Consider the following 88,159-nt stretch of genomic DNA (forward strand, 5'->3'; position numbering starts at 1 on the left):
CAAGTGGGTGGACGACTTCCAGCGGTTGCTGGGCGGCGGGCTGCGTCAGTTGACCTCGGCCACGGTGCGTGAGGACGCTCTGAACTCCAACGACCTGTGGGTGGTGTCGCTGGAGTTAGCAGCCGTGAATCCCGCCGTGCAGGACGCCATTCGGCCGGACAAGGCCGGCTGGGATCTGGTCGTCTTCGACGAGGCGCACCGACTGACTCCGACTGCCGCCGGATACCACCAGGTCGGACGGCTGCTGGCCAAGAACACCCCGCGGACCCTGCTGATGACGGCAACGCCGCACCGGGGCAAGGAGTGGCTCTTCCGACACCTGCTGCATCTGGTCGACCCAGAGATCTACCCGGATCCGGGCAACGACCCCAACATCGAGCTCAGTGCACTGCGTCCCGGCCCCATCCACTTCCTGCGGCGGATGAAAGAGGACTTAGTCGACTACGACGGCACGACCCGGCTGTTCAAGGGGCGCACCGCGCACAACCACAAACCGCCTGCCCTCGTCGTCATCAATCTCTCGGACCTGCACACGTTCAGCCACGTGATCATTCTGGCCGTCCGGTGCCCCCGGCGCAGCAAACCGGGCGATGCGTCACGACAGGGCGAACGTTGCCTGAGCCGACACTAGCTCGGGGGCGGCGGCACCACCAGCGGCATGATCCGCTCCTCCTCCGCGACGGCGCCGTTTTCGATGATGTGGCAGCGGATCTGCTGGCCGCCGCTGTCGGAGTCCTCGATGGTGACGTCGTGTGTGGCGAGCACGGAGAGCGGGTCGAGGTCGTTAGCCAGCAGCAGGTTGCAGACTTCTTTACGGCGGCCCTGCGCGTAGTGGAGGTCCCACAGAGTGGCGCTGGAGATGCGACGGGCGTTGTGGTCCAGTCTTGCCGCCCGGCCGTCGCGGGCTGTTGCTCGTAGGGCTGGTGGCTCATGGGGTCCCCCAAGGATGATGTGCGTGCCGGGAGGCACCATCGCGTGGGGGGTGGCTGTTCTGCGACGTGGTCCCGCTGTCCGGCCGCTGGGGCGCCCGCGGGAAGACTTCCTGGGTCTCGTCGCCGGGCAGAGGCTGTACAGGTGCGCATGTTCCCCCAGGGTGTGTCGTGGCTGAGGGGCCATCATGGGAGGCGTGCACCCTGTGTGTTGGTGCGGTGACGCAATCGTGACGCAGGGGAGGCGAGGGTGCGTAGGACGTGGGCCAGGTTTGCCTGTTTGACTGCGGGCATCGTGGCCTTGGGGGTCAGTGTGTCCAGGTGTCTGGTCCGCCGCCGCGCCATTCGATCAGGTCCGCACCGGCGGCGTCGAGATCGTCCCAACCTTCGAGGCCAGCGTGCTGGAGGAACACGGTGAGGTCGTGCAGGGAGTAGGCGGTGCCGAGGACGTCACCGTCGATGCGCACGCGTCGGCCGCCTGCTTTGCTGGGCGCGTCGACGATGACGCGTGGTGTGGGCATGGGCTCAGCTTCTCCCGTAGCCGGTTGCGCCGCACGCGGGGCTGCTCCTACTGCGGCAGTCGTTGGTCGTCGGGTAGCGAGGTCAGTGGGTACCGATGCCGACGAGGAGGGCGCGGGCGTATACGGGGTGGCCCTGGCCGTCGAGGCTTTTGGCTTCAAGGTGGCCGCGGTGGACCCAGGAGCAGATGGTGGGAGCCGTGACGGCGGCCGCGGGGGCGGTGTAGAGCCGTCGGGCATGTGGGCGTCACCTCCGACCTGTGTCCCGATCTACGGTCGGCGTGGGCCTGGGTGCAGTCGTCCGCACCGGCATACGGGACGACGGCGCCTTGCTCGGTCGGACCGGTGGTGCACGCGTAGGCGCGAGAGCATGAGTGCGGATCCCGGTGGATTCCTCAGCTGAGCATACGTGTGATGTCGGCAAGACTGTTGTGCTACATGAGGGACCTTGTCCAGCAGGAACGCCGCGGCCCGCCACACCGGCCACGTGTGGCGGGCCGGTGTGAAGCCAGACCGTGTCGGGTGTGAGCGGCGAACTCAGTGTGGCACAGGGCCCGTCGCCCGTTCAGGCCGCGTCGGTCGCGGCGTCCCGGTGGACGTGGAGGACGCGTACGGCGTGCGGGTCGTAGTCAGTGCGGCTGAGGTGGTGGCTGCAGACGGCACAGGTGATGCGGTCCTGGCCGGCGACGGAGGCCAGCCCGAAGGCCTCGCAGGAGGGCAGGGCGCGGCGTAGTAGTGGCGGCGGGGTACGGCGTGGATGAGGCCGCCGAGCTGGCGGTGGAAGTCGGCGACCCAAGGGTGTGTGAGGGCGGGGGGGCAGGTAGGCGGTCAGCCAGGGGCACCAACCGGTGATGGTGGCTCCCTGGGTGGGCACGGCTTGCTCGCAGGGGCGGGCGTACTCGGTGCCGTAGGGGTCGCGGTAGACGGCGGGGGTGGCTGTATGCGATGAATCCGGCCCAGGCGTCGAGCCATGCGCGGATCGGGATGGTGTCCGGCTGCTCGTCTGCTGTGCCCTGATCGGCGTGGCAAGGGTCGAGGCGGGGCCAGGACGCGCACGTCGACCGGGACGGGTGCGTGGGCACGGCCGGTAGCGCCGAGGCGGCCGTGCGCGGGGCGTGAGGAGGTTGCGACGAATTCGTCCAGCAGGCGGGCTTGGTGCGGTGGTTCGGCGAGCCCTGCGTGCAGCTCGGCGGCGTGGAGCGGGCAGGCATGCTGCCCGTCGTCGGCGGTTCGGGGGCAGATGGCGCAGCTAGCCACGCCCAGCCCCGGTGTTGCGGTGTGCTGCCCGGCGTGCTCGGGCCAGGGCGGCCGGGTCTTGGAGGAGGTCGGGGATGGAGTGTTCCTCGCGGCCGTCGGCGACCTTGTCGTGGCCGAGGAGGAGGGCGTGGAGCTTGTCGAACTCGGCGATGACCTTCGTGGTCGACTTGCTCATCTGCTGCTCGGTCACTTCGCCGAGGGCGGTCAATTGGCGGGTGACCTCGGCGTGGAGGATGTCGCGTACCTGCGTCTCGGCCAGCTCGGCGGCCAGCTGGCGGGTGGCCTCGACGAGGTCGCGGGCGGCCTTGACCTCGTAGCGGAGGTCCTTGAGGGCGCCGCGGGCCTCGCGGATCTCCCTGCGCAGCTGGTCGCGGGTCTTGTGGAGGTCCTCGGTGGGCAGCTCAGCCATGATCGTTCTTTCCGGCCGGTGGTCACCGGCCGTTCTTACGGGCGGGTAGGGGTAGTTCCTCGCGCGTACGCGCGGGCCTGCACTGCGCGCCCGTGTGCGTGAGGGGGTCAGGTGGGCTTGTGGGTGCAGACTGTTCCAGCACGAGGTGTTGTGGCGGGTGCAGTAGCCGTCCCAGGTGTGCCAGCGCCAGCAGGGCAGGCCGAGCTGGTGGGTGCGGTGGCTGAATCCGGAGCGGCCGTGCGGGAGCGTGAAGTAGATCCGCTTGGCGGTCTTCTTCGCGATCGGTGCTGGCGGATCTGGTATATGCCCAGGGGGTCGTCGTCCCAGTTGGCGTCTCACAGTTCGTACAGGTACTCGGTGCGTTCCAGGTGCGTGGTGGGTCCATGTGTCGAGTGGGTCATGGCCGTTTCTTGGCTGCATCGAGGGCGGTGTCACGCAGGCCGGCGATGAGTTCCTCAACGCGGTCTACGGGGACGCGGACTGCGGCGACGTCGTTGTGGTTGCAGGGGATTCGCAGTGCGATGTGCGGGCCGTCCTCGGTGCGAAGCGGTTCGACGCGGAGGTGATCGTCGTCGGGGTCGGTGTAGTGGAAAGTCATCGGGGGCTCCGGTGAGGGGGTGGTTGGGGCAGGTGGGGTCGTGGTGTCCAGCGAGGGAGGGCCATCAGCCCTCGCAGCAGGCGTGGTCAACGTGGTGGACGGCTTCGAGCCAGGTTTGTAGGTGGGTGGCGGCGCCGTTGCGGACGGCCGTTGTCGCGGCGGAGGCAGTGGTGGACCCTGAGGGCGACCAGGTGTGTGGTGGAGAACAAGATGACGAGCAAGACGAAGGCGGCGGCCAGCAGGATGTAGTTGAGGGCGGCAAGGGTGTGCTGGATGCTCATCGGCTGCCTCGGTGTGGCTGGGGGTTCCACAGTGGGGGCTGGATCTTCGGCCTGCGTCGGCCGGGCCGCCGGCGCTGCTGGCTGATGCCGGTGCAGGAGTCCCGGTGCGCGACGGCTTTCCATTCCAGGAGTTCTTGCTCGGGCCGGTCGGCGTCGAGCCGGCGGACGACCAGGCCGCCGAGCCCGTTGGTGTGGGCGGCGAATCCGCCGGCGGGTGAGGGCAGGGCGTCGAGGGGGATGCGCTGGCCTTTGAGGCCGGTAGCCCAGCGGATGCGGGCGCCGCAGCGGGTGCAGGGGGTGACGCCTTGGGTGGAATGCGGGATGGTCGGCATGGGGCCGGTCTCCTCTCGGGTCAGGCGGTGGGTCGGTAGGCGGAGCAGCGTTGGAGGGGCAGTGGGGTGGTCTCCCGTTGCAGGCGCGGTAGGTGTAGGGCTGGGCGCTGGTATGCGGGGGTGGCCGCGGCTGGTGTGGTTGGCGTGGGGCGAGTTCGGCGCAGGTTTTGCAGGGTTGGCCGGTGTGGGAGAGGAATCCTCAGGGGCATTCGGGGCGGCGGCATATGGAGCGCACGGGCAGGACGGCGCCGAGCTGCCAGCGGCCGCGGTCGTGGATGACCCCGGTGCGGTCCAGGACGGCCCAGACGCGCGGGCTGAGGGCCAGCTCCGGCGTACGCGTGGGGCGCAGCAGGGCGCACAGGGCCGCGAAGCGGCGGAGGAACCTGCACGCTGTTACTCGCGGTATCCACAGGTGGGGCGACCCACTTACGGTCATCTCGCCTACGTCGGAAAGTCCCACGCCTGGGCGTGTTCCTCGGGTCGTTCAGTTCTTGATCTCCTTGTACGCAGGGGATCCGTCATCAAGATCGGGACCCGATCCGTCATCAGGATCAGGGGTCAGTTCGGGCTCCTCGGCGGGGTGGACGGGGTCGTCGTGGACGGTGATGAGGTAGCGGCCGCGGTAGTCGGCCCGCTTGTCCTGGCTGATCCAGCCGAGCGCTTCCAGCCGGTCCAAGAGGCGGGCCACGGAGGCCTCGGCCAGGGGCTCTCCGGCCGACCTGCCACCGTGATGGCGCAGCAGTTGGGCAAGCTCGCCGAGCGTGGGCCGGTGGCCCTTGATGACGACGGTGTAGCGCATGACGAGGGAAAGGCGATGTTCCGGGCCGCTCAGGGTGTCCGCGGCCCGCACTGGTGCCCACACGTACCCTTCGCCGCGCTCGAGGTCGTGGCACCAACGCTGCGCGGTCTGCCCCGTACCGGTGATCTTGTGGGTCTGGCGCTTGGTGAAAAGTTCCTGTACCTCGTCCGTCGGCGCGGGCTGGCCCGACCTGCGAGTCGATCTCTGGACCTCTGCGACCCAGGCGCGGACGTATGCCACACAGGTGGAGGGCAGGCCGGGACGGGCCAGAGCGGCGGCGACCCAGAGCCGCTCGAAGGCGGTGATGGGCGTGGCTTCAGGGAAGAGACCGTCGTACCGCTCGGCCACACCCCCAGCGCGGTGACCGTCTGCTCCCGGCCCGCGCCGGGTTTGACGGCCAGCCAGGCTGCGGTGGCAGCGGGGGAGCTGCCCAGCAGCCCGTCCGGCAGGGCGGCCGCCATCTGCGGCAGATGGCGGGCCACCCCCTCGAAGGTGTGGTGCAGCTTGGGTGGCACACGGCCGGCCAGCCGACACTGCTCGGCCACGCGGTCGGGTAGCGCCGCCTGGAAACCGCGCGGCTGGGACGGCGCTGGCCGTGAGCCCACGCGCCGAGCCGCGGCAGTGCCGCGACCGCAGGCTGGTCGAGATGCTCGTTGATCAGGGCCGCCAGTTCCGGGACGAGTATCTCGATGGCCGCCGTGTCCGGCCAGCCACCAATCGAGGACAGGTCCCAATGTGCTGCGAGCCCGTTGTCCGCAGCCACGGCGAGCTGCTCTCGCGACACCTCTCCGGCCTCGCCTTGGCCCAGCGCGGACAGGAGGGCTTCGGTGACGCTGAGCGTCGGCAGTAGCCGGTACGGTGCGGGGCCCTCCCCCCCAACTCCCGTCGTTCGCCTGCTGCTTCAGCAGGCACGCGAGACGGCGTTCGTCTCCATCCAGCCAGGGTGCCCAGGACGTCACCCGGGCTGTCTCATAGAGGGACGGGCGCACGCTGCCCCAGCAATCGTCGTTGACCGACGTCACAAGTTATGAGCCCATCGCTCGTAGTTCTGCCTGTGTCGTGTTCGGCTCAGGGGCACCGGACTCATGACTGCCTCTCCGTGGCTATCGACACGATCTGCCTCAGCGTCCTGGCGACGTGCGGGGGCAGGTCTGCCCTGTCCAGCGTGGCGAGGGCGGCACAGCGGCGGGTATTGATCATTTCCTCGACCCGCTGCCGGGCACCGGTGGTCTCCAGAACGGTGCCGATGCCTGTGGTGAGAAGCGGGGGCACCTCCTCACCGTCGGGAGGCGGAAAGGAAGAGGATCCCGCCGTCGGGGTCCTGGAACAGCCGGACATCGTCGAGTTCGGGAGGTGTGGGATGGCCGAGCAGCGCAAGCATGGCGTGTGCGTCCCGGTGGATCAGAGTCCAGTCCATGACGGCTTCGAAGTATCCGGCATCGCCGAATTGCGGCGTTACGTTCGCCACCAGTAACCGCCCGCCGGGGGCGAGTGAGCCCAGCAAGGCGCGAGTGAGGCGGATGGCGGTGCGGTCGGGCAGGTAGTCGTACAGACCGGTGGAGGTGATCATGTCGAGCGGTGCCTGCTTCAGACCTCCCCGGGCGATCACGTCGCGGACGTGTTCGGGAGCCGACTGCACACCATACTTCCCGTAGGCGCGGGAGACCGTGACCAAGGATTCTTCGTCCTGATCCAGGGCCCAATAGGTGGCGACCGCTCCGTTGCGTACGGCGATGCTGTCCTCGATTTCGCGTAGGTGGCCTGCCGCGAGCGAGGCGATACGTACGCCCGGACGCTGGCGGGCAAGGTTGTCGATGTGCTCACGGATGGTCTGGCGTCGCCAGCGGGCGCCTCGCATGGCCGGGCGCTGCATCACGGCGCTGTGCAGAGCCCGGATTTCGCTACGGAGAGGGTGAGGCGACCCTCCCATTCCATAGATCATGTCCATGGTGACTGCGTCGCCGGCGTAGCCGCGAGGCTTCTTCAGCCCTCGCGCGGTGAACGGCTCCGTGTGCAGCACACTGGCCAAGGGATGTTCACGTACCTCCCGGCACAGCAGCTGCCACTGTTCCGGGGGACGTGCCGCTCGTTGCTGTTCAAGCCACCCGCACACCATGTCTACGGCTTTTGGCGTATCGCGTCCGGAGAGGACTGCGGAATGGAATCCGTTCAGCGTGTCCATCGGTTCTGCGCCCTCCGTGCCTACTGTCCGGGAATCGGGGGAGTGTTGTTCTTGGGGCATGCGGCTATCGCCATGGCTGGGTCGCGTTCGCCGCTGTTGTAGCCGCCCACCCGCGCGTCGATCGAGGCGTGCGTGCCGGTCTCGGTCAGTGTCACGGCCCGTACCTGCAGGAAACCGCCCGGCTTACCGCTGGAGTCCTTCGGCCGGTCAAGGTCCGCCGGTTGGCGTCGTTGTCCGGCACGTCCAGCAGGAAAAGCGGGCGACGAAGAGACCCCCCACCTGCGAGGACCGCAGTCTCCGCGACAAGGACAACAGCTGCTCGCCCGACTTCATTCAGTCTCAACGTGCTCTACTCTCTTCTCGTCTGACAGGCGTCATGGTGAGGCGGTGAGTCGTCCCGCGGTCTGGATGTTGTCCAACCACCGAAGCCGTCGCAAGCAGAGCCGCCTTTAGTTGCCCGCTGCAGCAGGGACTTTGCCCTTTAGCCTCGATCTTTCTGACGGTCTGCTGGTGGAACCGGTGGACGTTTCGCTTTCCAAGGTTGATTGCTGGTAGGGCTGCGGCCCGACTGTCGCGTCGGGTGGGCGCCGGGTTCCACTGCTCCGGACGTGACGGTGCTGCTCGCAGGGCCGGGAATGCTACTGGTCAGACTGGGCTGGGTAGTTGGTCGAGCCGTTCGAGGGCGCTGGTGACGACATGAGTCCAGGGCCAGTGGCGGGCGAGGCGGAGGATCTGGCGGCGGCCGGTGGTGATGAGCTGGCCGGCCGGGCTGAACATGCGGAGCCGCAGGCGGCGGGGCTCCCAGAGCCGGGCCTGGCCGTTCAGCGCAAACATCGGCATCCAGGCCAGCAGGGCGAGTGCGATCTGGACGATCTCTAGCCAGATCCTGTTTTGAGGGGTGTCGTGCAGGGGCAGGTTGCGCAGGCCGGTCGCGCGGGCGGCCCGGATGCGGTCCTCGGCCCGTGCCCGCACGCGGTGGCGGAGTTCGTGTTCGGCGATGGGCCGGCCGGGTGGTGTTGGTGGCGAAGCACGTGATCCGCATGCCGTCGGCGCCCGTGATCCTCAACTGGGCTCCGGGGTGCGGTCGTTCCTTCCGGACGATCAGCCGCATGCCCTTCGGTCAGCTGTCGAGCATGCCGCCGGTGAGTTCGGCGACCCAGGCCCCGTCGCGGATCTCTCCGTCCGGTCGACGGCCGGGGTCCATGCCGCGAGCGGCACCTTGAGTACGGCCTGGTGGATTTCGTCGGTGATGGTCATGCCGACCGAATACGACAGCCACCGGCCGCGTTTGGCGCGCCAGGTCAGGAACTCGCGGGTGCCGCACGCGGAGTTGGTGCGGATCAGCGTCCGGCGCCCGCGCCGGTAGGGCTTGGGGCCCTGGGCCAGGGCCAGTTGGGTGGTCCTTCGCCAGGACTGTAACCCTGGCATCAGGGACTCCACAAATCCCAGTACAGCTCATACTCCCGAGGCCGCGGACCGCTGGACATGGATCCTGATCGTCGCTCACACCCAGGTCCGGCTTGCCCGGCCCCTCGCCGCGGACCTCCGCCGCCCCTGGGGAAAGCCCACCACTCCCGACCGGCTCACCCCCGCCCGGGTTCGCCGAGGGTTCAGGAACATCCGCGCTCACCTCGCCTGCCCGACCCGTGTTCCCAAACCTCGAGGCGCCAGCCCCGGATGGCCACCCGGCGCCAGGAACGAACACCGGGCACCCGCTACGACGTCGGCAAGACCATCAAACGCCCCGAGCCCCTCAAGGTCATCGGCAAGCCCGGAAGATCTTGGTAGAGGAAGAACAAGCTAGGGCGTCCCTGGCTTCGTCCGCTCGGAGTTCCGACAGTTAGGGACGCGGCGGGCTGTCCCCGGCAGGGAGCCGGGGTGCGAGGCGGGGCTGTCGTCCCACCGTGTCGCAGCTGGGCCGGGTGCCGCTTCCCACGGGTTTGTCCTGACCGGCCGGCGATGGCGGCCGGTGACCGGACGGTAAAGAAGCAGGCAGGCTCCGCTGAGCAAGAGAAGGGCAGTCGCGGCCAGGAAGGGCGCGGTGGAGTCGGCCGCGTACAGGGTGACGGCCATAAGGGGACCGATGGCAAAGGCCACGCCCGCCGCGCCGGCGATGGCACTGCCTGCTTGGATGCTGTCCTGCCGGGTGTCGGCACGCGAGACGTACTCGTAGCAGGAGGACAGTGCCAAGCCAATGCCCGCAGAGGTGGTGAGGTAGCCGGCCAGCAGCCATGGCGACGACTGTCCGAACGTCATCGGCAACATGCCGACGACGGTCAGGAGCAGTCCGCCACCGACCATCCGCGCTGTCTGCTGTGGCGTCCAGACCGTCGCGGCGGCCTGGGCCAGCAGGAACGGGACGCTCGATGCCACGAGGAACCAGCCAGCCATGCGACCGGCCTGATCGGTGGTCAGGCCGTTGCGTTCTTTGAGCAGGGATCCGGTGATCACCTGGATGCAGGCGACCAGAAGCAGCAGCGAGCCCACGACCAGCAGGCAAGACCAGACCTTGCGGATGAATGGCAGGGCGCTGCCGGCCGCGGCGGCGCGCCGGACGGGCCGTCCCTGCGGGGCTAGGCGGGCGACCAGCACGATCACCACGATCAGTGGGGCCACCGGAGCGAGGAGGAGGACGGTCAGCCCCGAGGGGTTCGTCGAGGCGCCCAGCAGGGGGCCGGCCAGGAAGCCGAATCCCTGTGAGCCCGCGACCACTGCGGCGGCTCGCAGCCGCTGCGGGGAGGTGGTGGTGTCGGTCAGCAGGCATGCGGGACCGGCCACCTCGACGGCGGCGACGGCCAGACCGAACACGACGCCCCGGGTCAGCATGGCGAGTGTCGCCCCCAGCGCGGGCGAGTCCGGTGCCCAGCGCACCACCCCTGCGAAGGCAAGGGAGCTCAGGGTGATGCCGACGAGTCCGAGCAGGAGTACTCCGCGGCTGCCCCAGCGGCGCGAGGCGAAGGCCCACAACGGGTTGGACAGGAGAATGACACAGCCGGACACGGTGATGACCACGCCCATCCACAGGTCGTCCACGCCCAACTGCTCCGCCAGGGGCTGAAGGACGGGGGCGTTGGTCTGCTGGACGGTGTATCCGCAGGCCATGGCCGCGGCGACCGGGGCGAGACCGCCACTGCCCGAATGGGGACGGGCCGGTGTCACGGCACCGCCGCGAGCACACGGGACAGTCGCTCGTCCGGCTGGGTCACCAGTCGTGTTAGGAGTTCCGTCACGCCGGTCCCCAGGCGTTCGAACGAGTCGGGTGGGTACAGTTGTGGATTGGCCTCGAATTCCAGGAACGGTACCCGCGTGACGTCGCTGGAGCAGTTGGCGCGGAAGTTGGACGCGGGGCCTGTAGCCAGGACGTGGAACTCCGAAGTACGGTCGGTGAAGCGCGGCGGGTTTCCCACGATGACGTTCACGTAGGTACGTGCGGTGAACGTCGGCAGCCGGTCGGTGGGGACGCGCTGATGGGCCACAGCGGCGGCGAGTTGTCCGGAGACCCTTGTGGCGGTGTCCGTGAACGTGTCGTCGGCGGCGATCTTGATGCGCAGCGGCAGTTCCTTCGCCATGTTGGTGGGCGTCTTGACGGCGTTGAGCGTCGCCCGGTTGCCCAGGAGCATCACCAGTTCGACTTCTGGCTGTGTGCTGATCCGGCTTAGCTCGCACGCGACCGCCGTGATGAGGATGGCGGGCCAGCGTATGCCGGTCCCGGCCGACAGCGCGGGGAGCGCCGAACGGCAGGCGTCGGGCAGGGGTACGGTGAGCCGGGCCGACCGGGGAGAGGCCGCCTGTACATGGGGGGAGAACCCCGCCGGGGGGATGGGGCGGGACAGCAGATGGTGCCAGTAGGTGATGTCCTTCTCGGCCCGTGGCGAGTTCCGGTAGGAGGTCTCTTCGTCGACCAGCCGGGCCAGCGGCACGAAGCCGCTGGGCGGCGCGGTGGATCCGGTGACGATGGCGTCGAAGTGCTGGGCGATCCGGGTCAGATAGCGCTGCGCGCCGTAGGCGTCCAGCGTGATGTGGTCGTAGAGGAAGAAGAAGTAGGTGGAGTCGGGCGTTTCGATGAGCGTGTGGGCGCAGGGGGCGGTGCCGTTGCTCAGGTCGAAGGCTTTGCCCAGTGCTGTGTTCATGTACGCGACGGCTGTGTCGTCGTCAGGGAGTTCGAGCGCGGTCCACGGTACGGGCGCCGCGGGAAGGATGACCTGCCGTGGCTCGCCAGCATGTGTCCGGACCGTGACCCGCAGGGCTTCGGTCTCCGCGTACGCGGCGGACACGGCCGCTTGGAGCGCGTCGCCGTCGATGCCGTCGGTCAGGCGGAAGAAGGCTCCGCAGTTGTCCTTCGGGTCGCTGGGGTCACACCGGCGGGTGTCCCACATCGGGCGTTGCGCCGCGAGCAGCGGCAGTGCCGCGGCGCGGGGCCCGGTTGCCGGGCCGGTCATCGTTGTGACCTCTCCGTCTCGATCAACTCAGCTAGGTACGCGGCCAGTTCGCGGATGGTGGGGTGGTCCCAGAGCGCCGTGACGTCCGGCACCACGTGGAAGGCATCCTCGATCTGGGTGACCATGGCGATGACGGACACGGAGTCGAGTCCGTAGTCACTGATCGGCACATCCGGGTCGACCTTCTCTGGGGGCAGACTGGCGTACTCGGCGATTGCTCCGGTCAGCCAGTTGCTCACGGTTTCGGCCTGGGGGGTGTCCCCGACTGTGCTCATAGCTATTTCCTCGTTGTGTGGGTGAATGGGGTTTCAACGGGTGCCGGGAAGCGCGCGGCGCGGCTCGGGAACCCGGTGACCGAACACGTGATGCCCCGACAGGCCCAGGTCGCGGTCGTCGGTGCACCGTGCGAGGAGTTCGGCGAACAGGCGGTCCTCGACGTGTGGGGGGAGGGGGCCGCGGCACCCCTCGGCGCGGGCCAGGACCGCTGCCGTCCAGGCCGGCATCCAGTCCGCCCCGGAGTCGTGATTGTGCCGCCAGGTCTCCAGACAGGTGCCGACGACGGAGAGCTGGACATACCGGTCGACCAGGCGTGCGGTGGGGGCGGAGGCGTCGACGCCGAGTTCGGTCGTCGGCAGGGCAGCGCACTGGGCGCGCCGTCGATGTCCCTCCTCGGCGAGTGCTCCGGCCATCCGGCTGATCAGCCTTGTCTCCGCGTCGTGCTCGCCGCCCAGAACTTCGGCTGCCACCCGCAAACCGCCGAAGAGGTGGTCGCGGCCGTTGCCGGTCACACGCAGGGCTCGGAAGTCGAGGGGCGGGAGGTCCGCGTCCCTGACGAACACCGCTGGGTCGGCGGGTCCGACGGGGCGCCGGGCCACCAGCGGCAGCTGGGGCAGGATGGTCATCCGGCACGCGGCCTTGCTGACGTGGACCACACCGATCGCCCGGATGTCCCGCAGCAGTTTCTGGAACACGGCGGTGGGCCCTTCGGCGAGGTACGAGTGGGCTCCCAGGACCGTTGCCAGCCGATCCATCGCTCTCATGAGCAGGTCTGGAACGACGTACTTGACCGCGGCGGCCTGCAGAGCACCCTCGCCGGGGTGCAGGTGCAGAGTGCGGGCGGCGGCCGTGGTGAACGCGTCGGCCGTCAGTAGGGTGACGAAGACGTCCACCAGCGCCATCCGCAGGTGCGGAAACCCGATCGCCGGAGCACCGTACAGGGTACGGCCCTTCAGGTGCTGTACGGCGAGCCGCAGAGCGGTGTCGAGCGCGGGGGTCATCATGCCCGGAAGCGCGATCCGCGACAGCTGGAACGCCTTCATCGTGTTCTCGGCACCGCGACCGAGCCCGCCCAGCACCCGGTCCGCGTCGACAGGCACGGAGTCGAAGGCGATGCCGCCGAGATGTATCCCGCGCAGCCCGACTGAGGAGTACCGGGGCAGCCGGGTCACGCGGTCGTGTGCGAGGTCGGGGTGGCGCAGCAGCAGCTGGGAGTGGGAACGGGGGGTGCCGGGTTCGCCGGTCGCCGCGAACGTGACGACGGCGTGGGCGCGGGTGACGTTCGTGACGACCTCCTTGCGGCCGTCGAGCACGAGGCGGTGGCCGTCCGGGCGGGCGCGGAAGTCGACCGCGGCGAAGTCGTTGCCGTGGTCGAGTTCGTGGTAGGCGCAGGCCAGACGGTGACCGGCAAGCAGGGTGTCGGCGGTGTACCGGCGCTGGTCGTCGTTTCCGGCCAGCCAGACGCACACTGCGGCGAGCAAGGAGCTGGTCACGTATCCGGCGCCGAGTCCAGGGTCGCGGCGGGTCACCACCCGGGCGACGTTGATGAGGTCGTCCAGGCGAGTGAAGCGACCGCCGAGCGCGCTCGGCACCAGTTCCGCGTTCATACCGAAACCAGCCAGGGCGGCCTCCCCGGCGGCAAAGGCGTCCGCGCGGTCGTCCGCGTCGAGCACGGCGTCGAAACCCAGCGGGTTGCCGGGTGCGAAGGGGTTCCCGAAACGCTGTTCCAGAGCGGCCATTCGCTGGGAGGCAGGCACGATCACCACAGTGTCGTCTCCTGGTCACGGCCGAACAGTGTGGGCGGGTCGGTGGTGTCGAGGACATACGGCGCGACCGCGGTGAACGTCTCGTGCCGGCCGGGCTGGGAGGGAACGAGGTTTTCGACCACCAGCTCCAGGCAGGCCCGCAGCAGCAGCTGGGGCCGGTCACCAGGGAGGTGGGTTAGCAGCATCAGGCACACGGCGCCCGCGAAGCACCACTCGAAGCGTTCGGCGAGCCAGAAGGAGTCTGTGCCGGGCATGCCCCGCTGGGGGCGGTGAGCGGCGGCGGCCGCATGGACATCGGCGCACACCGCCTGGAACTCGTCCAGTACGGACGTCAGGCCCTCATCGTCCTTGTACAGCCCGCGGACTTGGCGCAGCAGTTCCGGGACAGCTTGCGTGAGAGTGCATCCCGCGGGCGGTGCGAGTCGGAGACGCTCCGGTGCGAACTCGGGCAGCTTGGTGCTGACTAGGTCGGCCAGTCGCTGTGCCGCCGCGCGGTCGGCCTTGCCGTAGGAGCGGCCGAGCCGGACGAACTGGGCGATCAATGCCTGCCGGTTGACGGCGGTTGTGCCGTCGAAGATGGGCACGATTCGGTGATCACGCTCCAGCTTGGCGAACGCGCCGTGTTCGAAGACCTCGGTGAGGTAGCCCCGGGCCCCCAGCAGTTCACCGACCTGTGTGATGAGTTCGTCCACGAGTGTGGGGACGTACGCCTTGCAGACGGCGGAGACAACACTCATCTCTTGCGGGATGACGTGGATCGCGCGGGTGGCGACGGCGGTGACCGCCTCGGCCAGAAACAGCCGGGTCGCGGCGCGAGCCAGCGTGTCGCGGACCAGTGGCAGGTCGGCCAGCGGTCTGCCGTACAGAGTGCGTTCCAGGACGAAGCGCCGTGCGAGAGCGAGGGCGTGGTCGGCGGCCCCCAGCGACAGTGCTGCGCACGCAGTCCGTGTCAGCTGCAGCGCCTTGAGGACGATCTCCCCGCCCTGGCCGGGCTCGCCGACCACGGCGGTGGGCGGTACGACCGCGCCGTGCAGCGACAGACCGCTGATGTCGGCGCCTCGGATGCCCAGAGTCCTGATCTTGTCCTGGTGCCGGTAGCGGTCGGCGGGCAGTTGCCGTTTGTCGACCAGGAAGAGGGTGAATCCCCGTGCGCCGCCATCCGGGGAAGTGCGGGCGAGCACGCACGCCACCCGACTGCGGGTGGCGTTGTTGATCAGCCATTTCTCACCGTCGAGCCGCCAGCCTTCCGCGCCACGCACACCGGTCAGTTCCCCGGCCAGGACATCGCTGCCGTGGCCTCGTTCGGTCAGTCCCCAGCAGACCGCCGCGCCCTCACCGATCTGCCTCCCAAGCCATTCGGCGGTCTCGGGCGCGCCCGCCACCCAGACCGACACCGCACCGAGGAAGGTCTTGCCGTGCGCGATCGCGACGGTGAGGTCGCGGCGCGCCACCGAACGCATCAGAGCGACGACCTCAGGGAAGCTGTCCAGCTTCCCACCATGCCGGACCGGCACGTAGTGGTCTGCGAGCCCCACCTGGTCCAGGGCCCGGCAGGCGTCGGCGGGGAACGCGGACGCGGTGTCGAGGCCGGCCAGCAGCGCCGGGGAAAACGGGCCGCCGTCACCGCTCCACAGGTCGAGGGCGTCTTCCAGCGTCCGTGAGGCGGATCCCACCGTGTCCGTGTTCATCACCGGGCCGCCTTCGGGACCGACCGGTTGTCGAGTGCGGTACGGATGCGTGGCGTGAGGTGGGTGTGCACAGCCTTGAGCTCCGCGGAGAGGAACCGCTGGCGCATCTCGGCGCGGGCGATCTTCCCGCTCGTGGTGCGCTGTACATGACCGGGCCGGACCAGGACCAGAGCGTCGAGATCGACGCCGAACTCCCGGCTCACCATCGAGCGGACGGATGATGCCAGTTCGTCGAATACCACCGGGTCGGTGCCGACGGCGACCTCGTGCACGAGGACCAGAAGGTCGGCGCCGTCGGAGTCGGGCACGCTGAACGCCGCCCCGACCCCTGACTTCAGCTCGGGGTACGGGGCGCGTATCTCCTCCTCCACGTCGTGCGAGTGCAGTTTCCTCCCCCGCACGATGACGATCTCCTTCATGCGGCCCGCGACGTGGAGTTCACCGTCCTGGATGAAACCGACGTCTCCCGTACGCAGAAAGGGTCCCTCACCGGTGTCGGTGACGGCGCCGAAGACCTCGCGGGTCTTGTCCGGGGCGTTCCAGTAGCCCTGAGCGACGCTGCCGCCGGAGAGCCATATCTCGCCAGTGAGGCCCGCGGGCATGACCGTGCGACGGTCGGGGTCGACGATACGGAGGTCGGCGTCGGTCGGGCGTCCGCAACTGACCATGGGACGCCGGTCGGACGGTGCGGAAGAGGGCTGTTCGGCGGGGACACGGAAGACCGGTCGCCGCGGTGCGGAGCTGCTCACCAGAAGCGTGGATTCCGCCAGTCCGTACGCGGGAACCAGCGCGTCCGGGCGGAAGCCCGCCGCTGCGAACCTGGCGCTGAATGCCTCCATGACGGTCCGGGAGACGGGCTCGGACCCGTTGACCGCGGTCCGCCACCGGGAAAGGTCGAGCTGGGACAGCTGTTCCTCGGTGACGCGGCGGGTGCACAGGGCGTAGGCGAAGTTGGGTGCCGCGGAGAACTCGATCCCCATCTCGTCGATCATGCGCAGCCAAAGGTGCGGGCGACGCAGGAACGTCATGGGCTCCATGAGGACCGCGGAGCCACCGTTGACGATCGGCGCGAGGTGGTGACCGATCAGGCCCATGTCATGGTAATTGGGCAGCCAGCCACCGACGCGCGCCGCAGGACCTATGCCGAGCGAACGCGCGATGGCCTTGGCGTTGGCCAGTACGTTCTCGTGGCTGACGATGACGCCTTTGGGGCTGCCCGTGGAGCCTGACGTGTACTGGAGGAATGCCGACCGCTGTGGGTGGCCGCTTACCAGTTGGCCGTCCTCTAGACCCGGTGAGTCCGCTCGTTCCTCCGCCAGTACTGCCAGTCGCAGGTCCTGCTCGACGAGCCATTCGGTCACACTCGCCTCCGCGCCGGACGTGGTCAACACAGCGGACGCGCCGGAGTTGTCGGCGATCGCCGCGATCCTGCGGCGCTCGTGTGGGAAATGGCCGGGCAGTGGGACGGGGACAGCGATCCTGCCGGTGAGAACGCACGCGAAGAACGCGGCGGTGAAGGCGTGGCCTGGAGGGAAGCAGAGCAGGACGCGGTCCCCGAGAGCGCTCCGTTCCGTCAGACGGCGGCCGATCTGCCGCGCCATCCGGTCGATGTCCGCGGCACTGAACCACGCCGCCTGCGTTTCACTTCCGGTGGCGCTGTAGTCGCAGATCATCGGTGCGTCAGGAGAGGCGCCTACCCGGCACCGCAGCACCTTGTCAAGCGTCGGCAGGTGGGTGGTGGACAAAGGTGCCGCCATAGGGATGTGAGATGTCAGGCTGCCGGGGGTACTCACAGGGAAGGGTCGGCTCGGCGGACCCGCGAAGCCGGGTGATGGCCGACTGTGACAGACCCACCGTGCTCACGCACACACAAGACACGCATCAGGTCTCTGGTTGAACCGCTTCCGTAGTGCCAAGCGTCCGTCGAGAGACGACGCGGGGCAGCAGAGGCGCAAGGATGGAAAGTCGAATGCTTGGTCACGGCCCTTGGGACTAGCACGAGTTGACTGTCGGCCGCCAACTTCCGGGCAACGGCAACAATGACACCGCGTTGAGCGAATCCGGAATGGACACGGCCTCCAGCAAGGCGGCCATAGGCGTCGAGGGCTACTAACAGGGCACAGCGGCTCTCATCCTTCACCGCCGTTAGGCAAGTCGCAATGGGCTCAAGGGCTGGAAAGACGAACACAACAACCTCCCATCGGTGAGTGCGAGCCCGAGTCCGTCACGCCTGCGCACGGATGAAGAATCTGGTGCGTGCTGAGGAACGTTGATCGCCGCGGCGACAGCCAGTATTGGCACGCCAGACAACATCGCCGCTTACACAATTTCGCACGTGCCCAGTAGCCAGCAGTGCTCCGGCGAACTCAACCCCAACATCCCACCCTCAGCCACCGAGCCAAGCAGCTACGAGGGAGTCCTAGAGTATCGAAAGGGCTCCAGAATTCGCAGTTTTCGTCGTGCTGGCAATCTACTCAACATCAGGTGTCAGGCATCCCCTTCAGCCTCACGATTGCCTATTCGAACTTGACATGAGGTAGAAGCGGGAACCCATCCCCTTCTTGCGTGGAAGGCCGGGGGTCGTGCGGAGTATCGCCCGTCCGACTCCGACCGGTATTTGCACGTGCGTGCCCTTTGGGGTGACGAGCACTCAGACAAGCGGGAGGAGGATGGCCCGTTGGGCAGGAGTTATCACCACAGGAGGTTGGTGGATTCCAAGGCGGTGGCGCTCCACCGTATGGTGCGACGGTCCAGGCCTCATAGTTCCGATCGCGCGACTCCGCTGCACTCGAGCAGGCCGTAGCTCCGCCAAGAAGCGGTCCGCTCCTCGGACTTTGCCCGCGCCACGTGGGCCTCGCCGACCGCGTTCCGAAGTGCATGCCGGACACGGGACTGTAAATCGTTCGGTGTAACTCCCGATCATGGAAGATGCATCGATGACCAGTGAGAACGTGACCGAGCACGAGGCTGCCGAGTCGGCGGCGGCTGTGTCGGTGAAGGCTGTGGACGACCAGCTGATCGACGAGTTGGTGAGCTGTGCCCAGGCCGAGGGCCTGCAGTTGACGGGTGAGGGCGGGCTGCTGCAGCGGTTGACGAAGCGGCTGCTGGAGTCCGCCCTCGAGGGCGAAATCACCGATCACCTCGGCTATGACAAGCACGATCCGGCGGGCAAGGACGGCGGCAACTCCCGCAACGGCAAACGCTCCAAGACCGTGCTGACCGACGTGGGGCCGGTGGAGATAACCGTGCCCCGTGACCGGGACGGCTCCTTCGAACCGAAGATCGTCAAGAAACGGCCTAGTGCTGGGTTCCTCTTTTGCTGGGTATATGTCCTGGTGGCGGGGCTGTTCGGTTGCTCGGGAGCGGGTGCTGGACGGTGGTGTTACGGGCACGGCCGAGCCGTGACGAGAACGAGCAACGGCTCGTGCTTCGACTGTCGCGAGCCCGCAAAGCGCCGCGCGATCTGGTGGTGCGGGCGCGCATGGTCGAGCTGAGCTGGTCCGGACAGCGGGTGCCGGCCATCGCGGAAGAGTTGAGGTGCAACCCCAAGACGGTCCGCCGCTGGTTGCACCGCTTCAACCGCTCTGGCCTGGACGGACTGGAGGATATGGGCGGTCAGGGCCGCAAACGGCGGATCACCGAGGCGGAACGCTCGATGATCATCGGCTTGGTCAGACAGCCGGCGCCGGGCCGGCTGACCGTGCAGGCAGGCGGCGAACTGGCCGCAGAGGACGAGTCCGGGCCGCCGGAGTGGACCCTTGACGCACTGGCCGCGGAGGCCCAGCGGCGGGGCATCGAGATCGGCCGCAGCCAGGTCCGTCGGATCCTGCTGGCCGAGAGGGTGCGCTGGCGCCGCACCCGGTCCTGGACCCGCTCGAGGGACGCAGACTTCGAGGGAAAAGGACAAGGATCATCGAGCTCTACACCCGCCCGCCCGGCGGCGCGACGGTCGTCTGCGCCGACGAGCTCGGACCGGTGATCCCCCGCACGTTCCCGCCGGCGCCGGGCTGGTCGCCGGACGGCCACCGCATCAAGTCCGAAGTCGACTACAGCCGCGGACCGGAGAAGACCTGGGTCTACGGTGCGCTGCGAGTGCGGGACGGACAGGAAATCACCATGACCGCTTCCTCTCGCAACAGTGCCTTCTACCAGCAGTTTCTTCAGAAGGTCGAGGCAGCCAATCCCGCTGGGGACATCTACGTCGTTACCGACAACCTGTCCTCACACAACAGCCTGTCCACCCGGACTTGGCTGGTGGACCACCCCAGAATCCGGCACGTCTTCATCCCCGTCGGCGCCTGCTGGCTCAACCTTCAGGAAGGCTGGTGGCGCATCTTCCGCAAGGCCGCCCTCGCCGGGCAGTCCTTCGCAGGACCACCCGAGATCGAGCAAGCCACCCGTCTCGCAACAGCCCAGCTCAACACCCGAGCCCAGCCCTGGGTCTGGGGCAGGCCCGCACCGCCAACCCGCCGACTACGGCGCCGATATGCGTACGCCGTTTGAGGAACCCAGCACTAGTACTGCAACGGTGCTTGTTCTGATTGCTGGGCAGTTTCAGGGGCTGTGTCCGCGTCGTTTGTAGTGGCTGATGCGGGTTTGGTGCTGGCGTCGTCGTCAGTGTGGCCAGTGCAGAACGTCGTCGACCGGGGTGGGGTGGCGGTGGGTGAGGCGGGTGATCAGGCGTCGGATCTCGGCGAGGCTGTAGTGGATGAGCTGGGAGGATCCGTTTCTGCTTTGTCGGCGTCGAGCTGGCGGGCGCGTAGGACGGTGTGGCAGGCGTGGGAGGCCATGGCCAGGGTCATGTGGCGGTGCCAGCCGGGGTAGCGGCGGACCTGGTAGTCGTCCAGGCCGCATTCCTGCTTCGCGGTCTGAAGCATTCCTCAACAGCCCATCGGCTGCCCGCGATGCGGATCAGCTCGTCCAGGGTGGTGTCGGCGGGGCAGTAGGCGATGTAGTAGGAGATCTGCTCGGGCCGGCTGACGCTGCGGCGGGCGAGGACCCAGTGCCGTCGGTCCTCTCGGTGCCATGGTCGGACTTCGACGCGGGCCCAGTCGAAGGTCCGCCGGCCGTGTGCTCCTTCACCGCAGGACCGGCGTTTCCACTTCTGCCGCGGCAGGCCGGGAAACAGGTCGTGGACGGGGTGGTCGATGGACCAGCGGGTGACGACCGTCAAGCGGAGCCGTAGTCGGCGGGGCTCCCAGAGCCTGGCCTTGCCCGTCAGGGCGAGCATCGGTATCCAGGCCAGCAGGTCGAGAGCGATCTGCACGATCTCCAGCCAGATCCGGTTCTGGGCCGTGCGGTGCTGGGGCAGGTTGCGCAGGCCGGTGGCCCGGGCGGCGCGGATGCGGTCCTCGGCCCGGGCCCGCAGTCGGTGGCGGAGCTCGAGCTCGGCGATCGGCCGGCCCGAGGTGTTGGTGGCGAAGCAGGTCAGCCGCATGCCGTCCGCATCCGTGAGCCGCAACTGGGCCCCGGGGTGCGGTCGTTCCTTCCTGACGATCAGCCGTATGCCTTCCGGCCAGCCGTCCGTCGCCGGTGAGTTCAGCGACCCAGGCGCCGTCACGGATCTCGCCGTCCGCCTCGACGGCCTCCGTCCAGGCCGATGCTGGAACCCTCAGCACATGCTGGTGGATCGCCTCGGTGATCACCATGCCGACCGAGTAGGACAGCCACCGTCCCCGCCGGGCGAGCAAGGCGACGAAGTCGTGGGTGCCGCCCGCGGAGTCGGCGCGGATCAGGGTCCGGCGTCCGCGCCGGTACCTCTTCGGCAGCTGGGCCAGGGCCAGTTGGGCGGCGGTGATGTGATCGGTGGCCGTGTTCGATCCCGCGTTGCCTGCTCTGAGCAGGGCCGCGACCGGTTCACCCGTGCCGCCCGGTCCGTGGTCGACGAACCCCATCAGCGGGTGGTGGCCGTAGGTCGCTTCCACGTGGGTGCGGCGTCCTCCTTGTCCGAGTGTGCGATCACCAGCACCCCGTCGAGGTCCACGGTCACCGTCCCGCCCGCGTCAGGCGCTGTCCGGTCAGCCAACCGCCAGACGTGTCGGCGGACTTCAGCCCGCGCGGCACGGATGGCCCGCAGGGCCTTCTCCCCGGAGGTGGCCAGGGCCTCGACGAGGCGGGAGACCGTCGGGTCGGAGGCCACCGGCCCGAACACGGCCGGCTCGGCCCGCAGCATGGCGACATCCGCGAGGCAGTCCCCGCCCAGCGCGACCGCCAGGGCCATGTCCAGCAGGATCTTGCCCGGATCGTGCACCGCCCGAGCCTTCCGCCACGGCGTCAGCGCCGCCGATATCGCGGTGTCCAAGCCGGCCTTGCGGACGGTCTCGACCAGCAGTACGCCCCCGGCCTGCGAGACCACCGCCCGGCCTCCGCCCTCGATGCGGACACGCGGGTACGACCCGATACGCTTCTTCACCTGGAGAGTGCTTCTTTCCGTGCAGTCAACAGGACCCTAGACAAGTCCCATCGTTGCAGGTCAGGAGCACTCTCCGTTTATTTGATCAAGCATCGGACATCCCGCCTCGTGAAAGCGCGAGGTTAAGGATCTCCAGCGCTGCCCCTCCAGGGTGAGGACGGCCTTGGTGGCCGTTGGGTGTCCAGGCTGGTGGCCATGAGAAACCCAGGCGTGTGGCCAGTGGTGTTCCTGGGGGTGGGGGTCAGTTCAAGGGGGCCACTCCCTTCCCGGCGAGGGCCTCGGCGAGGCGGTGCGAGTCGCCGGTGGTGGTCACGAGGTGAGCGTGTGCATGAGGTGGTCGGTGCTGGCGCCGGCGAGGGTCTTGGGCATGATCGTGTCGAAGCCCGAGGGGTGGATGTTGCTGGTCACCGCGATGGAACGTCGTTCGTAGGCGGCGTCGATGATGCGGTAGAACGCTTCGGCGGCGTCTTCGCAGCCAGGCGGCCAGCTGCTCGGCGTCCCGTCCCAGAGCGTGAGCGGGAGCGGGAGCCGGATGTCGGCATCCACCAGCAGGGTGCCATACACGTCGGCGTACAGTGCGAAGTCGTCCACACCCAGCACCCGGGGCGTAGCCGCTGGCGGCAGCGGCATCCGCATCAGGTGGAACAGCACGCTGGTCCGTGAGATCGACACCGGGCGGCCACCGACGGCAAGGTCGGCCAGCGTCCCGCCAGCTGAGAACGCATCAGCCCTGACCCGACGCGACAGCCGGGCACTCCACCTGCCCAGACTCCGAAATTCCCCACCAACACTCGCTACAAAGGGTCCGTCAGCAAGCTGACGGACCCTCATACAAGATCGAGGTTAATGGCTGTACCGATGGCCCGCAAGGCCGCTCACGGCCCCCGACTCTTTCATGTGAAGTTCAGTTGGTCGAGCCCTTTGCAACAACTCATGAAACACGAAAAGCCCTGGATGATCTGCAGGCGGCGCGGGGTTTCATAGGCGGTCGCCTATGAAACGCCCCAGCCTCCGGGCAGTTGAGGCGATCACCGGTCGGCAGTAGGCGAGCCGGGCCTCAGTGCCGCGTGGCGTCGCCGTGCTGGCGCGCGCGGTCGAACTCCATCTCGTACGCGACCATGGTCCGGCCACTCGAAAGTCGGGTAGCCCAGAGGAATCTCGAGCCGTCACGAAGATTGGCACTAAAGGGCAAAGTCCCGTGCTGCAGGGGGCAACGAAGGGCGGCTCTACTTGCGAGGTCGGCTGGCCATTATTCAGACTGCGGGACGACTATCTGTCCTGCCCTGACCCTTGTCAGACAAGAAGAAAGTAGAGCAAATTGAGACTGAAAGAGTTTGGTCGAGCAGCTGTTGCCACGACGACCGGGCCCTCTGTATAAGCCATGACCTCGTCGCACGAGCTGGATTCCGCAGCAATCTCCCATGGTGACCGGGAAGGCGTCTATTCGCTGTTCTCGGACCCCGACTTCATGTATCGCACCGCGTCGCCAGTCGTACTTGACGCGCACGCCATCGACCGGCTTCTGGGAGATCGGACCATGGTCATTCTCCACCGCGGAGAGGCCGTCGGACTCTGGTCTTTCAGTAGTGCTTTCCCCCTCTACAGCCGGCACGTGCCAGTCTACTCCGGAATTTATCTGCTGGACTACCGTCTGAGCAGTGCCGCGCCTTCCGAGTGGTGGACGGTGGGGTACCAGCAAATTCTCGAATTCCTCGGCTCGAAGAGTGACGTGGTCAGGGTGACAATGCGGGTCCCGGAGTTCGACCGGCTCGGACAGGCCGCTGCGGTCAGGATGGGTCTGCGATTCGAGGGGGAGATCGGACAGGCCCTGCAGTGGAACGGGCGAAGCTGGGCGAATAGGGTCTACGGCCAGGTCCAGCCGCCTGACGTTTTCCATGACGCCGTGCCCGGCAGATTTCCCGGACAGTCCTCCCGGAACGACGAGGGGTCGTGTCATGGCAACTGATGAGCACGGGGCGATCGCAGCGATACCTCCGCTGGTCGGATACCGGTTTCCCCATCAGGAGTTCGAGCAGGGGCGCTGGCTTCCGGACGAATTCGTCTCCTTCTGGAACGACCACCGGGTTCCCCGGTTCTCCGATCGATCGGAGAACCTGCCCCAACGTTCTGATGATTCCACGCGGACGCTGATCGCCGAAGGATACGCCTTCGTGAGGATCACCAACATCGACTGGATCGACCGGCAGGGCCGGATCGAGATCCGGCTCCTGGACGAGGACCGATCCGCCCGGCTCGACCTGCTGCTGCCCGAGGTGCTTCGAATCGGTTTCGGCCAGTTCAACCTGCACCGACTACACGGCCTGGTGACGCCGGGCCCTTACGACGTCGCAGGCTGCCTCCTGCGCCACGGATTCGTCTGTGAGGCGACCGTGCCCTATGGCGTCCGGCTGGCCGGTCGCCCCCGAGCCCGGGAGATCTGGGCGCGGCTAGCGGAGGACTGGACCGAATGTTGTTGAAAGCACTCTCCAGCCGCGTCCAGGAAGCCTCGTTCGAGGACATGGGGCCGCAGGGCCTGGAGTTCTTCGGCCTGGACACCCGCCGGTACGGTCCCGGCTCTTTGTGGACGCGGCTGGAACGGATGGGTGTTTCAGTTCTCGCCGCCGTCACGGACGCCGAGGTCGCCGGATTCGCCGGATACCGGATCAATTCCGCCAATCACCGCCAGGCCGAGATATCGGTTTGCGCCTTCGCGCCGGACCGGTCCGGCGCAATTCTGGACGCTCTTATCCGGCAACTTTCGATGGTGCGGCGAGTTGGCTCCTTCGTCGCTGTCCTTGTTGCCGGTTCCGCTGATGTTCCGGTGTACCTGGACCGCGGATTCGTGAACGTCGGCAGGCTTCGCGCCAGCAAGTACCGCGACTACCGGTATCACGACGATGAGGTGCTGCACCTGTCCATACCGAAGACAGAAGGCGAGGTGGACAGTGACGTCGATGCGGAGATTGGGCGATCTCGCCATCCTGCGGCATCTCCGGGAATCTGACATTCCCGGCCGGATCGCGGCTCTCGGCGATTCCCAGGTTCGGAGGAACATCACGAACCAGCCGGCTCTGGTCTCCGAAGCGAGTCTCACACAATTCTTTCTCGACATCGTTCACGGGAAGAATCCGACGCGGATCGAGTTCGTGGTGGCCAAGCCCGACGGCACCGTCCTCGGCTACACCTACCTTATGGGCTTTGACTATCTGAACTTGACCTGTGAGATCGCTATGCTCGTGCTGCCCCGGTACCGGTTCGGGATGGGATACGCGGCCATGCTCCTGACATACGAGCACGCCTTCGGTGTCCTCAACATGCGCAGCGTGCTGAACCAAGTGTACGCCAGCAACGAGATGATGTGCTCCGTCAAATGGCGAGCCGCCAGTGGAGCGGCGCTGTCCGCCGACAGCGATTTCACGGAGGGGAAGTTGCGCGCCACCTATTCCTGGAACCAGACCCGGGAGGACTTCCTGCGGAAATACCGGGAGCCCGCAGGAGCGGCGGATGTCGTGCCGACCACGAACAAGAGCGCGGAAAAGAGCGGATGAGACGAGTGACGTTTAGCAGGCGGCTGAAACGGGCGCTGACCGGCGACTCCGAGGCGCGTTTCGTCTATCTCGGCAACTTCGAGGTGGAACGCGACTGGGCTCGCGGTGAGCCGCGGCTGCCCGGAGCCGGGGTGAACTTCACGGCGGCGACCGTCAACCGGATGGAGGAGATGGGTGTCTTCCTGGCCGATGACGACGACGTCCTCCTACTCAAAGAGCCTCCGGACCCGCAATACCGGACTTATCTCCACGGTCTCGGTGTGGCGTCCGCAACCGTCCTGTGCCCGGAGAACACCGACCCCCTCCGGCGTATCACCGAAGACGCCCTGGAATCGCCGCAGTTGATCGCCGATCTTCGCGCGCTGGCCGACGGCCGCACACACCTGCTGCCTCTCGGGGTCTCACCCGCCCTGCAGGTGCTGGCCGAACAGACCGGGATACGGCTCGCAGCGCCGTCCGCTGCCGTATGCAAGGCAGTGAACGGCAAGATCTTCAGCCGCATGGTGACCGAGCGGGTCGGTCTGAGGGAGGTACCGGGAGAGTGCTGCCGGACCTACGGCGACGTCGCGGACGCCGTGGACCGCCACCTCGGCGCGAGTGAACGCGTGGTGGTGAAGGAGTCGTTCGGCGTATCCGGCCGTGGGATGGTCGTCCTGGACCGACGGTCGGCTGACACCTTCCTGCGCATGATCGGCCGCCGGGGTCGAGACGCACCAGCCGACATGGTGGTCGAGACATGGATGGACGAAGTCGAGTCCCTCAATTATCAGTTCATCGTGGCACGCGACGGGTCGGTACTGTTCGAGACGGTGAAGGCCGCGATCACCGAATCCGGAGTGCACCGTGGGCACCGCTTCCCCACCAGACTTCCCGACGGCATCGAGACCGAACTCAGGCGTTCTGCGGAGCTGCTCGGGCGCGAGTTGTACGACCACGGCTACTTCGGAATGGTCGGCGTGGACGCGCTGCTCTCCACGGACGGCCTGCTGTATCCATGCCTGGAGATCAACGCCCGGTTCAACATGGCCAACTACCAGAACTGCATCGCCGATCTGTGCGTTCCCCCAGGAGCCCATGCGCAGGCCTGCTCGATCGAGCTGACCATGGACTCGACACTGTCCTTCACGGAATTCACCCGGCCCTTCGAGGAATTGCTCCTTGATCGCGCAGCCGGGAAGGGCATCGTCGTCAGCAACTTCGCCACTGTCAACGCGGGGGCCGCAGCCGAGGCGGACCGGTTCCGCGGACGACTCGGCGTCATGTGCGTGGCCGGTACAGCGGCGGAGGCGGCGGCGCTACGCCACGAACTCGACCAGCGCCTGGCGACGGGCCTGGTCGGCACGGGGCAGGTCGGAGTTGCAGCGGAAGGGGTGGGTCGGTGAACACGGTCAGCGGTGTCAGTTTCAACCAGCTCGCCGAGGAGTTCGGCACACCGGCGTACGTCTATGACGGTGACACGCTCCTCGACGACTTCACCAGGCTCAGAAGGGCGCTGGACGCGTCGCTGGAGATCTTCTTCTCCCTCAAGGCGAACCCCAACATCAGTGTCTTCGGTCTGCTGCACACTGCAGGGGCGCGCGCTGAGGTGTCCTCGCTGACCGAGCTGCGAACAGCTCTGCTGGCCGGAGCCGACCCCGAGAACGTCATCTTCCTCGGGCCCGGCAAGAGCCGTGAGGAAATCGCGGCCTGTATCGACGCAGGCATCCACGCGATCGTCGCCGAGTCGCTCGACGAACTCGGACTCATCGAGGCGATCGCCGGTGAGCGCGATCGGCGGCAGCGCGTACTGCTGCGGATCAATCCCGCGCGCCCCGCGTCCGGGGTGCGGCTCGCGATGGGCGGCAAGCCGCGCCAGTTCGGGGTGGACGAGGATGTCGTACTCGGTGACCGGTCCCGGTTCCTCGGGTTCCGCCACCTGTGGGTTGCCGGAATCCACGTGTATCTGGGGACCCGTATCCTTGATGCCGAGGCGGTCGTAGAGAACACCCGGTACATCCTCGATCTGGCAAAACGGTTCAGCGATGTCGCCGGGATCCCGCTCGAGACGGTCGACATCGGTGGCGGTCTCGGAGTGCCATATTTCGACAACGAGTCCGAGCTGGACATCGGCCGACTCGGATGCGAACTCAACCCGCTTCTGGAGGGGTTCCGTGCCGATCATCCGCAGGCCCGGCTGATCCTGGAGGCCGGCCGGTACCTCACGGCCCGCTGCGGGACGTACCTGGTCGGCGTCCGGTCCGTGAAGCGCTCGCAAGGCGAGAACTTCGCGGTCACCGACGGCGGAACGCACCAGCACATGGCCGCCGTCGGCATTGGCTCTGTACCCAGGCGCAACTTCCCAGTCTCTCTGCTTGGCCGGGTATCCGAGGAGCCGGCGGAGCGCTGGAACCTCAGCGGTCCGCTGTGCACTCCGGGCGACATCCTCGCGAAGAACGCCCTGCTGCCGCCCCTGCGTACGGGAGACCTGCTGGGCGTGCTGATGTCCGGTGCCTACGGCCCCACCGCGTCTCCCGTCCTGTTCCTGGGTCACGGCTACCCGGCGGAGGTGCTGGTCCACCGGGGCGAGGCTCACCTCGTCCGCACCCGCGACACCGTCGACGACCTTCTGGCCAAGCAGATCCTTTGCCGCTTCGCCTGATCACGGACGTGGCTCGCGCTGAGCCGCCGTTTCTCACCCGAACTGATTGGAATGACCGATGAGCAGAGAAATCGCCGCCGAACACGTGCAGGCCGCGCTGACGCAGGTGCTGCAAAAACAAGAAGGTGAACTCCCGGACCTGACCGAGGACACCAAGCTGTTTGAGAACCTCGGTCTGGACTCGATCAGCACTATCCAGTTGCTGTTCAAGCTCGAGGACCGCACCGGGCTGGAGGTGGATACCGAAGAGCTCAGCACCGAGGTGTTCGGGACAGTCGGAAGCCTGACTGACTTCGTGGCGGCGAAGCTCGCGGACGCCACCCCATCGATTGAGGCATGATGAACGCGACATTGCTCACCTGGTGCCCTGTCCGACCTCGTGCGGGTGTGAGCCGCTGATGGACTTCGGACTGTCGAGAATCGCTGTCAAGGTCCCGGAGAAGCGAGACCTTGTGGCCGGGATCCTGGACCGGGCGGGCGCCGACGCGTTCACCCAGCGCATGTTCACCGGTGTCTTCAAGCTACGCGAGAGCCCTTCCTGGGCGCCAGACGACAAGCTAGACGACCTACTCGCCGACGTGGGCCAGCGCGCGCTCGGCGGTACCAAGGCCGACCTGATCCTCTACGGCCACACCCTGTCGGCGCAGGAAGTGACCTTCCGGCCCGGGTTCGTCCAAAGAATCCGAGAGCGGCTTTGCCTCGAACAGACGGTGCCGTTCCTCGGGATATCGGGGGTGGGCTGCGCCTCTATGCTGCGCTCGATCGAGGTGGCGCGCGACTACCTGCGGTCCTCGTCCTCGGATTCCGGCGTACTCGTCCTCGGCGCCGACATGGGCAGCGCGATCGAGGCCTGTCGCATCGTGCCGCAGATGACGATCATGGGGGACTCGGCGGGCGCCATGATGGTGCGACGCAGCGGATTCCGGTACCGCTATCTCGGCGGCGCGGCGCGAAAGGACCTGCGCTTCCACAAGGGCATGCGCATGACCCTGGACGAGTGCCGGACCTTCGCCCGGGTGTGCACCGGCCTGGTTGTCACGGCGGTCGAGGACGCGACACGCCAAGCGGGGCTTTCCCTCGGGGATCTGGACTGGGTCATGCCGCATCTGGCGAACGCCATGTTCTGGAGCAGCTTCTGCCAGGCCTCGGGCATACCGCACGAGCGCGTGGTCCTGGACCTGCTGCCCACGGACGGTCACACGTTCGGTCTCGACGCGCTGAAATCCCTGAACCACGCGGACGAGGCGGGTCGGCTGAGCGAGGGGGACCGGTGCGCGCTGATCTCCGTCGGGCAAGGCAGCTACATCCAGGTGATCGTGGTGGAAGTGGTGAGCGAAGCATGACCCAGTCACTGCTGGACAGCTGTGAACAGACGACGCGGGAGAAGGGGTTGGCCGCGGGACTTACGTCCGTCCTCACCGACGTGGATGTCGCCGCATCGGCGCCCGCGACCGTGGTGGCGGTTCCCAGGGACTGGCCGGTGACGACGGACGGCGAGGTGAGCCATCCGCTCGCGGAGGCGGAGTCCCTGGCCTTCGTACGGCTCCTGCGGGACCAGGACGCCCCCGGCGACTGGTGCTCCGTGGTCGCCGCCCGCCTGGCCCGGGCGCGGATTGGGCTGACAGACCGGGTACTCGGCGAAGCCGCCGCGTACCTGTCCGCCCGCACAGCGATGGGCGAACCACTGGTACGCAAGCAGTTGATCACCGGAAGCATCGCCGACCTGGTGGCCGAGCTGCCGGTTGTACGGCACCACGCGGACCTGCTGGCACAAAAGCCCCGTCCGGAGTCCGCGGCGCACCTGCATGCCCGCATCGACCGGCTGGACTGGCAGGTGACCCTACTCTTCGGCGCCAGCGGTTACCTCACCGACCACCCGGCGCGCGGTCTGTATGTGTCCGCGCTCGTCGCGAACAGCTGGATTGGTGGACATGGACAGCAGGAGGGAGAGCAGCAGTGGAACTGACGGAGCAGCAGGAGCTGGTACGGGCCGCGTGCGCGAGCGTGGCCACCGACTTGCGTCAGCGGGCACTGGCCATCGACGCGGACCCCGCGGACATGGAACCCCATCTGGGATCGGTCGCTTACACGTTCAACCGCGTGGGCGCCACCCCGTACCGGTTCCGGGAGTCGCAGTGGTCGCTGATCGACTCCGGTGGCGCCGAACCGTCCTGTGTGGAACGGGTCATCGCCAGCATGGAGTGGGCCTACGGGGACGCGGGTGCTCTGATGGCGTGCCCCGGACCGGCACTCGCCGGGCTAGCAGTGGACGTCCTGGGCAACGAGGCGCAGCAGGAGTACTTCTACGGCAGGATCGCCGACGGACGGACGTGGACGTTCTTCGCCATGACCGAGCCGGAGGTGGGCAGCGACGCGGCGCAGATGCGGACCCGGTTCGAGCGCGACGACTCGGGTGACTACGTACTCAACGGCGCTAAGCGGTACGTGGGCAACGGTGACCGCGGCACGATCGGCGTGGTCTGGGCGAGGACCAGCGACAATCTGCTGGGTATCCGGGCGGCTCTGCTCGACCTGCCCGCCGAGGGGTGCACGGCCCGCGCGCTGCCCATGCTCGGGCTCCGGGGGGCCCGGCTCAGCGAGATGTCGTTCACGAACGTGCGCATCCCGGCGAAGATGATGCTCGGCGAACACCTGTCCGCGTCCCGGCGTGGCCTGTGGGGCGCGATGCGGTCGCTGCACACGATGCGGCTGGTCGTCGGTGCCCTGGCGATCGGCACGGCCCGGGCGATCCTCGACTACGTGGCGGAGTTCTTCCCCACCGCGCGCGGTGCCGAGACCATGGGGGACAGGATCGCCGCCGCCCGCGCGAGCATGCTCGACACCGCAGCCGCCATCGACACCGACCCGGACCGCGCCCACCTGTGCGCCGCTGCCAAACTCACCGGCAGCCGGCTGGCGGCCGAAGCCAGCGGCTGGGCCTTGGCGGTCGCGGGTCCCGGCGCCTGGGCGGATCACCCGCTGCTGGAGAAGTGGCACCGCGACGCCCGCGGCTTCGAGTTCATGGACGGCACCAGCAACATCCAGCGCCTGCACCTCGCGCAGGGATATCTGAGGGAGAATGGCCATGGCTAATCTGACGGTGGAGGCGATCGCGACGGCCACCGTGCCCCGGCCCTCGTATCATCCGGCCGACGACTACGCCCTGGACCCGCTGCTCAGGGAGTACGCGGAGGTGGTCTGCCAGTACGTCGCCGACAACTGGGAGGCAGACCCGCGGGTCGGTTTTCTGCCCGACACCCCGGAGAATGGGGTGACCCGGCTGGCTCTGGACTGGCTGGGGCCGTCGCCGGCGCCCCAACCGCTGTACCTTGTACGGTCCGACGGCGACCTCGACCCGTTCGTGGCCAGCCTTCCACGGTTGACGTCGGGCAGGGAGTGGATCACCGACGAACTGACGCTCAGCCACCTGGCCGCGTCGGCGGGCACCGCGGCATTCGACTTCCTTCGATGGTCGATCACGGATGCGGGTGCGACAGTGCTCTTCGTGGACCAGCCACCAGTGTGCCTCCTCGACTCACCGCCGGAGCGGGTGTCGGCGGTGGCACTGCGGTGCAGCACCGGCACCGGCGGCGCACGGGTGGTGGCGCACGGCCAGGAGGGCGCCCCGCAGGCCGTGGAGGCCCAGGCGTCCCATGTGTTCTCCGGCACCGGACCGTGCGACACCTGGCGCGCACTCGCGCAGGCGGTCGCCGACCGCCGGGTCCACGACGACGACTGCGTGCTGCTGCGGTTCCGGGGCAGCACAAGCGAAGGTTGGCTGGTTCTGGACATTCGCGACGCGGCGGCGCTCACCGCACGTTCTGACACCACTGAGCCCGACGAGCGGCACGCCACAGCGGCACTCGACGAGCCGGTCCTGCCGAGACATTGAGCATCAGACGACCGGCCCAACGGGCGGGCGCCACGGAGAACGCCCGCCCGGGACCCGCGCGAGTCGCCAGAACCGGTGCCCTGTTTAGCCTGCAAAACCTGGCATCCTGCGCCGGGCCCATCGCCGTGGCCGCACTCATCGGCCGCATGGGAGACGAGGATTCCTACCTTCGCGCTCTCTACCAGCCCGTCGCCCTCGTTCTGCTGGGGGTGCTGACCGGGATGGGCGTCACCCTCCAGACTCTCGCCGCCCGGGCGGTCGGCCGCGGCGAACCGGCTCTGGTCCAGCGGTACTTCACCGGAATCCTGCGTGCCTGCGCCCTGGCATCGGTGGCACTGCTGGTCCTTGTCCTGCTGATCCGCTCGCCGCTTGCCGACTGGCTCCGGGTGACCGGCGACGTGCGGTCGTTCTTCGACGACCTCCTCCTTGCCATGACCTTGACCTTTCCGTTCTCCCTCGCGGGCGAGGCGTGCTCAGCAGTGCTCAGGGGAACCGGGTACGCCGGTACAGGCACCCTCGTGTCGCTGGGGCAGGTCCTGGTGAACGTCGCCGTGGTGGCCGTGCTGGGGCTGCACACCGGTCTGGGCCTGTACGCTGTCGCCTTCGGGGCGGTCATCGCCGGCTCCGTCGAATTCGGCGTCGGTGTTGCGCTGTTGCGCCGCAGGGGCCTGCTGGTCCGGGGGCGACGGCTGGGAATCTCCGTGCCCGTCCTTCCGTCGTTGGCGCGGGTTGGTCTTCCCACGGCGAGCGCGTCGCTCCTGCTCTCCGTGGTGACGTTCCTGCTGATGGGCATCGCCGCGCCGTGGGGGCCGGTCGCTGTCACGTCGCTGTCCCTGGGCTCCCTCGTCGAACTGCTCGCGCTCACCCCCGCGATCGGGTACGGGTCGGCCATGAGCACTCTGATGCACCAGTGTCTCGGGGCCGATGACTGGCCCGGTGCGCTGCGGGTCTTCCGTCGCGGGCTGCTCCACGTGGGCGCCGGATACGTCGCGCTGACCTTGGTCATGGTGATGACCGGCCCCAGACTCTCCGTACTACTGTCGGACGATCCCGCGGTGGTCGAGGGCATTGGGCGGTATCTGGCCATCGTCGGCCCGGCCTTCGGCGCGACCGGTGTCGTCCTCAGCGCCTCAGCCGTGCTGGCGCCCCTCGGACGAGGACTCCTCGCGCTGCTGCTGAACGCCCTGTACTTCACTGCCGTCCTGGGCATCGGCTCGTGGGCCGCCGATCGGTACGGGGGTGTCGAAGGCCTGTACTGGACCATGGCGTTGGCCGCCCTGGCCAGTGTCGTCACCGGACTACCCATCATCTGCTGGGCCGTCGTACGCGCCGTGCGCCCGGTGGGCCCGTCGAAAGAAACGGCCATACCCCGCCCCCCTGGGATCCGGTCCCACGAATGACCGGCCCGGGACCACGCCTGAAAGGCTGGACGCCATGACCATCGAGGCTCGCAACGCTTCCGGGACCTGGGCCGGGGCCGGACCAAGCCCGTGCACGGGGCTCTTCGGCCGATTCGCCCGAGGCCTGTCGGCCAACCCGGACGGCGTCGCGTTGCGCGTGGGCAGGCAGGCGCTCACCTACCGGGACCTCGACCTGCGCGTTCGCGAAATCGCCGCGGGTATCCGAGACGCCGATCCCCGGCCGCCCGCCCGGGTCGGCGTGCTGGCCGGCAAGACCGTGGACGGCTACGCGGGCATCCTGGCCGCCTCATACTGCGGCGCGGCTGCCGTCCCGCTCAATCCCCGCTTCCCGCCGTCCCGCATCGACACCATAGCCACCGCCTCCGGGGTGTCCGTCCTCGTTGCCGACACGGCGGGCGCGAAGACGCGGGAGACCTGCGGCGACGCCGTGCGCGCCCTCCCGGTGGCACGCCCCCGCACGCCCGACGAGTCGGCCACGGCGGCCGTCGTCCGCTCCGAAGACGTGGCGTACATCCTGTTCACCTCCGGTACGACCGGCCGCCCCAAAGGCGTGCCGGTCACCAACGGCAGCATGGACCACTACCTGGAGACCATGCAGCGCCGCTACGGATTCACCTCCTCCGACACGTTCGCCCAGGTTGTTGAGCTGAGCTTCGACATGGCGATGTTCGATCTTTTCGCCGCCTGGGGCTGCGGTGGAACGGTGATCGCCGTCCGGCCGCAGGCGTTGGCCGACCTGCCCTCGTTCCTCACCAACCACGGCGTCACGGTCTGGTTCTCGGCGCCCAGCGCCATCTCCCTGGTCCGGCGGTGGAACGGGCTGCGGCCGGGCTCGATGCCCACCCTGCGCTGGAGCCTGTTCGCCGGAGAGGCGCTGCACGTGGACGATGCGCGGGCCTGGCAGGAGGCGGCGTCGCGAGCCACCGTGGACAACCACTACGGGCCGACGGAAGTCAACGTCACTTGCAGCGTCCACCGCTGGGACTCGGATACCTCGTCGGCGCGGTGCGTCAACGGTATCGTGCCGATCGGAGAGCTCTACGAAGGGCTCCGGCACGTCCTGGTTGACAGCGAAGGGCGGCTCACCGAGGGCACCGGCGAGCTGTGCGTCAGCGGTCCGCAGACCATCTCCGGTTACCTCGACCCGCGCGACGACGAAGGCCGCTTTTTCGACCACGAGGGCGCCCGGTGGTACCGGACCGGTGACATCGTACGGACTCAGCAGGACGGCCAGTTCGCGTTCCTCGGCCGACGGGACGACCAGGTACAGATCCTCGGCAACCGGGTGCAACTTTCCGAGATCGACCACATGCTGGGCAAGTGCCGCGGGGTCGACAAGGCGGTGACCATCGTCGTGGGCGAAAGACTGGTGGCGTTCTACACCGGCAGGCTCCGCGACCAAGCCGGCCTCCGGGAGGAGTTGGCCGCCCTCCTGCCGCAGAACCTCATTCCCCGGATGATCCGGCACGTGACGGAGTTCAGGTTGACCATCAACGGCAAGGTCGACCGCAAGCACCTCGGCGCCTTGGCGAGGGAGACCAACACGGCTCCGGCCGCGGCCTCTGCCTTCGGCACAGACCACTGAGCCGGGAGCGAACACCGTAGCCACGCGGCGCCGAGCGACCGCGCATGGCGGCGACCGTCCCGACGCGGCCACCGACAAGCGCTCCGAGCGGCGCCCACTGACGGTCACGACCGGGCGCCCACCACGGCCCCAGGTTCGTCCTCGGGGCGGCTTTCGGGGGAACCCTGCTTCGTCCTCGAAGTAGATGTAGCCCCCGCAGGCCGCCCGGGCTCTTTACCTCTGCCCAGGTCGCCTCCCTCCACACGGTGACGGCCTGCTCACCGCGTGCAGGGACCAGCGGGCTGAAGCCGAGCCGGTGCATCAGCCGCGTGGCCCCGGAGACGCTGTAGGAGACGTGGAAATTCCTGCCAATCAGCGTGGCCACCCTCTCCGCGGTACACACCTGGTCCTCCACCCAGCCGTGGGCGACCGGGCCCTCATCGAGGTACGCGGCCAGTTTCTCCAGACAGCGCGGGGACAGCCGGCAACGGGATCCGCTCGGGCCACGGGCGGCCAGAGCCTGCACGCCACCATCCCGCCACAGCTGGTGCCTGTGGCAGGCCGACTTCGGACTCACTCGCGGGCGCCGTGCGACCTCCGACGGTTTGATCTCCCCCTCGAACAACTCGTCCGCCTACATCCAAACCGACTCCCGGCGCCGGCGCCCCGCAGCGGTCAACCCGCCCCCATCGCCATATCTCACACACCACGGGATACAGCCACCGCTCCGAGCCCATCAAGAACTTCGCCACGGTTCACCCTGACGAGCCGAAGTCAGTAATGGCTGCACCGAGACTGAGCCCGGCCAGTCACGACTGCGCGTTTCGGTTCGGGTCGGTTCTTGGACGTCATGCTTGTCAGCTTGCCATTCGGCGGATGCGGCCTCTCGCGAGGCCCGCTTGTTGAGGCCTGCTTATGGGGATGTCTCTGGCCTGGGAAGGGGTATGACGGATGCCCTCGTGTCCGAGGCGGCGGCCAGGGCTACGTTTTCAAGGGCAAGCAGGTTGATCGCCGACGCGTAACTTTGCAGGCGCTCTTCCAGTTCAGCGCAGTATTTGATCAGCTTGGCGTGCTTGTCCTTGAGCTCATCGTGGTCGCTGAGACGCTTGGCGAAGGCTTGGGGTGTGGCTGCTGCAGCCTTCACCCGTACCTCGAAGAGCTCCTTGAGGCCAAGATGTTGGTGGGTGAGGTGCCAGCGCTTGCTGCCGGCCTCGACGGCCAGTTGGGAAATGCTGAGGCGTCCGCTGGACCGCAGGGGCATGCCGGCGAGCAGGCGGTCCATCGCGGCGAGGATTGCCTCACGGACTGGGTCGGCGGCGGTCTGTATGGCTGTCATTCGTCAAACGTCCCTTTCATGCTTCTTGAGGATGCGGTCCAGGCGCCGCAGTTCGTGCAACTCGCGCGCATCGAATGGTTGGAGCAAGCGGATCGGCAGTGACGTCGAGGAGCTCGTCACGCTGGGCTTGGACGCGCTCGATGTCGCGGTCTGTGCGTGCGATGTTGCGGCACCGAGGGCGGCAGTCGTCGATGTCCGGCGTGACCAGCGGGGCGTCGGTGGCTCCAAGGAGTTGGCATGCCGCCTGGTTCGGGTCGAGGACGCAGGTCATGCCATCGCCGTAAAAGATCTGCAGAAGGGGATTGCCCAGGAGGTCGCGGGCCTGGCGGTCGCTGGTCAGGACATGGCCTGCGAACTGGCGGCCGGCCACGGTCACACGCTGCCGGTAGGCGTCGGCGGCCGGACCGCTGACGTGCTCGCCGTTGCGGATGGCTTCCTCGGCGAGGACTTCGATGCGATAGAGCCAGTCCTCGAACGCGTACTCATCTGGGAAGCCGGATTCATAGCTCCCTGCGTACCCTTGGAGAATTTTCGTGTGGAGATGCCCGTATTGAATCGCAGCTGCAACCAGCCCGCGTGGCCGGCGACGGATGAACCATGCAAGTGTCCGTCGGAACCGGGACGAGCTGGGCGAGCCGAGTCCTTCCGTGGGGATGCCGTCACAGCGGCCGCGAATCTGACACTGCAGGTTGAGCCAGGCGATGAACCTCTGAATGTCGTTGGTCAGCGTGTCGTCAGTGCGAGCTTCACCGAGTCTCTTCGTGTCGCGGTAGTCCTGGCGATCTTGCTCCAGCCAGACCGGGAACAGCAGGCGGTGGGAGTGAAGGCGCTTTAGCACGGCAACGGCTTTCGCGACAACATCGAGGACCACCCAGGGATCGCGGCGTTCTGCCCCCGCCTTTGGCGCCGCCGTCACCGCCGAGGGCGTGGCACGATGTGCGGCATGACAACGCACCGAAAGGTCCATGCCGCGTAGACGGCCAACAGGCATCCGGGCCGACATTCCCCGCCACCGGACACGAGAATCGAAACCGGTCATCGACGGCTTGTCCTCGCGTGCACTGTCCGAGATCTTCCGTCTTGAACGCACCCGCAACTATCTGCAGCCAGGAGACGTCAGCGCGGCCGTGCGCCTGTGGAAGGACTACGTCCACCGCCCCGAACGCCAGCTGTGGCATGACTACGAGTTGGGCAACGCGCTCTGGTACTGCTGCGGCAATCCCCTCGAAGCCTGTGTTCTCCTCGATGCCGTGATGCAGACGATGTCGCCGCGAAACGCCCGCGAACTCCGGCAGGTTGTCAGCCGGATTGTCGCCGTCTGGAATCAACCTTCAGCACCGTACGACCCAGGCGAAGGCTAGAGATCAACCGGAGGTCAGGGCAACACGGTGCCATCGGGTCACAGTGCGGTCCACGGCCGCGAGTCGCCGCCGGTCAGGGGTGCCCAGACGTCACCGGTGGGTCCCTTCTCTTCAAGGTCGTCCAGGAGGCTGCCCCGAGGGGTGCCTGCGGGCCATGGTGGCTACGAGGGGATGCTGCGCGGTCATGGCCTTGAGGTCGCTGATCCGGCCGGCGAGGACCTGGCGGGAGGCGGCGGTGAGGACGAAAAGGATGTGGGGGAGGACGGGATACCAGCGCAGCCATGTCGGGTGGGGGCCGGGTGTGCCGGGGCGGGGGCGCTGCCTGCCGACGGGCTGTGGCTGGTAGGTCCACAGGCGCGCGTAGTCGATGAGTTTCACGGCGAGTCGCTCGCTGCTCATGGTGGCGCGGTCGACTTCGACGAACGCCCGTAGTTTGCGACGTTCTTCGCCCTCGATGGCGGTGTAGTGCAGGACGGCGTCGGCGACCACGCGTTCGCCCTCCCCGATGGCGTGGGAGACCTCTGGTGTCCAGTCCCACGGGCCGTGCTCGTCGTCCTGGCGGCGGGCGTCGGCGGCGAAGGCGAGGTGGGTGCGCAGGACGGTGAGGGTGTGCGGGGTGCGCAGGGAAGCGGCGGTGGATGAGGTGATCGGGTACGGCGGGCGGCCACGCAGCGCGGGCCAGTCCCTCGTCAGGCGGGCGCCCTTCGGCGTGAGGTACCAGACCCGGGTGCGGTTTGACTGCGGCAGAATCACGAAGTCGACCAGGTGCTTGCCGAGCAGCTCGTTCAGCCGCTCCGAGACCGACTGGCGGGAGCGGTCGGGCCGCAGCAGGTGCAGGAGCTGGCTGGTGGTGGCCATGCGGTGCTGGGCGAGTGCGGCCAGGATCTGGTGGCGCAGCGGCTCTGTCGGACTCGGGGCCAGGCCCGAAGAGGTGGGCTGGAGGCTTCTGGCAGTCATCAGTGGAATTCCTTGTTCTGCACGTCCACAAGGGTGGAGCGGGCTTGGCCGGGGGAAGGCGCGAGTTCGGTGAGGAAGGCGAGGAGCCGACTGTGCTGGCCGGCGGCCCGAGCGATGAGCTGGCCCAGTGGTGCCGCCTCGGCTGTTGCGTGGGCGGCACGGTGAAGGGCCGGTACCTGGCCGGGTCGGGCGTAGTCGGCGAAGACGTCGTCGAGGTGGGGGCCGGTGATCTGGGCGGGTCCGATCCGTCTGCCGTTCACGGTCAGGGACATGTAGTGCTCGAAGCGGTTGAGCGCGGCGACGATGTCCGGACCGGGCGTGTCACTCCACTCGGCGGTGACGGGCGCGATCGCCGAGCGGGAGCCCGCAGTGCAGGCCAGCGTGGAGGCGTTCTGCAGCAGGGACTGCCGCACTGGTCCGGGAAGGCGGGACAGCAACTGCGTCATGCCGTGGACGTGGCACTTGTACTTACGGAAGTCCTCGAACATCGACGCGATGGTCTCCGGCGCGGCGCCGGTGAGAGTGATCAGCTCATCGAAGTACGGGCGGAACGGGACGCGCCGGCCTTCCGGGGTGTCTCTCCTCGAGCGCACGGCGCGCAGCAGGTCCCGGGCGAGCAGGGCGGTCAGCAGGCGGTCGGTGGGTCCGTTGCCGCCCGGGCACACCCACACGATCATCCGGGTGTCCATGGCGGCGCGGATGTTGTAGGCGCTGTTTGGCTGGCCGAGGAAGGCGCGGGTGACGGGGTTGGCGGCCAGCCGGGCGAGCGGGTTGAGGACGACGGGTAGGGCGTCCGCGGGCAGGGCCGGGAACACGGTGTCCCACCAGGCGCGGGTCTCGGCATCGAGCCTGTCCTGCACCGCCGCGAGCGCCGTGGCACGGAAGGTGCCGTCGGTGAGCAGGGCCCGCACCTGGAAGAGGGTCGCCTGGTCCCGCGCCCGGCCCGCCCGGCACGCGGTTTCGTTGACGGCGACCAGGACCGTGAGAGCGGCGGTGAGGATGGTGATCGCGCGCGGGGCGGTGGTGTCGTCCCAGCCGAGCGCTGCCGCGCAGGCGTCCACGGTGGCCTCCACGACCTCGTGGGCGACCTGGCCCTGGTGCATGCCGATCGGATTCCACGAACTGACCGGCGTGTTGGGTTCGTGGACATTGAGGTCGATCAGCGCAATGCGCTGCATGAGGTGGTCATGGGCGAGGAAGGGCAGGGCGCGCGGCCAGGAGTCGCCGTGCGGGTCGACGAACAGCAGCCCGCCGCCGGCGTGCGCCCAGCCGATCGCCTGGGCCAGGGCGCGTTCGGTCTTGCCGCCGCCCGCCTTGCCCACCCCGACTTCGAACAGCGTCTCGGCGGCATGGGTGGCGACCAGACGCCGACGCCCGTCCGGGGTGCGGTAGATGCCCTGCAGGAGCAGCTCCGGGTTCTGGTGCTCGAAGGTGGGCAGGTCGTGGGCGAACAGCGGGACCCGGCAGTGCACGGTGGGCGGCTTGAGCAGCCCCGCGAGTTCTTCCAGTCGCAGCCAGTTGGACCTCGGCGCCTGGCACTGTCCGAGCGCCCAGCGCCGTTCGAAGGCGCCGCGGGTGGGCCAGTGGTCGGCGCCGATGCGCCAGGGGCCCAGCCTCCAGCCTCGCATCGCCCACCGGGAGCGGCCGCCGAACACGTCGAAGGCGGCCTGGAGCTGGGCGAGCCGGGCCTGGGCACGGCCCTCGATGTTGGAGGCGCACATCACCAGCAGCTGGACACGGACGAGTTGGTCGTCGTTGGCGAGCTTGCCCAGCGCCTCGGCCGGTTCCACACGGCGGGGGACCGGTGGCATGACCAGCCGCCGTCCTGCGGCCGGTCCGGACTGCTTGCCGAGCAGCTGCTGCAACTGCCAGGACAGCGAGTCCTCGACGCCGCCGGCGTCCTGACGGAGCCAGCGGGCAGCCCGCTGCGCCTCGCGCCGCTCGGAGCGGCGGGCCGCGCTCATCAGCTGCAGGCGGCGTGCCCGCAGTGCCCACTTTGGGGCGCGTTGGATGTCGAGGCGTATCTCGGCGAGGTCGCCGAGTTCGGCGCGCAGGTCGGCTACGGCGTCGACGAGCGGTTGCAGCGGGTCGGGGATGAGGGGCACCTCGCGCAGCGGCGCGGTCAGTTTGCCCCGCAGGATGAATTCGGCCCGCACCACATGCTCGCGCGGCTTGTCGAGGATCGGTCGGGCCTTGCTGACGGTGACGTCGGGACCGAACGGGGTGATGGCCAGGAGGCGTTGGGCGCCGGCCGGGCCCTCGATGCGGTAGCGCAGGGGTGTGCTGCCGTCGCAGCGGAGCCGGATCTGCACGGCTTTGGCCCGGCGGGGTGCCCACCAGGGCATGGCCGTGGACGCGCGCGCCAGCTGCACACCGCGCCGGAAGATCTCCTCCAGGGATGGGTCGAAATGCGCCGTCGGGGCCAGCTCCAGCGCCATGCGCTCGGCCGAGGCCTTCTGGGCCAGACGACGCACCAGCGCCTCGCCCGCAGCCCAGACGGCGACGACAGCCAAGGCAACCACCCACCAGTAGGTGATCACCCAGCCGGCGGCGTGAACGATGCCCAGGACGAGGTCGACCACCTGGCCTGGCACCGACGCTGAGGCCTGATCGGTCAGGTACGGGGCTGCGGAGTCCACGTAGCTGTTCCCTTCTTGATGACGCGGGTGAAGGACAGGTCGGTGATGCGGAGGTCGGTGTAGGTGCCGCCGCGGTCCTGGCCGGCCCACACCAGATGGACCACCGCCTGGTTCGGGCTTCCGTCCCGGCGGGCGATGGCGGCCTGGATGCGGAAGCGGGCGGGGGCGAAAGCCGGTGCCATCACCTGGCCCGAGTTGGGGAAGGCGTTCGGCCACTTCGCCCGGCCGATGCCTGTGGCGTCTGCGCGTAGCAGCGCGCGGCCGGCACTGAGTAACTCCCGTTCGTCGCCGGTGGGTAGGTCGGCGGGCCAGGCCGCCTCCAGCGACCGCTGGACGGCCTGGTCGCCAGCCGCCCCGTCGCCGTGCGGCGGCAGTACGGAGGGAAAGCCGGACGGCGTCTCGGCGGCCGCCGACGGCATAGTCGGGCCGATGGTGGCCCTGCCAGCCTCAGATGCACGGACCGCAGCTGACGGATCCGCAGTCGCAATCGACGGCGCCGCTGGGGCAGGTGACTCCTGTTCCTGCGGCAGGCTCAGCAGGGCGACGCCGACGACGGCGAGCAGGACGGTGCTCAGCAACAGCAGACGCGGTGAGCGCGATGTAGGTTCCGATTTGATTTGTCGGTGGCCGACGCTGTGACCAGCGGATTCGATCCGGCGTCCAGACGGTTTGTCGGCGGTTCTGTCCGGCCGATCTGTCGCTTCCTGCGTGCCAACGCCCGGTCGGGGGAGTTCGACCGGCTGACCGTCCGACCACTTGTTGTCGCGGCCACGGACGAGGGGCGCGCTGGCGGGTGCCGGTGTGTCGTCCTCCGGCCAGGGGTAACCTGCCGAAGAGGCATGGCGCCCAGGCTGGGACAGGGCCGGTGACCGGAGACAGGAGCCTCCAACAGCGGCTCCAAACCGACAAGTTGCCGACAGAATGCTCGGACAGTGACAACTTGAATCGGAACCTACACGCGATGTGGTGGTCACAGTAGACGGGCCCCTCCCGCATAGCCGGGCATCGCATTGACGGCGTCCAGGCGCACGACCGTGCCTGGTCGGGGAGCGTTGACCATCTGTCCGCCGCCTAGGTAGATCGCGACGTGGTAGATCGTGGAGTCACGTCCGGGCGTGGTGGCGTAGAAGACGAGGTCACCGGCCTTGAGCGCGCTCGTGCCGAGGCTGGCCGGGATCCGCTTGCCGACACCGGCCTGGGAGGCCGCGACACGCGGCAGGCTGATGCCGCCCTTCGCGTACGCGTACTGCGTCAGCCCGGAGCAGTCGAAGCCCTTGATGGCCGTTCCGCTCTTCCCGCCGGGGGAGCAGCAGATCCCGTACGACTTCCCGGACGTGTTTCCGCCGCCCCACGAGTACGGCACTCCCCGCTGCGACAGTGCCGCCTCGATGACGGTGCGGACCTTGGCGGACACGTTCTTCAGGTCCGGGTCCTTGGCGGCCGCCGTGTACTGGTCGATCCACCCCAGCACGTTCGACACGTACGCGTTCGAGCGGTTGTACGAGAAGATGGCCGCTTTCAGCTGTGCCCGCTTCGTCAGATCGCGGCCGTTGCCGCACAGGTAGAGCGAGGCGCCGAGCGCGGCGTCGTCCGCGTTGTGCGGGTCAGCCCTCTTGTCGCCGTTCGCGTCCCTGCCGACGCCGTCCCAGGTGGAGGGCAGGAACTGGAAGGGTCCGACGGCGCGTTCGGCCTGAGCGGTGCCGTCCCACTTACCGCCGTCGGTGTCCGGGAAGACGCTCGTGTTGCCACCGGCCCCGGACGCATTGAGGAGTACTCCGTAGATCTTCGGGCGGATGTCGCCGCCTGCGGCGATGTTCCTGCCCACGGCGTGGTTGGACTCGACCTTGGCGATCCCGGCGAGGATCGGCCAGCGCATGCCCTGGCACTTCGGGGCATGCGTGCCGGCCTGCTGGACGGCCTTCTTGTACGCGGTCAGCATCCGCGGCGGGATATCCGCGGCACTGCCGCCCTCGGCGATCCCGCCATCGTCCTCGGCACCCGACTTCAGCGCGACGTACGCACTGATCGCGTTGCCTACCGGGGCGGCACAGCACACGGCGGCGAACAAGAGCAGCGCCACCACACACCCCCACCGCGCCATGCGGCGCCGGGCCGGCCTCACTGGGGATCCTCGTCCCACGGCATCGGGGGCCGCTCCGGGCGCCTGCGCTCGGCGTCGGGCGCGGTCCTGCGCATCAGCTCCTGCCACCGGGCTTGTGCCTCGGCGCGGCTGCTGCTCGAGGCTCCGCTTCCGGGAAGGCGTGAGCTGGACCTGTCGGACGGTGATCCGGCTGGCTGCCGGGGCGCACCGCCTGCGAGCCGCGTCGGCGATGGCGTCGGTGCGCTCGGTGCTGTGCTGCCGGAAACCGGTGGGGCACTGGGTGGCGCAGCTGCTGACCTCGCGCCACCCGTGCCGGAGGCTCCAGTCGGCTCAGGAGCCGGTGTTGGACGGGTCGGCAGGCGTCGGCTGCCGACCGGGCCGGTCCTGCCACTGTCATCCGTGTGTTCACCCGCGGCGGCGGATGTCTGGCGGCCCGTGGGTCTCCAGGCCCGGCGGTCCTCGCGGAGGGTGTTGCCCCAGACCCGCACCTGCTGGCGGGCTTCGTGGGCGTAGCGCGAGCCTGCCGCCCGGGCCCGGCTGGCATTCGCGGGCAGGCCCATGGTGGTCCCGTACGCAACCCGGCCCCCGCGATTGAGGAGGCGGTAGCCGCGGTAGCGGACCAGCCGGTTGTGCGCCCGGGTCGACAGCAGTGTGCGGTCGGCGTGCTGGTCGTGCAGGACCTCGCCGGTGCGCGTGTCGACGACCTGGCCGTCCTCGTCGCGGTACCGGTCCGGCGGGCCTCCGGGCCGACGCGGACCCCCACCGCCCGATCCGTCGCCACCGTCCCCCGGATCGTCCGCGTTCGGGTCTCCGTCGGCGAGGGCCTTGCGCCACCTGGCCAGGTGTTCCTTGTCCGGCCGGCGGCCGATCAGCAGCCAGTGCGCGCCCTTCCCGCCGAGCCGCAGACCGAGCCCACCCACGGCGGCGGCCGCGGTGAGCGGGGCCAGACCGCGTCCGGCTTCGGCGGTGGCATCGGCCAGGACACGGCCGGTGTCGGCCGGCATACCCGCCCCGTCGACCAGCGAGCCGAGCGCGCCCATCAGCCGTTGGCGGGTGCCGAGGATCCCGTACCGGCCGCCCCCACTGCCGGTGAGGGCGCGCAGCCCGCCGCCGTATCCGCCGAGCCCGGCGGGGGAGTTCATGGCGAGGGCGGCGCCGAGCTCGGATGTGTCGCCGGGCATGTGGGTGCCGCCGACCTTGGCGTAGCGCATCCGCATGGCCATGCGCCTGCCGAACGAGGAGATGCCGGTCAGCATCCGGCGGTGCCCGGCCGCGCCCGCGATGGCGAGGACGTCGATCAGCAGGATCCGCTCGGCCATCAGGTCGGGGCCGTTGGTGAGGGTGGCGTCGACGGCGATCCCGAAGAACGGGATGAACGCGCAGATGCCGACGACGGCGAGGATCGAGATCCCCCACACCGAGAGCCATTTCCACACCGACTGGCGGGCGGGCCCGGGCAGCATGCCGGCGATGAACGTCACGCCGCCGGCCGCCGCGGCCGCGGCGCAGATGCCCTGGGTGCCGAGCAGGACGATCGTGGACGACAGCAGCATGCCGCAGATGAACAGCGTGGCGATCAGCAGCAGGAAGGCGCCGCCGACCCGCCACCAGGTCGGCTTCTCCGCGTACGCGGCACACGCCTTGCCGACAGGGCCGGCCCTCTTCATGTCCGCGAGGAATACCGCGAACTCCTGGTCCTCCTCGGTGATCACGGGGCGGGCGGCGTTCAGCAGTTCCCCGCCCGGAGTCAGGGACGGCAGCCCCCCGGTGTCCGGGCCGTCATCAACACGACTATCGGGGTCGTGGCCGGCCATGCAGTATTCCTTGGCCGGCCCCCAGATATCGCTGCAGGCTTCCCTGGCGTCCTGTGACACTTCCCCGTCGGCCTGGTAGCCGCCGATGAGCCACTTCATATGGACGGCGTAGGCCTTGCTGTCGGACTTCTTGGCGGGGTCGAGGATGCGCCCGTACTGCAGCAGCATGTACGGCTTGACGATGAGCGCGTTGGTGATCGAGTCCTGGAGCGGGCGGGCGACGTCGGTGGAGGAGACCGGCCGCTCGGCCTCATGCTCCAGGCACTTGATCTCGGCGTTGCCGGCCATGCCGTCGCACGGGCCGCGGCTGGCGAGCTTGCCGCCCCAGTTATAGGCATTGACGCTCTCCTGGGCGACCGCGGCGGCTACTTCCTGGGTCTGTCCCAGCGGGCCGTCCTGGGTGAGCAGGTAGTCGGGGCGGACGAACGCGGACGCGGCGAACGCCGCGATCAACAAAGTCAGGAACATCTCACCCAGACCGCGCCCCACCTTGCCGCGGACGATCATGAAACCGGTAAAGACGAACGCCCAGGCCAGCAGCAGCCCTTTGAGTCCCAGGGCGTCGACGACCACGTGGTTGTAGGCGTCGGAGACCTTCTGCGCCGGCGCAAGGAGGATCTTCAGCAGCGGGAACCTAAACGCCATCTCGATGGCCCAGCCCGCCAGTCCGACCAGCAGCCGGATCATGGCGAACAGGCCGGACAGGGCGAAGGCCAGGGACTGGGTTTTGAAGCTGAAGATGGAGCCGCCCTGGGCGTTCAGCTCATAGCCGTTGATCGGCACGCCCTCGGACGAGTAGATGTTCAACGGGGCGAGGAGGTCACCGGTCTCGCTGTTGCTACTGGCCGCGTACACGACCTGGCTGTTCACCAGAACGAACACGGCAGACAGCAACACGACCGTGGCCGCCGAGCGTAGGGTTGCGCGGTCTGGACGGAACACGTCAGCGCCGCCTTCGCCCTGCGCTGCTTCGCCGCCGCCACACCACGAGGGCGGCCACGCCGGCACCGGCCGGCACCAGCCTCCACGCCGCACCGGCACCGCCCGGCTTCTCGACGGAGGCGGTCGTCCTGGTGCCGCGCTCGCAGTAGTCCTTGGCCGGTCCCGCGATCGGGGCGCACGGATTGTCGTTCGTGGGACGGGTGTCAGCGGCGAAGGCGCGCCCCGTGTCCGGCCACCATGCGTGCGGGACACCCACCCCGACGGTCAGGGCGAGCACGCCGACCACGACGGCGGCCACAGCGAGGACACATGCGGCGGCAATGCGCCGGGAGCGGTCGCAGGGCGAAGAGATCATCAGACGTGTTCCTTTGGACGGGTTCCTGCGGTCTCATCGGCGGGCTCCGCACGCTGGGCGGGCGGGGCTGTGCTCGTGGGGCGTCCCGGCGTGGTGGTGATGGAGGTGGTGATGCGCCGGATGCGGGGGATGGTGACCTTGATGCGGCCGGTGTTCTGCCGCGGGCAGGCCAGCAGGAACTCGCCTTCGCGGCCCTTGCGGCCGACGGGGGACAGGCCGGTGGTCACGAGCCGCACCAGCGCGTCGTCGGCTGGGTCGAGGCCGAGGAACTCCAGCCCGCGGCGGGCGCGTTCACGGTCGGCGGTGCGGGCGAGCGCGCGGTAGGCCATCAGGCCGCGGTCGGGGCCGAGTTCGTTGGCGTCGTGGGACCCGGCGATGAGGCCGGCGCCGTGCTTGCGGCCGTCGTGGAGGATCTCGTGGACGAGCGCGGTGCCCTCGGCGGATGAGGTGAGCCAGTACAGCTCGTCCAGCACCACCGCGGTGAACCGGCAGGGGTCTTCGAATGCGGTCTGCCGGGCGATCGCGGCGATCAGATAGAGCACCGCCCGGCCGATCAGGGCCTCCAGGGGCTGCTGGTGCAGGACTTCGGGGCTCGCGAAAGCCGCCTTCGGAGGCAGTTTCAGCCCGGTCGTCGTGATCACGATCATGTCGGAGGTGCTGGAGGCGTCCAGCCGCACCGGTGGGAGCCCTGGGTCGAACACCATCGCCGCGAGCGGGTTGGTGGCGACCACGCGGATGAGGCCAGCGAGGGTGGCGGCTGCGTCCTGCCGCTTGCCCGCTTTCTGGCCGGCCATCTCCTCCAGGATTTCCAGCACGCGGTGCATGGACGGGGCCTCGCCGGCAGCGGCCTGTTCGACGGCGTGGTGCAGGACCTCGCCGCCTGTGCTCATCGGGCCGATGCCGAGTTGCAGGGTGAGGTAGGACAGGGCGTAGTGGCGGCCTTCGGGGCCGTCGAACATGCGCAGCGGGTCGATGGACACCTCGGCCTGGGCGGCGTCGATGATCTGGCAGCGGCCGGCGGCCGCGCCGCGGGCGAAAGTGGCCCACTCGCGTACGAGGGTCCGGTCGATGCAGATCGCGCATCCCCCGCGCGCCCAGACCGCCTCGGAGATCAGCTTCTCCAGGACGCTCTTGCCCGCGCCGAGGTCGCCGACGATGCCCATGGACGCCGAGGCGTCCTGTTTCGGCGCGTCCGCCACGTTGATCATCACCGGGCGGGTGGTGCCGCAGTCCAGGTCGATCCCGAGGAACATTCCGTTCGGGTCGCCGACCTCTGAGGCGGTGAAGGCCCCGCCCAGCGCCCAGTCCTCGGAGACCTGGTGCTGGGTGAACTCCCTTACGACGCCCGGCCGTACGGTGCCGGGCAGCCCGAGGGTGAACAGGGCCTCCTGGAGTCCGGCCGGGCGCACGGCCCGGTAGTCGGCGCCGCCGAGCAGGGCGGCCAGGGCGCGGGCCCTGGCGTCGCAGACCGCGGCGGTCGGCCCCCAGACCGTCAACCCGGTCACCGACTGGACCTCGACCTCCACGCTCGTGCGGGACAGCCGCGCGTCCAGCTCGCCCAGGTCGCGGGCGGCGTCGGTCAGGGAGGCGGGCATGCCGGTGGGGCGGGCGTCGTACTGGTCGGCCTGGTCGATGAGTTCGTTCTTCTTGCGCCGCACCTGGTCGCGGGCCTTCTCCGCCGGCACGAGGGTGAGGTCGACGGTGTAGTCGACCGGGAAGTCCAGGGTCTCCAGCTGGGCGAACAGATCGGCCGCCTGCTGACTGACCGCGGGCGGGCACTCAGCCAGCGCAAGGTGGGCCTGGTAGCCCACCCCGGAGTCGGACTCGACTTGCAGCCAGCGACGGCCGAGCGGGGAGCCGGTGTTCACCCGCCACCAGGACGTGCGGCCCGACCGCGTGATCCGGCCCGAGCCCTTGAGCTCGTCGACGTCGTCGAGGGCAGCATCGATGCCGCCCTCGTGCAGGCGTACCTGGCCGAGGTCGGCGTAGCTGGGGGAGCGCAGGACCCCGTCACGGATCTGCCCGCCGTACAGCTCGCTGGTCTCGGCCTCGGCGAGCAGCGGCTCGGCCAGGCCGCGGTGCAGGGCGTGCTGGATCATCCACACGATCTCCGCCGGCCGGGCGGGGCGGAACGCGGTTGCTCCGGCGAGCGCGGACTCCACCCGGGAGGCCTGCTCGCGGTAGCCGGCCACCTCCCGCCGAGCCACGGGCGCAGCCCGCATCCCCAGCAGCGGCGCGACGTCGGCCCATACCGCTCCCAGCGACGCGGTGACCTGCCCGCCCGCGGCGTCACTGTGCAGGGGAACGGCCAACCACAGGGTGCGCCGGTGCATCTCCTGCTCGCTCAGCAGGTCCAGGGTGGCTTCGACGTTCTCCACCCACGGATGCACACCGCTGCCCTCAGCCCGGTCCGTGGGCTCGATGCCCTCGACCATCTTCAGGGCGATCTCGCCCGGGTCGACCTGCGCGCACAGCCCGAACAACCTTGGTGCCCCGGACAACGAGCGCACCAAATGCGTGACCTGGGCGAGCTGTTCGTCACGGACCGCGGCGGGCACGTAGGTGCCCTGGATCGTCTCCTCGCGGCGGCCGCGGGCATCAGGCTCGGGATGAAGCCGGTAGATCGCCCACACGCTGCCGTGCGTCGACCACGCCAGATGCCCGGCGATGTGACGGATCGGAATCCTCACCGCGACGCACCCCCTTGCTCAGCGAGAGCAAGCAACTGCTGGACGCCTGACAGCGGTCCAGCCGACGCCGGAGCAACCGCCTGCGCTGTTGCCGGACGGAGCAGGGACGAGCGGGACGGTGCGGGACGGCGTGGAGCGCGGGCGCGGGACGCGGACTGCCGAGACGCCCGACCTGGTGCCTCTGACGAGGCGGGAGAGGGCGCGTCCTCGATGGTGAACCCTCCGAGCAGCGGCCGGGGAGCCCGGTCGTGGGCGGCCCTGCCGCCGATCCGGCCACCGCGCGGCTGCCAGCCGAGGAGCAGCCAGCCCCACGCAGCCTGTATCGGGGCACGGCCGGCGATCCTCGGACGACGCACCGTCCACACGGCCAGCACCCATGCGACGACGGGGACCGGGCCCATCCACGACCACCAGCTGACCGTCTTCACCAGGAGGAAGCCGCCGCCGACCGCGAGGGCGATCTGCGCGGGCGTGTAGGGGCCGAGGGGGATCTTCCAGTCCGCGACCTTCCCCAGCACCCAGGGGTGGCGGCGGGCGGCGGTGTAGAAGCGGCTCACCCGGGCCGCGGCTGCCGCGCTCACAGCCAGCCCCCCACACCCGGCGAATGCTCGCGCGACGTTGGCAGTTCGGACTGAACCATGCCCGGTACGGCGGGTGCGCCCTTGGCCGGGTTCTTCACCTCGTCCTCGAACATGCTCGCGAGGTCGTTGCGTGAGTTGTACAGACCCAGCGCGACCACCATCAGGATCAGCGCGCCGATCCCGGCCTTCAGCGAGAACTTCTGGATCATGATGCAGACCACGAGCCCGACCAGCCCCACCTGGAGGCCTTTGGCCGCCCAGTCCCCGAGCATGGCGATCCACGCGTCACCAGAGTCGTCCAGCCGCCCGGCGAGGACGACACTGTTCATGGTGTTCACCGGGCACCCCCGACCGTGCCGACGCCGGACTCAAGCGCCGTGACTTCCCACCGGCCCGAGCGGGCCCTGAGCGCGAGCTCGTATGCCAACGGCCACCGCCCACCAGCGTCTTGGGCTTCCACCTGCGCGAGGATGCGGACCTTCGTTCCGTCGGTCGGGACCTTCTGGGCGGCCGCCGGTTCCTCGACAGCGGACACCTGCTGCGTCTCGACGGACGTGTACGGGGCGGGGGAGACCGGCGCCAGCGTTACGCCGGGGGCGAGGTAGCGGTCGACCTCGCCGGCACCGGTCACATACGCGGCGAGGAACTCCGCGACCGCCGACGTCAGATCGCCCTCCGGGACGCTCACGCTGTACGCCGACTTCGGCGCCTTGGCCGGAGCTGGGCCGGTCACTGCGCCCGGCGCGCCAGTCACGGTGAACGAGGCCCCCGCACGGTCGGCGGCCACCGGCACCGCGAAGTAGCGCAACCGTCCGTCGGCGTACTGCGCAGCCAGCGTCACCGACCACGCCTCGTCGGTCCGCTGCGCACTGCGCACCGCTGTCACCGACTCCGGGGCGGGCTGCGCATCCGACGTCTCGGGCAGATCGACGTCCGGGCCCATCGACTGCGCAAGCCGGGCCTGCGCAGTGCTCTCGCCGCCCGCGCGGCTGCGCAGCCACGCGTCGAGGAAGAGGGTGGCGTAGCCGGCTGGGCTGGCCGGCACGGTCGTTTCAACAGTGGTCGGTTGAGTCGCGGGTGCGGCACGGACGACGGTGGCCGGTGTGGCCACGGCGAAGGCCAGCGCGATGGGGCCGGCCGCTACCGCACCCCACACGCCCAGGTGGCCCAGGCGGACCCGTCGCCGCATCTGCTGCAGCCGGGCCCCCGCAGCGGTCGGAGGAGCAGCGTGTTCTTCCGCTGCCTGCTTGGCAGGAGACATGGTCGACCTCCCAGGTCAGAGCGCGTTGTTGCGTCTGACCCGAGGCAATCCGTCGACCCCGACCTGACCAGCGACCATGAAGGCCCGACCACGATCACGAATAGGCCACAAAGCCGTGGTCGGGTTTGTGGTCGCCCCGACCACAGAGCCGACCACGACATTTCGCACCCCACGAAGCCGCCTCCCGCCCGGGGACTGCATGGCGGTCGGGGCGGCGGTGTGCAGCCCCGCGCGGGACGGTTGCCTGCCGGTGAGTAGTGGTCCGGCCTCCTGCTCCGGGGACTGCTCACCGGATGCGCAGCCGGTTCCCGGCGAGCGCCGTCTGGCGAAGGCGGCTGCGCATTCATCCGCGCATGTCGATTGCGCACGACCCCGCGATCCGGTGCGCAGCGCGCGCAATGCCCCGCCTGGGGTTGCGCAGTCGATGGTGGGCACCGATTGCGCAGCCGGGATCAGGCAGTCGTTCCACGGGAGGCCGCGGGGGCGCTGGGTGGCGGCCGGTCCGTGGAATCGGTCGGCCTCAGTCCGTCGTGGAGCTTCCAAGGAACGCGTCGCGGATCGAGGAAGCCACGACACGGAACGTTCCGGAGAACGCTCCGCCGATCGCCGCCAGGCCGGCCTTCTTCGCGAAGTCCGTCCGCTTCGAGGCCTTGTCCTCGGCCACTTGCCGGGGCTGCGCCGGGCGCCCACCGGCCGTCGGGCCGGACGGATCGGGGCCGGCGGTGCCCTGCTTGTCACTCACTGGTTCCTCCAAGAGATGTATCGGGATGGTGCGCTGTACCGGACCAGGACGATGGAGAGCCCAGGGTTTAGCCGCGCAACTCGACGTTCGAGCGTGCCCGTTCGGCAGATCCGCGTCAGCAGGGAGCTCTGTCCACTACTCGTCGGTGTCGGCTTCCGTGGAGGGCGGAGATCCCCCTTGGAGCCCCAGGGCCGGGCTCGCGTTGAGACCAAGCGGTCCGACTTCGACGGTGGTCAGGGCAGGCGGCAGCTGGTCGGGCCCGACCACACACCCGACCATGGCGGTCCAAGGCGCATGTTGCCGGATCGTGACCGATGGTCGGGGGTTGTGGCCGACGGTGTGGTCGGGGGCACCGGATGAGCTGGCGGCATGGAACACATGTACGTCCACGTCTCCCGGCCCGCCAACCGCCCCTCCCGGGTGGCACTGGTGCGGCGCGCTGACCGCCGCGCGCGGTCGGCCTCGGGGATACGTCGATGAACGGCTTCGGGACGGGGGTCCGCCGGGGGGTCATGGCCGGCGATCAGTTCACCCAGATCGCCAACGGGCTGTTCCGGGACGCGCGGTTGTCCTTCAAGGCGAAGGGGATCTTCGGGTACGTCTCCACGCACCGGGACGGCTGGCAGGTCACTCTCGCCCACCTGGTGTGCGTGGGCGCCGACGGACGGGAGGCAGTGCGTTCCGGCTTGAAGGAGCTGGAGACGTACGGCTACCTCATCCGTGAACGGCTTCGGCGCCCGGACGGAACGCTCAGCAAGGTGGTCTACTCGATCACCGACCGCCCCGCCACCATCGACAACACCTTCCTCGATGTCCCCGCCACCTTGGTCGACGGCGACGGGCAGGATGCCGGTTTCGGGGCGGGGGTCCGCCGGGGGGTGATGGCCGGCGATCAGTTCACTCAGATCGCCAACGGGCTGTTCCGGGACGCGCGGTTGTCCTTCAAGGCGAAGGGGATCTTCGGGTACGTCTCCACGCACCGGGACGGCTGGCAGGTCACGGTCGCAGAGCTGGCACGCCGCGGCCGCGAAGGCATCGACGCCATCACCACGGGTCTCAAGCAGCTGGAGCGGCACGGGTTCCTCTACCGCATCCGTGACCGGAATTCTGACGGCACGCTCGGGGCAGCCGCCTACTTCATCACCGACCTGCCCGCCCTGCAAAACCCCAGGTCGCAGCCAGAGTCGGGTTTTCCAACATTGGCTGAGCCTACGTTGGCTGATCCCGGCACTAAGAACACCATCGTTAAGAAGACCACACAGCAGGACACCAGATCCCTCCGTCCGTGCGGCCGCAGCGAATCGCCGCGAACCCCTGGACGGGCCGGCCGGCCGGATTCACCGACTCCAACGCCTGCGCCCGTGGCGGATGAGATGCACCCCGGGATCCGGCTGCTGCTGTCGATCGGAGCGGCCCGTCCCGAACTCCTGCTCACCGGACAGGCGCTGACCAATCAGGGCCGTGTCGTGACCGTGATGCTGGAAACCGGCTGGAGCCCGGAGCAGCTGCGGCAGGTCATCGCCGGCCGGCCCCTGCCGCATCCGGTGCGGACCACGGTCGGCGCGATCGTCGCCGCCCGCCTGCGCGCCGCCCAGGCCTACCCGCCGCCCGCCGTCGCGGCCGCCCACCGCAACGAGCCCGTGCCGGACGACTCGATGCCGTTGCCGACCACCCACTCAGCCGGGTCCGCACGCACGGTGAGCCAGGCCCTGACCTACCGGGCCCTAGCCGAATGCGCCAGCTGCGGCCATCCCGGCACCGCGCCCGGAGAGGACCTCTGCCCGGCCTGCCTCAACTGGCCGCGGTGCCGCACCTGCCCCGGCCCGACTCCCCGCCGCGCACACCCCGACGGCGACGGCCGCTGCGCCACCTGCACCTCAGCGCTGACCGACCCTCTGGAAGCGAGCACCTCATGACGGACACCCTGCCCACACCACCCCCACGGGCTCTGCGCCCCTTCGCCCGCGACCCGCGACGCTGGGAGAAGGAACGATCCCGCGCGCTGCGGAGCGGACACGTCTGCCGCGATACCGCGTGCACCGGCACGTGCGAGGTTGCTCTCGTGTACGAGCGCACCGGGTGGGGATGGCTGGCCTGGAACGTGCCCGGCGACGACACACTGCCCGAACAGCCTGCACAGATCGGTGTGCTCACCCCGGGCGCGACGATGATGCAGCGGCCGGCGGTGCGCTGGCTAATCAGGCGCCCCGCACACCGCATCACTCTGGCCGCCAGCAGCCCCGCATCTTTGCGGTTCTCCGCGGTCATCGTGGGGGTCATCGGCCTCTTCGCTGCCCTGTACGCATTGAGCCGCGGCATCCCCGGCGGCGTTGTGCTGCCGGCGATGCTGCTCACCCCACTGCTCGCCGAGCACCTGCCCGACTGGCTCGACGCCCGGGCGGTCGAGTACGTCCGCTGGGCAGAAGGCGACGCTGCCTGCCAGTACCTCCAGCGCCTGGCCGCCCTGCACACCTACCTCCTCGAGGCGGCCGCCGACAGCGACCGCTACGAACTACGGCGCTCGGCCGAGGTCGGCCACCACCTGTTGTGGGACGCCGCCGACCTGCTCCAGGGCGAGGAGTCCCGCCTGGTCTCGGCGCGCCTCATTGGCCGGGAGCGGCTGATGGTCCAGGTCGCCCACCAGGTCGCCCAGGTCCTGGAGCACGCCCGTGCCGAGCCAGCATCCGGCGAGGCGGTCCAACCCCAGGGCGGCGAGAGCCCATTGGGGCCGCTTCCACCCGGCTTCGAGCCGGCGACGTCGCCGCCGACAGCAGCGCCCGAACCCGTCACTTCACCGCTGAAGGGATCCCAATCGATGGCTCAGGCCCAGTCCGACGACGCAGTCCGCACCACGGACGTCTATCTACTCTTCGCCCACGCGCCGTACTACCCCGGCGGCGGCGCGCAGGAGGTCAACGCGACCGTGGTGGCCGCCGCCTGCCTGCTCCACCCCCAGGTGCGACAGCCTGACGGCGTGCGGATCCATGACCGCCTCACCCGGGGACGCAAGCCGGGCGAGATCATCCCGCTGGCTACGCTCACCCACGAGCTGGGGGGCGGTGCCGACTGGCCGTACGTCGGAGACTGGGAGAAGGTCACCACCGATCTCGTGCAGCTCGTGCGTACCGCAGGGTGTGACGCCCTCAGCCTCGGCCTGCCCGAGATCGCCCGCGCCCTCATCTGCACCGGCCCGAACAACCACGTGCGCACCCTCGACACCGCAGCCGGCCAGAGCCTCACCTACGGTCCGAAGGAACGCGCCGCCGTCCTGGCGAAGATCGACACCTACCTTGCCTGCCTCGTCGCCGAACAGGACCTCTGGCCGGGAGACGGACTACTGCCCCCGTACTTCCAGCAGGCGTGAACGAATCCTCTACTTACATCGTGGTTGGGACTCGAATAGCCGAGCGTGCAGACGCGCACGGTCTTTGCAGATGGCACCTCCGTGCGCTCTCAAGATCCCCCATGCGCGCCAGCACGATTCCTGAGCGGAGGCAGCCGCCGGGGCATGCTCTCGGCTGATGTCCGCCCAGTGAAGGGATCCCATGCGTCTTCGTCATACCCTCAGTGCCACCCTCGGCGCGCTCGCGCTCATCGTCTCCTTGCCGACCTCAGCGAGCGCCGCCACAGGCAACTTCTCCTACAAGTTCGTCGGCCTCGACGGCTATCCGCAGGCGGTCACTCTGCACGACCCGGAGAGCCCCGGCTGCATGGTCCTGCCGGAAGTAGCGGACCCGGGCTCCTCCGAGCCCGCGTTCGCCCCGCACAACGACACCGACGAGTGGGTGATGGTGTTCACCGAGCCGGACTGCACGGGCGACTCCTGGACGCTGCGCCCGCACGGGAATCCCACCACGGACCGGCTCACGTTGCGTTCGGTGTTCCTGACCGGACGCCACTGAAAGGCATTTCATCCGCTCTTCTTTGAGGGGGTGGCCCCGCTGAGACCGCTACCGACGGCCGCCGTTCAGCCGTCGGTAGCGAGCCCGTGTTCAGCGAGGAAGGAGCCGGTGGCGCTGATGGAGGCTGCGAGTGTTGCAGCGGTGGCGCGGGCCTGCGCGTAGTGGCCACACCATGCGGCTCCATGGTGAGCGTCGGCGGCGTAGGCCACGGCCAGGTCGGCGAAGTTGTCGCAGCGTCCAACGAGTTCCTGCAGAGCTCTCCAGGCCCGGTAGTGGTCGTCCGCTTCAAGCACGTGCCCGGCGAGTTCCTCCAGGTTGTCCATAGGGCGGTCGAGAGCGGCCCGGGCGTTGGCGAGTACCTGGCTCGTCTGCTTGATCGCCTGTGCCGGAAGGACGCCTCCAACGTCGTAGGAGCCTGCGTGCTCACGGGCCCGACGCAGGCTGGTCAGCCGGGCGCAGCGCTGGGCCACGTCCCACAGAGTGGCGTTGGCCGTGGCCAGCAAGGCGGGTTCGTCGAGGTGTCCGGCCTTCACCACGTCGACCCTCCTCAGGGCCGCGTGTAGGGCCCTGGCCGTGCCGACCAGCTGCCAGGTGTCCTCGTCGAGATCGTCGAACAGCACGTAGCGGCGGTGCAACCGGGCGTAGACGTCCTGCTGGCCCAGGATGTAGTGGCGGTGGAACCAGTTTCCCACCTTCTTGCCCCGCCCAGGTGGCTCGGCATCCCACGGGAACGCGCCGGTCGACAGGGAGAAGAAGGGCTGGGTGAGCTCGCGAACCAGGGCAGCACCGAGCATTGGGTCCGCGGCGATCGGGATGCGCGCGGTGACCGTCTCGGTCCTCTTCATCTGCTCGCACGAGAAGACGCGTGAGTGGTACCGCCCCAAAAGTTGTTCCGTGGCCGAACCCGCGCTGAGCTCGGCGCGGCCGTCGTCCTGACGGCGGGCGGAGGGCGCCCGCCGGAGCCGCGAAGCGGCGTGGCGCAGGGTGGGGGAGCGGGGCGCCGGTTTCCCGGGCGGTACCTCGCGGGTCATGGGCAAGCTCCGTCGGTTACAGCGTCAGCAGCGGATCGGCGACGCCGTCGAGCAGGACGCGGCGTCCGTTCCTCGACCGGGACGGCGGTATCCGGTTCATCCGATACCGTCGACGACCTTCTCAACGGCGGGCCTTGTGATCACAAGTCGGTCCAAGGGCGAGGCTGGCCCCCAGTCAACGGCACCCACACCTCCCCCGATGGACCGTGTTGCTCGATGTCTTCCAGAACGACGGCTCCGAGGGGGACCTCGCGGGAGAGGCCCGCGACGAGCGGGTGCTGAGCGACCATCGCCTGCAGATCGCTGATCCGATTCCTCAGCCTGGCCCCGGAGGCGCCGGTGAGTACGAAAAGTACGCGAGGGTAGAGCGGGTACCACCGCAGCCACGCCGGGCCGGCAGAGGCCGGCCTGCGGCGGCCGACGGGCTGGGCTTCGTACCGGAACAGGCGGGCGTACTCGATCAGCTTCACGGCCAGGCGTTCACTGCTCATGGTGGTGCGATCGACCTCCACGAACGCTCGCAGCTTCAGCCGGTGCTCGCCATCGACGACGGTGTAGTGCATCACTGCGTCGGCAACGAGCCGCTCCCCCTCACCGATGGGGTGAGCCACCTCCGGGGTCCAGTCCCACGGGCCGTGCTCGTGTCCGAGCCTGCGGGCATCTGCCGCGAAAGGCAGATGAGCGCGAACGACGGACAAGGTGTGCGGCGTCTTCAGCGACGCTGCGGTGGTCGAGGTGATGGGGTACGGCGGGCGGCCTCGCAGGACAGGGAGATCGCGGGTCAGGCGCGCCCCTTCCGGAGTTAGGTACCAGGCGTGCGTACGAGACCGGTCCGCGTCCGGCAGTGGGGTCAGGTCGACGAAGCCCGTGGAACGTAGCTTGTTCAGCACGCGGGAGAGTAGTTGGCGGGAGCTGTCGGGCCGCAGCATCTGGCGCAGCTGGCTGGTCGTGGCCATGCGGTGCAGGGCGAGCGCGGTCAGGACCTGCAAGCGCAGCGGTTCGGAAGGGCTGGGGGCCAACTCGGCCGCCGGAGCACCGGATGGGGAACGGGTCATGGGCAGCAGACAAGCCGTGCACCCCGACCCGACCCCCGACCACGAGACCCCGACCACGGTCACGACCCAAGAACGATCTCGTGGTCGGGGCAATGGTCGGGGTTCCGTACCCGCGACCACGAGACTGCGCGAAGGCTCAAGGACACCGCGAGCATGATGCGCTCAGCCCACAGAGGCGTTCTGGAAGATTGGCGATGGCCGGTCCGCAGCAGCGGATGCTGCTGCGGGGCGTGGTGGCGAGCCACGCCATGCCGGCCATCGTGCGACATCCGGCCCGCAAGGGACCAACTCCCAAAGCCGGTTGTCGCGTTCATGGGGCGGTGCGCGGAGGAGCCGCTCACCGCCGGGTACTACTTCTTGGACCGTTGGGCGGCCTGCTGGAGGATGCGCCGGCGCGTCCACCGCCGGCGCCCGTTCTGGCGCCCGGCATTCTCAGCGACCCCGTCCGTGGTTTTCAGCAGCGGAAGGTTGCCCTGGGACAGGCTGCTGGAGAAGGAGCCGACGCTCTTGTACCCCAGCAGGGCGGCCGCCTGGCTCGCCCCCAGGAGCTCGTCGGGATCGCCGTCGACGGAAACGTCGGGCAAGGGCGGCGCCTCCGTGGCTCCGGCTCGTCGTCCGCGGCCGGGCCGGGTGGCCATCCACTCCTGCAGGGTCTGCACCTTCCAGAGCTGCCGGCGGTAGGGGTTCTCGGCCGTGCCCTTCTCTTCGACGACGTCCGGGTCGGGGAAGTAGCCGGGGTGGTCGCGCACGAAGGTGGTGACCTGGTTGGAGTTCTTGTAGCCGAGGTACCTCGAGGCGTCCGCGGCGTTCAGCAACTCCCCCGGGTCGCGCGAGGGCGGTGTGTGGTCGGCAAGCCGTGCCGGCGCCCGGTGGGCGAACCACTCGGTGACCTCCGCGTGGTCCCACAGGCGGGCGCGGCCGCGCTTGTCGACAGGCTCGGGGAATGCCTCGCCGGCCGCGTTTTCCGCGCGCCCGGTGTAGAGGCCGGTGATCCGTGCGGGTGTCAGCCCCTGTTCAGCCGCGATCTCGGCAGCGTCGGCCAGGCGAGGCTCACGGCGCGAGGTCATGGCAGAACCGTCCGTCCTGTCAGCAGCGAGCCGGCCTGCCCGACCCGCAAAGCAAATAATGGCAGGAGTTTGGTTGGAGGTCCAGCCCGCGGCTCAAGGTTTTCCCCGCAGGCCGCCCCCCTCCTACTCCTCGGGGATCAAACAGATACCGCGGCGCGCGGCGGCCTCGGCCATCTCCGCGTACGCCATGGCGGCCGGCGTCATCTTCCACTCGACCAGGGCCAGCAATGGGTGCGTGCCGGCCATGCTGTGCCCAGCGTCGCCAGCCCTTCTACGGGGTCTTTGTGAGCGACCGTGGCGCTGGTTCGGTTCCAGCTTCCCCACCCTCAACCATGCAGCGAATCAGGCCAGCCCAAGCCCTGCCCAAGGTGCCGGGCCCCCGCACCCGACGCCTCGGAAGAGGCGGGCGAGTACCGGAGGCGGCTGGGTAGGGTCGTGGAACACCGAGCTGGAGAGGTAGTTGCATGGCCAACGAGATTGTGATCGCGCAGACGACCATCGATAACGAGGACCAGGCAAGGGTGCTGGCACGGGGTGCGGTTGAGAGCAAGTTGGCAGCGGGCGTTCACATCGACGCGCCGATCACCGCCGTCTACTGGTGGAAGAACGAGATCGAGACGGCGCGGGAGTGGCGTATCTCGTACATGACGACGACAGACCGACTCCCGCAGCTGGAGGCATGGCTGTCCGAGAAGCACCCCTATGACGTCCCCCAGTGGATCACGCTGCCTGTGACCGGTGGGTCGGAGGCGTATCTGTCGTGGGTTGTTGAGGAGTCAACGGGGGACTGACGAGCGACGTGCCGTGCGGTGGGCGGCTGCGGTCGTGTTCTGAGCTTGCCCGTGTACCAAACGGGGCGATCAAGTCAGGACGCGAACTGCCGCAAGTGGTGGGCGAGTTCCCGCTCACTGTCGGGGAGCCATGCGGCGATTTTCGCGGCGCGTTCCTTGCCCATCGTGTTGGGCTTGGCTTGTGACGCGGCCGTGAACTGGCGTGATACGTAGACGCCTTGTTCGACGTCGCCTCCGTGCAGCAGGGCCGAGGCGAGATCACCGAGGACGACGACGCCGCCATCCGGTAGTTCGTCCCCGAGGCGGTCGACCGCGGTGTCGGCCGTGGCGGTGAGTTCGGATCGCCCCAACTGCCCGTACACGGAAAGGGCCAACGAATCCATCCGGTACGGCGTCACGAAGCGGACCCATGCCTGTTCGCTGGTGTGATCCGCAAAGTCGTAAGCGAAGCGTGCTCGGTCAAGCGCACGCAGCGCCCCTGTCTCGTCGCCGGCCGCGGCGGCTTCCTCCGCGTGCCTTCCGAGGACCCAGGCTGCGGCCGTGGCGTTGCCGTGGCCGCGCACATCCTGGGAGGCCCAGGACAGGAGTGCTAGCTTCCTCTTCGGTGTCGGAGCCCCGTAGCTGGCGTAGGTGAGGGCCAAGGCTCTGAGGGGAGGATGCCCGGCCTTCGCCGCGCACTCAGTCGTGACGTCGTAGTAGGCGCCAGCCTTGTCGTATTCGCCCAGGTCCCAGGCCACCCATCCGGCAAGGGCAGCGGTTTCGCCGGCTGCGATGGTGAGAGCCCGTTCGTGCGCGCCGGCGTGAGGCAGGGCTGCGGTGATCGCGTCAAGGTGCGACTCAACCGTGTTTTGCAGGCGGCGGGCACTGAGATTGAGTTCCTGGACGTGCAGGTCAGCAGCTCGGTTGATGAGCGCGATCGCAGCGGGCGTGTCGATGCGGGAGCCCTTGCTGAGAGCGAAGGCGAGTCGCCCCCAGGGCTCGGCAGCCGCGCTTACGCCGATGGCGGCGCTGCCCAGCAGTTTGCGGCGCTTCACGTCGTCCTGGTCCTCCTCGTCACGGACGTTCCCTCTCCTCCGTCGGGCGCGGGCGGCCTTGGCCTCCTGCAGTAGTTCTTCGAAGGGGACGCCGGAGGCTGCTGCGATGTGGGTGAGTGTGTGGTTCGAAGGGACGTTCTCGAACTTCTCATAGCGGCTGATTTCCCGGCGGGTCATGGTGTCCCGGCCGGAGACAGCGTTGATCGCGTCTGCCTGCTGCTCTTGCGTCCGGCCTGCGTCCTTCCGGAGCCGGAGCAACAGTTCGGCGAACGGATCTGGCATGAGTGTGACCTCTGTCGTGGGCGGAATCCAATCATGACCCCAATTCCCCCTTGACTTTCCCCCCTTGACAGATTTTTCCCCTCTGGATTCCCCTGGTAGACGGCCTCGTAGCGCGGTGCGATAGGCCCATGACCACGTACCTCAAGTCAGGCGACCGAGGCCAGCCGGTGCTGCTCTGGGACGAGATCAAGTTACGCGGCCATCTCTTGCCGAATCCGGTCCAGGGCATGGTCTGCGACTTCCCTGATCTCCGGCAGCAGGGGGTGCGCCGCACGCACAATGCGCTGCAACTGGTGCGGAAGGCGCTGGCGAACAGCCTCGTCGACGGCGGTGTGCAGGGACTGCGCGGCGCCGCCGCAGTCGTCGGCGGCCAGCCGCACTTGGGCCACGGTAACGAGCTCGATCACGCGCCACTGCGGTGCGACGGTGGTCGTTGGTACAGGACTTCCCTGCTCGACCAGTTGTATGGCGATGTCCGTCCTGCCAGTGGCCATCAGCCCTCGAAGTCGAATCTCGTGCAGGGCGTAGGGGTTGAACAACGACGTGTGTTCGGTCTCGTCGAGGAGCCGGTTCGTCTCCCGCATCGCCTCGTCGAACAGTGGCTGGTTGCGGAGGGTGCCGGCCGCACGAGCGAGCAGCGGAAAGACGGCTGCTTTCGCCTCGTGGTGCGGTGCGATGGCAGCCGCGTGCTGCAGGCGGTCGACGGCGGCTCCGTGGAGGCGGGCCTTGCGCAGTTCGTTGCCATGCATGCGCAACACGTAGGAGTTGAAGGCCGGGTCTCCGAAGTAGCGGGCGATATCGATGCTCTTCGCGGTCCAGCGGGCGGCGGTGCTCAGTCGTTCCTCCGGCAGGACGTTGCCCAGGGCCACGCCGAGGCCGACACGGGCTCGGGCCAGGAGGTGCAAGACGTCCCGCTCCGTGTGCCCATCCTCCATTCGTGCTTCGAGCCGGGCGACCAGGGGCCACAGCTCCGCGACGGCTTCGGAGGCGTGCCCGGACTGTCGAGCGATCTCGGCGAGGCGGACCGTGGACTCGCCGAACTGGAGCATGGCGCGGTGGTCGGTGTCCGCGGGATCGGTGACGCCGACGACGTGCGGAGGCAGACGCAGGACCTCGGCGATGTGCTGGCGAGAGCCGATGTCTTCAAGAGTCCGTTTGCCGAGTTCGAGGAGCGAGATGTACGTCTTGTCATAGCCGAGGAGCTGTCCGAGTTCGGACTGGTTCATGCCGTGTACAGCGCGGTGGAAGCGCAGGATGGCCCCGAGGTCGCGAGTGGCGAGGATTGCCTCGGCCTGCGGGGTTGCCCAGTGCCACAGGGCGTGTTGCGAGAGCCGTGCGACCATCGCGCTGTCCATGGTCGGTCACATCCGTGCGTACCAGGCGCCGATGGACTGCTTGTATCCGTCCGGCATGGTCAGGCCGGGCACTTCGTCGGCGGTGAACATGCCGAGCTGTTTGTGCTCGTGACTCAGCACGGGGGTCTTGTCCGGGGTGAGGACGGTGCATCCGTAAGTGACGATCACGACTCGCCGGTCGGGCATGGTCACGGGCAGGGGCTGGTAGATCCACACGTCCAGGAGAGGACCGGCCTTGACCGCCCAGCCGGTCTCCTCCTCGATCTCCCTCTCCACTGCCAACTCAGTCGTGCCATCGGTGGGTTCGAGTCGGCCTCCGGGCAGTTCCCACTCCTCGCGTTCGTTCTTCAGCAGCAGTACGCGTCGGCGGCTGTCCACAGCCACGCCCTTGACGGAGACGGGCCATGTGGGGGGCGTGTACGCCATCGCTCTCCTCGGATTGCACGTACGGCCGGGGGTATTCGGAACGTAGCACGTGCCCCGTGGCGCGAGTTGGGCATGGGTGAATTGCCCGAGTCGACAATCTGTCGCTTTACCCCCGACTCAGCAGCGGCGAACAGTGGAAGCACCACATCCCCATCCCCGCTAAGGAAATCCAGGATGCGCCGAGTTGATCAGCCGTACGCCGACATCTTCGTGCGCAATCGTATCGACCTCACCGTGCCGGGGGCGGAAGAGACGATCGCGGGGCGGTTGCGGGAAACGGGTTTGGTCACTGTCGACGGTCTTGCCTCGCGCACTGTCGTGCTCGCCTTTGCCACCCGGATCATGAATCTGGTGCCGCACCGCGACAGTGACCCAGACGGCCTCACCACGATCTGCGACACCCGACGCGACGCGCATCGGGCAGGCTTTGCTGGGTTCGGCAACGGCCCCCTCGATCCGCACACCGAACGCTCCGGCACACCCAATCCGCCCCGTCTGATGCTCCTTGTGTGCGGGCAAGCTGGCGTAACCGGTGGGGAATGCCTGCTCACCGATGGGCAGGCCGTGCACTCCGACCTCTTCACTGGTGATCGGCAGGCCGGGGTTGCGCTGGTGCAACCCCGCACCGCGTTCTTCGGCGCCGGAGACGGTCACGCCACACAGGTGTTCACCGTCCACCACGACCTGAGGGTGTCCGTTCGCCTGCGGTTCGACGGGCTGGCGCGCTGGAACCCGATGGTGCAGCCCTACCTCCCGCAACTGCGGGCTGCAGCCGTACGACATCAGGTGCGTCTCGGCCTGGCTCCTGGCCAGGGCTACCTGCTGGACAACGAACGCTGGCTGCACGCACGACGTGCCTTCACCGGCGATCGGCTCTTCTGGCGTGCCCTTGGTCAGCCCCTCTTTCCCATGCCGCGAGGGTTCACGCCCGCCACCACCTCCTGCCGCACACCCGTGCTCTTGGAGGCGGGATGATGACGGAGGGAAGCATCACGCTCGCGTGGGGTGCGATGACGTCCACCGGGCCTGTCGCCCTTAGTGCCTCAGCCGGGGACCAGGCAGTTGAGAGCGGCTTCGAAGTCGACTTCCTCCCGGCTGAGATCCGCACTGGCCAGATGAGACAAATCACTAGGACCCAGCTGAGCCAATGGGACCTGACGATGCTCACCGACGACGCCACGCTCGTCGTCTCCGAGTTGGTCACCAACGCCATCAAGCATGGCAAGGGGAGACCGGTCGGACTCAGGGTGCGGCGCTCCGCCTGCGAACTGCGCATCGAAGTGACCGACGGCACCCCGACCCCGGCACAGCTGCGTTCTGCCCACCTGGCCGACGAGAACGGCCGCGGCCTGTTACTCGTCGCGGCCGTCGCAAAGGAGTGGGGCGTGAGCCCCGACGGCACGATGACGTGGTGCTCCCTGGCGATCCCCGATGGGAGATCGTGATGGTCGCAGTGACGGCTGACGTCGCCGTGCCGTTGCTGAGCCCGCGAGCCTCCAACGATCACGAGACGATGGGTGTGGTCCTGTACGGCCTTCGCCGCTCCCTCGCCAGCGAGGCGATTGACGAGCAGCTGTACGACGACCTGAAGGCCGTACTCGGCGAGTACGCCCATCCTGCCCCGCATCTGGTCACGGCTATCGCGGCGCGGTTCCGCAAGGCGACCACCACGTTCGTGGAGATCGTTCCGTACCTCGTGCGCCCGTACCCGGTCGACGAGATGCGGCGCCTGATCTACGTGAGCGCCGAGCACCCCCACCCCGATGACGCATCGGGCCACCTCCGACGGCTCGCCCTGGCAATCCTCTCGGTTCTCGACCTGATGGGAGAAGCCGCCCCATGATGCGCACTCCCCTCGCAGACGTCGGGCGGCATCCCCTGTCTGCCCGACTCGCCGCCCGGCGCTGGGCCACGGCTCTCTACGTCCCCCACGGGGGAGACGCAGCGCCCAGCGCCGGGCGGACCCCCCACCGCCTCGCCTTTGCTCTGCTCGGCACTCCCGCCATCGCCGTAGTACGCCAGCGGATCGAATCGCGGGGCCGTCGTCGGCCGGCACCCGCCATACATCGGCTCGCGGCAACCGAGGTGCTGCCATTCGCCGCGCTGTGCTGGCAGACCACCCATGCCCGCCAAGGAGGAGAAAAGTGACCACGACCACTGTCGCCAGGATCGTCCTGACCCCGAGGGAGCGGCAGGTCCTCAAGGGCCTCGCCGACGGCAGCACGCTCGCCGCGGTCGCGTTGGACCTCAAGATCCGCGAGGGCACGGCCGCGGGATACCTCAAGCTCGCCAAGCGCAAGCTGCACGGCGTGGGCGAGAACGCCGCCGCGCTCGCCGTCGGCTACGCCATCGAGGCCATCACCCGTCCGGACCTGCTGGACCCCGAAGGGCTGTTCCTGCCCCGTGAACAGCGCGACCTCGTACCGCGCATTGCACGGGGACTGACGGCCGCGCAAATGCTCACCGAACTGAAGCCGAGGCGGACGATCGACATCATCCGCAGGGACGGCCGTGAACTCATGACGAATCTCGGGGCCAAGAACCGTGCCCACACCATCACGCGGGCGTGGCAGTACCAGATCCTGACCGCGGACCAGGTGATCACATGGCTGCGTTGAGCCCCACCGTCCCCGACAAGGCCGCGATCCTGCCGGTCGTCGAGGCGACGCTCCAATGGGACCTGAACAGCACCGATCTCCCTCCCGTCGACGTCGCTCTCGACATGGCCGAGCAGTTCACCCGCTACGGCCGGATGGTCGCCGACGAACTGCGTACTCGCTGCCTCAGCATCCCGGCCGATTCTGACGCTGGTCTCGCTGCACAGGCCACGCTCGGCGAAGCAGCCAGGCGCCTCAACCTGAAACCTTTGGCACGGAGCGCCGCCCCGCGGTCGGCCGCGCACCGCGCGCAGAACCTCGCCCGCCTCGTCCAGGCCCTGAACCGTGCGATGGATCAGGTCAGCGAGGAGGAAGCCGTTTCCGCTCCGCACGGAAGCTGCTGCGGAGATGACCCAGAACTGGGATCTCCTCCCGGTCGTGCTGACCATCGTGCCCGTGCACGGGAGGTCCCGAGAGCACGCCTTCGATGCAGGAGATGGCGCCGAGACCCCGCGCCCCGGCCGCGCTCCGTGGGGGAACAGCGGCTCACCGAAGCCCGCTGGATGACCACCATGGCCGAACTCGGGATGGTCACCATCGCGGCCGGGGACACGAACAGCTATCCGCGGCGCTCCGAACCGATCGCACTGCCGATATGGGAGAAGGTCACCGACCGCGCGCACATGGTCCAGCGCACCTACCTGGACGCGGACGGCACCCGCCGGAGCGACACCCGTCCCGACGGAGTGCTGATCGATGCCGGATACGTCGACCTTGCCCGCCACGCCGCCGACCACCTCGACGGAGTCGGCAAGGAAGCGCTCGCCGCCACGGCGGGGTTCAACAAGCCGCACTAGGGCGGGCCTCAGCGCATCGACCGCGGGTACGGCACTGGCGGCGTGGCCTCCGCGCTCGAACACGTCGAGGTCGTCGACAACGAGGACACGCGAGAAGCCTCCGACCACGCGCTGCTGATCTACCGCTTCCACCGCACTCGCCTGGAGCGCGTGCTCACCCAGGCTCAGTACGCGCTGTGCGCGGGCTGATGTGATCGCCCGCCCGCCGACCGGTGCGTGACGGTCCCGGTCGGCGGGCGGGTGCACCACCCGGCAACCGCGCCTGAAACAGGGGCCGGTGCCGGACCCAACGTGTGGGGAGGAGCCCCCTCCCACTGGCTCCTCCCCACACTCAGCCGAACGAGGTGCTGGCCAGGGCGTCGGCGTTGTATGCGCGCATCCACGTTATGCAGACCTGCCGCCCCCAAGCGGCCGGGCATTGCGCCAGGCCAGTCGGTAGTCGGACCTCTCAACAGCGTCTCCAACGGCGCCTCTCGGGCCCGGTGGCACCACTCCCCAGGTCATGCCTTCGACAGGGGGAACAGCCATGCCGGGCCCGGAGGCCAGCGGTCCCGTTGCGGAACCGCGACGAACATAACGGGAGACGCGAACTCTAGAGGAACTCGGGCGCCTCCAGACTGCCGCCGAGCGAGGGTCGGGTGCACCTTCAGCAGGTGTAAAGCACCAACCTGCCAAAGCTATCCGGGTGCGCGCACTGATTTCGGGAATCCGCTCGCTGCCCTCCACTCTCAATGCGATCGGATCGACTCCGCTTCCGAGATGGACTCTCATCGCCGATATCACGCGAATTCTGCGCAGCCTATCGCGGCCACGACATTTTGGTGCAACGGGAATGCATAAACCACTCCGTTTCACGATTCTTTTCCTGTGCATCCGTTGGTGACACGTCCATAGCCCCATGAACTGTCTGAATTCAACAGCCCGAGAGGCTCGAAGTATTCAAATAATTATCCATGAGGGTTATTCACGGTCCGATTTTCTTGATCAGCAGGGCGGCCCTGCTCGGTATCCTGGCGTTTGCGATGACGTCAGATCTCTACCGGGGCAGGGCCGTTAGGCTGGAACGTTACGACAGGGCTCGATGGGGAGCAACTGACCGGGCTGGTGGCCCGCGTGCACATAGAGTTCCGGGCGCACGCGGGACCGCGGACGGAGCAGTTGCGGGCGCTGGGCCTGTACAAGTCGGTCGTCCTGGTGCTGTATCTACTGCGGCAGAACCCGATCCAGCAAGCGGCCGCGGAGTTGTTCGGTATCAGCCAGTCCACCGTTTCCCGCCGCTGGACCACGCTGCTGCCCGTGGTAAAGAAGACCCTCGCAGCCCACGTCCCCGATCCGGCCAAGGCGTCGGCCGGCCGATCGTACTGGTCGATGGCACGCTGATACCGACGTGGGACTGGGCGAGCGAGGGTACCACAATGTACTCCGGCAAGCACCGTGACATCGGCTTCAACCTGCAGGTCGCCGCCACCCTTGCCGGGGACCTGCTCGCGGTCTCCACTCCGGTTCCAGGCTCCCGGCATGACATGTACGCCTGGCGTCAGTCCCGCTTCGCCGACCGGGAGGGCATGGGTGACCTGGGCTACGTCGGCTCCGGCCTGCTGACCGCCCGCCGCAAACCGCCCGGCCAGGAACGACCCGCCGCGGACAAGGTGTTCAACAAGAGCATTGGCAAGCTCCGCGCCGCCGTCGAACGCGCCATCGCTCACCTCAAGGACTGGAAGATCCTCGCCACCCGCTACCGCGGGCCCCTCAACCGCTTCCCCCTCATCATCGAGGCCGTCACCGCCCTCAGCTTCTACAAAAAGGGCTGGTGATCACCCTCGTGAATAGGCCTCCATGTGTGCGTCACCGTGTGCGCCATTCCGACGGTGCCGACGGTAAATATAGGCAAGGATCTGCGCCTAAAATGTCCAGATACGTGTGGTTGAGTTGAGGTATGCAGACGTTCCGAGGAGGGTCCCCCATAGGGTTCCCGTCCGGGCGCTTGGCTCCGTTTAGTGACTGAATTGATCTATGAGTACTGCCAACCGAATCACCGAGCCGCTCTCCGTCGCGACGATCGGGATCGGCTGCTGGCACCTTCCCGATGGAACGACTCTCCACAGGAGCCCTGTGGGCATGATCTCAGCGCGTGCTGGACGCACTGGTGCCGCTGTCGGTCCAGATCCTCCGGTGGGCTGGGGGTGGCGCGTCGACTCACCGCCTGACGGCTCGACAATCCGGAGCCCAACACGAACAAAGTGCACCGCACGGCACCGAGCGCACTTGAGTCACCGTCTTTCTGGTCTCGTTCGGGACGCGCTCACCTCCTGGACGCTTTGGAGGCGGTTCTGATCGTTGATTACTGATCGAACGACTGGGATTTCCTGATGATGTTCTCGACGTGCGGTTCCCAATCGAGGGGAATCAGCATCAATTCCCTCGACGTTGACGCAAGTTTCGCGAGTCAATTCTTCGCCCGCGCAGCAACCGCGAAACATGCCCATATGTCCACCCCACCAGGATCCGCTCTGGAGCTATCTGCTCTTGAAGCAGGAGACATTATGCCCCTTTATCCTGCCCGGCAATCATTTGACCGCGAACGATTCCGCGCCGATGTGCGCACCACCGCCGCGGCGATCGGTGCGCCGGTCGCCCCCCAAATCACCGACACCGTTCTCGATACCTTCCGTGACGAGTTCTCCCAGGGCGCCACATTGTGGAAGACTACCAGTAGGCCCGGCGACGATTTGGCGTATCGGTTCTTTTCCCGCGTTAAGACGGATACTGTGCGCCACGCCATCGACGCAGGATTGCTGGACGCTGCAAACCCGATGGTGACCGTCGTGGGCGCCTGGAGCAATCTGTATGGTGGAACGCCGGTGCAGTCTGGTGACTTTGACGCCGGTTCGGGGCTGGCCAAGACCTGGCTATACTTCGGCGGCCTGCGGCCGGCCGAGGACATTCTCACCGTCCCTTCCCTCACCGCCGCTGTGCAGGGACGGTTGAAGGACTTCCTCGCTCTGAACCTGAAGCACATCCGGTTCGCCGCAGTCGACTGGCGCCATCACAGCGCAAACATATATTTTCGAGGTAAAGGGCCCCTAGACACCTCTCAGTTCGCTCACATCCACGCCCTGGCTGGAGGCGTGCCGCCCACCGGCGATCTGGTGTCCGAGGTCCTCTCGTACGTGCCCGAGGACTACTGCGTCGCCGTTTCCCTCGATCTTCGGACCGGCGCTGTCGAGCGCGTCTGCTTCTATGCACTGAAGATCCCCAAGAACGCGATGCCGCGAATCCCAGATCGCATCGCGACGTTCTTCAAGTCCGCGCCCAGTTACGACGAGGACGAGTGCAACGTCATCGGCTGGTCGTTTGGCCGCAGCGGCGACTACATCAAGGCCGAGCGCAGCTACACCGGAAACATGGCCCAAGTCTTGGGCCAGTGGAACTGCTTCTTCCACGGTGACGAAGGCCGTGACCACGACCTGCGTGCCGTCCACTAGCACGCGGCATCGACCTCAGGAGGCTCCCGATGAGTCAGGCTCTGGCAAACATGCCCGGCGACGGCTATTTCCGCCGTCCTCCAGTCTTCGACAATCACTCCGACCACCGCACCTACCTCAAGCATCGCCAGGCTGTCGCGCTGCGCCACTTCGCCCGCCTTGGTTTCGACCAGGACGGCCTGGCCGGACTGATCACCGTGGCCGACCCCGAACACTCCGGCACCTACTGGGCCAACCCCCTGGCCAGAGCCTTCTCCTTGGTCACGCCTGCTGACCTGATCCGTGTGGACGGCGACAGCGCCGAGACAGTGGAGGGCGACCGTCGTGTGAACGTCGCAGCGTTCAACATTCACGCCGAGATCCACAAAGCCCGCCCCGACGTACAGGCAGTGATCCATCTGCACACGGTGTACGGGCGCGCCTTCTCCGCCTTTGCGCGAAGACTGCCACCGCTGACGCAAGATGCGTGCCCGTTCTTCGAGGACCACGAAGTCTTCGACGACTACACCGGGTTGGTGCTCGCCAAGGACGACGGTCGGCGGATCGCCAAGCAACTCGGTGGACACAAGGCGATACTGCTGAAGAACCATGGCCTGGTCACCGTCGGTGAAACCCTTGATGCAGCGGCCTGGTGGTTCACGCTGCTGGACACCTGCTGCCACGTCCAACTCCTGGCGGACGCGGCAGGCAAGCCCGAACCGATCCCCGCGGACGTGGCACGCCTCACAGGCAAGCAACTCGGTTCGCACCTATTGGGCTGGAATTCCTACCAGCCCTTGCACGATGTCGCTTTGGCCCGCAATCCGGACCTCGCGCCCGGGTCCCCTGCAATGCGAGTGCAATCGCCCGCCCTCTCCGGGTAGGGCGGTCAACAGGATGTCAGCCGGGCCGGGCACAGGCCTCCGGTTCGGCGGGCCGCACCCGAACAAGAAGGAGAAGGCGCGGGTGAACACGGAAAAGCCAGGCTACGCACACGGTCTCCTCAGCCACCGGCGAGTGGGGGAACGAGAGCGTCTGCGCCTGCTTGCGGAAGTTTGCGACCCCACCACCCAGCACATCATCGAACATCTCACACTGCCGAAACGGGCTCGCTGCCTCGAACTAGGGGCAGGCGACGGTTCGATCGCCGCCTGGCTCACCCAGCACCGGCCGGGCGGACACATCGTGGCCACCGATATTGACACCGGCTTCCTCACTACACGCACGTGGCCGTCACCTGTGACGGTGTACCAACACGACCTGGTCCGGGAAGGCTTTCCGCGCGCCGCCTACGACCTCGTACATGCCCGGGCCCTCCTCACACACTTGCCTCAGCCCGAGCAGATCACCGCCAGGCTGTGTACATGGCTGACCCCCGGCGGCTGGCTGGTCATCGAGGACCCCACCTACCTGCCCCTCGGCGCCTCCCCACATCCGGAGTTCGCCTCCCTGCTCCACGGGTGTGAGCGCCTTCTCGCTCGCACCCAGGGGACTGATCACACATGGGCCAACCGGATCGCCGCCACCATGATCGACTGCGGCCTCACAGAGGTGCGTATGACTGTACGGACGGCAGTGTGCGGGAACGGAGATCCCGAGGACGACTTCTGGCGTTCTTGCTTCAACCAGGCTGCCCCCGCTCTGATCGATCAGGGCCTTCTGACCGAATCAGAGGTCGACGGTGGTCTCCATCTGATGCAGCGACCAGGCTTCCGGGACATCGCCTGGCTCTTTATCTCCTGCTGGGGCCGACGATCCACCACCGCCCACTAGGGTCTGTTGTGAAAGTGGATCTTGGTCGTGAACCGTCATGCTTTGTGGGACGTGGTGATCTGACGAACGGCCAGTGGGCCCGTCTGGAGCCGTTGCGGCCGGTGGGCAAGAAGCCGGGGCGTCCGCGGACGTGGAAAGGCGGCAGTTGATTGACGGCATACGGTGGCGGACCCGGACTGGGGCCCCTGGCGGGATGTTCCGTCGCGGTACGGGCGCCGTGGGGCCGGTCCTACGACCTGTTCCGGCGCTGGCAGCGCGACGGCACCTGGCAGCGCATCTTCGTGCAATAGCAAGCCGAAGCTGACGCGAAAGGCCTGCTCACCTGGGATGTCAGCGTGGACGCCACCGTCGCCCGCGCCCACCAGCACGCTGCCGGAGCCCGTAAAATGGGCTCTACAGAAGGAGCCTCCCGGTGGTGTCTCCATCGAGTCGGACGACCACGGCCTCGGGCGGTCGCGCGGTGGGCTGACCACCAAGCTGCACTTGGCGGTCGAGCAGGGGCAAAGCCTCTCTCGCTGGTGATCACCGCTGGTCACTGGCATGACAGTCCGCAGTTCCAACCGGTTCTCGAACGCATCCGTGTGCCGTGCACGGGTCCGGGCCGGCCACGTAGCAAGCCGGACCGGGTCCGCGCCGACAAGGCCTACGGCTCCCGTTCGAACCGGGCCTACCTCCGTAGACGGGGGATCCGGTGCACCATCCCGGAGAAGGCAGACCAGGTCAGCAACCGCAGGAGACTCGGTTCCCACGGTGGACGTCCACCGAAGTTCGACAAGGACGACTATAAGGAACGCCAAGCCGTGGAGTGCGGGATCAACCGGCTGAAACGCCACAAATCTGTGGCCACGAGGTACGACAAGCTCGCTGTCCGCTACGAAGCAACCGTGCTGGTCGCAGCCATCAACGAGTGGCTGTGACCAGTATTTTCACGCGAACAGACTGTCCCTGGCCGCCAGCGCTTCGGCCGTAAACACGCAGGACAGCGATGGTCTGAAGTCGACGGTGGCGGATCACTAGCGGCAAAGATCGGCTCGATCAGCACCCACCGAGCAACGACCCAACACCAGTGGTCCACATGAGCAGCCCCGTCTGCCTAGGTCAGATGCCTTCAAAACTGCGACACCAGGCGACGCGTCAGCGTGTCCGATTGGGGCGGGTGACGGCATCAGACATCATTGCTCTTGCCCTCGGAGAGACAATAATGGCCCGCTCCGTCGTGGGTCGCCGACCGTCCACGACGGAGCGCGTGTTGTGGGTGTGGCTGTGTCACCTTCTCCGGGAGGCGTTTATCGCCGTCTTCGGGAGTCACATCACCGTTGGAGAAGATCGATATCGGCGGGAACTGAAGTCGTTCACGCGTGCGAGTGCTCGTGCCGGCATGGAGGAGGCAGGGCCGTAGAGTGGACTCCTCGACAAGGCGGTAGGGGCAACGGCTGTGGAGATCACCGTCCAGTGGATCCGGACGACCTGGACGAAGGAATCGCGGGGCGGGGACGCTGCGGCTCGAAGGAACGCGGCCCCGGTCGGCTTCGCACTCCCGCATGAGGCGGCTCCTCTCGCGCATGTGATCCGGATGCATGAGCGCGACGGCTTCGAGCCGTATGACAGCCGGGAAGCCCTGAGCGAGGTCGATGTCCAGCTCCGTGAAGCAGATGAGCGGCTGCGGGTATTTCCCCGAGTGCAGCCGCTGTTTGCCCTGCAGCCTCGGAAGCGGCGGCCACCGGGTGTCCGGCTCGTCCCTGGCCAATGGGTCCGCTGGCAGCTCAACTATCGATTCAGCAGTGCACTGGGGATTCGGGGCTGGACGTACTGGCTGGACACGTTCAACATCGCATACGGCCCGGTGAATGCCGATGTGTTCTTGTCCGCACCCACCGTGTTCATTGATGAGCGCGGACCACTCCGGTAGTTCGAGTGGACGTGGTCACCCGATGGATCGTCCGGCCTGGGCTTTGGTCTGGGCGAGGCGGTAGGAGTCGGTGCCGGTCTCGATGATGTTGCCGCCGAAGGTGATGCGGTCGACGATGGCTGCGCAGAGCCTGGGATCGGTGGCCACAGAATTCTTTTCCTCACGCTCCGTCAGAACCTGGAAGAGGAGTTCAGGCCCCGGCGGTCGAGTTCCATGTAGCCGAGTTCATCAATGCATAAAAGATCGACGCGTCCGTAGCGGGCGATGGTCTTGGCAAGCTGCTTCTCGTCGGCGGCCTCGACCAGCTCGTTGACCAGCTTGGTCGCCAGGACGTACTTCACCTGGTATCCCTTCATCGCCGCCTCGGTCCCCAGCGCGATGAGCAGATGGGACTTGCCCGTGCCCGAGTCGCCGATCAGGCAGAGCGGGTGGCCCTTGCGGATCCATTCGCAGGTGGCGAGGGTGTTGATGGTCGCAGCGTCGATGTTGGGATTCGCGTCGTAGTCGAAGGCCCGCAGTGACTTCTCGCGCGGGAACCCGGCGGCCTTGATGCGCCGCTCCGAGCGTCGGCGGCCCGGTCGTCGCACTCGGCCAGCAGCAGCTCCGCCAGGAAGCCCCGGTAGGACATCTGTTCCTGGGACGCCGCCTCGGCGAGATCGGGGAACTGGCCGCGGATGGTGGGCAGCCGGAGCATCCGGCATGCCTGGTCGATGGCGGTGGTCGCGGCTTCCTCGGTCAGCCCGCGGTTGCGTTTGGCGTTCATGTCGCTTCTCCCTCACTCGGAACACTCCCGCCGCGCCGCCGCAGCAGCTGGTCATAGGCGGCAACCGACGGCAGCGGCCGGGTGTCGGGCGGCAGGTGGGACAGCCGCCAGTCGGCGAGAAAGGTGACGGTGGCCCGTGGCGGCCCGACCGCTCCGGGCTCTGGCGGTGGTGAGGGCATCGGCTGGTCCGGCACGTCGCCGTCGGCAACCGCTACTCGGTGCCGGTCCGGCTGATCGGCAAGACTCTCCGAGTGCTGCTGCACGCCTCCGAACTGGTGGTCTTCGACGACGGCCGGGAGGTGGCCCGGCACGAAAGACTGAGCACTCAGGGCGGCTCTCGCCTGGTCCTCGATCACTATCTGGAGGCCCTGGTCCGCAAGCCGGGCGCCTTCCCCGGGGCAACAGCTCTGGAACAGGCTCGCGCGGCCGGCCGGTTCACGCCGGTCCATGACGACTGGTGGGATGCGGCCCGCACGGCCCACGGCGGGGCAAGGAAGGCACAAAGGCCCTGATCCAGGTGCTGCTGCTGGCCCGGCACTTGAGCCACGAGCATGTGGTCGCCGGCCTCGCGGTCGCGCATGCGGGCCGGGGCGCTGACAGCGGACGCGGTCGCGCTGGTGGGTGTCGCCCTCTCCTTCACATGTAATAATAGTGTGTTCTGGGGTGAGGGCTAGATGCCATCTGACCTGCACAAATGCGGCTCATAAAGGGCTGTGGTGCTCCGTGCGGCGGTACGCGGCCGACAGCCCCCGGCCTCAGCTCAGGTCGTGCACGACGAGCCAGCACGGACCGGACAGGATCGTCAGCCCCAGAGCCCTCACGTACTCAAGCAAGGCGCCGTCCCACTGGGCGTTGACCGGAAGGGAGGGCGCTGCCCGGTACGTGTTGGGTCCGAACTCCTCGTAGCCTGTTCCGAGAATGGCGTGCTCGTCGTCGCCGACCGTGAACAGTTCCACGCGTACGTCGGCAGGGTTCCCGCTGGCAGGGCGGTGGCCCTGGGTGTCCAGCGCTTCTACCAACTCTTGCGGCGAGACCACAACGCCGTAAAACGGCGTACACGGAATGGGACACGGACATGGTTCAACCTCCCTGGCCCAGGGGCCGGTTCGGAGCGCGGGCGGCGCGTGCCGGCCCGGCCCGACGGGTGCGGTGGAGGCGGTCGGGGAGGCGCGGCGCTCACGTGGAGCGCGGGCGCCGGCTGCGCGTGTGGGCGGCCCGGATCTCGGCGTCGAAGTCCGGGTACTGCCGGGCCGTCGACGGCAGCAGCGCGTTGCGGACGTCCATGGCCCGGGTGAGGACCCCCAGTTGAGCGGGAGACAGCACCCAGGGGCCCCGCTCGTCGGCGTCCAGGACCGACAGCAGGTCCTCGGCGGTGCCGACGTCCTCGGCCTGCCGGAACACCGGGTGTGTCCGGTTGACCCGCAGCGTGAGGCTCAGGCTGGCTCCCAGGTGCGGGGCGTGGCAGCGCCGGTCGGGGGTGATCACCTGGTGGCCGTCCGGAACGGTGAGGATCTGGAGTACGCCCGCGAGCACGACGAGCCGTTCGTCGCTCTGGACGGGGAACGTCGACTCCGTCGCCGGGCTGCCGCAGGAACGGCAGCGGTAGGCGCCCGGGCTCTCGGGCTTGTAGCGGCCGCTGTGGCAGACGTGGCAGAGGATCGGAACGGGCACGGTGCACCTCCGAGCGGGCGCCCCTGTGCCGGGGCGCCCACAGGCCTGGGCGGTCAGGGCTTCACGCGGGTGACGCGGGAGGTCGGCAGGTGGACGCGCAGGAGGTCCGCGTGTGCGGGCGGGTCAAGTGCCGCGAGCCGCTGGAGCGCCTCGGTCAGCCTTGGGTCCGCGAAGTCCTCCTCGGCCATGGCCGCTTCGCCGACCGGAACCATGCGCGCCGTGGTCTCGGTGTGCCTGAGGTCTGGCATCTCCTCGGAGGGCGCAAGAGCCGCGATGAACGGGCTCCAGCCCACGGACATCCCGCCGCCCGTCCGCTGCTCCGTCGTCGTGAAGTACGCGGCCACGGCCTGCGGTCCGTCGCCCGGCTGCTCGTCGACGAAGGCCCGGACCCGGTCGACGATCACCTGTCGCCATCCATGTTCTGCGGCCTGGTCGGCGACGGTGGCCAGAGTCTCCAGGGTTTCGGGCGGAAGGCCGCGGAGCGCGGCGTGCATCAGGGGCGTGGTCGGCTCGGCCAGCAGCGCGGCCAGTTCCTCGTGTTTCATCGCCGGTGTCCTTCCGTGGCGTGGCAGTGAGGGGGCCCGTACGGCGGGGCGGCGGCCCCGCCGTACGGGGTGTTCCGCAGGACCAACAACATCAATAATAGTGTCGCTTGAGATGAAGTGAACCCGCCCCCTGACCTGCGGTTTTAGGGCCAGTCGTGCTCTCGGCGGGGCGGTAGCGGGAAGGTGAGCCGGGGGTCCATGCGCACGCAGCGCTCGCAGTAGGCCGTGACGCGGTTGGCGGTGCACTCGCCCCACTGGCACTCGAAGCGCTCACGCGGCCCGCAGATCAGGCACCGCCACAGCGTGATCCCGTGCAGCTCGCACGGCTCGTAGCGCCTGCGCGCGGGCAGCAACTCCAGAGCGGGGCGGGAGCGTTCGAGGCGGGCGACGTCGGCGGCCGGGAACGACTCGTCGCCGTCGCGTATCCAGCGGGGCGACAGCTGGGCGTACTGCTCGGGCGTGGTGTAGTACGGCTGACCTGCCGGGCTGAATACCATGGCCAGATGGCCGCCGGAGATCAGTGTCTCCAGACGGCCGTGGCCGAACTCCCCGCGCAGGGAATGCATTTCGTCCTGGCGCAGGCCCCAGCTGTACCCGTACCGGCGCAGGATCCGGCGCTCGGTGGCGGCCGTGCCCCTCTGGGCGTCGTCGAGTTCCTCGATGGCTTCGATCGCGGCAGTCGGGTTGGCGGTCAGCTCGCGTACCGAGTCCTCGGCGGCCGTGGCGGTGGGGTGGCTGCTGAGCGCGTATCCGTGGAGCTGGTCCACGACCTGGTGGCGTCCCTCGTGCTCGGCGGCGGCGTACCGGGCGTGCCGCTGCGGCTGGGTGCGCGTCGAGGCATGACGGAACTCCATCTGCGCAAGGGGCAGGGTTGTGGGGCGGCGGCCGGCTGCGTGGCGGTCAGCTCCTGGGCAGCGGCTTGTGGGCGGAGAAGACGTAGTGGCCCAGCTCGCGCAGCATGCCGGCGGTGGCGTCCACGGCTGCGGGGCCGTGGTCGGCCTGGCGGGTGTACGCCTCGATCTCGCTGTTCCAGGCGAACCCCTGGGCGGCAAGGGACTCTTTGGTGAGGGGTGTGAGGTCGTCGGAGGACTGCGGGGCGGCAACGAGTCCGTGAGCTGGGTCGGGTACGACGAGGAACACCGGGCCTCCTTCCGTGTGGGCCGCCCTGGTCGGGGCGGCCCACGGACAGGGCGGACGGGGGGTCAGCGGGTGACGGAGACGGTGTAGTCGGCTTCCAGGACGGCGAGGAGGCGCGGATGGACGCGCGGGTCTGCGCGCTCGGGACCGAGTAGCGGAAGTCCAGGGCGAGCACGGCGTCGTCCAGGTCGTCGTCAGACATCGGCAGCGTGTATCCGCTGCGGTAGAGCGCGACTGCGGTCGCGGTGGCGACACGGACGCGGTTGTAGGCGATGGCCTCTCCGGCAGTGACGTCGGTGCCGAGTGCTTCGCGCGCGGTGGGCGGCAGCGCCGCGATCCCGGCGGGGAACCGGCGGGCGGGGATACGAATGCGTGCCGGTCGCAGGGCGCGGCGCAGCGTTCGAAGCATGGCAACTCCTGGGGCTGGAAGGGAGGAAGGGAAGGGGCCGCTATGTGATGAATGGGGAACGGTCCCCGTTCACTATCAATAATAGTGTTAAATGCGAGTGGGTGAACCCACCCCTGACCTGTGCAAACGGGGAGTCGGGCGAGTCCGCGCCCGGCAGGTCAGATCTGCGGGGCGTGCACGGCCAGGGACTTCGGTGCCGCGCTGGTGTAGATGCCCTCCAGGCCGGACGGGGCGATCAGGCCCCAGGTGAAGGAGGCGGTGTCGGCGTAGAACTGCCCGCGCCGCGGATGCGGCGGGGCAAAGGCGCGCAGGGTGCCGACGCCGTAGACCTCAAGAGTGCCGTCGAGCAACGCGTCGCGCTGATCCCCGGTTACGTCCGGTCCGTACTTGTTGAACTGCTCGTCGGCGACCACGGCGACCACGGCGACCACGGCGATGACGGGGCTGAGGTCGTCCTCGACGGGGCCGAACATGCTGCGCCAGCGGGCGAGGTCGGCCATGGCCTCCGCACGGCTCGCGCGCGTGCTGAGGTAGCGCACACGGTCGCGGTGGTCGGTGAACTCGTCCGTGTCGTACAGCCACGCCTCGAACTGATGCTCCGTGTACGTCCCGACGCCGTTGTCGCGGCGGCGCAGGAACCCGAAGGGCTCGCCGTCGACGAGGACAGGGTGGCGCTCGGTGCAGAACTCGCAGGTGACGCCGACGTGACGCAGGAAGCGCTGTAGGCGGGGGAAGCGGGTGAAACGGGTCGCGCAGTTGCAGCAGGTGTATACCTCCCAGCGGGAGGGGCTCGCGACCGTGTCGTGGCGGCAACGCGGGCACTGGTAGGCCTTGTTGCTGCACCAGTCGATGACCGGCGTCGGGGTCCCTTGCACGGCAAGCTCCTGAGAAGTGGATTCGAGGGAAGGGGGCGGGCCGTCGCCCCGGCGGGCGGGATGCCGGTACGGTGCCGGCCCGGGTTCACTATCAATAATAGTGTCAGATGGGTTTGCGTGAACCCCCACCTGACCTGCTGGTTTATGGTGTGCCTGGGGCCTTTCAGTGCTGGTGGGCCGACGGCGTGGCGTTCGGCCCGAGGTTCGGCGGCACGCAGTATTCGACTCCCGACTCTGGGGGGATCGGGTCGCCGGAGTCGGTGTCGGTGCAGTAGGCGTCGAAGACCTCTCCGGCGGTGAGGGGTTCGGGGTCTCCCGCTCGCAGCCGCCAGCCGTAGACCTGGTCTGGGGTGCTCGGGGTGGTGGTCCGTATGACGAGTCCGCCGGGGCGCTGGGTTGCCAGGCCGAGGGCCAGGACCGTGGTGAATTCGAGGGCCTCGGCCTCGTCGAGCTGGCTCGCGCCGTCCGGGTCCGTATCTGCGTGCAGGACGGCGACCAGGGTTTCGGGTGCGGTCGAGACACTGCAGACGAGGTGTCGGTGGCCAGGTCGGGCCGTGTCGAGGATGCGGGCCAGCAGACCCGAGGCCCGGGTGAAGGCTGTTTGGCCGATGTCCTGGCCGCAGCAGGTGCAGGCGCCGAGCCGGGCCAGAAGTGTGGAGGCGTACTCCCAAGTGGCCTGGCGGACGGCTTCGTCGACCAGGGTCGGGATCAGGTCGGCCAGGGGCTGGCCGTCGTACGGGAGGGTCGGGCCCGTGGTGGTGAGTTCGGCGGTGAAGCGGGCGCGGCTGGACGGGCTGTCCGCGGCGAGACCGGTTTCGGTGCAGAAGTCGGCGTACTCCTCGGGGTCGAAGAGGGTGACCGTGGTGTGGGCACCCTGGGACGCGCGGCTCCTGAGGAGGTCTTCGACCGCTGCCAGGTAGGTCGCGAAGTCGGCGAAGGCGAAGGTGCGGTAGTGCCGCATGGCGCGGAAGTCGTGCTCGTCGGTGAGCAGGCCGATGGTGCCGGCGACTTCGAGGCGCGGGACGTGGTGCGCGGTCTGGTGGTCGGTGCGCGCCGTGTCTCCCGCGCACGATCGAGCAGCGTGGGGCTCGCCCTGGCTGCACTTGGAGGGCTGAGGGGTGTGGGTCACGTGCGCGCCTTCCTCGTGGGCGGGCTGAAGGGAACTGCTCGTGTCTGTAGTGTGAGTGGGAACCCTCCCCTGACCTGCGATTTCGCTGGGCGGTCCGTCCAGGTCATCGTTCGTCCTGGGTGTCGGCGGGGGCGGGGCTCCAGCGCATCCCGTCGGCGGCGAGCGAGGCGTCTGCGGGCACGGTCCCCTGAAAGTGGGCGTCGTTCGGCTCGTCCTCTTCGGCGTGGGCGTCGATCCATTCGTCGGCGGCCTGCTCGGCATTGAAGGCACGGAGCAGGTCGGCGAGAGTGTTGACTTCGGTGCAGCCGAGGCTGGTGGCGACGTCGGACGTGATGACGGTGGTGCCCCAGGCGTCGGTGAACGCGCGGGTGACGTCGGCCGGGATGCTGACGGTGTCGTCCATCTTGGCCTCCGGTGGGCGGTCGGGACCAGCGGCGGAGAGCGAGTGGTGCGCAATGGTGCGGGTCGCGCGTCCGGCCGTCGGGCAGGTGCCGTGCCTGCGAGGGGATTTGAACCCCTGTCCACCCTCAAGTGGGGCCGCTCTACCGCTGAGCTACGCAGGCTTGGGGGCCGCCGGAACGGCGGCCGGATGATGGTGGGTCAGCGCCCGGCAATCTCGCGAAGCCGCTTCAACGCGATGGGTGCCTCGGCGTACCAGAACGTCTCGCTGTGCCTCAGGCCGAGGGCTTGGGCGGCAACGTCACCGATCATGCGGCGCTCGTTGCCTCGCTCCGCGTAGACGCTGACGAGCGTGTCGTACTCGTCGCCGTCTTCGTCCAGGGCGATGACCTCTGTCTGCTGGTCGTACGGCAACTCGACGAGCGTCCAGCCGGTCAGGTGCGCCGTCCATCCGGCCGCGCACAACTGGGAGCCGCACGCGGGAGCCTTCTTGGGGGCCAGGCTGATCATGTCGGGCAGAAGTGCCCAGTGGTCCATGTTGAAGGCGTCGGGCCGGGTCTCGATCGCGTCCAGCACGGCAGATGCCACCTCGGCGGGGGTCGCGGGGTGTGGGGTGGCCATGGCGTCGGTCATTGCAACTCCAATTGTGGGCAACGGTGTTGGCGTGGTGCTGGTGGGATTCGAACCCACGGCCTCAGGACTTATAAGATCCGCGCTCTGGCCAGCTGAGCTACAGCACCTCGGTATTCGGTTGTGTGGGCCGCGCCCCGGCCGAGCGGGCGCGGCGCTGGTTGGCGGCCGGGCCCGAGGAGTTGCCCCAGTCGCCGTCTGTTGGTCAGTGCGTGCAGGCGCCCTAAAAGACACTATTATTAGTAGTGCGAGGAGGGTGTGGGAACCCACCCCTGACCTGCTCTTTTCGCTCCTGTGACGCCTGGGCGAGTGCGGCCAGCATAGAGATCACAGTGCTGGGGCGGCCGGATGCTTCGACCTGCACAGACTTCCCGGAAGCTCCGACAACTGCGCACACACTGTCGACCGGGACGGAGCCGCGCTCCCCGGGCGGCCGGGTGTCGTGCTGCCAGATGATCCGGGTGTGCCGGTACTGCTCCTCGATGCGGGCGCCGGGCAGTGCGCCGGCCACGGCCTCGGCGACGGCGCGGCGGCCGCTCTCCTCCGCCTGCTGACGGGCGGCGAGTTCGGCGGCCCGCGCGGCCTCGGCGTGCATCGGAAGCAGCCGCCGGGTGATCTCGCGTGCCACGTGACGCGCGGTGCTGGCCGTGACCCCGATCGACGGTGCGGTGATCCTGGTCTCGTCCGGCGGTGTGGCGTAGATCTTCAGACGGTCCGGGCGGCGGTCGTCGGGTTGGCGCAAGCGCAGGGCGCGGCCGTCGCCGTCGATGATGAGCCGTCCCAAACCGAGCCCGTAGCCGGTGAGTTCGGCTGTCCGGCAGTGCGTACCCAACTCCCGTGCCACCTCGGCGGCGAACGCGTCCACCTGCTCCTGTGTGGTCAACTCGCGTGTCATGGCGGTCTGTTCACTCCTTCGGCTGGCTGCTGGGTGTGCTCGGCGCGGGGTTCCTCGCGCTCTGGTCGCGGAGCTCGGCGTCACGGCGTGCGTCGTCGGCGGTGTAGCCGGTGTCGCACCACGTCCGGCACAGCTGGCCTGCGGGTGCGCCGCACGTCTCGCACCGGTCGTCGAAGTCCTCCGGACGCCAAGGGCGCAGCTGGCCGCTCACGCGGGGAGCTCTCGGATGCGGTCGGCCGGGGCCCGGGCGGACATGTCGGGGCTCTGGTGGCGCGGGGCGGTGCACGCGGCCTGTGGGGTCAGGGGGCGGTGGTCCACAGCGGGAGGCCGGCGGCGGTGCGGGCACTGATGCCCGGGCGCACTGAAACGTCGCGGTAGTCGGACACCCGCACGTAGCCGCCCCGCTCGATGTCGATGCGGACCGGGGCGCCCTCCCATTTCCACTGCTCGATGAGTTCTGCGGGGAGGTTCTCGACGTCGTCGGCCTCCACCTGCACGGCCCAGGCGGTCAGCTCCTCGCCGTACTCGTGCCGCCACTCCTTCAGGACGGTGAAGAGGTGGGCGAAGTCGTCGACCAGGGCCAGGGCGCGCGCCTGGTCGGGGGCGGGGTCCTCGGCATAGGTCGGCGCGTCGGGGCGGGTGCGCTCACCGAGGCTCATCAGCCAACGCATCATCAGATCAACTCCCTCGTCGGGCGGGCGGGGCGGTGGGTGAGGGGCGGTGCGTCAGGAGTACCCGGACGCTTCGGGCCTGCGGTAGCGGTACAGGAAGCGCGTGGCCCGGGGTGCGAGAGGGGGCGGGACGGTCTGTGTCGCCCCCTCTCGCACTACTGATAATAGTGTCTACTGGGGTGGTGTGAACCCCTCCCCTGACCTGCGCATTCGTCCGAGCGTCAGGAGGCGCCGACCAGGGCCGGACGGAGGCCGCGCGGGCGCCTGCGCTGCTGAGCACGCAGGGAGTCGGCCTCACTCTGGGCGCGGCTGGCGCGCTCGCGCTCTTCGGCGGCCGCATCGACGCAGTAGGGGGCCCACCACTGCTTGACGTCGACGGTGCGGGCCAGGGAGTTGGGCAACACCGAGTAGGGGAGATCGGCCAGCATCAGCAACAGGACCGGGTGCGGGCACGTGGTGTACCACCGTGCGATGGTCCACCAGGCGGATACGGCGGTTCGCCGCGCGGGGTGGGCGTCGTGGGCCTCCCGCTCGTAGCGGGCGGCTTCGGCCTGGTGGTGGGAGGCAGACCAGGTGAGGAAGCGCAGCAGGCCGGGGGTGTCGCGCTGCCGGGAGGTCTCCAGGATCGCGGGCAGGTCGGCGCGCTGTTCGACGTGCTCGGCACACCCGCGCAGGACGGCGGTGAGTACGGCTTCCGTCTTCTCCGACGGCGGGTGATCCGCGGCGGACAGGATCGGGTGCACCGAGACCTCGGGGCGGTCGGTGTTGTCGCGGTAGAGGGTCAGGCTGCCGCGGTAGCCGGTGCGGCTGCGGGCGAGCCGCGGGAGGGCATCGTCGGGGGCGGTGGTCTCGAAGGCGTTCACGGGGCCGAGACAGGCGCGGACGCCGGTGAACTGGTCCCAGTGGTGGGGGTGGGTGGTGCCGGTGACGTGCACGCTGCCGTGCATCGCCCCGCCCAGCTCGAACACGACGGCGTCGGCGTCGCGGGGGCCGGCGGTGGCGCGCACGGGGCCGGCGGGCGTGTCGATGGTCAGGCTCGGGCTGGTCATGGGCTGGGGCTCCTCGGTGCTCGACTGGGTGGGCTGGGGGCCTGCCGCGCCGCGCTCGCCGAAGGGGAGGGTGCGGGCGTCGGGGCGGCAGTCGGCCAGTGGCGCGCTGGCCGGGCGGCCGTCCACGCCCCGTACCGGGGAGGGGCGTGGACGGCGTCTGTGGGGGCTACTCCTGGGGCGGCTTGTGGCGGCGAAGGTTGTCCCGTTCGGTGACACCGATCGAGGTGCGGCCGCACGGGCATCCGGCGTAGCTGCGGCCGTGCAGGTGGAAGTACTTCGGTCCGGTGTTCTTGGCGTTGACGGCGCGGATGGTGCCGGGGACCGGGGCGGTGTTGGTGCAGTAGCCATCCGGCGTAGTGGCGGGCTTGACGCTCATGAGTGCTCTCCCAGGGGGCGATGCAGGACGGGGGCGGCGTGGACCCGGTGGGGCGCGGCGTCATCGGCGGCGGCGTCCTGGAGTACGGCCGTGTCCATGGGGTGCAGCCATCCGGCCCGGACCTCCCAGCCGCACGCGCGCGGTGGATCGTCGGCGGTCGTGGCGATCAGGACGGCGTCATGGACGGTGCTGTGCTCCAGGGCGAACGTCAGCAGCACGAAGAACTTCGCGTACTCCTTGTCGGAGTCGGTCACGCGCAACGAACCCGGTTCGGCGGACACGGTGAGGTCGGCGGTCAGTTCCGCGCCGTTCGTGTGGTCGGCCGTGATGTTGAGCTCGTGGTTCCCCTCGCCGAGGGACGGGAGCAATGCGTTCAGCGCGTGCAGGGCGCGGCCCATGGCGTACGCCGTGGCATCGGGCCGTGGAAGCTCGGGCTCAGGCATGCGGGTTCTCCTCGTCGGTGTCGGGGAGCTGGGGGAGTACGGGGGCGGGGTAGACCTTGCGCAGGACGGCGGGGACGTCCCGGCGTGGGATGACGGCGAGCTGGAGGTCGGCTGCGTCCATGGGGTGAAGCCACCCGTCGTGCACGGTCCAGCCGCACGCGCGGGGGTTGGGCTCGGCGGCCGTGGTGGCGACCAGGACGGCGCTGCGCATGGTGCTGCCCTCCAGTGCGAACACCAGCAGGGCGCGCAGGGCGCAGAACTCGTCTTCGTCCAGTACGGCGAGGCGGATCGGCTCGGTGCCGATGGAGAGATCGGTTCGACCCGTGAGGAACGCGTCGTCGGTCCGCTCGGCCACGAGGTTGAGCGTGTGTTCGCCGTCTCCGAGTGCCTGGAACACGGCGGTGAGGGCGGTCAGGGTGCGGCTCATGGCGGCTGCGATGGCGTCGTCTCCGGGGTGGGTGAGCTCCGGGCGTGCAGACATGAGGGCTCCTTGCGGGAAGGGGGCGGTGGGCGGTGGGCGCCGGAGGCCGGCCGCACTGCCCTCCTGGGCGCAGTGGGTGTCTTCTGGGCGCGCGGTCTGCTCCGCCGACGCGTCGCGCTGCCGCTACGCGGCAAGGGCGGGGCGGGCGCGCTCCGCGCTCCGCGCTCCCTGAGGGGCTGGGGCGCGCGCTCCGCGCTGGGAGGGTCGGGCCCGTGCGGGCTGGGGGAGTTGCCCAGCCCGCACGGGGGTCTGTCAGCCGTGCGCGGCGGCGGCCGTGAGGGCGGGAACCGCGAGCGCTTCGAGGGCGGCGGCCTGGTCGGCGTCGGTGAGCGTCTGCGCGGTGGACGTAACGGCCTGCATCACGCCCCCGGCGGTCATCTGGCCACCCCGGATGAAGTGGGCAAGGATCATGTCCTTCGCCTCGGTGCCGATGCTGAGCGACTTGGTGACGTGCTCGATCGCCTTCGTCGGCTCCTCCAGCGTCTTCCCGGCGGCGGCCTCCATCTCGTACACCTTCGCCTCGACGTACTCCTGTGACAGGAAGGTGCGCACGGCGTCGCTGGTCTTGGAGGTGATCAGCTCCAGCGTCTTGCGCTGGGTCTGGCCGGACCAGGACACAACACCCTCGTCCTGCTTGCCCCCGAGGTGAACGGCGCGCATGACGTCCTTGGTCATGGTCAGACCGTTGCGGCAGACCTGGATGACCGCGCGCGGGGTGATGGTGTACGCCCCGCAACCGACTTCGCTGTTGCTGATGACGAAACCGGCGGAGATCATCGGGAGTTCGTCACCGCTGCGGCCGTCGAACGGGGAGCGGTAGCCGCGCAGCAGGCTGCGGGCCTGGATCGCGACCGCTTCGGACTCGACGCGCACATACATGCGCCGGTCGGTGAGGTCGCACCCCGTGACGCGGGTCGGGTGGCCGGACTGCTGCACTCCGTCCAGGGCGGCCAGCAGCATGTCAAGGTTGTCCATCAGCTTGTAGCTGTCGGACAGCCACGCGCGGGCCACGCCCTCGCCGGGCGTCGTGCCGGGCGCGTTCTCGCCCCGGAACGCGCGGAGCATGAACCGGCGCCCCGGCTCCTCACGCAGCCACGCGTTGACGTTCTCGTCCAGCAGCGGGACGTTTTCCGCGCGCATACGGCGCAGGTAGGCCAGCGGGATGCGGAGCTTGTCCGAGATCCCCTCGTCGGCAACGGCGGTCGGCCGATAGATGCCGTCGACGTCCGTCACACCGTCTTCCGTGATCTGCGACTCGACGCCTTCGACGTGAACGTTTCCCTCACGCATCCGCAGCGCGGACGCGGGGGCGATGACGTCCAGCTTGCGGCGCTGTCCGTCCTCCAGGATGCGGACCAGGTCGGACAGGTCGGCGTTGCGGGCACCGGTGGGGGCTACGTTCGTAGCGCGCTCGGTGAACTGCTGAGTCATGCGGTGTTTCCCCTTCGCTGTTGGTCTCTGCGGGTTCGGGGGCGGAGCCACCACCCCCGAACAACTCCAATACTAGTGTTTCTTAGGAATGAGTGAACCCACCCCTGACCTGCACACTTAGCCTTAGGCGCGGTACTCGCGTACCGGTGTCAGGCTCTGTCGCCGCACGTTCCTGACCACCGTCTCGGGCACACCCCCGCGCATCTTGCACAGGTCGTAGCGCAGCGTGGGGGCTGAACCGAACGGTTCGGCGTGCGCGTGGATCGCCTGCACCCAGTAGCGGCCGTGAGCCTGCGTCAGGCTGCCGTGATACAGGACCTTTTGCCACAGGACCGGGCCGGACTGCCACGGAACCAACGTCCGCGCCACCTGGACCGCGAGTTGGTCCGCCACGCGCTCGGACAGCACGGCGGCGAACGCGGCGTCGACCGTCTCCGGGTCAACCGGCACGTCGGCCATGGCCGGGCCGGTGTGACCGGTCCGCACACCTACAGCCCAACCCAGCTCGAAGAACGGACGGACCCTAGCCAGCTGATCGGGCGACACCCGCAGCGCGCCCGGGTCCCTCTCGCTGCACGCCAACTCCCGTAGCGCGTGCTCGGCCTGCTCCTGCTCGGAGTCCGTGAGCGGGGCTCCGGCCCTCTCGTCCTGCTCGGCAATCCGTGTGTTCTCCATGACCTTCCTCTCTCTCGGGGAATTCCGGGTGAGACGGGGGCACCCTGCACGGGTGCCCCCGTGCGGACTACTTCAGGAAGCCGCTCGCCCGGAGGAAATCGGCTGTGATGTGCGCGATTCCTTGGGGCTGGTAGGTCTGAGGGAATCGCCGCAATTCAACCTCCATGCGCCCCGCCTTGTCCGGGTCGATGAATTCTTGAACCAGACGGTAAGGCTCCTCACCCATCGGCATTTCCAGGACGACCGGTCCGACGGCCTTGGTCTCGAACCGAATTCCGGTGTAACTCCGGTCGGAGTTGTGCACGATCCTGGCACCTGCTCGCCTGCACAGTAGGGGCAGGAAGTTTGCGATCGTGCGGGCTTGGATTGCAAGAGCGGTCATGGGCGCGTCCGCACCGCGTACTTGGCGCACGATCCCGTCCGAGATCTGGAGTTCCATGTCTTTCCCCTTTGGTTGGTCCCTTGCGGTTCCTGAGGGTCGCCTCCCTCAGGACTTCAAATAATAGTGTCTAACCCGGTCGATTGGAACCCCTGTTGCGCTACGGGTTGCGCTGGATGTTGCGCCATGGTGTTGCGGTAGAGGTTCCGCTGGGTGTTGCGGGGCTCGATTCCGGTGCTCGGTGTCGCCGCTGGTCACCCCAACAATCAAGCCTGGTACGCCTGCTGACATCCCCTCTGCGGCCGCTGCTCCCTGCCCAAGTAGAAGAAGAGGGAGGGTGTGGGTGTGGTCGGTGCGGCGGCGTCGGGGATCGGGGCGGGGTTGTCCCTGTCTTGCGCGTCGGCCTGGGGCCTCCGCGCGCCTTGGTGGCCGGACGGGGCCGGGTGGGGCCGGGTGGGGCCGGGTGGGGCCGGGTGGGGCCGGACGCGGGGTGTCCGGGGTAGTGGGGTCGAGCCGGTACCTCGTCCATCTCCTTCTGCCGGAGGCAGCCCCAACCCTCCACCCCTCCACACAGGCAACCTGGCCCCGGAGGGGCCTTGGTTGGGTACCCCCGCTATTCCATGCTTTACTTTCTTCTACCAAATACCAATCAAATACCCCCGGTTTTAAGGGAATCGGAGATTCCTCCTAAAACCAGCCCTACACAAAGGGATATGACGATCCCTCAACTCAAACCCCAACACCCCAACCCCACAACAAAACACCCCACCCCTTCTTTCCGTGCCGGAGGCACGCCCCATACCCATCTTTTCCGTGCCGGAGGCACGCACGTTGGGAAATGGCCGGAGGCCAATTTCCCAACGCCCCGCCGGAGGCGGGCAATTCGCGCGGGGACGCGCGAAACGAGCGAAGCGAGTATTCGGCTGCCGG

Annotated in this window: 90 protein-coding genes, 2 tRNA genes and 8 pseudogenes (1 of these 100 running past the window's edge); 37 read left to right on the forward strand and 63 right to left on the reverse strand. The window is 68.5% G+C overall.

The features are described 5' to 3' along the window. Positions 1–631 carry the 3' portion of an SNF2-related protein gene (locus OG254_RS49045; protein WP_405594674.1) on the forward strand. The gene continues 491 nt to the left of window position 1, outside the view, so 631 of the gene's 1,122 nt are visible here — the last part of the coding sequence; the start codon falls outside the window, past its left edge; its stop codon occupies positions 629–631. On the opposite strand, the gene OG254_RS49050 is transcribed toward OG254_RS49045, so the two are convergent. The 11 genes and pseudogenes from OG254_RS49050 to OG254_RS49100 all read right to left on the reverse strand — a co-directional run. After that, positions 628–972: a hypothetical protein gene (locus OG254_RS49050; protein ID WP_405594676.1), complete on the reverse strand. Its 345-nt coding sequence runs from the start codon at positions 970–972 to the stop codon at positions 628–630. The two genes, OG254_RS49045 and OG254_RS49050, sit on opposite strands and share 4 nt — an antisense overlap. Before the next feature lie 265 nt (positions 973–1,237). After that, positions 1,238–1,450, reverse strand: coding sequence for a hypothetical protein (locus tag OG254_RS49055; RefSeq protein ID WP_405594678.1), 213 nt, complete (start codon positions 1,448–1,450; stop codon positions 1,238–1,240). Positions 1,451–2,696: 1,246 nt separating this feature from the next. Further along, positions 2,697–3,113, reverse strand: a complete 417-nt coding sequence (locus OG254_RS49060) for a hypothetical protein (protein ID WP_405594680.1) — start codon at positions 3,111–3,113, stop codon at positions 2,697–2,699. 397 nt (positions 3,114–3,510) lie between these two features. Next, positions 3,511–3,711, reverse strand: a complete 201-nt coding sequence (locus OG254_RS49065; RefSeq protein WP_405594682.1) for a hypothetical protein — start codon at positions 3,709–3,711, stop codon at positions 3,511–3,513. A gap of 277 nt (positions 3,712–3,988) precedes the next feature. Further along, positions 3,989–4,324 (reverse strand): hypothetical protein, encoded by a 336-nt coding sequence (locus OG254_RS49070; RefSeq protein WP_405594685.1) that lies wholly within the window; start codon positions 4,322–4,324, stop codon positions 3,989–3,991. A 199-nt stretch (positions 4,325–4,523) separates the two neighbouring features. Continuing rightward, a complete protein-coding gene (locus OG254_RS49075) occupies positions 4,524–4,760 on the reverse strand; it encodes a hypothetical protein (RefSeq protein WP_405594687.1) in 237 nt (78 codons plus the stop codon). Positions 4,761–4,808: 48 nt separating this feature from the next. Continuing rightward, entirely contained in the window at positions 4,809–5,471 is a 663-nt protein-coding gene (locus tag OG254_RS49080) for a hypothetical protein (RefSeq protein WP_405594689.1), read from the reverse strand. 735 nt (positions 5,472–6,206) lie between these two features. Further along, positions 6,207–6,395, reverse strand: coding sequence for a hypothetical protein (locus OG254_RS49085; protein ID WP_405594691.1), 189 nt, complete (start codon positions 6,393–6,395; stop codon positions 6,207–6,209). A 4-nt stretch (positions 6,396–6,399) separates the two neighbouring features. Next, a complete protein-coding gene (locus OG254_RS49090; protein ID WP_405594693.1) occupies positions 6,400–7,305 on the reverse strand; it encodes a hypothetical protein in 906 nt (301 codons plus the stop codon). A gap of 20 nt (positions 7,306–7,325) precedes the next feature. Next, positions 7,326–7,460, reverse strand: coding sequence for a hypothetical protein (locus tag OG254_RS49095; protein WP_405594695.1), 135 nt, complete (start codon positions 7,458–7,460; stop codon positions 7,326–7,328). A gap of 490 nt (positions 7,461–7,950) precedes the next feature. Beyond that, a pseudogene (locus tag OG254_RS49100) lies at positions 7,951–8,706 on the reverse strand (transposase); the annotation flags it as partial. 58 nt (positions 8,707–8,764) lie between these two features. Here OG254_RS49100 and OG254_RS49105 point away from each other — a divergent pair. Further along, positions 8,765–9,093: pseudogene (locus OG254_RS49105) on the forward strand (transposase); the annotation flags it as partial. A gap of 12 nt (positions 9,094–9,105) precedes the next feature. Here the strand turns inward: OG254_RS49105 and OG254_RS49110 are convergent. Genes OG254_RS49110 through OG254_RS49135 form a run of 6 tightly spaced genes read right to left on the reverse strand, consistent with a single transcriptional unit; the run spans position 9,106 to position 17,219 of the window. Then, positions 9,106–10,464 carry an MFS transporter gene (locus tag OG254_RS49110; protein WP_405594697.1) on the reverse strand — a complete coding sequence of 453 codons (1,359 nt, stop codon included), beginning with the start codon at positions 10,462–10,464 and terminating at the stop codon, positions 9,106–9,108. After that, positions 10,461–11,744, reverse strand: coding sequence for a condensation domain-containing protein (locus OG254_RS49115; protein WP_405594699.1), 1,284 nt, complete (start codon positions 11,742–11,744; stop codon positions 10,461–10,463). Before OG254_RS49115 ends, OG254_RS49110 begins: the two co-directional genes overlap by 4 nt. After that, positions 11,741–12,019: an acyl carrier protein gene (locus OG254_RS49120; RefSeq protein WP_405594701.1), complete on the reverse strand. Its 279-nt coding sequence runs from the start codon at positions 12,017–12,019 to the stop codon at positions 11,741–11,743. The genes OG254_RS49115 and OG254_RS49120 overlap by 4 nt, the downstream gene beginning before the upstream one ends. A 33-nt stretch (positions 12,020–12,052) precedes the next feature. Beyond that, entirely contained in the window at positions 12,053–13,786 is a 1,734-nt protein-coding gene (locus OG254_RS49125) for an acyl-CoA dehydrogenase family protein (protein ID WP_405594703.1), read from the reverse strand. Continuing rightward, a complete protein-coding gene (locus OG254_RS49130) occupies positions 13,780–15,474 on the reverse strand; it encodes an acyl-CoA dehydrogenase family protein (protein WP_405594705.1) in 1,695 nt (564 codons plus the stop codon). The genes OG254_RS49125 and OG254_RS49130 overlap by 7 nt, the downstream gene beginning before the upstream one ends. Next, a complete protein-coding gene (locus OG254_RS49135) occupies positions 15,474–17,219 on the reverse strand; it encodes a fatty acyl-AMP ligase (RefSeq protein WP_405594707.1) in 1,746 nt (581 codons plus the stop codon). Before OG254_RS49135 ends, OG254_RS49130 begins: the two co-directional genes overlap by 1 nt. Positions 17,220–18,410: 1,191 nt before the next feature. Here OG254_RS49135 and OG254_RS49140 point away from each other — a divergent pair. From OG254_RS49140 to OG254_RS49150, 3 genes and pseudogenes are all read left to right on the forward strand, one after another. Next, positions 18,411–18,770: pseudogene (locus OG254_RS49140) on the forward strand (transposase); the annotation flags it as partial. Positions 18,771–18,955: 185 nt separating this feature from the next. Then, the gene (locus OG254_RS49145; protein ID WP_405594709.1) at positions 18,956–19,453 is read left to right on the forward strand and encodes a helix-turn-helix domain-containing protein; all 498 of its coding nucleotides are present in this window, start codon (positions 18,956–18,958) and stop codon (positions 19,451–19,453) included. Further along, positions 19,387–19,977 (forward strand): IS630 family transposase, encoded by a 591-nt coding sequence (locus tag OG254_RS49150; protein ID WP_405594773.1) that lies wholly within the window; start codon positions 19,387–19,389, stop codon positions 19,975–19,977. The genes OG254_RS49145 and OG254_RS49150 overlap by 67 nt, the downstream gene beginning before the upstream one ends. 173 nt (positions 19,978–20,150) lie before the next feature. On the opposite strand, the pseudogene OG254_RS49155 reads toward OG254_RS49150, so the two are convergent. The 3 pseudogenes from OG254_RS49155 to OG254_RS49165 all read right to left on the reverse strand — a co-directional run. Beyond that, positions 20,151–20,644, reverse strand: a pseudogene (locus OG254_RS49155) (IS701 family transposase); the annotation flags it as partial. Beyond that, a pseudogene (locus OG254_RS49160) lies at positions 20,645–21,886 on the reverse strand (IS1380 family transposase); the annotation flags it as partial. A 241-nt stretch (positions 21,887–22,127) separates the two neighbouring features. After that, a pseudogene (locus OG254_RS49165) lies at positions 22,128–22,366 on the reverse strand (ATP-binding protein); the annotation flags it as partial. A gap of 901 nt (positions 22,367–23,267) precedes the next feature. Here OG254_RS49165 and OG254_RS49170 point away from each other — a divergent pair. The 13 genes from OG254_RS49170 to OG254_RS49230 all read left to right on the forward strand — a co-directional run bounded on the left by OG254_RS49170 (position 23,268) and on the right by OG254_RS49230 (position 34,970). Beyond that, a complete protein-coding gene (locus OG254_RS49170; protein WP_405594712.1) occupies positions 23,268–23,852 on the forward strand; it encodes a hypothetical protein in 585 nt (194 codons plus the stop codon). Further along, on the forward strand, positions 23,842–24,363 hold the full coding sequence (locus tag OG254_RS49175) for a hypothetical protein (RefSeq protein ID WP_405594714.1): 522 nt from the start codon (positions 23,842–23,844) through the stop codon (positions 24,361–24,363). The genes OG254_RS49170 and OG254_RS49175 overlap by 11 nt, the downstream gene beginning before the upstream one ends. Further along, entirely contained in the window at positions 24,354–24,890 is a 537-nt protein-coding gene (locus tag OG254_RS49180; protein WP_405594716.1) for a hypothetical protein, read from the forward strand. The genes OG254_RS49175 and OG254_RS49180 overlap by 10 nt, the downstream gene beginning before the upstream one ends. After that, positions 24,850–25,434 carry a GNAT family N-acetyltransferase gene (locus OG254_RS49185; protein WP_405594718.1) on the forward strand — a complete coding sequence of 195 codons (585 nt, stop codon included), beginning with the start codon at positions 24,850–24,852 and terminating at the stop codon, positions 25,432–25,434. The genes OG254_RS49180 and OG254_RS49185 overlap by 41 nt, the downstream gene beginning before the upstream one ends. 5 nt (positions 25,435–25,439) lie before the next feature. Then, a complete protein-coding gene (locus tag OG254_RS49190) occupies positions 25,440–26,816 on the forward strand; it encodes a carbamoylphosphate synthase large subunit (protein ID WP_405594720.1) in 1,377 nt (458 codons plus the stop codon). Next, positions 26,813–28,072: a type III PLP-dependent enzyme gene (locus OG254_RS49195; RefSeq protein WP_405594723.1), complete on the forward strand. Its 1,260-nt coding sequence runs from the start codon at positions 26,813–26,815 to the stop codon at positions 28,070–28,072. Before OG254_RS49190 ends, OG254_RS49195 begins: the two co-directional genes overlap by 4 nt. A gap of 58 nt (positions 28,073–28,130) precedes the next feature. Further along, on the forward strand, positions 28,131–28,412 hold the full coding sequence (locus OG254_RS49200) for an acyl carrier protein (protein ID WP_405594726.1): 282 nt from the start codon (positions 28,131–28,133) through the stop codon (positions 28,410–28,412). 112 nt (positions 28,413–28,524) lie between these two features. Beyond that, positions 28,525–29,415 carry a 3-oxoacyl-[acyl-carrier-protein] synthase III C-terminal domain-containing protein gene (locus tag OG254_RS49205; RefSeq protein WP_405594728.1) on the forward strand — a complete coding sequence of 297 codons (891 nt, stop codon included), beginning with the start codon at positions 28,525–28,527 and terminating at the stop codon, positions 29,413–29,415. Further along, the gene (locus OG254_RS49210; RefSeq protein WP_405594730.1) at positions 29,412–30,038 is read left to right on the forward strand and encodes an acyl-CoA dehydrogenase family protein; all 627 of its coding nucleotides are present in this window, start codon (positions 29,412–29,414) and stop codon (positions 30,036–30,038) included. Before OG254_RS49205 ends, OG254_RS49210 begins: the two co-directional genes overlap by 4 nt. After that, a complete protein-coding gene (locus OG254_RS49215; RefSeq protein ID WP_405594733.1) occupies positions 30,029–31,165 on the forward strand; it encodes an acyl-CoA dehydrogenase family protein in 1,137 nt (378 codons plus the stop codon). Before OG254_RS49210 ends, OG254_RS49215 begins: the two co-directional genes overlap by 10 nt. Beyond that, the gene (locus OG254_RS49220; RefSeq protein ID WP_405594735.1) at positions 31,158–31,964 is read left to right on the forward strand and encodes a hypothetical protein; all 807 of its coding nucleotides are present in this window, start codon (positions 31,158–31,160) and stop codon (positions 31,962–31,964) included. The genes OG254_RS49215 and OG254_RS49220 overlap by 8 nt, the downstream gene beginning before the upstream one ends. 125 nt (positions 31,965–32,089) lie before the next feature. Next, complete coding sequence (locus tag OG254_RS49225; protein ID WP_405594737.1) at positions 32,090–33,364, forward strand: MATE family efflux transporter; 1,275 nt, start codon at positions 32,090–32,092, stop codon at positions 33,362–33,364. 34 nt (positions 33,365–33,398) lie between these two features. Then, positions 33,399–34,970, forward strand: a complete 1,572-nt coding sequence (locus tag OG254_RS49230; protein ID WP_405594739.1) for an AMP-binding protein — start codon at positions 33,399–33,401, stop codon at positions 34,968–34,970. Here the strand turns inward: OG254_RS49230 and OG254_RS49235 are convergent. From OG254_RS49235 to OG254_RS49245, 3 genes are all read right to left on the reverse strand, one after another. Then, the gene (locus OG254_RS49235; RefSeq protein WP_405595656.1) at positions 34,876–35,526 is read right to left on the reverse strand and encodes a winged helix-turn-helix domain-containing protein; all 651 of its coding nucleotides are present in this window, start codon (positions 35,524–35,526) and stop codon (positions 34,876–34,878) included. The two genes, OG254_RS49230 and OG254_RS49235, sit on opposite strands and share 95 nt — an antisense overlap. Positions 35,527–35,862: 336 nt before the next feature. Further along, positions 35,863–36,285 (reverse strand): hypothetical protein, encoded by a 423-nt coding sequence (locus tag OG254_RS49240; protein WP_405594741.1) that lies wholly within the window; start codon positions 36,283–36,285, stop codon positions 35,863–35,865. Positions 36,286–36,301: 16 nt separating this feature from the next. After that, positions 36,302–37,252: a hypothetical protein gene (locus OG254_RS49245; RefSeq protein WP_405594743.1), complete on the reverse strand. Its 951-nt coding sequence runs from the start codon at positions 37,250–37,252 to the stop codon at positions 36,302–36,304. On the opposite strand from OG254_RS49245, the gene OG254_RS49250 reads away from it, so the two are divergent. Continuing rightward, the gene (locus OG254_RS49250; RefSeq protein ID WP_405594745.1) at positions 37,251–37,646 is read left to right on the forward strand and encodes a hypothetical protein; all 396 of its coding nucleotides are present in this window, start codon (positions 37,251–37,253) and stop codon (positions 37,644–37,646) included. The two genes, OG254_RS49245 and OG254_RS49250, sit on opposite strands and share 2 nt — an antisense overlap. 38 nt (positions 37,647–37,684) lie before the next feature. Here OG254_RS49250 and OG254_RS49255 read toward each other — a convergent pair. The 11 genes and pseudogenes from OG254_RS49255 to OG254_RS49305 form a co-directional block, all read right to left on the reverse strand. Further along, positions 37,685–38,603, reverse strand: a pseudogene (locus OG254_RS49255) (replication-relaxation family protein). Continuing rightward, on the reverse strand, positions 38,603–41,242 hold the full coding sequence (locus OG254_RS49260) for an ATP/GTP-binding protein (RefSeq protein ID WP_405576207.1): 2,640 nt from the start codon (positions 41,240–41,242) through the stop codon (positions 38,603–38,605). The pseudogene OG254_RS49255 and the gene OG254_RS49260 overlap by 1 nt, the downstream one beginning before the upstream one ends. Next, positions 41,218–41,820: a hypothetical protein gene (locus OG254_RS49265; RefSeq protein WP_405576204.1), complete on the reverse strand. Its 603-nt coding sequence runs from the start codon at positions 41,818–41,820 to the stop codon at positions 41,218–41,220. The genes OG254_RS49260 and OG254_RS49265 overlap by 25 nt, the downstream gene beginning before the upstream one ends. Before the next feature lie 392 nt (positions 41,821–42,212). Then, on the reverse strand, positions 42,213–43,322 hold the full coding sequence (locus OG254_RS49270) for a C40 family peptidase (RefSeq protein ID WP_405576202.1): 1,110 nt from the start codon (positions 43,320–43,322) through the stop codon (positions 42,213–42,215). Positions 43,323–43,360: 38 nt separating this feature from the next. After that, positions 43,361–46,099: a hypothetical protein gene (locus tag OG254_RS49275; protein ID WP_405576200.1), complete on the reverse strand. Its 2,739-nt coding sequence runs from the start codon at positions 46,097–46,099 to the stop codon at positions 43,361–43,363. Between the two features lies 1 nt (position 46,100). Then, entirely contained in the window at positions 46,101–46,454 is a 354-nt protein-coding gene (locus tag OG254_RS49280) for a hypothetical protein (RefSeq protein WP_405576198.1), read from the reverse strand. Continuing rightward, on the reverse strand, positions 46,454–49,144 hold the full coding sequence (locus tag OG254_RS49285) for an ATP-binding protein (RefSeq protein ID WP_405576196.1): 2,691 nt from the start codon (positions 49,142–49,144) through the stop codon (positions 46,454–46,456). Before OG254_RS49285 ends, OG254_RS49280 begins: the two co-directional genes overlap by 1 nt. After that, on the reverse strand, positions 49,141–49,725 hold the full coding sequence (locus OG254_RS49290) for a hypothetical protein (protein WP_405576194.1): 585 nt from the start codon (positions 49,723–49,725) through the stop codon (positions 49,141–49,143). Before OG254_RS49290 ends, OG254_RS49285 begins: the two co-directional genes overlap by 4 nt. After that, a complete protein-coding gene (locus tag OG254_RS49295; protein WP_405576192.1) occupies positions 49,722–50,054 on the reverse strand; it encodes a hypothetical protein in 333 nt (110 codons plus the stop codon). The genes OG254_RS49290 and OG254_RS49295 overlap by 4 nt, the downstream gene beginning before the upstream one ends. 5 nt (positions 50,055–50,059) lie before the next feature. Then, the gene (locus OG254_RS49300) at positions 50,060–50,986 is read right to left on the reverse strand and encodes a conjugal transfer protein (RefSeq protein WP_405576190.1); all 927 of its coding nucleotides are present in this window, start codon (positions 50,984–50,986) and stop codon (positions 50,060–50,062) included. Between the two features lie 520 nt (positions 50,987–51,506). Next, a complete protein-coding gene (locus OG254_RS49305; RefSeq protein ID WP_405576188.1) occupies positions 51,507–51,728 on the reverse strand; it encodes a hypothetical protein in 222 nt (73 codons plus the stop codon). A gap of 476 nt (positions 51,729–52,204) precedes the next feature. Between OG254_RS49305 and OG254_RS49310 the strand changes: the two genes are divergently transcribed. The 3 genes from OG254_RS49310 (at position 52,205) to OG254_RS49320 (ending at position 55,630) form a co-directional block, all read left to right on the forward strand. Then, the gene (locus OG254_RS49310) at positions 52,205–53,644 is read left to right on the forward strand and encodes a hypothetical protein (protein WP_405576186.1); all 1,440 of its coding nucleotides are present in this window, start codon (positions 52,205–52,207) and stop codon (positions 53,642–53,644) included. Then, a complete protein-coding gene (locus OG254_RS49315; RefSeq protein WP_405576184.1) occupies positions 53,641–55,092 on the forward strand; it encodes a hypothetical protein in 1,452 nt (483 codons plus the stop codon). Before OG254_RS49310 ends, OG254_RS49315 begins: the two co-directional genes overlap by 4 nt. Before the next feature lie 181 nt (positions 55,093–55,273). Then, complete coding sequence (locus OG254_RS49320) at positions 55,274–55,630, forward strand: hypothetical protein (protein ID WP_405576182.1); 357 nt, start codon at positions 55,274–55,276, stop codon at positions 55,628–55,630. Positions 55,631–55,695: 65 nt separating this feature from the next. On the opposite strand, the gene OG254_RS49325 is transcribed toward OG254_RS49320, so the two are convergent. The 4 genes from OG254_RS49325 to OG254_RS49340 all read right to left on the reverse strand — a co-directional run bounded on the left by OG254_RS49325 (position 55,696) and on the right by OG254_RS49340 (position 59,029). Beyond that, entirely contained in the window at positions 55,696–56,661 is a 966-nt protein-coding gene (locus tag OG254_RS49325; RefSeq protein WP_405594747.1) for a hypothetical protein, read from the reverse strand. 140 nt (positions 56,662–56,801) lie between these two features. Next, on the reverse strand, positions 56,802–57,716 hold the full coding sequence (locus OG254_RS49330) for a replication-relaxation family protein (RefSeq protein WP_405576178.1): 915 nt from the start codon (positions 57,714–57,716) through the stop codon (positions 56,802–56,804). Between the two features lie 350 nt (positions 57,717–58,066). Continuing rightward, positions 58,067–58,783: a hypothetical protein gene (locus OG254_RS49335; protein ID WP_405576176.1), complete on the reverse strand. Its 717-nt coding sequence runs from the start codon at positions 58,781–58,783 to the stop codon at positions 58,067–58,069. Between the two features lie 123 nt (positions 58,784–58,906). Further along, a complete protein-coding gene (locus OG254_RS49340) occupies positions 58,907–59,029 on the reverse strand; it encodes a hypothetical protein (RefSeq protein ID WP_405576174.1) in 123 nt (40 codons plus the stop codon). 218 nt (positions 59,030–59,247) lie between these two features. Here OG254_RS49340 and cutA point away from each other — a divergent pair, with 218 nt between their 5' ends. After that, on the forward strand, positions 59,248–59,574 hold the full coding sequence (gene cutA / locus OG254_RS49345) for a divalent-cation tolerance protein CutA (protein WP_405576172.1): 327 nt from the start codon (positions 59,248–59,250) through the stop codon (positions 59,572–59,574). A gap of 74 nt (positions 59,575–59,648) precedes the next feature. Here cutA and OG254_RS49350 read toward each other — a convergent pair whose 3' ends face one another. The 3 genes from OG254_RS49350 to OG254_RS49360 form a co-directional block, all read right to left on the reverse strand. Beyond that, a complete protein-coding gene (locus OG254_RS49350; RefSeq protein WP_405576170.1) occupies positions 59,649–60,890 on the reverse strand; it encodes a helix-turn-helix transcriptional regulator in 1,242 nt (413 codons plus the stop codon). A gap of 191 nt (positions 60,891–61,081) precedes the next feature. Beyond that, positions 61,082–62,245: a helix-turn-helix domain-containing protein gene (locus OG254_RS49355; protein WP_405576168.1), complete on the reverse strand. Its 1,164-nt coding sequence runs from the start codon at positions 62,243–62,245 to the stop codon at positions 61,082–61,084. 6 nt (positions 62,246–62,251) lie between these two features. Further along, positions 62,252–62,671, reverse strand: a complete 420-nt coding sequence (locus tag OG254_RS49360) for an NUDIX domain-containing protein (RefSeq protein ID WP_405576166.1) — start codon at positions 62,669–62,671, stop codon at positions 62,252–62,254. Between the two features lie 174 nt (positions 62,672–62,845). On the opposite strand from OG254_RS49360, the gene OG254_RS49365 reads away from it, so the two are divergent. The 13 genes from OG254_RS49365 (at position 62,846) to OG254_RS49425 (ending at position 73,271) form a co-directional block, all read left to right on the forward strand. Then, on the forward strand, positions 62,846–63,646 hold the full coding sequence (locus OG254_RS49365; RefSeq protein WP_405576164.1) for a TauD/TfdA family dioxygenase: 801 nt from the start codon (positions 62,846–62,848) through the stop codon (positions 63,644–63,646). A 140-nt stretch (positions 63,647–63,786) separates the two neighbouring features. Further along, on the forward strand, positions 63,787–64,116 hold the full coding sequence (locus OG254_RS49370) for an ATP-binding protein (protein WP_405576162.1): 330 nt from the start codon (positions 63,787–63,789) through the stop codon (positions 64,114–64,116). Next, positions 64,116–64,514 (forward strand): DUF6415 family natural product biosynthesis protein, encoded by a 399-nt coding sequence (locus OG254_RS49375; protein ID WP_405576160.1) that lies wholly within the window; start codon positions 64,116–64,118, stop codon positions 64,512–64,514. Before OG254_RS49370 ends, OG254_RS49375 begins: the two co-directional genes overlap by 1 nt. 301 nt (positions 64,515–64,815) lie before the next feature. Continuing rightward, positions 64,816–65,289: a LuxR C-terminal-related transcriptional regulator gene (locus tag OG254_RS49380; protein WP_405576158.1), complete on the forward strand. Its 474-nt coding sequence runs from the start codon at positions 64,816–64,818 to the stop codon at positions 65,287–65,289. Then, entirely contained in the window at positions 65,277–66,125 is an 849-nt protein-coding gene (locus OG254_RS49385) for a hypothetical protein (protein ID WP_405576156.1), read from the forward strand. The genes OG254_RS49380 and OG254_RS49385 overlap by 13 nt, the downstream gene beginning before the upstream one ends. A gap of 42 nt (positions 66,126–66,167) precedes the next feature. Then, on the forward strand, positions 66,168–66,314 hold the full coding sequence (locus tag OG254_RS49390) for a hypothetical protein (protein WP_405576154.1): 147 nt from the start codon (positions 66,168–66,170) through the stop codon (positions 66,312–66,314). Between the two features lie 924 nt (positions 66,315–67,238). Beyond that, positions 67,239–67,505, forward strand: a complete 267-nt coding sequence (locus OG254_RS49395; RefSeq protein WP_405576152.1) for a transposase family protein — start codon at positions 67,239–67,241, stop codon at positions 67,503–67,505. Beyond that, positions 67,505–67,939 carry a transposase family protein gene (locus tag OG254_RS49400; protein ID WP_405595658.1) on the forward strand — a complete coding sequence of 145 codons (435 nt, stop codon included), beginning with the start codon at positions 67,505–67,507 and terminating at the stop codon, positions 67,937–67,939. Before OG254_RS49395 ends, OG254_RS49400 begins: the two co-directional genes overlap by 1 nt. Before the next feature lie 555 nt (positions 67,940–68,494). Further along, a complete protein-coding gene (locus OG254_RS49405) occupies positions 68,495–69,610 on the forward strand; it encodes an aromatic prenyltransferase (protein WP_405576149.1) in 1,116 nt (371 codons plus the stop codon). A 29-nt stretch (positions 69,611–69,639) separates the two neighbouring features. Continuing rightward, positions 69,640–70,473, forward strand: a complete 834-nt coding sequence (locus OG254_RS49410; RefSeq protein ID WP_405576146.1) for a class II aldolase/adducin family protein — start codon at positions 69,640–69,642, stop codon at positions 70,471–70,473. A gap of 82 nt (positions 70,474–70,555) precedes the next feature. Next, positions 70,556–71,362 carry a class I SAM-dependent methyltransferase gene (locus OG254_RS49415; protein WP_405576143.1) on the forward strand — a complete coding sequence of 269 codons (807 nt, stop codon included), beginning with the start codon at positions 70,556–70,558 and terminating at the stop codon, positions 71,360–71,362. 335 nt (positions 71,363–71,697) lie between these two features. Further along, on the forward strand, positions 71,698–72,279 hold the full coding sequence (locus OG254_RS49420; RefSeq protein WP_405576141.1) for a transposase: 582 nt from the start codon (positions 71,698–71,700) through the stop codon (positions 72,277–72,279). 518 nt (positions 72,280–72,797) lie between these two features. Then, the gene (locus OG254_RS49425; RefSeq protein ID WP_405576138.1) at positions 72,798–73,271 is read left to right on the forward strand and encodes a hypothetical protein; all 474 of its coding nucleotides are present in this window, start codon (positions 72,798–72,800) and stop codon (positions 73,269–73,271) included. 15 nt (positions 73,272–73,286) lie between these two features. Here OG254_RS49425 and istB read toward each other — a convergent pair. Continuing rightward, positions 73,287–74,034: pseudogene (gene istB / locus OG254_RS49430) on the reverse strand (IS21-like element helper ATPase IstB). A 182-nt stretch (positions 74,035–74,216) separates the two neighbouring features. On the opposite strand from istB, the gene OG254_RS49435 reads away from it, so the two are divergent. Continuing rightward, on the forward strand, positions 74,217–74,546 hold the full coding sequence (locus tag OG254_RS49435) for a Mu transposase domain-containing protein (protein WP_405594751.1): 330 nt from the start codon (positions 74,217–74,219) through the stop codon (positions 74,544–74,546). A 243-nt stretch (positions 74,547–74,789) separates the two neighbouring features. On the opposite strand, the gene OG254_RS49440 is transcribed toward OG254_RS49435, so the two are convergent. From OG254_RS49440 to OG254_RS49540, 21 genes are all read right to left on the reverse strand, one after another. Next, a complete protein-coding gene (locus OG254_RS49440) occupies positions 74,790–74,990 on the reverse strand; it encodes a hypothetical protein (protein WP_405576135.1) in 201 nt (66 codons plus the stop codon). A gap of 220 nt (positions 74,991–75,210) precedes the next feature. Next, positions 75,211–75,705 (reverse strand): hypothetical protein, encoded by a 495-nt coding sequence (locus OG254_RS49445; RefSeq protein ID WP_405576132.1) that lies wholly within the window; start codon positions 75,703–75,705, stop codon positions 75,211–75,213. A 53-nt stretch (positions 75,706–75,758) separates the two neighbouring features. Then, positions 75,759–76,250 carry a hypothetical protein gene (locus OG254_RS49450; protein WP_405576129.1) on the reverse strand — a complete coding sequence of 164 codons (492 nt, stop codon included), beginning with the start codon at positions 76,248–76,250 and terminating at the stop codon, positions 75,759–75,761. 143 nt (positions 76,251–76,393) lie between these two features. After that, positions 76,394–77,104 carry a hypothetical protein gene (locus OG254_RS49455; RefSeq protein WP_405576126.1) on the reverse strand — a complete coding sequence of 237 codons (711 nt, stop codon included), beginning with the start codon at positions 77,102–77,104 and terminating at the stop codon, positions 76,394–76,396. A 46-nt stretch (positions 77,105–77,150) separates the two neighbouring features. Further along, entirely contained in the window at positions 77,151–77,390 is a 240-nt protein-coding gene (locus OG254_RS49460; RefSeq protein ID WP_405576123.1) for a hypothetical protein, read from the reverse strand. 564 nt (positions 77,391–77,954) lie between these two features. Next, positions 77,955–78,671: a hypothetical protein gene (locus tag OG254_RS49465; protein WP_405576120.1), complete on the reverse strand. Its 717-nt coding sequence runs from the start codon at positions 78,669–78,671 to the stop codon at positions 77,955–77,957. Between the two features lie 163 nt (positions 78,672–78,834). Then, complete coding sequence (locus tag OG254_RS49470; RefSeq protein ID WP_405594749.1) at positions 78,835–79,668, reverse strand: hypothetical protein; 834 nt, start codon at positions 79,666–79,668, stop codon at positions 78,835–78,837. A gap of 235 nt (positions 79,669–79,903) precedes the next feature. Next, positions 79,904–80,203, reverse strand: a complete 300-nt coding sequence (locus OG254_RS49475; RefSeq protein ID WP_405576117.1) for a hypothetical protein — start codon at positions 80,201–80,203, stop codon at positions 79,904–79,906. Positions 80,204–80,294: 91 nt separating this feature from the next. Continuing rightward, positions 80,295–80,363 (reverse strand) — tRNA-OTHER (locus OG254_RS49480). A gap of 37 nt (positions 80,364–80,400) precedes the next feature. After that, positions 80,401–80,832, reverse strand: coding sequence for a hypothetical protein (locus OG254_RS49485; RefSeq protein WP_405576114.1), 432 nt, complete (start codon positions 80,830–80,832; stop codon positions 80,401–80,403). 32 nt (positions 80,833–80,864) lie between these two features. Next, positions 80,865–80,939, reverse strand: a tRNA-Ile gene (locus OG254_RS49490). A 113-nt stretch (positions 80,940–81,052) separates the two neighbouring features. Continuing rightward, on the reverse strand, positions 81,053–81,724 hold the full coding sequence (locus tag OG254_RS49495) for a hypothetical protein (protein WP_405576111.1): 672 nt from the start codon (positions 81,722–81,724) through the stop codon (positions 81,053–81,055). A 10-nt stretch (positions 81,725–81,734) separates the two neighbouring features. Continuing rightward, the gene (locus OG254_RS49500) at positions 81,735–81,935 is read right to left on the reverse strand and encodes a hypothetical protein (protein WP_405576108.1); all 201 of its coding nucleotides are present in this window, start codon (positions 81,933–81,935) and stop codon (positions 81,735–81,737) included. 88 nt (positions 81,936–82,023) lie between these two features. Continuing rightward, on the reverse strand, positions 82,024–82,398 hold the full coding sequence (locus tag OG254_RS49505; RefSeq protein ID WP_405576105.1) for a hypothetical protein: 375 nt from the start codon (positions 82,396–82,398) through the stop codon (positions 82,024–82,026). A gap of 218 nt (positions 82,399–82,616) precedes the next feature. Beyond that, entirely contained in the window at positions 82,617–83,570 is a 954-nt protein-coding gene (locus tag OG254_RS49510) for a hypothetical protein (RefSeq protein ID WP_405576102.1), read from the reverse strand. 40 nt (positions 83,571–83,610) lie between these two features. Continuing rightward, positions 83,611–83,820, reverse strand: coding sequence for a hypothetical protein (locus tag OG254_RS49515; RefSeq protein ID WP_405576099.1), 210 nt, complete (start codon positions 83,818–83,820; stop codon positions 83,611–83,613). After that, the gene (locus OG254_RS49520) at positions 83,817–84,263 is read right to left on the reverse strand and encodes a hypothetical protein (RefSeq protein ID WP_405576096.1); all 447 of its coding nucleotides are present in this window, start codon (positions 84,261–84,263) and stop codon (positions 83,817–83,819) included. Before OG254_RS49520 ends, OG254_RS49515 begins: the two co-directional genes overlap by 4 nt. Beyond that, positions 84,256–84,744: a hypothetical protein gene (locus OG254_RS49525; RefSeq protein ID WP_405576093.1), complete on the reverse strand. Its 489-nt coding sequence runs from the start codon at positions 84,742–84,744 to the stop codon at positions 84,256–84,258. The genes OG254_RS49520 and OG254_RS49525 overlap by 8 nt, the downstream gene beginning before the upstream one ends. A gap of 252 nt (positions 84,745–84,996) precedes the next feature. Further along, positions 84,997–86,175 (reverse strand): DUF932 domain-containing protein, encoded by a 1,179-nt coding sequence (locus OG254_RS49530; RefSeq protein ID WP_405576090.1) that lies wholly within the window; start codon positions 86,173–86,175, stop codon positions 84,997–84,999. Between the two features lie 123 nt (positions 86,176–86,298). Further along, a complete protein-coding gene (locus tag OG254_RS49535; protein WP_405576088.1) occupies positions 86,299–86,850 on the reverse strand; it encodes a hypothetical protein in 552 nt (183 codons plus the stop codon). A 67-nt stretch (positions 86,851–86,917) separates the two neighbouring features. Next, entirely contained in the window at positions 86,918–87,289 is a 372-nt protein-coding gene (locus OG254_RS49540) for a hypothetical protein (RefSeq protein WP_405576085.1), read from the reverse strand. Between the last annotated feature and the right edge of the window lie 870 nt (positions 87,290–88,159).

Origin of the sequence: Streptomyces sp. NBC_01092 (assembly GCF_045039535.1) — a bacterium.
Lineage (GTDB): Bacteria > Actinomycetota > Actinomycetes > Streptomycetales > Streptomycetaceae > Streptomyces.

Coding starts and splice junctions, on each gene's coding strand:
- OG254_RS49350 (WP_405576170.1), bottom strand. CDS start 60,890: ATGCCAGATCCGTTCGCCGAACTGTTGCTCCGGCTCCGGAAGGACGCA.
- OG254_RS49330 (WP_405576178.1), bottom strand. CDS start 57,716: ATGACCCGTTCCCCATCCGGTGCTCCGGCGGCCGAGTTGGCCCCCAGC.
- OG254_RS49530 (WP_405576090.1), bottom strand. CDS start 86,175: ATGACTCAGCAGTTCACCGAGCGCGCTACGAACGTAGCCCCCACCGGT.
- OG254_RS49065 (WP_405594682.1), bottom strand. CDS start 3,711: ATGACTTTCCACTACACCGACCCCGACGACGATCACCTCCGCGTCGAA.
- OG254_RS49385 (WP_405576156.1), top strand. CDS start 65,277: ATGGCTGCGTTGAGCCCCACCGTCCCCGACAAGGCCGCGATCCTGCCG.
- OG254_RS49170 (WP_405594712.1), top strand. CDS start 23,268: ATGACCTCGTCGCACGAGCTGGATTCCGCAGCAATCTCCCATGGTGAC.
- OG254_RS49475 (WP_405576117.1), bottom strand. CDS start 80,203: ATGGACGACACCGTCAGCATCCCGGCCGACGTCACCCGCGCGTTCACC.
- OG254_RS49090 (WP_405594693.1), bottom strand. CDS start 7,305: ATGGACACGCTGAACGGATTCCATTCCGCAGTCCTCTCCGGACGCGAT.
- OG254_RS49340 (WP_405576174.1), bottom strand. CDS start 59,029: ATGGCCGGCACGCACCCATTGCTGGCCCTGGTCGAGTGGAAGATGACG.
- OG254_RS49355 (WP_405576168.1), bottom strand. CDS start 62,245: ATGGACAGCGCGATGGTCGCACGGCTCTCGCAACACGCCCTGTGGCAC.
- OG254_RS49050 (WP_405594676.1), bottom strand. CDS start 972: ATGGTGCCTCCCGGCACGCACATCATCCTTGGGGGACCCCATGAGCCA.
- OG254_RS49335 (WP_405576176.1), bottom strand. CDS start 58,783: ATGACCTCGCGCCGTGAGCCTCGCCTGGCCGACGCTGCCGAGATCGCG.
- OG254_RS49375 (WP_405576160.1), top strand. CDS start 64,116: ATGGTCGCAGTGACGGCTGACGTCGCCGTGCCGTTGCTGAGCCCGCGA.
- OG254_RS49505 (WP_405576105.1), bottom strand. CDS start 82,398: ATGATGCGTTGGCTGATGAGCCTCGGTGAGCGCACCCGCCCCGACGCG.
- cutA (WP_405576172.1), top strand. CDS start 59,248: ATGGCCAACGAGATTGTGATCGCGCAGACGACCATCGATAACGAGGAC.
- OG254_RS49130 (WP_405594705.1), bottom strand. CDS start 15,474: ATGAACACGGACACGGTGGGATCCGCCTCACGGACGCTGGAAGACGCC.
- OG254_RS49365 (WP_405576164.1), top strand. CDS start 62,846: ATGCGCCGAGTTGATCAGCCGTACGCCGACATCTTCGTGCGCAATCGT.
- OG254_RS49245 (WP_405594743.1), bottom strand. CDS start 37,252: ATGGACCTTTCGGTGCGTTGTCATGCCGCACATCGTGCCACGCCCTCG.
- OG254_RS49515 (WP_405576099.1), bottom strand. CDS start 83,820: ATGAGCGTCAAGCCCGCCACTACGCCGGATGGCTACTGCACCAACACC.
- OG254_RS49060 (WP_405594680.1), bottom strand. CDS start 3,113: ATGGCTGAGCTGCCCACCGAGGACCTCCACAAGACCCGCGACCAGCTG.
- OG254_RS49230 (WP_405594739.1), top strand. CDS start 33,399: ATGACCATCGAGGCTCGCAACGCTTCCGGGACCTGGGCCGGGGCCGGA.
- OG254_RS49310 (WP_405576186.1), top strand. CDS start 52,205: ATGAACGGCTTCGGGACGGGGGTCCGCCGGGGGGTCATGGCCGGCGAT.
- OG254_RS49070 (WP_405594685.1), bottom strand. CDS start 4,324: ATGCCGACCATCCCGCATTCCACCCAAGGCGTCACCCCCTGCACCCGC.
- OG254_RS49410 (WP_405576146.1), top strand. CDS start 69,640: ATGAGTCAGGCTCTGGCAAACATGCCCGGCGACGGCTATTTCCGCCGT.
- OG254_RS49115 (WP_405594699.1), bottom strand. CDS start 11,744: ATGACCGGCCCGGCAACCGGGCCCCGCGCCGCGGCACTGCCGCTGCTC.
- OG254_RS49535 (WP_405576088.1), bottom strand. CDS start 86,850: ATGGAGAACACACGGATTGCCGAGCAGGACGAGAGGGCCGGAGCCCCG.
- OG254_RS49325 (WP_405594747.1), bottom strand. CDS start 56,661: ATGACCCGCGAGGTACCGCCCGGGAAACCGGCGCCCCGCTCCCCCACC.
- OG254_RS49295 (WP_405576192.1), bottom strand. CDS start 50,054: ATGAACAGTGTCGTCCTCGCCGGGCGGCTGGACGACTCTGGTGACGCG.
- OG254_RS49320 (WP_405576182.1), top strand. CDS start 55,274: ATGCGTCTTCGTCATACCCTCAGTGCCACCCTCGGCGCGCTCGCGCTC.
- OG254_RS49250 (WP_405594745.1), top strand. CDS start 37,251: ATGCCGCGTAGACGGCCAACAGGCATCCGGGCCGACATTCCCCGCCAC.
- OG254_RS49450 (WP_405576129.1), bottom strand. CDS start 76,250: ATGAAACACGAGGAACTGGCCGCGCTGCTGGCCGAGCCGACCACGCCC.
- OG254_RS49360 (WP_405576166.1), bottom strand. CDS start 62,671: ATGGCGTACACGCCCCCCACATGGCCCGTCTCCGTCAAGGGCGTGGCT.
- OG254_RS49175 (WP_405594714.1), top strand. CDS start 23,842: ATGGCAACTGATGAGCACGGGGCGATCGCAGCGATACCTCCGCTGGTC.
- OG254_RS49485 (WP_405576114.1), bottom strand. CDS start 80,832: ATGACCGACGCCATGGCCACCCCACACCCCGCGACCCCCGCCGAGGTG.
- OG254_RS49145 (WP_405594709.1), top strand. CDS start 18,956: ATGGTCGAGCTGAGCTGGTCCGGACAGCGGGTGCCGGCCATCGCGGAA.
- OG254_RS49495 (WP_405576111.1), bottom strand. CDS start 81,724: ATGACACGCGAGTTGACCACACAGGAGCAGGTGGACGCGTTCGCCGCC.
- OG254_RS49525 (WP_405576093.1), bottom strand. CDS start 84,744: ATGTCTGCACGCCCGGAGCTCACCCACCCCGGAGACGACGCCATCGCA.
- OG254_RS49220 (WP_405594735.1), top strand. CDS start 31,158: ATGGCTAATCTGACGGTGGAGGCGATCGCGACGGCCACCGTGCCCCGG.
- OG254_RS49540 (WP_405576085.1), bottom strand. CDS start 87,289: ATGGAACTCCAGATCTCGGACGGGATCGTGCGCCAAGTACGCGGTGCG.
- OG254_RS49315 (WP_405576184.1), top strand. CDS start 53,641: ATGACGGACACCCTGCCCACACCACCCCCACGGGCTCTGCGCCCCTTC.
- OG254_RS49180 (WP_405594716.1), top strand. CDS start 24,354: ATGTTGTTGAAAGCACTCTCCAGCCGCGTCCAGGAAGCCTCGTTCGAG.
- OG254_RS49405 (WP_405576149.1), top strand. CDS start 68,495: ATGATGTTCTCGACGTGCGGTTCCCAATCGAGGGGAATCAGCATCAAT.
- OG254_RS49075 (WP_405594687.1), bottom strand. CDS start 4,760: ATGACCGTAAGTGGGTCGCCCCACCTGTGGATACCGCGAGTAACAGCG.
- OG254_RS49120 (WP_405594701.1), bottom strand. CDS start 12,019: ATGAGCACAGTCGGGGACACCCCCCAGGCCGAAACCGTGAGCAACTGG.
- OG254_RS49240 (WP_405594741.1), bottom strand. CDS start 36,285: ATGACAGCCATACAGACCGCCGCCGACCCAGTCCGTGAGGCAATCCTC.
- OG254_RS49455 (WP_405576126.1), bottom strand. CDS start 77,104: ATGGAGTTCCGTCATGCCTCGACGCGCACCCAGCCGCAGCGGCACGCC.
- OG254_RS49520 (WP_405576096.1), bottom strand. CDS start 84,263: ATGCCTGAGCCCGAGCTTCCACGGCCCGATGCCACGGCGTACGCCATG.
- OG254_RS49370 (WP_405576162.1), top strand. CDS start 63,787: ATGAGACAAATCACTAGGACCCAGCTGAGCCAATGGGACCTGACGATG.
- OG254_RS49200 (WP_405594726.1), top strand. CDS start 28,131: ATGAGCAGAGAAATCGCCGCCGAACACGTGCAGGCCGCGCTGACGCAG.
- OG254_RS49055 (WP_405594678.1), bottom strand. CDS start 1,450: ATGCCCACACCACGCGTCATCGTCGACGCGCCCAGCAAAGCAGGCGGC.
- OG254_RS49300 (WP_405576190.1), bottom strand. CDS start 50,986: ATGTCTCCTGCCAAGCAGGCAGCGGAAGAACACGCTGCTCCTCCGACC.
- OG254_RS49210 (WP_405594730.1), top strand. CDS start 29,412: ATGACCCAGTCACTGCTGGACAGCTGTGAACAGACGACGCGGGAGAAG.
- OG254_RS49280 (WP_405576198.1), bottom strand. CDS start 46,454: ATGATCTCTTCGCCCTGCGACCGCTCCCGGCGCATTGCCGCCGCATGT.